This window comes from Streptomyces sp. NBC_00988, from assembly GCF_045162645.1.
GTDB lineage: Bacteria > Actinomycetota > Actinomycetes > Streptomycetales > Streptomycetaceae > Streptomyces.
The window spans coordinates 4187187-4300254 of sequence record NZ_CP108730.1; the positions used below are offsets into that span (position 1 = coordinate 4187187).

General features: G+C 69.8%; 104 protein-coding genes and 1 other RNA gene (2 of these 105 only partly in view). 53 read left to right on the plus strand and 52 right to left on the minus strand.

Features of this window, described 5'->3' with window-relative positions; all coding sequences use genetic code 11:
* The 4 genes from map to OG496_RS19045 all read left to right on the plus strand — a co-directional run.
* A protein-coding gene (gene map, locus OG496_RS19030) for a type I methionyl aminopeptidase (protein ID WP_366491227.1) crosses the window boundary here: on the plus strand, positions 1-347 show its end. Its footprint begins 511 nt before the window's first position; the window shows 347 of its 858 coding nt (coding positions 512-858); its start codon lies beyond the left edge, outside the window; its stop codon occupies positions 345-347.
* A 137-nt stretch (positions 348-484) separates the two neighbouring features.
* Positions 485-1132, plus strand: coding sequence for a heme oxygenase (biliverdin-producing) (locus OG496_RS19035; protein WP_405971704.1), 648 nt, complete (start codon positions 485-487; stop codon positions 1130-1132).
* A gap of 136 nt (positions 1133-1268) precedes the next feature.
* Positions 1269-2027, plus strand: a complete 759-nt coding sequence (locus OG496_RS19040) for a hypothetical protein (RefSeq protein WP_405971705.1) — start codon at positions 1269-1271, stop codon at positions 2025-2027.
* Positions 2024-2344 (plus strand): hypothetical protein, encoded by a 321-nt coding sequence (locus OG496_RS19045; RefSeq protein ID WP_405971706.1) that lies wholly within the window; start codon positions 2024-2026, stop codon positions 2342-2344. Before OG496_RS19040 ends, OG496_RS19045 begins: the two co-directional genes overlap by 4 nt.
* 22 nt (positions 2345-2366) lie before the next feature.
* Here OG496_RS19045 and OG496_RS19050 read toward each other — a convergent pair whose 3' ends face one another.
* From OG496_RS19050 to OG496_RS19065, 4 genes are read right to left on the minus strand one after another with little or no spacing between them, the layout of a single operon-like run.
* Positions 2367-3011, minus strand: coding sequence for a PhzF family phenazine biosynthesis protein (locus OG496_RS19050; protein ID WP_366491224.1), 645 nt, complete (start codon positions 3009-3011; stop codon positions 2367-2369).
* Positions 3004-3897 (minus strand): hypothetical protein, encoded by an 894-nt coding sequence (locus OG496_RS19055; protein ID WP_405971707.1) that lies wholly within the window; start codon positions 3895-3897, stop codon positions 3004-3006. The genes OG496_RS19050 and OG496_RS19055 overlap by 8 nt, the downstream gene beginning before the upstream one ends.
* Before the next feature lie 42 nt (positions 3898-3939).
* Positions 3940-5436 carry an HtaA domain-containing protein gene (locus OG496_RS19060; RefSeq protein ID WP_405971708.1) on the minus strand — a complete coding sequence of 499 codons (1497 nt, stop codon included), beginning with the start codon at positions 5434-5436 and terminating at the stop codon, positions 3940-3942.
* 60 nt (positions 5437-5496) lie between these two features.
* Positions 5497-6945: an HtaA domain-containing protein gene (locus OG496_RS19065; protein ID WP_405971709.1), complete on the minus strand. Its 1449-nt coding sequence runs from the start codon at positions 6943-6945 to the stop codon at positions 5497-5499.
* Between the two features lie 132 nt (positions 6946-7077).
* On the opposite strand from OG496_RS19065, the gene OG496_RS19070 reads away from it, so the two are divergent.
* The 7 genes from OG496_RS19070 (at position 7078) to OG496_RS19100 (ending at position 14796) form a co-directional block, all read left to right on the plus strand.
* A complete protein-coding gene (locus OG496_RS19070) occupies positions 7078-8073 on the plus strand; it encodes a hemin ABC transporter substrate-binding protein (protein ID WP_405971710.1) in 996 nt (331 codons plus the stop codon).
* The gene (locus tag OG496_RS19075; RefSeq protein WP_405971711.1) at positions 8070-9155 is read left to right on the plus strand and encodes a FecCD family ABC transporter permease; all 1086 of its coding nucleotides are present in this window, start codon (positions 8070-8072) and stop codon (positions 9153-9155) included. Before OG496_RS19070 ends, OG496_RS19075 begins: the two co-directional genes overlap by 4 nt.
* A gap of 379 nt (positions 9156-9534) precedes the next feature.
* Complete coding sequence (locus OG496_RS19080; protein WP_405971712.1) at positions 9535-10353, plus strand: heme ABC transporter ATP-binding protein; 819 nt, start codon at positions 9535-9537, stop codon at positions 10351-10353.
* A gap of 187 nt (positions 10354-10540) precedes the next feature.
* The gene (gene efeO / locus OG496_RS19085) at positions 10541-11677 is read left to right on the plus strand and encodes an iron uptake system protein EfeO (RefSeq protein ID WP_405971713.1); all 1137 of its coding nucleotides are present in this window, start codon (positions 10541-10543) and stop codon (positions 11675-11677) included.
* Positions 11678-11684: 7 nt separating this feature from the next.
* Positions 11685-12971 carry an iron uptake transporter deferrochelatase/peroxidase subunit gene (gene efeB / locus OG496_RS19090; RefSeq protein WP_405971714.1) on the plus strand — a complete coding sequence of 429 codons (1287 nt, stop codon included), beginning with the start codon at positions 11685-11687 and terminating at the stop codon, positions 12969-12971.
* Between the two features lie 3 nt (positions 12972-12974).
* Positions 12975-13847, plus strand: a complete 873-nt coding sequence (gene efeU, locus OG496_RS19095) for an iron uptake transporter permease EfeU (protein WP_266878469.1) — start codon at positions 12975-12977, stop codon at positions 13845-13847.
* The gene (locus tag OG496_RS19100; RefSeq protein ID WP_405971715.1) at positions 13807-14796 is read left to right on the plus strand and encodes a hypothetical protein; all 990 of its coding nucleotides are present in this window, start codon (positions 13807-13809) and stop codon (positions 14794-14796) included. The genes efeU and OG496_RS19100 overlap by 41 nt, the downstream gene beginning before the upstream one ends.
* Positions 14797-14806: 10 nt before the next feature.
* Here the strand turns inward: OG496_RS19100 and OG496_RS19105 are convergent, their stop codons facing one another.
* The 4 genes from OG496_RS19105 to OG496_RS19120 form a co-directional block, all read right to left on the minus strand.
* A complete protein-coding gene (locus tag OG496_RS19105; RefSeq protein ID WP_366491215.1) occupies positions 14807-15544 on the minus strand; it encodes a bifunctional DNA primase/polymerase in 738 nt (245 codons plus the stop codon).
* Positions 15545-15719: 175 nt separating this feature from the next.
* Positions 15720-16700 (minus strand): small ribosomal subunit Rsm22 family protein, encoded by a 981-nt coding sequence (locus OG496_RS19110; RefSeq protein ID WP_405971716.1) that lies wholly within the window; start codon positions 16698-16700, stop codon positions 15720-15722.
* 275 nt (positions 16701-16975) lie between these two features.
* Entirely contained in the window at positions 16976-18148 is a 1173-nt protein-coding gene (locus OG496_RS19115) for a serine hydrolase domain-containing protein (RefSeq protein WP_366491213.1), read from the minus strand.
* Positions 18100-19395 (minus strand): multidrug effflux MFS transporter, encoded by a 1296-nt coding sequence (locus OG496_RS19120; RefSeq protein WP_405971717.1) that lies wholly within the window; start codon positions 19393-19395, stop codon positions 18100-18102. The genes OG496_RS19115 and OG496_RS19120 overlap by 49 nt, the downstream gene beginning before the upstream one ends.
* Before the next feature lie 87 nt (positions 19396-19482).
* Between OG496_RS19120 and OG496_RS19125 the strand changes: the two genes are divergently transcribed.
* Both OG496_RS19125 and OG496_RS19130 read left to right on the plus strand, forming a co-directional pair.
* Positions 19483-20481 (plus strand): Gfo/Idh/MocA family protein, encoded by a 999-nt coding sequence (locus OG496_RS19125; protein WP_405971718.1) that lies wholly within the window; start codon positions 19483-19485, stop codon positions 20479-20481.
* 16 nt (positions 20482-20497) lie between these two features.
* Complete coding sequence (locus tag OG496_RS19130; protein ID WP_405971719.1) at positions 20498-21259, plus strand: SDR family oxidoreductase; 762 nt, start codon at positions 20498-20500, stop codon at positions 21257-21259.
* A gap of 243 nt (positions 21260-21502) precedes the next feature.
* Here OG496_RS19130 and OG496_RS19135 read toward each other — a convergent pair whose 3' ends face one another.
* Positions 21503-22681 carry a D-alanyl-D-alanine carboxypeptidase family protein gene (locus tag OG496_RS19135; protein WP_405971720.1) on the minus strand — a complete coding sequence of 393 codons (1179 nt, stop codon included), beginning with the start codon at positions 22679-22681 and terminating at the stop codon, positions 21503-21505.
* Between the two features lie 274 nt (positions 22682-22955).
* Between OG496_RS19135 and OG496_RS19140 the strand changes: the two genes are divergently transcribed.
* Together OG496_RS19140 and OG496_RS19145 are read left to right on the plus strand one after the other, a co-directional pair.
* Positions 22956-24443 carry an ABC transporter permease gene (locus OG496_RS19140; protein WP_405971721.1) on the plus strand — a complete coding sequence of 496 codons (1488 nt, stop codon included), beginning with the start codon at positions 22956-22958 and terminating at the stop codon, positions 24441-24443.
* 153 nt (positions 24444-24596) lie between these two features.
* Complete coding sequence (locus tag OG496_RS19145; RefSeq protein ID WP_405971722.1) at positions 24597-25352, plus strand: ABC transporter ATP-binding protein; 756 nt, start codon at positions 24597-24599, stop codon at positions 25350-25352.
* A gap of 28 nt (positions 25353-25380) precedes the next feature.
* On the opposite strand, the gene OG496_RS19150 is transcribed toward OG496_RS19145, so the two are convergent.
* Together OG496_RS19150 and OG496_RS19155 are read right to left on the minus strand one after the other, a co-directional pair.
* The gene (locus tag OG496_RS19150; protein ID WP_405971723.1) at positions 25381-26376 is read right to left on the minus strand and encodes an aldo/keto reductase; all 996 of its coding nucleotides are present in this window, start codon (positions 26374-26376) and stop codon (positions 25381-25383) included.
* A gap of 95 nt (positions 26377-26471) precedes the next feature.
* Positions 26472-26798: a nuclear transport factor 2 family protein gene (locus OG496_RS19155; protein ID WP_327404532.1), complete on the minus strand. Its 327-nt coding sequence runs from the start codon at positions 26796-26798 to the stop codon at positions 26472-26474.
* Between the two features lie 122 nt (positions 26799-26920).
* Between OG496_RS19155 and OG496_RS19160 the strand changes: the two genes are divergently transcribed.
* The 5 genes from OG496_RS19160 to OG496_RS19180 all read left to right on the plus strand — a co-directional run bounded on the left by OG496_RS19160 (position 26921) and on the right by OG496_RS19180 (position 31085).
* Positions 26921-27466, plus strand: a complete 546-nt coding sequence (locus tag OG496_RS19160; RefSeq protein WP_365299815.1) for a DoxX family membrane protein — start codon at positions 26921-26923, stop codon at positions 27464-27466.
* A 36-nt stretch (positions 27467-27502) separates the two neighbouring features.
* Entirely contained in the window at positions 27503-27895 is a 393-nt protein-coding gene (locus OG496_RS19165) for a MazG-like family protein (RefSeq protein ID WP_405971724.1), read from the plus strand.
* Between the two features lie 37 nt (positions 27896-27932).
* Entirely contained in the window at positions 27933-29360 is a 1428-nt protein-coding gene (locus OG496_RS19170) for a hypothetical protein (RefSeq protein ID WP_405971725.1), read from the plus strand.
* An 89-nt stretch (positions 29361-29449) separates the two neighbouring features.
* Positions 29450-30328 (plus strand): NAD(P)-dependent oxidoreductase, encoded by an 879-nt coding sequence (locus OG496_RS19175; RefSeq protein ID WP_405971726.1) that lies wholly within the window; start codon positions 29450-29452, stop codon positions 30326-30328.
* 115 nt (positions 30329-30443) lie between these two features.
* Positions 30444-31085, plus strand: a complete 642-nt coding sequence (locus tag OG496_RS19180) for a DUF4232 domain-containing protein (protein ID WP_405971727.1) — start codon at positions 30444-30446, stop codon at positions 31083-31085.
* Here OG496_RS19180 and OG496_RS19185 read toward each other — a convergent pair.
* The 7 genes from OG496_RS19185 to OG496_RS19215 all read right to left on the minus strand — a co-directional run bounded on the left by OG496_RS19185 (position 31080) and on the right by OG496_RS19215 (position 40147).
* Positions 31080-31712 (minus strand): ATP/GTP-binding protein, encoded by a 633-nt coding sequence (locus OG496_RS19185; protein WP_366491201.1) that lies wholly within the window; start codon positions 31710-31712, stop codon positions 31080-31082. The genes OG496_RS19180 and OG496_RS19185 overlap by 6 nt on opposite strands.
* Positions 31693-32067 (minus strand): DUF742 domain-containing protein, encoded by a 375-nt coding sequence (locus OG496_RS19190; RefSeq protein ID WP_318015985.1) that lies wholly within the window; start codon positions 32065-32067, stop codon positions 31693-31695. The genes OG496_RS19185 and OG496_RS19190 overlap by 20 nt, the downstream gene beginning before the upstream one ends.
* Entirely contained in the window at positions 32064-32501 is a 438-nt protein-coding gene (locus OG496_RS19195) for a roadblock/LC7 domain-containing protein (protein ID WP_366491200.1), read from the minus strand. The genes OG496_RS19190 and OG496_RS19195 overlap by 4 nt, the downstream gene beginning before the upstream one ends.
* Positions 32498-35212 carry a nitrate- and nitrite sensing domain-containing protein gene (locus tag OG496_RS19200; RefSeq protein ID WP_405971728.1) on the minus strand — a complete coding sequence of 905 codons (2715 nt, stop codon included), beginning with the start codon at positions 35210-35212 and terminating at the stop codon, positions 32498-32500. Before OG496_RS19200 ends, OG496_RS19195 begins: the two co-directional genes overlap by 4 nt.
* Positions 35213-35771: 559 nt before the next feature.
* Positions 35772-37544, minus strand: coding sequence for a helix-turn-helix domain-containing protein (locus tag OG496_RS19205; protein ID WP_405971729.1), 1773 nt, complete (start codon positions 37542-37544; stop codon positions 35772-35774).
* Positions 37545-38069: 525 nt separating this feature from the next.
* Entirely contained in the window at positions 38070-39464 is a 1395-nt protein-coding gene (locus OG496_RS19210; RefSeq protein ID WP_405971730.1) for a sensor histidine kinase, read from the minus strand.
* Entirely contained in the window at positions 39461-40147 is a 687-nt protein-coding gene (locus OG496_RS19215; protein WP_366491196.1) for a response regulator transcription factor, read from the minus strand. Before OG496_RS19215 ends, OG496_RS19210 begins: the two co-directional genes overlap by 4 nt.
* A gap of 140 nt (positions 40148-40287) precedes the next feature.
* On the opposite strand from OG496_RS19215, the gene OG496_RS19220 reads away from it, so the two are divergent.
* On the plus strand, positions 40288-40674 hold the full coding sequence (locus OG496_RS19220; RefSeq protein ID WP_366491195.1) for a hypothetical protein: 387 nt from the start codon (positions 40288-40290) through the stop codon (positions 40672-40674).
* A 79-nt stretch (positions 40675-40753) separates the two neighbouring features.
* Here the strand turns inward: OG496_RS19220 and OG496_RS19225 are convergent, their stop codons facing one another.
* Together OG496_RS19225 and OG496_RS19230 are read right to left on the minus strand one after the other, a co-directional pair.
* Positions 40754-41209, minus strand: a complete 456-nt coding sequence (locus OG496_RS19225; protein WP_405971731.1) for a hypothetical protein — start codon at positions 41207-41209, stop codon at positions 40754-40756.
* Positions 41210-41328: 119 nt separating this feature from the next.
* Positions 41329-42216, minus strand: coding sequence for a hypothetical protein (locus OG496_RS19230; protein WP_405971732.1), 888 nt, complete (start codon positions 42214-42216; stop codon positions 41329-41331).
* Positions 42217-42637: 421 nt separating this feature from the next.
* Between OG496_RS19230 and OG496_RS19235 the strand changes: the two genes are divergently transcribed.
* The 4 genes from OG496_RS19235 to OG496_RS19250 all read left to right on the plus strand — a co-directional run bounded on the left by OG496_RS19235 (position 42638) and on the right by OG496_RS19250 (position 48464).
* Positions 42638-45730, plus strand: coding sequence for an AfsR/SARP family transcriptional regulator (locus OG496_RS19235; RefSeq protein WP_405971733.1), 3093 nt, complete (start codon positions 42638-42640; stop codon positions 45728-45730).
* Positions 45731-45813: 83 nt separating this feature from the next.
* A complete protein-coding gene (locus tag OG496_RS19240) occupies positions 45814-46506 on the plus strand; it encodes a M15 family metallopeptidase (RefSeq protein ID WP_405971734.1) in 693 nt (230 codons plus the stop codon).
* Positions 46507-46679: 173 nt separating this feature from the next.
* Positions 46680-47216 (plus strand): RNA polymerase sigma factor, encoded by a 537-nt coding sequence (locus OG496_RS19245; protein WP_405971735.1) that lies wholly within the window; start codon positions 46680-46682, stop codon positions 47214-47216.
* 111 nt (positions 47217-47327) lie between these two features.
* Positions 47328-48464 carry a C40 family peptidase gene (locus OG496_RS19250; RefSeq protein ID WP_366491189.1) on the plus strand — a complete coding sequence of 379 codons (1137 nt, stop codon included), beginning with the start codon at positions 47328-47330 and terminating at the stop codon, positions 48462-48464.
* A gap of 108 nt (positions 48465-48572) precedes the next feature.
* On the opposite strand, the gene OG496_RS19255 is transcribed toward OG496_RS19250, so the two are convergent.
* Complete coding sequence (locus OG496_RS19255) at positions 48573-49112, minus strand: hypothetical protein (protein ID WP_398876549.1); 540 nt, start codon at positions 49110-49112, stop codon at positions 48573-48575.
* 112 nt (positions 49113-49224) lie between these two features.
* Complete coding sequence (locus tag OG496_RS19260; RefSeq protein WP_405971736.1) at positions 49225-50040, minus strand: SAM-dependent methyltransferase; 816 nt, start codon at positions 50038-50040, stop codon at positions 49225-49227.
* 335 nt (positions 50041-50375) lie between these two features.
* Here OG496_RS19260 and OG496_RS19265 point away from each other — a divergent pair, with 335 nt between their 5' ends.
* From OG496_RS19265 to OG496_RS19295, 7 genes are all read left to right on the plus strand, one after another.
* Positions 50376-50648, plus strand: a complete 273-nt coding sequence (locus tag OG496_RS19265) for a type II toxin-antitoxin system Phd/YefM family antitoxin (protein ID WP_405971737.1) — start codon at positions 50376-50378, stop codon at positions 50646-50648.
* The gene (locus tag OG496_RS19270; RefSeq protein ID WP_405971738.1) at positions 50645-50791 is read left to right on the plus strand and encodes a hypothetical protein; all 147 of its coding nucleotides are present in this window, start codon (positions 50645-50647) and stop codon (positions 50789-50791) included. Before OG496_RS19265 ends, OG496_RS19270 begins: the two co-directional genes overlap by 4 nt.
* Positions 50792-51097: 306 nt before the next feature.
* The gene (locus tag OG496_RS19275; RefSeq protein ID WP_405971739.1) at positions 51098-52693 is read left to right on the plus strand and encodes a TIGR02677 family protein; all 1596 of its coding nucleotides are present in this window, start codon (positions 51098-51100) and stop codon (positions 52691-52693) included.
* A complete protein-coding gene (locus OG496_RS19280) occupies positions 52690-53919 on the plus strand; it encodes a TIGR02678 family protein (RefSeq protein WP_405971740.1) in 1230 nt (409 codons plus the stop codon). Before OG496_RS19275 ends, OG496_RS19280 begins: the two co-directional genes overlap by 4 nt.
* A complete protein-coding gene (locus OG496_RS19285) occupies positions 53916-58082 on the plus strand; it encodes a TIGR02680 family protein (protein WP_405971741.1) in 4167 nt (1388 codons plus the stop codon). The genes OG496_RS19280 and OG496_RS19285 overlap by 4 nt, the downstream gene beginning before the upstream one ends.
* On the plus strand, positions 58079-59335 hold the full coding sequence (locus OG496_RS19290; protein WP_405971742.1) for a TIGR02679 family protein: 1257 nt from the start codon (positions 58079-58081) through the stop codon (positions 59333-59335). Before OG496_RS19285 ends, OG496_RS19290 begins: the two co-directional genes overlap by 4 nt.
* Before the next feature lie 577 nt (positions 59336-59912).
* A complete protein-coding gene (locus OG496_RS19295) occupies positions 59913-60800 on the plus strand; it encodes a replication-relaxation family protein (RefSeq protein ID WP_405971743.1) in 888 nt (295 codons plus the stop codon).
* 756 nt (positions 60801-61556) lie between these two features.
* On the opposite strand, the gene OG496_RS19300 is transcribed toward OG496_RS19295, so the two are convergent.
* The gene (locus OG496_RS19300) at positions 61557-63008 is read right to left on the minus strand and encodes an NF041680 family putative transposase (RefSeq protein ID WP_405971744.1); all 1452 of its coding nucleotides are present in this window, start codon (positions 63006-63008) and stop codon (positions 61557-61559) included.
* 381 nt (positions 63009-63389) lie between these two features.
* Here OG496_RS19300 and OG496_RS19305 point away from each other — a divergent pair, with 381 nt between their 5' ends.
* The 4 genes from OG496_RS19305 (at position 63390) to ltrA (OG496_RS19320) (ending at position 67151) form a co-directional block, all read left to right on the plus strand.
* Positions 63390-63575 carry a transposase gene (locus OG496_RS19305; protein WP_405971745.1) on the plus strand — a complete coding sequence of 62 codons (186 nt, stop codon included), beginning with the start codon at positions 63390-63392 and terminating at the stop codon, positions 63573-63575.
* A 54-nt stretch (positions 63576-63629) separates the two neighbouring features.
* Positions 63630-64025: a transposase gene (locus tag OG496_RS19310; protein ID WP_405971746.1), complete on the plus strand. Its 396-nt coding sequence runs from the start codon at positions 63630-63632 to the stop codon at positions 64023-64025.
* Between the two features lie 11 nt (positions 64026-64036).
* The gene (locus tag OG496_RS19315) at positions 64037-65050 is read left to right on the plus strand and encodes a transposase (RefSeq protein ID WP_405971747.1); all 1014 of its coding nucleotides are present in this window, start codon (positions 64037-64039) and stop codon (positions 65048-65050) included.
* 634 nt (positions 65051-65684) lie between these two features.
* Entirely contained in the window at positions 65685-67151 is a 1467-nt protein-coding gene (gene ltrA / locus OG496_RS19320; protein ID WP_405970603.1) for a group II intron reverse transcriptase/maturase, read from the plus strand.
* A 658-nt stretch (positions 67152-67809) separates the two neighbouring features.
* On the opposite strand, the gene OG496_RS19325 is transcribed toward ltrA (OG496_RS19320), so the two are convergent.
* Together OG496_RS19325 and OG496_RS19330 are read right to left on the minus strand one after the other, a co-directional pair.
* Entirely contained in the window at positions 67810-68919 is a 1110-nt protein-coding gene (locus OG496_RS19325; RefSeq protein ID WP_405971748.1) for a glycosyltransferase family 4 protein, read from the minus strand.
* Positions 68916-70154 (minus strand): hypothetical protein, encoded by a 1239-nt coding sequence (locus tag OG496_RS19330; RefSeq protein WP_405971749.1) that lies wholly within the window; start codon positions 70152-70154, stop codon positions 68916-68918. Before OG496_RS19330 ends, OG496_RS19325 begins: the two co-directional genes overlap by 4 nt.
* A 140-nt stretch (positions 70155-70294) precedes the next feature.
* Here OG496_RS19330 and OG496_RS19335 point away from each other — a divergent pair, with 140 nt between their 5' ends.
* Positions 70295-71671 (plus strand): IS1380 family transposase, encoded by a 1377-nt coding sequence (locus OG496_RS19335; protein ID WP_405971750.1) that lies wholly within the window; start codon positions 70295-70297, stop codon positions 71669-71671.
* 345 nt (positions 71672-72016) lie between these two features.
* Here the strand turns inward: OG496_RS19335 and OG496_RS19340 are convergent, their stop codons facing one another.
* A complete protein-coding gene (locus OG496_RS19340; RefSeq protein ID WP_405971751.1) occupies positions 72017-73267 on the minus strand; it encodes a nucleotide sugar dehydrogenase in 1251 nt (416 codons plus the stop codon).
* A 66-nt stretch (positions 73268-73333) separates the two neighbouring features.
* Between OG496_RS19340 and OG496_RS19345 the strand changes: the two genes are divergently transcribed.
* Positions 73334-74107, plus strand: coding sequence for a glycosyltransferase family 2 protein (locus tag OG496_RS19345; protein WP_405971752.1), 774 nt, complete (start codon positions 73334-73336; stop codon positions 74105-74107).
* Between the two features lie 139 nt (positions 74108-74246).
* Here the strand turns inward: OG496_RS19345 and OG496_RS19350 are convergent, their stop codons facing one another.
* The 6 genes from OG496_RS19350 to OG496_RS19375 all read right to left on the minus strand — a co-directional run bounded on the left by OG496_RS19350 (position 74247) and on the right by OG496_RS19375 (position 78808).
* Positions 74247-75143 (minus strand): TauD/TfdA family dioxygenase, encoded by an 897-nt coding sequence (locus OG496_RS19350; RefSeq protein ID WP_405971753.1) that lies wholly within the window; start codon positions 75141-75143, stop codon positions 74247-74249.
* 182 nt (positions 75144-75325) lie between these two features.
* Entirely contained in the window at positions 75326-75820 is a 495-nt protein-coding gene (locus tag OG496_RS19355) for an NUDIX domain-containing protein (RefSeq protein ID WP_405971754.1), read from the minus strand.
* 230 nt (positions 75821-76050) lie between these two features.
* Positions 76051-77184, minus strand: coding sequence for a hypothetical protein (locus OG496_RS19360; protein WP_405971755.1), 1134 nt, complete (start codon positions 77182-77184; stop codon positions 76051-76053).
* Positions 77181-77330, minus strand: a complete 150-nt coding sequence (locus OG496_RS19365; RefSeq protein ID WP_405971756.1) for a hypothetical protein — start codon at positions 77328-77330, stop codon at positions 77181-77183. The genes OG496_RS19360 and OG496_RS19365 overlap by 4 nt, the downstream gene beginning before the upstream one ends.
* 40 nt (positions 77331-77370) lie before the next feature.
* The gene (locus tag OG496_RS19370; protein WP_405971757.1) at positions 77371-78207 is read right to left on the minus strand and encodes a hypothetical protein; all 837 of its coding nucleotides are present in this window, start codon (positions 78205-78207) and stop codon (positions 77371-77373) included.
* Positions 78208-78352: 145 nt separating this feature from the next.
* On the minus strand, positions 78353-78808 hold the full coding sequence (locus tag OG496_RS19375; protein ID WP_405971758.1) for a zinc-dependent metalloprotease: 456 nt from the start codon (positions 78806-78808) through the stop codon (positions 78353-78355).
* A 68-nt stretch (positions 78809-78876) separates the two neighbouring features.
* Here OG496_RS19375 and OG496_RS19380 point away from each other — a divergent pair, with 68 nt between their 5' ends.
* Positions 78877-79212, plus strand: coding sequence for a hypothetical protein (locus OG496_RS19380; protein ID WP_405971759.1), 336 nt, complete (start codon positions 78877-78879; stop codon positions 79210-79212).
* Positions 79213-79524: 312 nt separating this feature from the next.
* On the opposite strand, the gene OG496_RS19385 is transcribed toward OG496_RS19380, so the two are convergent.
* The 5 genes from OG496_RS19385 to OG496_RS19405 all read right to left on the minus strand — a co-directional run bounded on the left by OG496_RS19385 (position 79525) and on the right by OG496_RS19405 (position 85431).
* On the minus strand, positions 79525-80916 hold the full coding sequence (locus OG496_RS19385; RefSeq protein WP_405971760.1) for a glutamine synthetase family protein: 1392 nt from the start codon (positions 80914-80916) through the stop codon (positions 79525-79527).
* A complete protein-coding gene (locus OG496_RS19390) occupies positions 80913-82367 on the minus strand; it encodes an amino acid permease (RefSeq protein WP_405971761.1) in 1455 nt (484 codons plus the stop codon). Before OG496_RS19390 ends, OG496_RS19385 begins: the two co-directional genes overlap by 4 nt.
* A gap of 171 nt (positions 82368-82538) precedes the next feature.
* The gene (locus OG496_RS19395) at positions 82539-83564 is read right to left on the minus strand and encodes a hypothetical protein (protein WP_405971762.1); all 1026 of its coding nucleotides are present in this window, start codon (positions 83562-83564) and stop codon (positions 82539-82541) included.
* Positions 83565-83771: 207 nt separating this feature from the next.
* Positions 83772-84644 (minus strand): ATP-binding protein, encoded by an 873-nt coding sequence (locus OG496_RS19400; RefSeq protein ID WP_405971763.1) that lies wholly within the window; start codon positions 84642-84644, stop codon positions 83772-83774.
* Positions 84645-85053: 409 nt separating this feature from the next.
* A complete protein-coding gene (locus tag OG496_RS19405; protein WP_405971764.1) occupies positions 85054-85431 on the minus strand; it encodes a hypothetical protein in 378 nt (125 codons plus the stop codon).
* 216 nt (positions 85432-85647) lie between these two features.
* Here OG496_RS19405 and OG496_RS19410 point away from each other — a divergent pair, with 216 nt between their 5' ends.
* Genes OG496_RS19410 through OG496_RS19420 form a run of 3 tightly spaced genes read left to right on the plus strand, consistent with a single transcriptional unit; the run spans position 85648 to position 88068 of the window.
* A complete protein-coding gene (locus OG496_RS19410; protein WP_405971765.1) occupies positions 85648-86658 on the plus strand; it encodes a hypothetical protein in 1011 nt (336 codons plus the stop codon).
* Entirely contained in the window at positions 86655-87326 is a 672-nt protein-coding gene (locus OG496_RS19415) for a YdcF family protein (RefSeq protein WP_405971766.1), read from the plus strand. Before OG496_RS19410 ends, OG496_RS19415 begins: the two co-directional genes overlap by 4 nt.
* Positions 87327-87357: 31 nt before the next feature.
* On the plus strand, positions 87358-88068 hold the full coding sequence (locus OG496_RS19420) for a WbqC family protein (protein ID WP_405971767.1): 711 nt from the start codon (positions 87358-87360) through the stop codon (positions 88066-88068).
* Between the two features lie 291 nt (positions 88069-88359).
* On the opposite strand, the gene ltrA (OG496_RS19425) is transcribed toward OG496_RS19420, so the two are convergent.
* The 3 genes from ltrA (OG496_RS19425) to OG496_RS19435 all read right to left on the minus strand — a co-directional run bounded on the left by ltrA (OG496_RS19425) (position 88360) and on the right by OG496_RS19435 (position 91871).
* Positions 88360-89826 carry a group II intron reverse transcriptase/maturase gene (gene ltrA, locus OG496_RS19425; RefSeq protein WP_405970603.1) on the minus strand — a complete coding sequence of 489 codons (1467 nt, stop codon included), beginning with the start codon at positions 89824-89826 and terminating at the stop codon, positions 88360-88362.
* A gap of 633 nt (positions 89827-90459) precedes the next feature.
* A complete protein-coding gene (locus tag OG496_RS19430) occupies positions 90460-91461 on the minus strand; it encodes an IS3 family transposase (RefSeq protein WP_405971768.1) in 1002 nt (333 codons plus the stop codon).
* A gap of 20 nt (positions 91462-91481) precedes the next feature.
* Positions 91482-91871: a transposase gene (locus OG496_RS19435; RefSeq protein ID WP_405971769.1), complete on the minus strand. Its 390-nt coding sequence runs from the start codon at positions 91869-91871 to the stop codon at positions 91482-91484.
* A gap of 239 nt (positions 91872-92110) precedes the next feature.
* Between OG496_RS19435 and OG496_RS19440 the strand changes: the two genes are divergently transcribed.
* Entirely contained in the window at positions 92111-92908 is a 798-nt protein-coding gene (locus OG496_RS19440; protein ID WP_405971770.1) for a hypothetical protein, read from the plus strand.
* A complete protein-coding gene (locus tag OG496_RS19445) occupies positions 92905-94221 on the plus strand; it encodes a hypothetical protein (RefSeq protein ID WP_405971771.1) in 1317 nt (438 codons plus the stop codon). The genes OG496_RS19440 and OG496_RS19445 overlap by 4 nt, the downstream gene beginning before the upstream one ends.
* Before the next feature lie 311 nt (positions 94222-94532).
* Here the strand turns inward: OG496_RS19445 and OG496_RS19450 are convergent, their stop codons facing one another.
* Positions 94533-95474: a hypothetical protein gene (locus tag OG496_RS19450; RefSeq protein WP_405971772.1), complete on the minus strand. Its 942-nt coding sequence runs from the start codon at positions 95472-95474 to the stop codon at positions 94533-94535.
* A gap of 27 nt (positions 95475-95501) precedes the next feature.
* The gene (locus OG496_RS19455) at positions 95502-96302 is read right to left on the minus strand and encodes a hypothetical protein (protein WP_405971773.1); all 801 of its coding nucleotides are present in this window, start codon (positions 96300-96302) and stop codon (positions 95502-95504) included.
* 438 nt (positions 96303-96740) lie between these two features.
* Between OG496_RS19455 and OG496_RS19460 the strand changes: the two genes are divergently transcribed.
* Complete coding sequence (locus tag OG496_RS19460) at positions 96741-96956, plus strand: hypothetical protein (RefSeq protein WP_405971774.1); 216 nt, start codon at positions 96741-96743, stop codon at positions 96954-96956.
* Here the strand turns inward: OG496_RS19460 and OG496_RS19465 are convergent.
* A complete protein-coding gene (locus OG496_RS19465; RefSeq protein ID WP_405971775.1) occupies positions 96950-97333 on the minus strand; it encodes a DUF2637 domain-containing protein in 384 nt (127 codons plus the stop codon). The genes OG496_RS19460 and OG496_RS19465 overlap by 7 nt on opposite strands.
* Before the next feature lie 499 nt (positions 97334-97832).
* Between OG496_RS19465 and OG496_RS19470 the strand changes: the two genes are divergently transcribed.
* Both OG496_RS19470 and OG496_RS19475 read left to right on the plus strand, forming a co-directional pair.
* On the plus strand, positions 97833-98183 hold the full coding sequence (locus OG496_RS19470; protein WP_405971776.1) for a type II toxin-antitoxin system Phd/YefM family antitoxin: 351 nt from the start codon (positions 97833-97835) through the stop codon (positions 98181-98183).
* 14 nt (positions 98184-98197) lie between these two features.
* Positions 98198-98749 carry a Fic/DOC family protein gene (locus tag OG496_RS19475; protein ID WP_405971777.1) on the plus strand — a complete coding sequence of 184 codons (552 nt, stop codon included), beginning with the start codon at positions 98198-98200 and terminating at the stop codon, positions 98747-98749.
* 527 nt (positions 98750-99276) lie between these two features.
* Here the strand turns inward: OG496_RS19475 and OG496_RS19480 are convergent.
* Complete coding sequence (locus tag OG496_RS19480; protein WP_405971778.1) at positions 99277-99663, minus strand: winged helix-turn-helix transcriptional regulator; 387 nt, start codon at positions 99661-99663, stop codon at positions 99277-99279.
* Positions 99664-99889: 226 nt separating this feature from the next.
* Here OG496_RS19480 and OG496_RS19485 point away from each other — a divergent pair, with 226 nt between their 5' ends.
* Entirely contained in the window at positions 99890-100795 is a 906-nt protein-coding gene (locus OG496_RS19485; protein WP_405971779.1) for an NADP-dependent oxidoreductase, read from the plus strand.
* A gap of 332 nt (positions 100796-101127) precedes the next feature.
* Here OG496_RS19485 and rnpB read toward each other — a convergent pair.
* The 4 genes from rnpB to OG496_RS19505 all read right to left on the minus strand — a co-directional run bounded on the left by rnpB (position 101128) and on the right by OG496_RS19505 (position 104151).
* Positions 101128-101539: RNase P RNA component class A (gene rnpB, locus OG496_RS19490), an RNA gene on the minus strand.
* A gap of 93 nt (positions 101540-101632) precedes the next feature.
* The gene (locus tag OG496_RS19495; RefSeq protein ID WP_405971780.1) at positions 101633-102601 is read right to left on the minus strand and encodes a DMT family transporter; all 969 of its coding nucleotides are present in this window, start codon (positions 102599-102601) and stop codon (positions 101633-101635) included.
* A 19-nt stretch (positions 102602-102620) separates the two neighbouring features.
* Positions 102621-103454 (minus strand): helix-turn-helix domain-containing protein, encoded by an 834-nt coding sequence (locus tag OG496_RS19500; RefSeq protein WP_405971781.1) that lies wholly within the window; start codon positions 103452-103454, stop codon positions 102621-102623.
* 49 nt (positions 103455-103503) lie between these two features.
* Positions 103504-104151, minus strand: a complete 648-nt coding sequence (locus OG496_RS19505) for a TetR/AcrR family transcriptional regulator (RefSeq protein ID WP_405971782.1) — start codon at positions 104149-104151, stop codon at positions 103504-103506.
* A 46-nt stretch (positions 104152-104197) separates the two neighbouring features.
* On the opposite strand from OG496_RS19505, the gene OG496_RS19510 reads away from it, so the two are divergent.
* Together OG496_RS19510 and OG496_RS19515 are read left to right on the plus strand one after the other, a co-directional pair.
* Positions 104198-105760 carry an FAD-dependent monooxygenase gene (locus OG496_RS19510; protein WP_405971783.1) on the plus strand — a complete coding sequence of 521 codons (1563 nt, stop codon included), beginning with the start codon at positions 104198-104200 and terminating at the stop codon, positions 105758-105760.
* A gap of 33 nt (positions 105761-105793) precedes the next feature.
* Positions 105794-106348: a hypothetical protein gene (locus tag OG496_RS19515; RefSeq protein WP_405971784.1), complete on the plus strand. Its 555-nt coding sequence runs from the start codon at positions 105794-105796 to the stop codon at positions 106346-106348.
* Here OG496_RS19515 and OG496_RS19520 read toward each other — a convergent pair.
* Positions 106299-107729 carry an RNB domain-containing ribonuclease gene (locus OG496_RS19520; protein ID WP_405971785.1) on the minus strand — a complete coding sequence of 477 codons (1431 nt, stop codon included), beginning with the start codon at positions 107727-107729 and terminating at the stop codon, positions 106299-106301. The two genes, OG496_RS19515 and OG496_RS19520, sit on opposite strands and share 50 nt — an antisense overlap.
* A 104-nt stretch (positions 107730-107833) precedes the next feature.
* On the opposite strand from OG496_RS19520, the gene yaaA reads away from it, so the two are divergent.
* The gene (gene yaaA / locus OG496_RS19525; RefSeq protein WP_405971786.1) at positions 107834-108616 is read left to right on the plus strand and encodes a peroxide stress protein YaaA; all 783 of its coding nucleotides are present in this window, start codon (positions 107834-107836) and stop codon (positions 108614-108616) included.
* Between the two features lie 95 nt (positions 108617-108711).
* Entirely contained in the window at positions 108712-109380 is a 669-nt protein-coding gene (locus tag OG496_RS19530; RefSeq protein ID WP_405971787.1) for a bifunctional 4-hydroxy-2-oxoglutarate aldolase/2-dehydro-3-deoxy-phosphogluconate aldolase, read from the plus strand.
* Here OG496_RS19530 and OG496_RS19535 read toward each other — a convergent pair.
* The 3 genes from OG496_RS19535 to OG496_RS19545 are packed head-to-tail and all read right to left on the minus strand — an operon-like array spanning position 109355 to position 112400.
* A complete protein-coding gene (locus tag OG496_RS19535; RefSeq protein ID WP_405971788.1) occupies positions 109355-110749 on the minus strand; it encodes a bifunctional RNase H/acid phosphatase in 1395 nt (464 codons plus the stop codon). The genes OG496_RS19530 and OG496_RS19535 overlap by 26 nt on opposite strands.
* 20 nt (positions 110750-110769) lie before the next feature.
* Complete coding sequence (locus OG496_RS19540; RefSeq protein WP_405976647.1) at positions 110770-111513, minus strand: zinc ribbon domain-containing protein; 744 nt, start codon at positions 111511-111513, stop codon at positions 110770-110772.
* Entirely contained in the window at positions 111510-112400 is an 891-nt protein-coding gene (locus tag OG496_RS19545) for a Nif3-like dinuclear metal center hexameric protein (RefSeq protein WP_405971789.1), read from the minus strand. Before OG496_RS19545 ends, OG496_RS19540 begins: the two co-directional genes overlap by 4 nt.
* Positions 112401-112598: 198 nt before the next feature.
* On the opposite strand from OG496_RS19545, the gene OG496_RS19550 reads away from it, so the two are divergent.
* Positions 112599-113068, plus strand: the 5' portion of a protein-coding gene (locus OG496_RS19550; RefSeq protein ID WP_405971790.1) for a hypothetical protein. The gene runs 811 nt beyond the window's last position; 470 of the gene's 1281 nt are visible here — the first part of the coding sequence; the start codon lies at positions 112599-112601; its stop codon lies off the right edge, out of view.

The following is a 113068-nucleotide window of genomic DNA, read 5'->3' on the forward strand; positions in this document are numbered from 1 at the left end:
TCAAGGCGGTCCGTCCCGGCCGCCAGATCAACATCATCGGCCGGGTCATCGAGTCGTACGCCAAGCGCTTCGGGTACGGCGTGGTCCGGGACTTCACCGGCCACGGCATCAACTCGTCCTTCCACTCCGGCCTGATCGTCCCGCATTACGACAGCCCGCACGCGACGACGGTCATCCAGCCCGGGATGACGTTCACGATCGAGCCGATGCTGACGCTGGGGTCGTACGAGTACGACATGTGGGACGACGGGTGGACGGTCGTCACCAAGGACCGGAAGCGGACGGCCCAGTTCGAGCACACGCTGGTGGTGACGGAGACGGGGGCGGAGGTCCTGACGCTGCCGTAGGGCTCCTGCTGGGCTCCCGTGCCTGGTCACGACGGTCCGCTCTCTCGTGGAGCGGGCCGTTTTTCTTGTACGCTTTTACCGACAGGGTGTCGGCAACCTGTTGACTTAGGTAAGCCTTGCCTTAGAGGATAGGGCCCATGGACTCCTTCTCGACAGTCATCCGCACCGCGTCCCACGAACAGCACGTGGAGGCCGAGACCTCCACCTTCATGAGCGATCTGCTCGGCGGCCGGCTGGGCGTGGACGCGTACGCCCGGTACACCGAGCAACTGTGGTTCGTCTACGAGGCGTTGGAGACCGGGGCGGAGCGCCTCGCGGCGGATCCGGTGGCCGGGGCGTTCATCCAGGCCGAGTTGTTCCGGCTGCCGGCGCTGGAGCGGGACCTTGAGCATCTGCGGGGCGCGGACTGGCGGTCCGGGCTGACCGCGCTCCCTTCGACCCAGGCCTACGCGGACCGGGTGCGGGAGTGCGCGGAGTCGTGGCCGGCCGGGTACATCGCCCACCACTACACGCGCTACCTCGGGGATCTCTCCGGCGGACAGATCATCCGGGACAAGGCGGAGCGGACGTGGGGGTTCTCCCGCAAGGGTGATGGCGTGCGGTTCTACGTGTTCGAGGGGATCGGCAACCCGGCGGCGTTCAAGCGGAGTTACCGCGAACTGCTGGACGCCGTTCGGGTCGACGACCTGGAGAAGCAGCGGATCGTGGCCGAGTGCAGGCGGGCGTTCGCCTTGAACACCGGGGTCTTTCGGGCTCTGGGCGAGGAGTTCCCGCTGTCGGCATGAGCGTTGCCGGGAGCTGCGCCCCGCCCGGACCGCTCAAGTCTCCCCGATGAACGGGGCATTCAGCCGGAAAGCGGCCGGAACCGCGCCGAACTCCCTACACTCGAAGGCACGGAGTGGTCCTCGGGGGAGGCAGGTCATGGCCATTGAACTGGCGATCGCGCTGGGTGCTCTCGTAGCACGCACGGCAGTCGCCCAGCTGGTCGCCGGTCAGGCCATGGACAACGCGGCCTGGGCCGGTGCGGCGAGTCAGGTCGTGGACGTCCTCGTCACCACGGCGACCCGGCAGGAGTCCGGCCTCCAGCAACTCGGCCAGGGATTCGAGGTCCTGGGGCGGAAGATCGACGCCGTCGGCAAGCAGGTCGGTGACATCCCCGGGCGCGAGTTCGAGGAGTACATGGCCGCCGGACGCAGATATGTGCGCGACCTGCCCGACACCTGGCGGAGCGCGAGGGACCGCCGCGGACTGATCCAGGACGCCCGCCGCGAGTTCGTCCACGCCTACGGCATCGCCGAGCACATGAGGTCACCTCACCGTCAGGCGCTGGCGGATGTGGCGATCGCGGGCTGCTGGCTGTGGGTCCCCTCACTGCCGGATGTGCGGAAGACGATCGGGGCGGCCCGCCAGATCCTGGAGACGGAACTGCTCCGCGGCTCGACGCTGCCCACCAAGTCGTACGCGGACGTGCTGGACCTGTGCCGGTCCTACGGCGAGCAGCCGCGCACCGCCGTCGACCCGATCCTGCCCGCGCCGGGCCAGGCGCCCACGCCGTTTGCCCGCCTCGCTGTCCGTGCGCCGTACGGGAGTTGGGTCACCTGTGCGGGGATCGACGTACGGATCGACGCTCTCACGGACGCCGTCGCGGAACCGATACCGATCAGTCGTCAGCACTGGTGATTCGCTCCAACGCCCTGGAAGTCGCCCCCGCGCCCCGGCGAAGGGTGCGGGTCCAGGTACGGAACAACCGGGCCGAGTGGATCGCGCTCCGCCTGAGCTCCCGTGCCGTCCTCGCCGACTTGCCCACCGCGGCGAACACCCTCCAGGCCACGAACCGGGTCAGGCCCGGAACCACAGAAACCCTCGACCTGACCGCGCCGCCGTCGCCCTCGCCGTCGCCGTCGGCCCCGGCCTACCGCATCGGCTCCCCGCTGATCATCAGCCCGTTGCTCACAGCGGTTCCCAAGGCCCCGGTGATCGGCTTCGTGCTGGACTGACGAGGTCTTCCGGCAGAGGCGTTCAGCGCTCCAGGAACACTCGTCCCCCGACCTCCACCCATCCCCCCGGCTGCGGAGCCGTGAGTATCTGAGACCCCGCGCCCTGCGTGATGTTGAGGGCCCTGCCCAGCTGGTCGGTCAGCAGCAGTGCCGCCGCGCCCGTCGCCTCGTCCTCGTGGATGCCGTCGTCACGGCCGGGGAAGGCGCGGGCGCGGATACGACCCGCTGCCTCGTCCTCCCAGGCCCAGGCGTAGATCCACTCGCCGGGTGGGGGCACGGGGAGGGCGTCGACCTCGGGGGCGGTGGCGTACTGGCGGAGGGTGCGCGGCGGGGCCCACTCCGGGAGGGCCTCGATCCAGCTGAACTCGCCGTCGAGGCGGGTGCCCACGACGCCCGCGGGGGTGACCAGTTCGGGTACGTCCAGGAGCCAGGCCGTGCCGACGCAGGGGTGGCCGGCGAAGGGCAGGCGCGTGGTCGGGGTGTAGATGTCGATGACTCCGCGCTCGGGGTCGTCGACGAACACCGTCTCGCTGAAGCCGAGTTTCCCGGCGAACACCTGCCGCTCGTCCGGGTCCGGCATGACGGAACCCTCGCGGACGACGCCGAGTTCGTTGCCGTATCCACCGCTGGGTCCGCAGAAGACACGCAGTACGTCGTAGTCAGTCACGGGGGCATTCAAACACCGCCCGGGCGGCGAGGTCATCCCAGGTGGCGGCTCCGCCGGGGAGGGGCCAGGTGAGGGTGGGTGCCTCGTCGTACGGCAGCGAGGACAGCGTGTCCTCGTACGCCGTTTCCAGGACAGCTCGTCTGCGCTCGACGTCGGTGTCGGCCAGCCCTGCGGTCAACAGTTCCATGCGCTGTTCGTGGCCCTCGGTCAGCTCGTCGGCGGTCCGCCGCCATGTCTCGTCGTCCGGTACGCGGTACAGGACCAGGCACGGTGGAGTCCGGCCCTCCGCGAGCGCGGCCACGGCACGGTCGTGGCCGTCGAGGAGTGCCCAGCCGTCGAACGGCGTGACCCGCCACAGGAGGACGGGGGCGAGCATGTCCTCCCGGGCGTGCTTACGGTAGGCCTTCACGCGTGGCGCGTCCGTGGGCGAGAGCGGACGGAGCGGTACGACGCCCTCCCAGCCTCCCGCGCACCAGTCGAGGTGACAGGCGGGCCAGTCGCGCATGAAGTCACCCCACCACACGTACGCCGGGAACCTGCGCCGCTCCCGGAGATGCCAGCGTGCGTCGTGCAGCGGGCCCTCCTTCGCCTCCTCCAGCCAACTCGCGTACTGGTGAACCCAGTTGCCGGGCTCTCTCATCAGGTCCGACCGGATCCGGGGCAACGGCGAGCGGAAGCCTTCGAGCCGGTGCACGAAGAGACCCTCGTGCGAACAACCGCCCTCTTCCTCCCGGCCCAGCAGCAGGGGCCGCCCGCCCTGCCGGAGCAGCAGCCGGCCGCCGTCCGCCGTCTCGAAGCGCAACGGAGGCGGACCGGGACGATCCCGCACATCGAGTACGACACCGCCCGGCCCGAGCAGTTCCCTGCAGCCCCTCTTCATGGTCATGAGAAGCAGTCTGGGGGACCTACGACCGCCCCCGACACCCGATTACGCCTCCGTACGCCGCCTGCGCATCGCGAACACCACGCCCGCGCCCGCCGCCACGGTGACGGCAGCCGCCGTGCCCAGTGCCGCCACCGGGATCTCGGAACCGGTCGAGGCCAGTGAGCCGTTCACGCTGCCCGTCGTGGAGCCGGTGACGCCGCCGCCCGAAGTCGAGCCCGTCGTACCGGAGTCGGCGGTGCTGCCGGACGAGCCCGTGCCCGTGCCGGTCGTCGACGACGAGCCGTCCGTGGGGAGGGTCGCGTCCGCCGTGAGGGCCACCGAGAGGTCGAGCGGGTCGAGTTCGGCGCCGGTCTGGTAGAAGCCGCCGAAGGCCTTCGCGCCGGCTGTGGTCAATGTTGCGGTGACGTCGTCGACCGTGATGACGTCGTTCTTCGCGGTGAGGTCGGTCGAACCCGCCTTCAGGTCGGCCAGGACCACGTCCTCGGACTTCGTGCCCAGGCTCGTCACGTCCGCCGTCAGTTCGCCGGAGCCGTTGTCGAGGGTCGCCTTCAGGTCGGTGAAGGTGAGGTCGAGGCCGTAAGTGCCGTTGTCCTCATGGCCCTTGAAGTTCACCGCGCCCTCGAAGGCGGCGGAGAGGGTGTCCGCGTCGGTGTCGTAGGTGCCGGTCGCGCCGGTGAAGGTGAAGACGCCGTTGCCCGCTGCCTGGGCCGCGCCGGCCGACGTCGTGATCCTGCCGTTGGCGACGCTGCCCACGACGTAGGTGCGGAAGGACTCCTTGACGCCCCAGTCGAGCTCGCCGTCCGCGATCTCGCCCTTGGTGGCGGCCGGTTGGGAGGCGGTGTCCGAAGGGCTCGCGCTGTCGGAGGGCGTGGTGGACGGGGTCGCCGTCTTGGTGGGGGTAGACGTGGGGGTGGGGGACGGGGACGCCGACTCCGTCGACGAGTCGGACGGGGTCGGGGAGGTCGTCGACGTCGGCTTGACCGCCGAGAGCGGGTCGCCGGCCGCGTTCGCGTACGAGTCGCTGCCGAGGAACGTGCCGGCCGCCGCGGTGAGGGTGGTGGCCAGGTTCGTCAGGTCCTGGCTGGTCGGGGCGGCGACCGTCGCGAGCGTCACGTCCTGCTGCTTGGTGCCGCCGTCCGCGACGAGGTCGGCGGTGAGGGTGCCCGCCGCGCTGTCGTACTGGAAGTCCGACATCTCCCGCACGAAGCCGTGCAGCGTCGACTTGGCGGTGACGGTGCCCTTGAAGGTGAGGTGCACGGCGTGGCTGGTGGTGTCGTAGGTGCCCGTGCCGTCCGTGAAGGTGAAGGCACCGTTGTTCGCGGCCTGCGAGACGCCGTCCGTGGCGGTGAACGAGCCCTGCGCGTAGGTGCTCACGTACGTGCGGTACGACTGCTTGATGCCCCAGGTCAACTCGTAGCCGCTGAGCGGGACTTCGGCCGCCGACGCGGTGGTCGTGGCGAGCGCCGTGGCGCCGAACGCGGCGGCGGTCGCGACAGCCGCGGCGAGGGCGAAGGAAAGTCGAGGGCGTCTGACGGGCATGGCCGTGGTTCTCCTTGAGGTGAGTGGATGGTCCGCCAACACGCGGACCGGGTGAGGGAGTCAGTCGGCTTCCGGTCCGGCGGCGGTCCCGGCGGCCGAACTGGTACGGCGCCTGCGGACGAGCAGCACGGAGACCGCAGCCACGACCAGCAAGGCACCGGCCGCAAGGCCGATCGGCAACGCGGCCGAACTGCCGTCACCGCCACCGGAGTTGTCGGCGACCGGCTCCGCGGACACCGAGGGGCGGGCCGACTGCTCCTCCGGGGTCTCGGTCGCCGTGGGTGTGGTGCCCAGGTCCGGCAGCGCGGGCAACTTGGCGTCGTCGGTGAGGGCTACGGCCACCGACACCGGGTCCATGTCGGTGCCCGCCGGGTACATCCCGCCGAAGGCCTTCACGCCCTGCGCCGTGAGTTTCGCGGGCGCCTCGGTGACCTTCGCCAGGCCCTTGGCCACCTGGAGACCCTTGGCCGCGAAGGTGACCAGCGGGACCTTCTTGCCGGTGAAGTCGGCACCGGCGACGGCAGTGCCGGTGACGTCGGCGTAGAGCGTGCCCTTGCCGTCCTCGACCGTCGCCCGCACGCCGCTGAGCTTCAGATCGAGGCCCTCGGCGCCGGTGAAGCGCACAGCGCCCTTGAACGAGGCCGTCAACTCCCCGTTCTCGTACGTCCCTTCACCGCTCGGGAAGCGGAAGAGCGCACCGCCGTCCTCGGCTCCCGCCGACACCGTCCACTTGCCCTTGGCGATGCCCCCGGTGACGTACTCCCGGAAGGTGCGGCGCACGCCCCAGCCGACGGCCCCGTCAGCGATCGCACCGTTCGAAGTCGCCTTCTTCGCGGCGGACTTGGTGGGTGCCGGGGTCGGTGTGGCGGTCTTGGTGGCCGCGGCCTTCACGTCCGCCGAGAGGCTCACCGGGTCCAGCGCCGTACCGGCCGTGTAGTACCCGGCGAAGGACTTCGCGCCCTGCGCGGTGAGCGTCGCGGGCAGGTTGTCGAGGACGACCGCGTTGCCTCCGCCCTTCATGTCGATGCCGCCCAACGAGAGGGAGGCGAAGGGCACTTGAGAGGACGTCGTGACCGTCCCGGTGCCCTTCGCCTTGCTGGTGACGTCCAGGTAGAGCGTGCCGGTCGAGCCCGAGATACGGACCGTGGGGCGGCTCAGGGTGAGGTCGAGTTCGTAGCCGCCGTCGGCCTTCTTGTGGCCGACGAAGTGCACCCCGCCCGCGAAGGACGAGCGGAACGCGCCCGTCGAGCCGTCGTACGAGCCCGTCGCCGAGGGGAAGCGGAACTGGCTGCTGCCCACGGTCGCCGCGCCGCCCGTGAGGGAGTAACTGCCGTTCGCGATGGGCCCGGTGACATAGCTCTGGAACGAGGACTTGATGCCCCAGTCGAGCCGGCCGCCCTGCACGGTACGGCTCTCCGCGTGGGCGAGGGCTGCCGGGAGCAGGGCGGCAAGAACGGTCAGGACGGCCGTGCACACCACGGTGACCAGGGCTCTTTGGCGCGCGGGCATGGGTGAGTCCTCCGGTTGACGACTGCCGGTAGCGAACAAAGGTAAGGCTAACCTAAGCTTTCCTCACCTGAAGCGACAGTGCCCGAGAGATGTCGAGAGATACCGAGAGAGACGGACGGGACCGTGCCACGCTTGCGCACACGACTGGCGGGAGCACTGTTGTCCGTGCTCGCGCTCACGCTCACCGGATGCGGGGGCGCGGCCACGTCCGCGACCACCGCGTCCGCGAAGGCCACCGCCCCGGCCAACCGCGTGGAGCCGCTGACCGGCACCCCGGACCCCCAACTCCCGGTCACCGTAAGCTCCGCCGACGGCAAGAAAGTCACCGTCAGCAACGCGCGCCGCATCGTCCCGCTCTCCGGCAGCCTCAGCGAGATCGTGTTCACGCTCGGGCTCGGTGACCGCGTCGTGGCCCGGGACATCACCGCCACCTTCCAACAGGCCGCGAAACTCCCCCTGGTGACCCGCAACCACGACGTCTCGGCGGAGAGCGTGCTGTCCCTCAGGCCCGACCTCGTCCTCGTCGAGACGACCACCGGCCCGTCCGAGGCGATGGGCCAGATCCGCGCCGCCGGCGTCCCGGTCCTCGTCGTCGACCCGGCGCAGGGGCTCGCCGACGTCGGCCCGCGCATCCAGGCGGTGGCCGACGCGCTCGGCGTACCGGCCGCGGGCAAGGAGCTGACCAAGCGCTCCGAGGACCGGATCGCCGCCGTACGCAAGGCGATTCCCCAGCACAAGGAGAAGCCGCGGGTCGCGTTCCTGTATCTGCGCGGGTCCGCCTCCGTGTATCTCATCGGCGGCAAGGGCTCGGGCGCGACCTCGCTCCTGGAGGCGGCCGGGGCGGTCGACGCGGGTGCGGAGTCGGGCCTGAAGAAGGACTTCACCGCCATCACCACCGAGGCACTCGCACAGGCCGCGCCCGACGCGATTCTCGTCATGACCAAGGGACTTGAGTCGGTCGGCGGCATCGACGGACTGGTGAAGATCCCCGGCGTCGCACAGACCCCGGCCGGGATGAACCGGCGGGTCGTGTCCATCGAGGACGGCGTGCTCCTCAACTACGGGCCGCGCACCGACCAGGTACTCAAGTCGCTGGTGGACCAGTTGTACGGAGGCGGGTCCGAATGACCGTACTGGACAAGGGGGTTGAGGCGACCGTCACCCCAACTCCCCCACGCAGAGGGCACGGTAAGGGCTGGATGCTCACCGTCGGGCTGGTGATCGCCCTTCTCGTCCTGGTGCCGGTGGCCGCGGGACTGGGCGCGTATCCGATCCCGACCGGGGAGGTCCTGGCGTCGGTGCAGCATCGACTCGGGCTCGGCGGCGGGGCGTTGGACCGCGTACCGGAGTCGGTGCTGTGGAACGTGCGGTTCCCGCGGATCGTGCTCGCGCTGCTTGTCGGGGCCTCGCTGGGGTGCGCGGGGGCGTTGATGCAGGGCGTGTTCGGGAATCCGCTCGCGGAGCCGGGGGTCATCGGGGTGTCCTCCGGGGCGGCGGTGGGCGCGGTCGCGGTGATCGCGTTCGGGCTCGACTTCCTCGGGACGTGGACGGTGTCGGCGGTGGCGTTCGTCTCCGGGCTCGCCACGGTTCTGTTGGTCTACGCGATGTCACGCTCCGGCGGCCGTACGGAAGTTGTGACGCTGATCCTCACCGGGATCGCACTGAACGCGTTCGCGGGGGCGCTGATCGGGCTGTTCCTGTTCTTCGCGGACACCGCGGCCGTCAACCAGATCACCTTCTGGCAGCTCGGCTCGCTCTCCCAGGCGACCTGGCCGAAGGTCCTCGCGATCCTCCCCTGCGCGGCGCTCGGCCTCACCCTCGCCCCGCTCCACGCCGGCCGCCTGGATCTCCTCGCCCTCGGTGAACGCCCCGCCCGCCACTTGGGAGTTGACGTCGAACGGCTCCGGATCGTCCTGGTCCTGGTCATCGCCCTCCTCACGGCGGCGGCGGTCAGCGTCTCCGGGATCATCAGCTTCGTGGGGCTCGTCGTCCCCCACCTCCTCCGCATGGCGGCGGGCCCCGGCCACCGCTTCCTGATCCCGGCCAGCGCACTGCTCGGCGCGCTGGTCCTCCTGGCCGCCGACCTCACCGCCCGCACGGTCGCGGCCCCGGCGGAACTCCCGCTCGGCGTCCTGACGGCCCTGCTCGGCAGCCCGTTCTTCTTCTGGCTGCTGCGCAGGACGCGGCGCAGGCAGGGGGGTTGGGCATGAGCGAGGTCCCCTGGAACGGCTTGCCGCTCGACGGGCGCAGTCCCGCGGCCTTCTCCGCCGGTCCCTTCACCGCCGCATGCTTCTCCATCGCCCCGTCCCCCGTCAGCCTCTCCTCCGCTGCTCCAGATCGCCGGGAACCTTCCGCCGTTTCCCAGCCGAGGCTGCCGCTGAATGCGCATTGGGGGCTGCGGGCCGTCGGTGGCTGGTCGCGCCCACGCGGCGGTAGCCGCACATCAGACGCAGCCCCGCACCCCTTCTCCACCGCCCGCCAGCTCTTCGCCGCCCGCCAACTCCTCTCCGCCGCAACGGCACCCAGCCCCCACCAACCATCCCGGCGGTGCCGAACAACCCTCATCCCACCCACCCAAGGAGCCCGCGCATGAGACTCCTCCGTAGCCGCCCCGCACGCCCCTCCCCCGCCGAGCCGGGAGACGTCCTCGCCGAGGCCGAATACCTGTACGTCCGACTCGGCGGGCGCGCAGTCCTCCACGGTGTCTCCGTGCCCGTCCGGGCCGGTGAGGTCCTCGCGCTCGTCGGGCCCAACGGGGCAGGGAAATCAACCCTGTTGGGGGCTCTCGCCGCAGACCTCGCGCCCTCCGCCGGGGTCGTCCGCATCAACGGCCGTCCCGCCGCCGAGTGGTCCGCGCCCGAACTCGCCCTGCGGCGGGCCGTGTTGCCTCAGTCGGCCACTCTCTCCTTTCCGTTCACCGTCGAGGACGTCGTACGGATGGGGCGGGCACCGCACGCCACCACCCCCGCCGAGGACGATCTCGCCGTAGCGGAGGCGATGACGCGGGCGGAGGTCACGGACTTCGCGCTACGGCCGTTCTCGGCGCTCAGTGGTGGGGAGCGGGCCCGGGTCGCGCTCGCGCGGGTGCTCGCCCAGCGTGCGCCGCTGCTGCTGCTCGACGAACCGACCGCCGCGCTCGATCTCCGGCATCAGGAACTGGTCCTGCGGCTGTGCCGGGAAAGGGCGCACGCGGGGGACGCGGTGGTCGTGGTGCTGCACGATCTCGCGCTGGCCGCCGCCTACGCGCACCGGGTCGCGATCCTGCGCGCCGGTCGTGTCGCCGCCGAGGGTCCACCGGGGGACGTATTCACCGAGGCGTTGCTTTCGGACGTCTATGACCAGCCAGTTGAGGTGTTCCCGCATCCGCGCACGGGGGCGGTCGTGGTGACTCCGAAACGCTCCGCTTGACCTTCCCTTGACCCTTCCTTGGCGTTTGTTTTCCGCCATCGAGATCAAGCCGTGTCTGTGATTTTCCCGTGGGCAGTGAATACCCACCGGGGCGGGTATGACTGAGGTAAGCCTCAGGTAAGTTAGGGCAGCCTCACCACACTGCCTCGCGGCATCACCTCGTCACACACTCTCGCTTGGAGCCTGCATGCGTGCCGTCCGACTTCCCGTCGCCACCGCCGTCGCCGCCGCGGCCGCACTGACCGCCGTCACGGCGTGCACCGCGAAGAGCGACGCCAAGGACGGCGACGCGATTCAGGTGACCGCGGCCGACTCCAAGTGCACGACCTCGGCGACGTCGATCCCGGCCGGCCAGGTCACGCTGAAGATCGAGAACACCGGCTCGAAGGCGACCGAGGTCGAGATCCTCTTCCCGGACGACCGGATCGTCTCCGAGAAGGAGAACATCGGGCCGGGCACCAAGTACACGCTCACCGCCGAGGTGAAGGCCGGGTCGTACGAGATCGCCTGCCGGCCCGGGATGAAGGGCCACGGTGTGCGGCAGAAGCTGACCGTCACCGGCGGCTCGGTCGCCAAGCGGGACCCGAAGCTGGACGCGGCCGTCGCCGCCTACCGCGAGTACGCGCAGGAGCAGGCCGACGCGACGATCCCGAAGGTGGAGACCTTCGCGAACGCCATCAAGGCGGGCGACCTCACCGCCGCCAAGAACGCCTACGCCCCCTCCCGCGTCGGCTGGGAGGCCACCGAGCCGATCGCCGAGTCGTTCGGGGACATCGACCCCAAGACCGACACCCGCGCCGACGGCCTGGAGAAGGGCCAGAAGTGGACCGGCTGGCACGCGCTGGAGAAGGCGCTGTGGGAGGACAAGAAGATCGGCGCCGAACAGAAGGTCCTCGCCGCCGAGTTGGTCACCGATCTCAAGGACTGGCAGAAGCGCGTCGGCAAGGCCGAGATCACCCCGACCTCCATGGCCAACGGCGCCAAGGAACTCCTCGACGAGGTCGCCACCGGCAAGATCACCGGTGAGGAGGACCGCTACTCGCACACCGACCTGAGCGACTTCAAGGCCAACGTCGACGGCGCCCAGAAGGCGTACGAGCTGCTGAAGCCGGTCGCGCAGAAGAACGACGCGGCCCTCACCACCGAACTCGACAAGCAGTTCGCCGCGTTGAACACGCTGCTCGACAAGTACCGCTCGACCTCGACCTCCGACGGCTTCGTGTCGTACGACAAGGTCACCAAGGACCAGCGCAAGGAGCTCTCGGACGGGGTCAACGCGCTCGCGGAGCCGCTGTCCAAGCTCGCCGCCGCCGTCGTGAAGTAGGCCTGAGATGACCGATGTTCAGGAGAGCGAAGTCCAGGAGAGCGGTTCGCCGTCCCGTCGTTCACTCATCGGGTGGGGCGGTGCCGGGCTCGCGCTCGGTGCCGTCGCGGCCGGTGGCGCGGTGGCGATGACCCGTGTCGGCGAGGACGTCGATCCGGCCGGTGCCGACACCGGTGCCGCGGTCGCCTTCCACGGCGCCAACCAGGCCGGCATCGCCACGCCCGTGCAGGACCGGCTGCACTTCGCCGCGTTCGACGTGAAGACCAACGACCGCGCCGAGTTCGTGCAGATGCTGAAGGACTGGACGGCCGCCGCCCGCCGGATGACCGGTGGGCACGCGGTCGGCGACGGAGCCTACGGCGGGCTCGCCGAGGCGCCGCCGGACGACACCGGCGAGGCGCTGGGGCTGAAACCCTCGCGGCTGACCCTCACCATCGGCTTCGGGCCGGGCTTCTTCGACCACTTCGGGCTCAGCGGCAGCCGCCCGGAGGCGCTGGTCGATCTGCCGCAGTTCCCCGGCGAGAACTTCGACAAGTCCCGTACGGGCGGCGACCTTTGCGTGCAGGCCTGCGCGGACGATCCGCAGGTCGCCGTGCACGCGATCCGCAACCTGGCCCGTATCGGCTTCGGCAAGGTCGCCATCCGCTGGTCCCAACTCGGCTTCGGGAAAACCTCGTCGACGACCCCGGGGGCTCAAACCCCCCGCAATCTCATGGGATTCAAGGACGGCACCCGCAACATCGCGGGGACCGAGACGGACCGGCTGAAGAAGTTCGTGTGGGTCGGCGAGGGCGACAACGCCGCCAACTCGGCCTGGATGACCGGGGGTTCGTATCTCGTCGCCCGGCGCATCCGGATGAACATCGAGACCTGGGACCGGACCTCGCTCCAGGAGCAGGAGGACGTCTTCGGGCGGGACAAGGGCGAAGGCGCGGCGGTCGGCAAGGCGAAGGAGCACGACCCGCCGTTCCTGAAGGCGATGAAACCCGACGCGCACGTCCGGCTCGCGCACCCCGACTCCAACAGCGGGGTCACCATCCTGCGCCGGGGCTACTCCTTCACCGACGGCACCGACGGCCTCGGCCGTCTCGACGCCGGCCTGTTCTTCCTCGCCTACCAGCGTGACGTACGCAAGGGGTTCATCCCGCTCCAGCGGAAGCTGTCCGCGTCCGACGCGCTCAACGAGTACATCCAGCACGTGGGTTCGGCGGTCTTCGCCGTCCCGCCGGGCGTCCGTGACAAGGACGACTGGTGGGGCAGCACGCTGTTCTCCAAGGACGCGAAGGAGTCGTAGACCGTGTTCTCGAACTATCTGATCGGTCTGCGCGAGGGCCTGGAAGCCAGTCTCGTCGTCTGCATCCTGATCGCCTATCTCGTCAAGACGGACCGGCGGGACGCGCTGAAGCCGATCTGGATCGGCATCGTCGTCGCGGTGCTCATCGCGATGGGCTTCGGGTGCGCGCTCGAATTCGGCTCGCAGGAGATGACGTTCCAGGCGCAGGAGGCGCTCGGCGGGTCCCTGTCGATCCTCGCGGTCGGTCTGGTGACGTGGATGGTGTTCTGGATGCGGCGCACCGCCCGGCACCTGAAGGCCGAACTGCACGGCAAGCTGGACGCGGCCCTCGCGATGGGCACGGGCGCGCTGGTCGCCACCGCGTTCCTCGCCGTGGGCCGCGAGGGCCTGGAGACCGCGCTGTTCGTGTGGGCGTCGGTGCACGCGGCGAGCGACGGCACCCCGCGCCCGCTGGTCGGCGTAGGACTGGGTCTGGCCACGGCGGTGTTCCTGGGCTGGCTGTTCTACCGGGGCGCGCTGAAGATCAACCTCGCGAAGTTCTTCACCTGGACCGGCGCCATGCTGGTCGTCGTCGCGGCGGGTGTACTGGCGTACGGCTTCCACGACTTGCAGGAGGCCGACTGGGTCCCGGGGCTGACGAAGCTGGCCTTCGACATCAGCGACACGATCCCGCCGGACAGCTGGTACGGCACCCTCCTGAAGGGCGTCTTCAACTTCCAGCCGGACCCGACGGTCCTGCAGATCACGGTGTGGCTGCTGTACCTGGTCCCCACGCTCGCCCTGTTCTTCGCCCCGGTAGGGTTCGCCTCCGGGAAGGGGAAGGTGAAGACACCTGATGAGCAGGGATCGCAGCCCTCGAAGGCTCCGCAGGCTTGACCGACGCGTACTGATAGCGGCCTCGGTGACCGCTTTGTCGCTGACGGCGAGCGGTTGCGTGGTGGTCCACGGGGAGCGGGAGGTCCTCCCGGCCACCACCCGCGCCGAGGCCGCGACGGCGCTCCAGCAGTTCACGACCGCGTACAACGCGGCCGACAAGGCGTACGACAGTTCCCTGGACGCCGCTCATGTCACCGGCGCGCTCGGTGACATCGACGCGGCGAGGCTGAAGGCGGGGCACACCAACTCCCCCGCCGGGAACGCGAACTACTCGCCGCTGGAGCTGACGGACGCGAAGTTCACCATCCCGAAGAAGGCCGGCTGGCCGCGCTGGTTCGTGGCCGACACCGCCGCCAACAAGGGTGGCGGGGCCCGTTGGTTGCTGGTCTTCACCCGCAACGACCTGGCCGAGCCGTGGCAGGTGGCGTATCTGACGCTGCTCGCGCCCAGTGCCGTACCGAAGTTCAAGACCGACAAGGACGGCTGGGCGGAGGCCGTACCGGCGAACTCGGCCGAACTGGCCGTCGCCCCGGGCGAGTTGAGCCAGAGCTATGCGACCTATCTGAAGAGCGGCGGGTCGGGCTTCGCGGACGGCGCGCACACCAGCGGGTGGCGTGCGGACCGGGAGAAGGCCACCAAGCCGGGGCTGGCCGTCCAGTTCCTCGACGAGCCGCTGACGAGCGGCGACTACGCCCCGCTGGCGCTGCGTACGGCGGACGGCGGGGCCCTGGTGTTCTTCACCACGCGGTACTTCCAGAAGGAGACCGCGGCGGAGGGCACGTCGGTGCCGACCCAGAACAAGGACGTGCAGGCGCTGACGACGGGTGAGGTAGAGCAGTCCCTCACCCTTCAACTCATCTCGAACGAGGTGGCGTTGGACCCGAAGCGGGGCGGGAAGGTGTCGGTGCTGGGGCGGATCGAGGGGCTGACCTCGGCGCAGGGCGGCTGACCTCAGAAGGTCAACGGCCCAGTGGCCAGGCCGAGTTCGCGTGGTCCGGTTCCGCGCCGGCGTGGCGGGCGCAGGCGTCCGTGAGGGTTTCGAGGAGGGTCAGCGGGTCGGGCAGGGGGTGCTCGGGGCCGCGTACCCAGTGAACGGACTGGTTCTCACCGGGGAGTTGGGCCGGGGGGACGAGGACGTAGGAGCCGCGGCAGTGCCAGCGCAGGCCGGGGTGTTCGTCCATCGTCTCGGGGTGGCAGTCCAGTTCGCACGGCCACCACTCGTCCTCGTCCTCGGGGGTGCCGCGGGTGAGGGTGAAGAAGAGCAGCCGTCCGTCGTCGCTCGCGGCGACCGGGCCGACCTCGACACCGGCGGCGAGCAGCCGCTCCAGCGCCTCGTGGCCGGCCTCCAGGGGGACGTCGAGGACGTCGTTGACCATGCCGGTCGCGGTGATGAAGTTGGCCTGCGGCTGGTGGCGGGCCCAGCGCTCGATCTGGGCGCGGTCGGTCGTGGACTGCGTCTGCCAGGCGAACGACACGGGGTGGCGGGCCGGTGTGGGGCAGCCCACGCGGTCGCACGAACATCGATAGCCCGGGGCGGGGTGCGCGGCGGGCGCGATCGGCAGCCCTGCCTCGGCGGCGGCCAGCAGCAGCGCCTCGCGTCCGCTGCCGTCGTCGGGGGCCTCCTGCGGGCGGCGTCCGCGCAGCCACGAGGAGAGTTTGCCCTGCCGACCGGTCCGGCCACCGAACGTCGCGCTCATCTATCTCCTCGCCCTGCTGTTGTCGCCCTGCCGTTGTGCGGAGAACTTCCCCTATGGTCCCACCATCCTGCGCCTTGAGAGGCGGGACCCCGCATTCGGGGTGGGTGGGACGAGACACACCGAGACCTGGATCAGCGGCTATCGCATGATTTGGCGGGATTTACGGCCTTCAGGGCTACGACGGCCAGGGGTCGCCCCAGTTCGTGTCCCGGGCCGCCTTGTACAGGTCGCCGTGGCGTTTGGTGACCGTCGTCCGGCGCAGCTGCTCGTCGGTCTCGCAGAGGTCGAGGAGTACCTGGCCCTTGCGGATCTGCGGGCGGCGTACGACGCGGGCGGGGGCGGGTTCGACGGGGAAGCGGGCGGCGGCCACGTAGCTGAACTTCTCGTCCTCGTACGGCAGGGAGCCGCCCTTGACCTGGCGGTGCAGGGAGGAACGGCTGACCCGCGCCGAGAAGTGGCACCAGTCCTCGCCGGGGGCGATCGGGCAGGCGGCGCTGTGCGGGCAGGGGGCGGCGATGTGGAAACCGGCGGCGATCAGTCTGTCCCGGGCCTCGATGACGCGGGCGTAACCGGCCGGGGTACCGGCTTCGACGATCACGACGGCCTGGGCTGCGGATGCGGCGGCGTCCACGAGGGCGGTGCGGTCGGGGGCGGTGAGTTCGTTGAGGACGTAGGAGACGGTGACGAGGTCGGCGGGGTCGAGGGTGAGCGCGGATCCGATGCGTGCGCGGCGCCAACTGACGTTACTCAGTGCTGAGTTGGCGGCGGCGATCTCCTTCCCCAGGGCGAGCGCGGGCTCGGCCCAGTCGAGGACGGTCACCGGGCGGTCACCGGGCCAGGTGGCGGCGACGGCCCAGGTGGCGGCGCCGGTTCCGCCGCCGACATCCACGTGGCCCTGCGGGGCCCAGTCGGGTACGGCGTCCGCGAAGGCGTCCAGTGCGGAACGTACGGCTTCGAAGGTCGCCGGCATCCGGTAGGCCGCGTAGGCCGCCACGTCCGCACGGTCCCTCAAGATCGGAGCGTCGGTCGGGGTGGCCCCCCGGTAATTGGCGATCAGCCGCTCCACAGCGCCGACGGCCTGCCTGGGCGGAAGTCCGTCGAGCAGGCGGGCCAGAGCGGTACGGAGGGTTTCGGCGGGAGCCACGGGGTCGTTCACCCGCCGATTCTAAGTGGCCCGGGGTTGCAGCCGAGGCCCCTGGGGGCTCCGCCCCCAGACCCCCGAGGCCTATGCCCACCCACCGCCCATGGCGGGGCATGGAAGAGCTCGGCTCAAAAAACCCGCCCAACCAAGCCACCCGAGCCCCGAACCACCCTCAGCCGCTCACCGCCCGAGCCACCCCCAGCCCGTCACCGCCCGCATCCCTCAGCCCCCTCAGGCCGTCACCGCCCGCACCCTTCAGCCCCCCACCGCCCGAGCCACCCCGCGTCCCCTCAGCCCCGCACCGCCCGAGCCACCCGCGTCCCCGCGGCCGCCCGCGGCCCGCTGTCCGCCCCCCGTCTCCGGGGATGCACGGTGTTGGCCAGCAGGACCAGGAACGTGTCCGTAGCGGGGTCCAGTACCACCGACGTCCCCGTGAACCCCGTGTGCCCCACCGCCCCCCGCCCCGCCAACTCCCCCATGAACCACGCCTGATCGACCCCGAAGCCCAGACCCGGCGGGGTCAGCAGCAGTTCCACGAAGTCCGCGCCAAGGATGCGGGCGGGGCCGTAGGAACCCCCCGCCAGCAACGTGCGGCAGAAGATCGCCAGGTCGCGGCCCGTCGAGAACAGGCCCGCGTGGCCGGCCACGCCGCCCAGCGCCCACGCGTTCTCGTCGTGGACGACACCCCGCAGCATTCCCCGGTCCGCCTTGGCCCATGGGCGGCGTTGGTCCTCCGTCGCCGCCGCGCCCGGGCAGGGGCCGAAGTCCGTGGACGTCATGCCGAGGGGGCGGGTGATGCCGTCGTGGATGAGGACGTCCAGCGTGCGGCCGCTGATGCGTTCCAGGACGAACTGGAGCAGGAGGAGGTTCAGGTCCGAGTAGACGTACTCGCCCGGCTCCCCCACCGGCGCCTCCGTTCGGAGCATCGACAGGCGTTCGGCGTCGTCGGCACAGTCGTAGAGCGGGAGTTCGGGGCGCAGGCCCGAGGTGTGCGTCAGGAGTTGGCGGACTGTGATGCCGTGGCGGGCCGCCGCGCGGAAGTCGGGCAAGTAGGCGCCCACCCTGGCGTCTATGCCCAGCGTGCCCCGCTCGATCTGCTGCATCGCGGCCACCGCCGTGAACAGTTTGGTGACCGAGGCCAGGTCGAAGGGGGTGTCGACCGTCGTCGGGACGCGGGACGCCGGCGGCAGTTCGACGCCCCGGTCGGTCTCCGGGTCGTAGGCCGAATACCGTACGGCCCAGCCCGCCGCCTCCTCCACGGCGATCACCGGGCCGCGGCCGGCGACCACGACGGTGCCCGCCGCCCAGGGGCGGTCGCCGGTGGTGAGGTCGTGGACCTGCCGGACCAGGTGGCGGAGTTCCTCGGGGTCGAGGCCGGCCCGTTCCGGGGTGTCGTTGCGCAGTCTCGGGGCGCTCAGCTCCCCACTCCCTCCGCGGTCGTACGTGTGTTCCAAGGACGGCACATTCCCACGAAGCAGGCCACCGCCACCAGTGCGGCCACCAGTTGGACGACCGCCATCGGGACGGCCGTGTGCTCGCCCGCTATGCCGACCAACGGGGAGGCGATCGCGCCGATCAGGAAGGACGACGTACCCAGGAGCGCGGACGCCGAACCCGCCGAGTGGCGCGTGCGCATCAACGCCAGGGTCTGGGCGTTCGGGAGCGTCACGCCCATCGCGGACATCAGGACGAAGAGCCCGGCCGCCACCGGGACCAGGCCCACCTCCCCGAGCGCCCCCGTCGCCATCAGCAGCAGCGCCGTCGCCGCCAGCAGCACCACCGCCAGGCCCGCGCCCAGGACCTTGTCCATGGAGACCCTGCCCACCAGCAGCTTTCCGTTGATCTGGCCCACTGCCACCAGGCCGACCGAGTTGATGCCGAAGAGGAGGCTGAAGGTCTGCGGGGTCGCGCCGTAGATCTCCTGGACGACGAAGGGAGAGGCCGAGATGTACGCGAACAACGCGGCGAAGGAGAAGCCACCCGTGAGCATGTAGCCCGTGAAGGGGAGGTCGGCCAGGAGGGCGCGCATGCCGCGCAGGGCCTCCGCCGTGCCGCCCGCGTGGCGGTCCGCCGGGGCGACGGTCTCGGGGAGGCGGGTCCAGACGAGGACGGCGAGCGCCGTGCCGACGAAGGTCAGGATCACGAAGACGCCCCGCCAGTCCGTGACCCTCAGGATCTGGCCGCCCACCAACGGCGCGACGATCGGAGCCACCCCGGAGACCAGCATCAGGGTGGAGAAGAAGCGGGCCATCGCCACGCCGTCGTACAGGTCGCGGACGACCGCCCTCGCGATCACTATTCCGGCCGCGCCCGCCAGGCCCTGGAGCAGGCGGAAGGCGACCAGGGACTCGACGTTCGGCGCGATCGCGCACAGGGCCGTCGCCACGACGTAGACCGCCAGGCCGGTCAGCAGCGGGCGTCTGCGGCCCCACTTGTCGCTCATCGGGCCCACCACCAACTGGCCCAGCGCCATGCCCGCCAGGCAGGCGGTGAGCGTGAGTTGGACGGTCGACGCGGGTGCGTGCAGGGAGCGGGTGACCGCCGGGAGCGCGGGGAGGTACATGTCCATCGACAGCGGCGGGGTCGCCGTGAGGCCGCCGAGGACGAGGATCATGAGGAGGCCCGCGCGGCGGGTCGCCTTGAGCGATGACGGTGACGACGGTACGGCGGACTGCGGCACGGCCGGCGCCTGCGCCCCCTGCTCGGGCATGTGCCCCTCCCTCTCCGAGTGATCCGCCACCTATGCTCTCAGCTCGTACAGGGTGCCGAGGGTCTGGTGAGCGAGGGTGGGGCCGCGATGACGGAACAGAGGGTGCGCTGGGGAGTCCTGGCCACTGGTGGGATCGCGGCGGCGTTCGCGGCGGAGCTCGTCGATCTGCCGGACGCCGAGCTGGTCGCGGTGGCCTCGCGGACGGAGTCCTCGGCGAAGGCCTTCGCGGAACGGTTCGGGATCGAGCGGGCCTACGGCGGCTGGGACGCGCTGGCGAACGACGCGGACATCGATGTCGTCTACGTCGCCACCCCGCACGCGGCACATCGCGCGGCGGCCGGTCTCTGTCTGGAGGCCGGGCGGAACGTGCTCGTCGAGAAGGCCTTCACCCTGAACTCCCGCGAGGCCGCCGAACTGGTCGCGCTCGCGAGTGAGCGCGGCAGCTTCCTGATGGAGGCCATGTGGATGTACTGCAATCCGCTGATCCGGCGGCTGAAGTCGCTTGTCGACGACGGGGCCATCGGTGAAGTCCGCACCGTTCAGGCCGACTTCGGGCTCGCAGGGCCCTTCCCGCCCGCGCACCGGCTGCGCGACCCGGCGCAGGGCGGCGGCGCGCTGCTGGACCTCGGGGTGTACCCGGTGTCGTTCGCGCATCTGCTGCTCGGTGAGCCCGCCGACGTGAAGGCGTCGGCCGTGCTCTCCCCCGAGGGCGCCGATCTGCAGACGGCGGCCCTGTTCTCCTGGGACAGCGGTGCGCTGGCCGCGCTGCACTGCTCGATCGTCGGCGGTACGGGGACCTCGGCGTCGGTGACCGGTTCGCTGGGGCGGATCGACATCCCGGACGGCTTCTTCCACCCGGATCGGTTCGTGCTGCACCGGGACGGGCGCGACCCCGAGGAGTTCGTCCTCGACGCGGCGGACGGGCCGCGCAACACGCTGCGGCATGAGGCGTCCGAGGTGATGCGGGCGGTGCGGGCCGGTGAGACCGAGTCGCCGCTGGTGCCGCTGGAGGGGACCCTCGCGGTGATGCGGACGCTGGACGCGGTGCGGGAGCGGATCGGGGTGCGGTACCCGCAGGAGGGGTGACTCGTAGGCTGCGGCCATGAACGCTGAGGAATCGTCGAGGATCGCCGTGGTGACCGGCGCCGGCTCCGGTGTCGGGCGCGCGGTCGCCGTGGAACTGCTGCGCGCGGGCTGGTCGGTGGCGCTGGCCGGCCGCCACACCGGGCCGCTGGAGGAGACGGCCGCGCTGGTGCCCGAGGGCGCCTGTCTCGCCGTAGGGACGGATGTGGCGCGGCTGGAGGACGTGGACGGGCTGTTCGACGCCACCGTGGAGCGGTTCGGGCGGGTGGATCTGCTGTTCAACAACGCGGGGACCTTCGGGCCCGGTGGGGTGGCGGTGGAGGACCTGCCGTACGACGCGTGGCGGCATGTGGTGGACACCAACCTCAACGGGGCGTTCCTGTGCGCGCAGGCGGCGTACCGGCGAATGAAGGAGCAGGTGCCGCAGGGCGGGCGGATCATCAACAACGGGTCGATTTCCGCACATACGCCCCGTCCGCACTCCGTGGCCTACACCGCGACCAAGCACGCGCTGACGGGGCTCACCAAGTCGCTGTCGCTGGACGGGCGGCCGTACTCGATCGCGGTGGGGCAGATCGACATCGGGAACGCGGCGACCGAGATGACGGCGCGGATGGAGACCGGGGCGTTGCAGGCCAACGGGGCGGTCACCCCGGAACCGGTCATGGATGTCGCGGATGTGGCGCGGACCGTGCGGCACATGGCGGAGCTGCCGTTGGGGGCGAACGTGCAGTTCGCGACGGTGTTGGCGACCGCGATGCCGTACGTGGGGCGCGGCTAAGTCGATTCGCACAAACGGAATTTGACCGTCCGCACCATTGCGCCCGGTTGCTGACTTATGCTCAACTCTCTCCACCAAAGCTTCACACTTGGAGCACAAGGCTTCCGCGGTACGGGAGCGCTGTGCTCCGCGGACCAAAACCGAGGGGGGAGAGGCGACAGTCGTTCCACGGCCCGGGTGGGGGTGGAGCCCGCGTGGGACCGCGGGTTACGCACCGGACCGTGGAGCGGCTGTCGCGTCACATCAACTCCCGTCGAGTTCCGGGGACTTGGCCGCCGCTACGGCCGCCCGTCGCCTGCGCAGCGCGAACGCGCCGCCCGTGAGCACCGCGACCGCCCCCGCCGCCCCGCCCAGCATCGGCCAGGGCGAGGGACCGTCCGACGAGGACGCGGCGGCTCCGGTGGCGCCCGGCGCCCCCTTGGCGCCCTTCCCCGACGGTGTCGGGCTCGCGGTCGCCCCGCCCTCGCTCAGCGGCTCGACCAGCGTGCCCACGGCCCGGGCCGAACTCCCTTTGCCGAAGCCCCAGTCGAGGAGCGCGGCGGTCTCCTTGTAGACCTCGTTGCCGCCGTTCGCGGGGTGCATCACGGTGACCAGGAGGGTGCGGCCGTCGCGGGTGGCGGCGCCGGTGAAGGTGTTGCCGGCGTGGCTGGTGTAGCCGTTCTTCACGCCGATGATGCCCTTGTACGTGCCCAGGCCGTAGGCCCCGGTGAGCAGGCGGTCGGTGTTCTGGATCTGGAAGGTCTTCTTGCCGCCGGCCGGGAAGTTCGCGACCCGGGTCGAGCAGTAGGAGCTGAAGTCGTCGTCGTGCAGCCCGTGCCGGGCGAAGAGCGTGAGGTCGTACGCCGACGAGACCTGCCCGGGGTGGTCGAAGCCGTCCGGGCTCACCACATGCGTGTCCAGGGCCTGGAGGTCCTTCGCCTTGGCCTGCATCTCGGCGACCGTCCGCGCGATCCCGCCGTTCATGTGGGCCAGCACGTGCACGGCGTCGTTGCCGGAGCGCAGGAAGACGCCCTGCCACAACTGGTGGACGCTGTACAGGATTCCGGGCTTCACGCCGACGAGGCTGGAGCCCGAGGGGACGTCGGCGAGGTCGGCGTCGGTCACCCGGTAGGTGCGGGTCCGCTCGAACTTCCCCAGCACGGTGTCGGCGAACAGCATCTTCAGCGTGGACGCGGGCGCGAGCCGCTGGTGCGCGCGGTACGAGGCGAGCACCTCGCCGGTCCTGTGGTCGGCGACGATCCACGAGCGGGCGGTGAGTTTCTTGGGCAGACCGGAGGCATCGCCGACCTGGATCCCGTCGCGGGCCAGCCGCTCACCGCCTATCGCGGTCGCCGCGGACGCGGGTGCGGCCGCCGCCAGGGGAAGAGCGGCGGCGGTCAGGCCGAGAGCGGCACGCCGGGTGAGCCGAGAGGAATCGCGCATCCCGGGACCGTACAAAATGCGGGCGCGGGCGTGCACGGCGGGGTCCGTCCCGGGACGCCGAAAGGATGATCGAGGACCCATGTCAGCAGGCCATTGAACAGGGGTTTCCTGGCAGGAAGCCCTCGGCAGCTTAGGAATGAGCTGTCTGACGCAATTCTGATTTCGGGCCTCTTTTTCTCAGGCCAGACACATCCTTTACTCAGGTCGACTCAAAGGTTCCTCCATAGCTTGTGGCCGCGCCCACAGCGGGCGCCAAGAACCTTTGGGGAATGGGATGTTTGGCATCTATCTCAAGCGCGAACTGGGCCGGCGCAAGAAGGCCGCCCTGGTCATCGCGATGGGTCTGGCGCTCGGTATCGCGCTGGTCATCACCGTCAATTCGGTGTCGGCCGGCATGAATCAGGCTCAGGACAAGGTCCTCAAGTCTCTTTACGGTCTCGGAACTGACATGACCGTGACCAAGGCGCAGTCGGCCCCCAAGGCCGGCAGCTCGCAGGGTCCCAGCTTCAAGTTCGGCGCCACCTCCTCCAGCGGCAGCTCGCAGAGCTCGGACCGGGTGAACACGCAGGGTGGTCAGGCCCTCGCGTCCTCACTGGTCACGAAGGTCGGCACACAGAAGGGCGTGTCAGCCGCGGTCGGCGCGCTCACCCTGAACGTCACCAAGGTCGACGGTTCCTTCACCCAGGGCAAGGCCAAGTCCTCCACCACGTCCGGCTCTTCGGGTTCCTCGCAGCAGGGCGGCCCCGGCGGCGGTGGCGGAACCAGCAGCACCGGTGCACCCCAAGTGCAGGGCGGCGGCGCCAACTTCAACGTGAACTCGTACTCGGTCGCGGGGATCGACGTCACCAACCAGACGCTGGGCCCGCTGTCCACGTCGAAGATCACCACCGGCAAGACGTTCACGACCGCGCAGACCGACGCGAAGGTCGCGGTCGTCAGCAAGTCGTACGCCAAGACGAAGAAGTACAAGGTCGGTTCGACCTTCAAGATCTCCAGCACCAAGTTCACGGTCATCGGCATCGCGACGCCCAACAGCAGCGAGTCCACGATCGACGTGTACGTGCCGCTGAAGCAGGCGCAGACGCTGGGCGACTCGAAGAACAAGGTCACCACGATCTACGTCAAGGCGACCGACTCCAAGCAGATCTCGACCGTCAAGACGACGATCCAGAAGAACATCTCGGGTACGACGGTCACCACCTCCGCCGACCTCGCGTCCACGGTCTCCGGTTCGCTGTCCACCGCCTCCAACCTCGCGACCAGCGTGGGCAAGTGGCTGTCGATCGCGGTCCTGATCGCCGCGTTCCTCGTCGCCGCGCTGCTCACCTCGTCGGCGGTCTCCCGCCGGGTGCGTGAGTTCGGCACGCTGAAGGCGCTCGGCTGGCCGAGCCGCAAGGTGACCCGGCAGGTCGTCGGCGAGTCCATGGTCAACGGTCTGATCGGCGGCGGTCTCGGTATCGCCCTTGGCCTCCTCGCGGCCTACACGGTCACCGCGATCAGCCCCAAGCTGACCGCGCAGCTCGGCTCCACCTCCACCGGCGGTGGCGGCGGCACGGGCGGCGGCCCCGGCGGCGGCCAGGGCGGTCCCGGCCAGCAGGCCGCCTCCAACACCCTGGAGATCGCCCTGAACGCGCCGGTCTCGCTGACCACGATCGCCCTCGCGGTGGGCCTGGCCGTCACCGGCGGGCTGATCGCCGGCGCGATGGGCGGCTGGCGTGCCTCGCGGATGCGTCCGGCGGACGCGCTGCGCAGCGTGTCGTAGCGCGGCCGCGGTGGCGTGGTCCGGCGGAGGTGGCCCGTAGCGCCGCCGACGCCGACCGCGCCGCACCCCCTGATCCGGGGCGCCGCCTCCACTCCCCCCGAGAGGCGGCGCCCCGACCCTCTTCTTCTTCACAGACGTTCAGACGGAGATCCCATGTACAAGCTCACCGGCGTCACCAAGCGCTACTCGCGGGGCAAGGAGACGGTCGAGGCGCTGCGCGGCGTCGACCTCACGATCGAGGACGGCGACCAGCTCGTCATCCAGGGCCCCACCGGCGGCGGCAAGTCGACGCTGCTGCAGATGATCGGCGGCCTGGACCGCCCCTCCGAGGGCAGTGTCGAGCTGGACGGCGTCAACCTCGCCACCATCAGCGAGGCCAAGCTGACCCGGCTGCGGGCCGAGAAGATCGGCATCATCTTCCAGGCCTTCAACCTCATCCCGACGCTCACCGCGCAGGAGAACGTCGAGACGGCCCTGGTGCCGCTCGGCGTCAAGCCCGCCGAGCGCCGCGAGCGGGCCGCCGAGGCGCTCTCGTCGGTCGGCCTCGGCGACCGGCTGAAGCACGCCCCCTCCGAACTCTCCGGCGGCCAGCAGCAGCGCGTCGCGATCGCCCGCGCGCTGGTGAAGAAGCCGAAGGTGCTCCTCGCCGACGAGCCCACCGGCAACCTCGACGAGGGCACCCGCGACGACATCATGGGCCTGCTCGAAGGCCTCTGGCACGAGTACGGGCTGACCTTCATCATGGTCACCCACGACTCGTCGATCGCCCGCCGCGCGCCGCGCCTGGCGAACATCAAGGCCGGCCAGATCACGCTCACCGAACAGGGCCGCGGCACCGGCCAGTTCGCACCCCAGCAGGGCAACACCGGTCAGGAGCAGTACGCGCAGTTCGGCAACCAGGGTTACTGAGCCCACCTGTCGCTCCCGCCGGGGCCGTTCACCTGCCGAGCACGCGGTCGACCTCGACCAACTGCCCTGTGGTGAGCGGCCCCTTCGCGATGGCACCAGCGTTCTGCTCGGCCTGCGTGACCGAGCGGAAGCCCGGGATCGGTACGGTGCGCGGGCTGCGGGCCCACAGCCAGGCGAGGGCACCCTGGGCGGGCGTACGGCCCTCGGAGGTCAGGATCTCGCGCAGGGCGTCCACGCGGGCGACGTAGTCCTCGTCGGCGCCCGCGCCCTGCTTGAAGCCCTGCATCCAGGCCGGGGGCGTGTTGCGGATGTCCCCCGCCTCCAACTCCCGCCCCGGCGCCTGCTTTCCGGTGAGCAGGCCCATCGCGAGGGGGCTGCGGTTGATGCTGGCCAGGCCCAACTCCTCGCACAGCGCGAACATTTCAGGCGCGTCCTGCAAGACGTTCGCCCCGTGCTGCACGGCCGCGCAGTGCTCCCCCTCGGCGAACACGGCGGCGCGGGCCGGGTCGTCGGTGCTCCAGGCGTAGGCGCGGATCAGCCCCTCCCGCACGAACTCCTCGCACTGGTCCCGGAGTTGGGCCGCCCGCTCCAAGTCCGCGTCGGACAGGTGCAGTTGGTACAGGTCGACGTGGTCGGTGCCGAGGCGCTCCAGGGATGCGGTGAGCGCGCGGCGGGCGTACTCCGGGGAGTCGTCGGAACCGGTGAGGGTGCGGGTCTCCTCGTCGAAGACGTTGCCCCACTTGGTGGCTACGACGACATCGGCACGGCGCTTGCCCAGCGCGCGGCCCAGAACGCGTTCGCTGTGTCCCGCGCCGTAGGTGTCGGCGGTGTCGAAGAACGTGACGCCCAGATCGAGGGCCCGCCGGACCGCCCGCACGGACTCCTCGTCGTCGACCTTGCCCCAGCCGAGCGGCTGCCCGCTCACGTCCTGCCACTCACCACCGATCGCCCAGCAGCCGAAGCCGAGAGCGCTCACGTCGATGCCACTGCGTCCGAGGGTCCTGATGTTCGACTTCGTCTCCATGCCTGGGGAGACTAGGAGTTGGAGCGCACTTCAAGGCAAGGACTTTTACCCAGGGGCTCACATCCCATCGGGAGAAGCCTCTTTTTCTACGACGGTCAGGCCTGGCCCGTCTCGAAGCGGGCGATCCTGCCGTCCTCGCCGACCGTGAAACTCCACCGGGTGCGCATCTCGCCCCACGCGTCGTTGGAGTAGCGGGCGACGAGGGCGCGGCCGCCGTCGGACTCGCGGTCGACCTCCATGTGGCCGTGGGAGGAGAAGATCTCCCGGTCGATCCACTCGGCGAGGTCACGGTCGGAGCCGTCGTCCGCCATCGTCGCGCCCGGCGCGAGCAGCTCCAGGAAGGCGTCGCGGTCGTGGGCGTTGACGGCGCTGACGAACGCCCGGACGGCCGGATCGCTGAGTTTGGCTGGCTGAATCGTCATGCCGGTCAGACTCACACCGTTCCCCGGGGGCCGCCACCCGAACGGCCGCGCGAACCCGCCCGCCGGACGCCGGGGGGTGCGACGGTGGGGGACCGTCCCCGCCGCCTGTTCAGGGAGTCACCGTGACCTGTTACGACCGACAAGATCTGGGCCTGCTGCTGCTCCGGCTGGGTACCGGGGGCGTGCTGGCCGCGCACGGCGCGCAGAAGCTGTTCGGCTGGTTCGGCGGGGGCGGGATCGAGGGCACCGGCGCGGCCATGGAGGCGATGGGGTACGCGCCGGGGAAGCAGAGTGCCGCGATGGCGGGTCTCGCGGAGGCGGGCGGCGGCGCGCTGCTCGCGCTGGGTCTGGCGACCCCGGCGGCTGGCTCGGCGGCGGCCGGCGCGATGGTGGGAGCGGCCGCCGTGCACGCGCCCAACGGTTTCTTCGCAGCGGCCGGCGGCTACGAGTACGCGGCCTCCCTCGCCCTGACCGCGGCCGGCCTCGCGGTCACGGGCCCGGGCCGGCTCTCCCTGGACCACGCGCTGGGCCACGCGGTGAACCGGGGCTGGATGGTTCCGGCGGCGCTCGCGGTGACGGGGGCGGCCACGGCCGTGGTGGTGGGCCTGCGGAACAGGCGGGTGCGGGAGGCGGCGGAGTTCGGGCAGGAGACGTTGTTCGACGAGTAGGACGGACGAGTGGGGTGGTGATGGCAGGCTGAGCCCATGAGTGATCAGAACGACCGGTCCCCCGACCTCTGGGCCGGTATCGACGACCTGTGGACCTGGCTGGAGGCGAGTCAGCCCCTCGACGGCCGTGAGGGCCTGCTCCTGCGGATGCTGAAACTGTCCGAGGAGGTCGGCGAGGTCGCCGAGGCGGTGATCGGGGCGACCGGCCAGAACCCGCGCAAAGGCGCCTCCCACACCTGGGACGACGTACAGGGCGAGTTGTGCGACGTCGTGATCACCGCGCTGGTGGCGCTGCGCACGCTCACCCCCGACACGCAGCAGGTCTTCACCCGTCACCTGGCCCGGGTCATGGAGCGCTCCCTCGGCCCGTCGGCAGTTGTTCACCCCCGGGACCTGCCCACACCCCGCGGAGTTGGTGAGATCCGCTGAACCTTCTCGTCGACACCGAGCCGACGAAGGGGTCCCAGTGCAGGACTACGCAGTCTCCAACGGAGCGTTCCTCAACGGAGTTTTCTCCAGCGGGCGCAGGACGGTCGCCGTGGCGGGCACCTGCCTCGCCCTCGCCGCCCTGAGCCTGGGCAACAGCCAGGCGCACGCGGCGAGTTACGGCACACCGACCATCTCCCTGTCGGCCGGCTACCTTTCCGGCGCGGTGGGCGCGGTCGGCGATCCGGCGGTCCAGGTGACGGTCGCTCAGAGCGGCGCGGACGTCAGCGCGTTGACGGTCGCGGCCAGCAAGAGCAGCAAGACGTCGGTGGCACCGACGAGCGCGGTGACCGTCTCCGGCACCGGCGCCACCCGTCAACTCGCCGTCACGGCCGCCGCGCAGGGCTACACCGACCTGACGGTGAAGGTCACGGGCCTCGGCGGCAAGACGGCCACGAAGACCCTGCACTACGCGGCCTCGGCGTCCGTCCAACAGCCCACGGACACGCGCTACTTCACCGGCTCCAGCGACGCCTCCGCCGCGGTCGACGTGGGCGGCGGCTATGTCGTCGTAGCGGATGACGAGTCCAACGTCCTTCGCCTGTACGACCGTTCGGCCTCCGGCGCGCCGGTCAGGACCTGGGACTTCAGCGACGACATCGACGTCTCCAAGGAGATCGACATCGAGGGCGCGGCCCGTGTCGGCGACACGATCTACTGGACCGGCTCGCTGGGCAACAACAAGGACGGCGAGTACAAGTCGGCCCGCAACACGGTCTTCACCACGAAGGTGACCGGCACGGGCGCCAACACGGCGCTCTCCTACGGCAGTTCGTACGGCAAGCTGCGCGACGACCTGGTGACGTGGGACAAGGCGAACGGGAACCGGTACGGCTTCGCGGCGGGCACCGCGGACGGCCAAGTCCCCAAGCAGATCGACGGGTTCAACGTGGAGGGGCTGGAGTTCGCGCCGGGCTCCACGACCACGGCGTACCTCGGCTTCCGGGCGCCGCTCGCCCCGGCGGTGGAGGGCGGCAAGGCGCTGCTCGTGCCGGTCACCAACATCGACAAGGTGGTCGCGAACGGCACCGCCGCGACCTTCGGCACGCCGATCGAGCTGGACCTCGGCGGCCTCTCGGTGCGCGACATCCGCAAGAACGCGGCGAACCAGTACCTGATCGTCGCCGGTTCCTGGGCCGCCGACGACAACTCCGACCCGTACGCCCTCTACTCCTGGACCGGCAACGCGGCCGACCGGCCGGTCAAGCTGCGCGACCTGCCGACCACGGACCCGGGCGCCTGGGAGGCGGTCGTCGACGTACCGGACCTGACGGCCTCGGGCGCCCGCGCCCAGCTGATCACCGACGACGGCGCGGCCGACCTGTACGGCGACGGCACCGAGGCGAAGGACCTCACCCACGAGGAGTGGCGGAAGTCCCGCTCGACCTGGTTCACGGTCGCCGGCTGACGGGCGGCGCGCGCCCTGCCGGGAGGCCGGGCGCGCGGCACCCTGGCACGCTGGTCCTCGACAACACCGTCGAGGACGAAAGCCGAGTCATGACCACCGAAAAGCTCACCGTAGGCGTCCTGGGCACCGGCATCATGGGCGCCGCGATGGCCCGCAACCTCGCCCGCGCCGGTCACACCGTGCACGCCTGGAACCGCACCCGCGCCAAGGCCGACCCCCTGTCCGCCGACGGCGCGCACGTCCGCGACACGGTGGCCGATGCCGTACGCGACGCGGACGTCATCCTCACGATGCTCTACGACGGCGACGCCGTCCTCGACGTGATGCGCGAGGCCGCACCCGTCCTGCGCCCCGGCGCCGCGTGGATCCAGTCGACGACGTCGAGCCTCGAATCGGTGGGCGAACTGGCCGAGTTCGCGAACCGGCACGACCTCGTCTTCTACGACGCCCCCGTCCTCGGCACCCGCCAGCCCGCCGAGGCCGGTCAGCTGACGGTCCTGGCGGCCGGCCCGGAGAGCGGGCGCGCGACGGTCACCCCGGTCTTCGACGCGGTCGGCGTCCGCACCCTGTGGGTGGGCGAGGACGGCGCGGCGGCGACCGCGACCCGCCTGAAGCTGGTCGCCAACAGCTGGGTCCTGGCCGTGACGAACGCGGCGGGCGAGGCCCTGGCCCTATCCAAGGCCCTGGACGTGAACCCCCAGAGCTTCCTCGACCTCATCGCCGGCGGCCCACTCGACATGGGCTACCTGCACGCCAAGTCGGCCGCCATCCTCAACGACCAGCTGACTCCGGCGAGTTTCGCGGTCACCACGGCGGAGAAGGACGCCCGCCTGATCGTGCAGGCGGGCGCGGCGAACGGCGTACGGCTGGACGTGGCGGCCGCGGGGGCGGAGCGGTTCGCCCGGGCGGCGGCGCAGGGGCACGGGGACGAGGACATGGCCGCGGCCTATTTCGCGAGCTTCGACTGAGCGTCACCATTGCGTCACAGCTAGTGCGTAGGCGAAACCCTGGGTGCGACGGACCTGTCTCTCTCCGCGAGTGCCGGTGAGAGCCGGTCCGTACACAGCAAGTTCGGGGGACGTCATGCAGAAGAACAGCATCCGCAGGGTCATGGTGGCGGTGGCCGCGGTGTCGGCGGCGTTGGTGATGACGGGGTGTCAGCCGGGTGACTCGGAGAGCGGGACCGACGGGTCGTCGGACGCACCGGCCGCGACCGCCTCCTCTCCCGCCACCTCCGCCTCCTCCGGGTCTACGGGCTCATCCGGGTCCACGGGCACGGCGGCGAAGCCCTGCGCGGCAACTGCCCTGAAAGCAACCGCCTACCAGGCCGCCGACCGCCCCGCCGGTACCGGGACCGGGGCCGCGATCGTCCAGTTCACCAACACCGGCGGCAAGGCCTGCGTCCTCCGGGGGCACCCCACCGTCGCCGGCGCCGCGAACGGTTCCCCGGAGCTCAACGTTCCCCTCCAGGTCACGCCCGTCGGTACCGCCTCCCCGGTGAAGCTCTCCCCCGGTGGTCAGGCCTGGCTGAAGCTGACCTTCGTGCAGGTGCAGGGCGAGGGGGACGGTTACTGCGAATCCGGTTCGGCACCGGTGATCTACCCGACGATGGTGATCGGCCTGCCGGGTGCCGGGGCTCACCAAGTCGCCCTGGACGACGGGCAGTTCGCGGAGTGCGACGGCACGCTGACCGCGACGGCCGTATCGGCGACGAAGCCTTCATGACCGTACGGCCGACTGGTCGTACGGCTGTGCCGACGCCTCCGCCGCCAGTCCCCGCATGACGTGTTCGAGGAGTGCGAGCAGCACCGTCTTCACCGACTCCTTGTCGCGGGCGTCGCAGAGGACGAGGGGGATGTCGGGGGCGAGGTCGAGGGCGGCGCGGATCTCCTCGGGGTCCTCCTCGCAGCGGCCGTTGAAGCAGTTGACGCCGACGGCGAAGGGGATGCCGCGGTGCTCGAAGAAGTCGACGGAGGGGAAGCAGTTCTCCAGACGGCGGGTGTCTGCGAGGACGACCGCGCCTAGCGCGCCGCGCGACAGGTCGTCCCACATGAACCAGAAGCGGTCCTGGCCGGGGGCGCCGAAGAGGTAGACCACGAGGGCCGAACTGAGCGTGATCCGGCCGAAGTCCATGGCGACCGTCGTCGTGGTCTTCTGCTCCACCCCGGCGAGGTTGTCGACGCCGACGCTGGCCTCGGTGATGAGTTCCTCGGTGCGCAGCGGCGTGGTCTCGCTGATCGCGCCGACGAGGGTGGTCTTGCCGACACCGAAGCCGCCCGCGACCAGGATCTTGGCGGTGGCGGCGTCGGGCGCGACGGTGGTGGCGCGGCGGTCAGATTCTGCGTATGCCATCGATCACTGCCTGGAGGAAACGGGCGTCGGGGGTACCGGCCGCGGCGGGCGGGGAGACGGAGACGAGTTCGTTGTCCAGGAGGTCATCGAGCAACACCCGTATGACCGCGACGGGTTGATCGAGCCGGGCGGCGACCTCCACCAGCGCGGTGGGCGTACGGCACAGGGCGAGCAGCCGGTTCTGTTCGGGCTGGAGGCGCTGGTCGCGGGTCGGCGGCCGGACGGTGCTGATCAGGGTGATCAGTTCGATACCGGAGTGGAAGGTCGGGGTGCGGCCGCCGGTGACCGTGTACGGGCGGACGAGCAGCGCGGGGTCTTCGTCCTCCCACGGGTCTTCCTCGGACCAGTGTCTCATTCATGCTCACCCACGAAGGGCGCGCCGCTGTACTCCGGGAACCGGGGGGCCGCGCTGAGGAACTGCCCCACCTGCCGTACGACCATGGTCATTTCGTAGCCGACGTTGCCGACGTCCACCTGCGAGGTGGCCAGTACGGCGAGGCGGGCGCCGCCGCCCGCGGTCGTCACGAAGAGGAAGAGGTCGTCCATCTCGATGACGGTCTGCTGCACGCGCCCGCCGCCGAAGTGCCGGCTGGTGCCCAGCGCGAGCGAGTGAACTCCCGAGGAAATGGCGGCGAGTTGCTCGGCGTCGTCCTGCGCGAGCCGTTCGGAGGAGCCGACGAGCAGGCCGTCCTCGGACAGGACGATGGCGTGCAGGGTCTCGGGGATCCGCTCGATCAGGTTGTCCAGCAGCCAGGCCAGTCCGCCGTGCGTGGTGTTGGGCGCAGTCATGGGGTGTTCCTTGTCGGACGGGGACGGGTGGGCAACTGACGCCGCTCGGGCGGGGCCGTGTTCCAGGTGGGCGCGGGAGCTTCTGCTTGCGGGGACGCCGGCCGGGGTGTGTCCGCTCGCGGTGACTTCGGCCAGGGGGCGTCTCCGCGCAGCGACGAGGGCCAGGCGGGCGCGGGCACGTCCTCCTGCTCGCGGGCCCTGCGGGTCCCGTCCCGCAGCGCGGCCAGCATCGACCGCGCCTGCTCGGGCCGCCGCTCGGCCTCCCGCCCGGCCCCGCGCTCGCCGTCCGCCTCGTCCGGCCGCTGCCGCAACTGCGGCGCGAGATGCGCCTGCCGCACGCGCCGCGGGAGCCGGCTGGAACCGGGGCCGCCGGTGCGGGGGCCTGCGGGAGGGGCGGCCGGGGGGTCCGAGGGAGATCCGGACGCGCCGGAGGTACGGGGGTGCGGGAAGGGCACGGCCCCGCGGGGCGAAGCGGCGGCTGCGGCCTCCGCACCCGGTGCCGCCGGACCGGACGTGGGCTGGGCATGAGGTGCGGTCCGTGTACGGGTGCGCATCGGCATACCGCCGGCCGTCACCCCGCCGCGCCCCGAACCGGTGACCGGCCCGGTTGCCGTACCGCCGGCCGAGCCCGCACCCATACCTGAGCCCACGCCCATGCCACTGCCAGAACCCGTCCCGGAACCGGTCCCCGGCTCCGGCAACGCCCCCGCGACCGAGGCCAGATGCCGCTCGGCCCGCGCGTCCAGTGTCGGCGGTACCGCGTCCGCCGCCGACTCCGTGAGGGCGTGCGGGAGGACGACGACGGCCAGGGAGCCGCCGTACGACGAGGCCTGGAGGCTGGCTGTGACGCCGTGGCGCTGGGCGAGGTGGCCGACGGTGAAGAGGCCGAGGCGGGGGTCCTCGCCGAGGGTGGTGAAGCTGAAGTCCTTGGGGTGGTGCAGGAGTTCGTTGGCCGCCGCGTACTCGTCCGGCGTGAGGCCGAGCCCCCGGTCCTCCACCTCGACGGCGTAGCCCTGCGCCACCGGCAGTGCCCGTACCCGTACTTCGGTGTGCGGGGGCGAGAACGTCACGCCGTTCTCGATGAGTTCGGCCATGAGGTGGATCGTGTCGCCGACCGCCGGGCCCAACACCGCGATGGGCGGGAGGGGTTCGACGACGACCCGGGTGTACCCCTCGATCTCGGACACCGCGCTGCGCAGCAGCTCCGCGAGCGGCACCGCCTGCTTCCAACGGCGCCGGGGGGACGCGCCGGACAGCACGGTCAGGCTCTCCGCGTTGCGCCGCATCCGGGTGGCGAGGTGGTCGACGCGGTAGAGATCGGAGAGGAGTTGAGGGTCCTGCTCCTTGCGTTCCATGGAGTCGATCACCGTGAGCTGGCGGTGCACGAGGAGCTGGATACGGCGCGACATGTTGTGGAACACCAGCCGCGCGCCCTCGCGCAGCGCGGCCTGCTCCAGCGCGACGCTCACCGCGGTCCGCTGGGCGCTGTTGAAGGCCTCCGCGACCTTGCCCAACTCGTCGGTGCCGTAGTCGAGTTCGGGCAGGTCGTCGAGTTCGGCGCGTTTGCCCTGGGTGCGCAGCCGGGTGATGAGTTCGGGCAGCCGTTCCTCGGCCAGTTCGAGTGTCGCCGCGCGCAGGCCGGACATCCGGCCGATGAGGGACCGGGTGATGCGCCAGGACAGCAGGCCGACGGCGAGTACGGCCACGAACGCGAGGGCGCTGCCGAGCATCGCCTTGACGAGCACCTGGTGGGTCCGGTGCGCGGAGTCGTGGGTGACCTTGCCCAGGAACTGGCCCTCCACGGCCTGCACCGCGCCGGTCACGCGCCCCGGGGCGGCGGCGCGGGCGGCGGGGACGGAGGACACGCCGATCGTGCCGTCGTGCCCGGCGGAGGCCGCGGCGACGGTCTTCTCGAAGGCCGTCATGGCGGCCCAGTCCTGACCGCCCATGGTCCTGCCCAGCTCGGCGCCCAACGCAGCGGGCAGATACGGCTCAACTTCGTTGGACAGCACGGAGACCCGGACGGCCTGGGCGGCCGCCAGCGCCGACCTCTCCTGGACGCTCAACTTCCGTGACGCGGCGACCCCGTTGAGGATCGCCTCCTCCTGCGACAGCGCCTCCGTCCCGCGCAGGAACGCCAGGGCGTGGCCGGCGTCGGCCGCGGTGACCGCGTCGCCGCTGTCGGTGCTCAGCGTCCCGAAGAGGTTCAGCGTCGAGGACACGGCCTCGGAGTAGGCGGCGTAGGCGTCCAGCCGGGTGGTCTTCCCGGCGTCGACAGCGGTCCGTTCGGTGGTCAGCCCGGTCAGCCGCTTCCGTACGGTCGCCAACTGGGCCCGGTACTGCGCCGACCCGTCACTGCCCGAGACGGCGTCCGCCTTGCGGAAACCGGCGAGCACGGCGTCGGTCCGCTGCCGTTGCGCGTCCAGCGCGGCACGGCTGCCGTGCGACACCAACACCCCGACCGTCAGCAGCCGTTCCTTCTGGAACTCGCCGATCGCCGGCACCAGGGCGTACGTGGTCTTCGCCGGCCGGCCTTCCTTGTTGGCGTCGTTCCACTGGTTGAACAGCGCGACCGAACCACTGACCCACAGCAGCACCAACGCCATCGCCGGCACCACCGCGAGCGTGATGAGCGAGGCCCGGATACTGCGCCCCCGCCCGCCCCTCGCTCCCGCTTCGACCGGCGCGGCCGTACCCCGATGCCGGCTCACCTCGACCACCGGCACCCGACGGCACGGCAGAGAAGAGGAGCTGCGGTGAAGAAATACGACACCGGCTTTATTCCTTTCCGGGGTGGCACGCGACGTATCGGAACGGGCCGGCAGACACGTCAACACGCCTGCACACACTGGGGAGTTGACGGCGCGGCACGCCAGGAACGCCAAGGACACCCTGCGGATTTCACGACGGGCGCCCGAGCCCCCCGCGCAGTTGGATAGGTATGAAACCGAGCCGTCCCACCCGGGTCAAGGGACCCCGCAAACACACCTGCCATACGGGTTTGGACCACTCGGCACACTATGCGCGTAGATGATTCGACGCCCTTCGCCGCCAATTCGGCGGCCACGAAGACGTTTTGGCTGACTACCTACGGTGAGGTGCGGGGCAGAGGGTGGTCCGGGTGACTCCGGGGGTGGCGCCGGGGCGACGAGGCGGGACGCCGGACACGGAAGGCGATGTGACCTAGTTCACAGCATGAACACCGCCTGCACACACCAAGTCCACCGGTTTCCGGGGCCGTCGCGCGGACGCCCGCAGGGAACACCCCACTCACCCCCGCCCCGGCGCCCCCAACAACCCCTCGCACTGCGCCCCCAGCCACGTCATCCCGTACGTCTCCGCCCCCCGAGACGCCTCCCGCAGCAGCCGTACCGCGTTCGGCTCGCTCCCCGGGCCTCCCACGCGGCGCACGGCGCGGGCCTGGGCCAGGCGGAGGCGGGCGAGTTCGGGCTGGGAGGAGCGGGCCGGGACCGCGGCCTGGCGGAAGTGTTCGAGGGCGGTCTCCGGTTCGCCCGCGGCCAGGGCGAGGACGCCGCAGGCGCGGGCGGTCGGGCCGACGAGGACCGTGGGCCAGCCGCCCAGGGCGAGCTGCTGGCCGTCGTTCGGGGCCAGGCGCGCGCGGAGCGTGGGCAGCACCGGCGCCAACTCGGCCTCGAATCCGCCCTCCAGGTCCAGCGCCGCGCAGACCTCCGCGAGCAGGACGAGCGCGGGGACGGCCCAGCCCGACGGCGGGAACCGGTCTACGTCGGCGACGCAGCCGAGGAAGAAGTCCGCGCCCTCGGCGTGCTGCCCGGTCTCGCACAGGGCGAGGGCCAGGCCGGCCCGCCAGACCGGGAAGTAGGCGTGGCGCTCGACGTCGCCGGCCAGGTCGGAGGTGAACAGTTCGGCCAGTCTGCCCTGCTGCCTCAGCAGCCAGTAAGCCTGGCCGAGGCGGGTCTGGGTGAGGTTGTCCGCGGGGACGGCGTAGTCGGCGCGGAGCAGTTCGATGAACTTCAGCGACTCCACGAAGATCCACTCGGCGGCGGCGTCGAACCGGCCGTGCCACAGGTCGAGCAGGGCGTCGAGGGTGTGCCGCTGCCACAGGGCGAGGGCGCTCTGGGTCTCGGCGGCGTGCTTGCGGTACTGGTTCGCGGTGGCGAGGGCGCTGAAGATCCTGCCGTTGCGGAGCTGGTCGATGGCGACGGCCATCAGGGCCTCACCGCGGAAGTAGGGCGAGTCCTGCCGGGCCGCGGCCTCGCGCAACCGCTCGGAGAGGATCAGCGACTCGGGGGCCGGCATGAAGTCGTAGCGCGCCCAGCGGCACTCGGTGAGGACCTCGCAGCGCACCTCGTCGTCGCCGTCGTCGGGTAATCGGCGCAGTGTCTCCTCGGCGAGCCGCGCTCCCTCGGCGGGTCCCGCCAGTCCCGCCGCGGTGTCCTGACTGACCGCCAGGGCCATCTTCTTCGCCAGATGCGCTTCGAGCCGCAGCCGCAGCCCCGCCGCCTCCGCGCCGCCGTCGCCGTCCAGCGCGGCCAGACAGCCCCGGATCGACTGGAGCAGCTCACGGTCGACCTGCCCGGGATCGGACCAGCGGCGCGCCATCCTGATCACGGCCTCGGCCTGCGCGCGCGGATCGCCCTCAGCGCTGTGATAGGCGGCCGTGTAGTGCCGTTCGGCCTCCCGCATCCCGCCCGCGGTATGGCTGAGGTCACCGCGCCTCAGCAGCCGCCGGAACTCGGCACGGTCCGGGCCGACGGCCGAACGCCCTTCCCTCTCCGGCGACTTGACCGCGCCGGGAGCCCGCTCACCCGCCCCGCCCCGGACCACCTTCGGTACGGCGTCCGACCCGGGCAGCGGCGCCAGCCCGACCAGCGCACCCTTGGCACCCAGCACCTCGTCGCACAGCTGGGCCAACTCCAGGGACGCCCTGCGGCGCCCGTTCTCCACGCGGCTCAGGAAGCTGCGGCTGCAGTACACCTTGCCGGCCAGCTCGTTCAGCGACATGCCTGCCGCGATGCGACGCCTGCGTAACTCGGCGCCGAACCCGTCGTACTCGATGACCATCCCCCCAACAACACACCGCCCGAACGGTGTTGCCAAATACCCGCTGGCAACACCCGACCCCTCCGGACCGGCCCGATGACCGGGGAAGCTGTCTGTGCCGGAGCCTACGGGCACGGGGGCGCGCCCCATGGGGGAACGGGCGCACTGATCATGCCTTCGGACGAACCCGAGGCGCGTGCTGCGGTCGATATGCCGGGGGCATCCGACCGCAGCACATCCGGCGCCCAATTCTCCCGTGTTCACGGGGCATCCAAGAGCTGAACGACGACGGGGGAATGGGGGGTCCACGGTCCGGGGCGCGCGGGGGGCGCTCCGGACCCCGGATCCCGGTTGATTCACGTGACGGCGGCGGGTGCCGCAACAACCTTCCAGCTGGCAGCGTTCCTGGTCAGGGTGCCCCACATGCCCACCCACTGCCGCACAAGCTCCGCACGGCGAATGAAAGCAACGATCAACGGCGATCAACCGACGTTCCTCGCTTATCGGACGTCACGCGGTTCCAGGGAGATACGGCCGTGATGACCGTCACGGAACCGGCCGGTCTTCGACGGCCTCCTCGTGCGTGGGGAGTCGCAGGGTGAAGTGGGCGCCGCGGTCGCTCGGGGTCAGCGTGAGGGTGCCGTGATGCGTGACGGCGATGCGCTCGGCGATGGCCAGACCGAGGCCGGTGCCGCCGGTGTCGCGGGTGCGTACGTCGTCGAGGCGGGTGAAGCGTTCGAAGATCCGCCGGCGGTCGTGGTGTGGAATGCCGGGGCCGTCGTCCCGGACGTCGAGGACGGCCTGGCGGCGTGCGGCGTCGTGGGTCAGGCGGACGGTTATAGTGCCGGCCGCGTGGCGTTCGGCGTTGTCGAGGAGGTTGCCCAGCACCCGGGCGAGCAGGGCGTGATGGCCTCGCACCGTCACCGGGCCGGGTGGCGGGGAGACGTCGAGGACGATGCCGGGTGGCGGGCGGCGACGCGCGGTCTCCTCACGCACGAGGTCGGTGAGGTCGACGGTCCGACGCGGTTCCGGGCCGCCGTGCTGGGAGTCGAGGCGGGCCAGCAGCAGCAGGTTCTCGGTCAGGTCCTGCAGGCGGATGGTGTCCCGGTGGGCATCGTGGACGGTCCGCGGCCAGTCGGCCGCGGCGGGGTTGTTCAGGGCGAGTTCGAGCTCGGTGCGCAGACACGCCAGCGGTGTGCGCAGTTCGTGGGAGGCGTCCGCGGTGAACTGGCGCTGCTGGTCGACGGCCTTGTGCAGGCGGTCGAGCGTGGAGTTCATGGTGAGGGCCAGGCGGGCGATCTCATTGCCCGTGCGCGGGACCGGGACCCGCCGGTCGAGGTGGTGCGCGCTCAGGTCGGCGAAGTCGGCGCGGATCGCCTCGACCGGGCGCAGCACCCGCCCCACGACGAACCATGTCGTGCCCGACACCAGCAGGGTGATCCCCGCGACGGCACCGAGGAGAATCCGGACGACGGTGTTCAGGCGGGCCTGTTCGGCGTCGAGGGACTGAGCGATGACGACATTGCTCGGGGACAGGCCTGGTTCCATGTACGACCGGTTGACGAGGGTGCGGATCGGTACGGGTCCGCCGGCCGGGTCGGCCCAGGGAAGCAGTGACAGTTTTCCCGCGCTCGGACCCACCTGCCGTGTGGGCAGGCACAGGCTGATGTTCTTGTTGCTGAGACGCTGTACCCGCTGGAAGGACCGGGTGCAGTCGGGCAGGTCCACGGCGGTGTGCAACAGCGTGGTGACGTCCGCGGCCGCAGCGGATGTCCGGCGGGCGGCGCCCTGCAGCAGGGAGGCGCGCTCCATGAGCGCGATGGGCACCGCGCCCGCGCTCAGCGGAACCAGGGTGACGACGGCGGCCAGGAGGGCCAGTCGCGTACGGATGGTGGCCGGTCGCAGGCGGCGCAGCAGGTGTCCGGCACGGCCCCAGGTCACGGCCCGCTCCTTTCCACGGCGTCGAGCCGGTAGCCGACCCCGCGGACCGTGCGGATGGTGTGCCGCTGGAAGGGCACGTCGATCTTGCGGCGCAGCGCGCTCACATAGACCTCGACGAGGTTGACGTCACCGTCGAAGCGGTCGTCCCAGACGTGTTCGAGGACCTCGCCCTTGGACACGGTCTCCCCTCCGCGGCGGGCCAGGTACTCCAGGACGGCGAACTCACGTGCCGTCAGCACGACGTTCGTGCCCGCGCGTCGGCAGCGGCGGGCGGCCGGGTCGATCTCCAGGTCGCCGACGCGCAGCACGGCCGGCCGTTCGGGACGGCCCCGGCGGATCAGCGCGCGCAGCCGGGCGGCCAGCGCGACGAAGGAGAACGGCTTGGTGACGTAGTCGTCGGCGCCGAGGTCGAGCCCTTCGGCCTGGTCGTACTCACCGTCCATGGCGGTGAGCATCAGCACGGGCATCCACCTGCCCGCCTCACGCAGCCGGCCGCACAGCCCGAAGCCGTTCAGTCCCGGGAGCATGACATCGAGCACCACCGCGTCGTAGGTGTTCTCCAGCGCCATCTCCAGGCCCCGTCGCCCGTCGTGGACGAGGTCGACGGCGTACCCCTCGTCCACGAGTCCACGGCGCAGTAATTCGGCAAGCCGGCGGTCGTCCTCGACCACGAGTATTCGCATGGCCCCAGCATGGCGGCCGGGCCCTGTGGGGAGGCTGAAGGCCTTTCAGGAACCTTCAGCCTCCCCACAGGGCCGTCTTGTCATCGTCGTCCGCGGAACACACCGCGAAGAATCCGGGAAGAATCCAGAAAGGGCTCTCGATGACATCGTTGACCTCCCGCCTCGCCACCGCGGCGACCGTGCTCGCCGTCGCCGCCGGGCTGCAGGGCGTCCTCCTGTCGGGCACGGCTCAGGCCGCCGACGCCTGGAAGCCGTGCGAGACCGCCGGCTCCTACTGGGCGCCCACCGACAAGGACTCCTCTCCGTGGGGCACGTACTTCATCAACAACGCGACCAAGCTCCGCCAGACCGCCTCCACCTCCGCCGGCGCATGCGCCGAGGGCCAGAAGACCCATGTCGTCGACCTCCACTGCTACCGCTACATCGGCGGAGTGGGGTGGAACTACGTCCGCGACAACTCCACCGGCGGATGGGCGGGTTGGGTCCCGGACAGCCAGCTCAACAGGGTGAGCGGAGTGCCCTGCTGAGCACGCACCCGGTGCCGGCACGCGCGGCTCGCCCCGGTACGCCTGTGCCCAGGCGTACCGGGGCGAGCCCGTCGGGGACTCAGCCCTGGCTGCAGTAGTCCACCCAGCGGTGCGAGGAGATGTTGTTGTTGACGCTCTTGCCGAACTGCGACAGGCCCGCGCCGTAGGTGAAGCGGTACTCGCCGGTCGTGGTGTCGGGCCAGCTGTCGCCCTGGCTGATGCAGGCGTGCGCGCCGCCGGCGCTGGGGGCGGTGTACAGGTCGACGGCGTCCAGGCCGCCCGCGTAGCCGTTGTTCCAGATGTCGGAGGTCAGGTTGCGGCAGCTGCCCCAGTTGTCGGAGTTGCCGGACCACTTGCACTCGCGGCCGCCGCCGTAGGGCTGGGTGTAGACGTGGAGGTAGCCGTCCCCGGCGAGTTGCGCGGTCGCGGTCTTCTGGGTGCCCGCGTCCAGCGCGCTGGCGCTGGAGACCGGGGAGAAGAGCGCGGCGACTGCGGCGGCCGAGGCCGCGACGGTGAGGAGACGCTTGACGGACATGGTTTCCCTCGTTTCGTTGTGATGTGAGTGGGGTGATGGGCCCACGGTGGGGTGATGCGCCCACGGCTCGACGGCCGTGGTGGTCTGTGTGTGTTGGGGGCGTAGGAGACGAGCCGGGCTCAGTCGTCCTGCGCGACGATCGCGCGGGCCCGGGGCAGCGCCTCGCGCTTGAGGCGCGCCAGATCGGCCGTCTCCCGGGGGTGGCTCCGCCGCAGCCGGTCCCGGTACTCGGAGTCCAGGGACTCGGCCACGGACGACAGGCCGCTGGAGACGGCACAGGCCGCCTCGGCCGAGGCCAGCCGTACCTCCTTGGCATGCGGCCACGGAGTCTCCGGCAGGGTGGCCGCGGCGCGGGCCCGGGCGGGGTCCGCGTAGGTGTACGTCCGCTCGCGCATGCAGCGCGCCCACGGCTTGACGGCCGCCTTGTAGCGCTTGTCGTCCGTCACGAGGCCGACGCGCATACCGGCCAGGCTGTCGGTGACCCGGGTGGCCCGGAACCAGGCCTGGAGGTCCCCGTACAGCTGCCGTTGGGCGGTGGCCTGGCAGCCCTGGTCGCTGTGGGTGACCCGTATGCCGTTCGGGAGCCGGGCCGAAAGCCCTTGCGGCCGCGCCCCGTTGAGGTCGCCGACCAGGACGGCCCTGGCCTCGGCCGGCACGGAGTGGAAGTACCGCTGGTTGGGGTCGCTCCGGACCTCGGCCTCCCGCTGCCGCCGCAGATCGGTGCCGTAACCGTGAGCCCCGGCCCATGCCGGATCGTCCACGACGTACGGGAACCGGACCGAGACGTCGTCGGGGCTGGGCGGCTCGACCCAGTACTTGTGTCCCTCCTTCTCCATGCACGTCTTGATGAGGAGCTGCTCCGCGAGCCGTAGCGTCTCCGCCGTGCTGCCCGCGGCCCGGGGAGTGCTGCCGGCGGACGCCCCGGGGACGGTCGTGGTGCCCGCGCATCCGGTGGCCGTCGTCGCCAGCAGACCGGCGGTCAGCAGGGCCAAGGTCCAGCGGTGCATACGGCGGCTCCCGGGGCTCGGGTCGAACGGACGTGGTGCTTCGAACGGACGTGGTGCTTTCGAGCCGTTGACGCCCCACGGGTCCCGTCCGTATGCCCCTGGACCACAAGGGTTTTTTCTTTCTCCGGCGCTCATACGAGGGCGGCCGGCGAACCGTCCTCCCTGCACGCGACAGGCCTCGCCGACCGGCGAGAACCAGCCAACCGGTGGGAGGAGGGATGAGCACCGGCCCCCTGACAGGGGCGCGCACAACAGACGCGTCACCTGCCCTGACGTCGCAGGTGAGGGACACCGGTCCGCCGAATCGATCGAATCCGGTCACGGCGGTCCGGCCGTTGCTGTGCCTTCGCTATGTCGTGGGCATGTTCGCCGTTATCTTTGCCGTGCTCCATCGGGCGGGTGGTGCGGCGATCGGGGAACGATGTTCGAAGTGCGGCTGCTCGGTCCGGTGGAGGTGTGGGCCGGTGACCGGCGGGCCCCGCTCGGCGGCGTCAGACCCCTCGCGGTCCTGTCGGCGCTGGTCGTCCATCTCGGCGAGGTGCTCTCCACCGAGCGGCTCGTGGACTGCGTCTGGGACGAGCGGGCGCCGGCCACCGCGGGCGCCCTGGTGGCCACCCATGTCTCCGCCGTACGCCGGGCACTGGCCCAGGTCACGCAGGACGCCGTGGTCCGGACGCGGCCGCCGGGCTATGTCGCCGACCTCGACCCGTCCCAGATCGACGCCCGCCGGTTCGAGAACCTGCTCGCCTCCGGCCGGGCCTCCGCCGCGGCGGGCCGGCGCGAGGAGGCCGCCGACCTGCTGGGCGAGGCGCTGGCGCTGTGGCGCGGCCAGGAAGCGCTGGAAGGACTGGCCCAGAACTTCGCCCGGATCGAGGCGTCCCGGCTGGCCGAACTGCGGGTCGTCGCCCAGGAGGAGTCCTTCGGACTGCATCTCGATCTGGGCCGCGCGGACCGGACGATCGCCCCGCTGCTCGCACACGTCGCCGCCCACCCCCTGCGGGAACGGCCGCGCGGCCAGCTGATGACCGCGCTGGTCCGCACCGGCCGCGTCTCCGATGCCCTGCGTACGTACCGGGAGGGCCGCGCGGTCCTGCGCGAGGAGCTGGGCATCGACCCCGGCCCGGAGTTGCAGGCACTGCACCAGGCGGCACTGACGAACGACGCACAGGTGGCGGGCACGGCACGCCCGCACCGGACCGGGCGGGAGCCCGCCGGGCCCCCGAGGCCGCCGGCCGGCGACCGCTCCACTTCCACCCCCGCACCGTCCCATCTCCCGCCGGACATCGCCGACTTCGTGGGCCGTTCCGAGCAGATCGCCTGGGCCGCCTCGCTGGTGGGCGGGGTCGACGAGGCGGGCCGTACCGCTCCGCCGATCGGGGTGATCTCCGGCCGGTCCGGCACGGGCAAGACCGCACTCGCCGTGCACGTCGGCCACCGTACGGCCGAACTCTTCCCGGACGGCCGCCTGTTCGTGGACCTGCGGGCGGCCGACACCGCGCCGCTGCAGCCCGCCGACGCCCTCGCCCGGCTGCTGCGTGCCATGGGCGCCGACCCCGAGACCCTGCCGACCTCGGTCGAGGAGCTGACGGGGCTGTACCGCACCCACATCGGGCACCGGCGCGTCCTGCTGATCCTGGACAACGCGGCGGGCGAGGCGCACGTACGGCCCCTGCTGCCGCCCGGCCCGGGCTGTGCCGTCCTCGTCACGAGCCGGCGCCGGCTGGTGGCGCTGGAGGGCTCCGCCCATCTGGACCTGGCCGTGCCCGGTCAGGCGGAGGCGCTCGAACTGCTGCGCCGTGTCGCCGGGCCGGACCGGACGAGCGCCGAGCCGGAGCGGGCGGCGGAGATCGTCTCGCTGTGCGGGCGGCTGCCGCTGGCGGTGCGGATCGCGGGTGCCCGGCTGGCGGCCCGCCCGCACTGGGCGCCCGGCCGGCTCGCCGACCGGCTGCGTGACGAACGCCGCCGGCTGAGCGAACTGCGCGCCGGGGACCTGGAGTTGCGCACCAGCCTCGAACTCGGTTACGCCGACCTGGAGTTGCCCGAGCGCCGGGCGCTGCGCCGGCTGGCGCTGCTCGACCTGCCGGACTTCGCGGCCTGGATCGCCGCCCCGCTGCTGGACATCGGCACGGAGGAGGCCGAGGAGGCGGTGGAGCGGCTGGTGGACTGCCACTTCATCGACGTGATCGGCGTCGACGAGACGGGCCGCAGCCGGTACCGCATCCATGACCTGGCCCGCGAACACGCCCGCGAGCGCTGTCTGTCCGAGGAGAGCCCGGAGGAGCGTACGGCGGCCGTGCTGCGGCTGGTGGCGTCCTGGCTGGGCCTCGCCGAGAAGGCGGCCGCCCTCGGCCCGGGCGGAGCCGCCCGGCGCTTCCCCGAACCGGCCGCCGTACGGCCCCTCGACGCGGAGACCGAGGAGGAGCTGCTGGAGCGGCCCACGTCCTGGTTCGCCGCCGAACAGGCCTGTCTGCTCGCGGCAGTTGAGTACTGCGCCGACCACGGCATGGTCCGCGCCGCCCGCGATCTGGCCGGCGCGCTGATCGCGAGCTCGGCCGCCCTGTACAACCAGTTCGACGCCTGGTCCCGCTCGCACGCCGCCGCCATGGCCGCCGTACACCGCGGCGGGGACGACGAGGGAGAGGCGTGGCTGCTCGCGGGGATGGGCCAACTGCGCTATGAACAGGACGAGTTCGAGGATTCGTACACCTACTTCGGCAAGGCCCTGCGCTTGTTCGAGGCGCGCGGTGACGTGCCCGAGGGCGTGGCGCTCGCCCTCGCCGGGATGGGGACGGCCCGCCGCGAACAGGCCGGGTACGCCGAGGCGTCGGAGCTGCTGGACGCGGCGCTGGAGCGGTACGGGGAGTCTGCCGGGCCGGGCGCCCGGGCCCGGGTGCTGTACGGCATCGGATACGTGCACCGGGAACAGGGGCGCGGCGAGCGGGCCCGGGAGGCTCTCGCGCGGGCGCTGGACCTGTACCGCGCGGAGGGCGACCGGCACGGCGAGGCGCTGACCCTGCGGTCGCTGGCCCTGTGCGACCGGGCCGAGGGCGCGCTCACGGACGCCGAGCGGCTGCTGCACGAGGCACTGCGGATCTTCGCGGCTCTGCGGGACACCTTCGGGGTGATGTACACCGAACAGTCGCTGGCCAAGACGGAGTTGAGGCTCGGCCGCCTCGACGAGGCACGGGCGCGGCTCGGCCGCTGCCTGACCGTGGCCCGCGAGCGCCAGGACCGCTTCGGCGAGGCACTCGTCCTGCGCACGCTCGGCGAGTGGCATCTGGCCGCCGGCGATCCGGACGGCGCGCGGGAGCCGCTGGAGCGGGCCCTGTCGACCTGGGAGACCCTGCGGCTGCCCCTGTGGCGGGCCCGCACACTCCGGGACCTGGCAGAGGTACGGGAGGCACACGGCGACGCGCCGGCGGCGCGGGCGGCCAGGGCCGAAGCACTCGGCGTCTTCCGGGAGTTGGACTGCCGCGAGGCACAGGAGCAGGAGCCGACGACGGACGCCAAGTAGTCCGTACGGCTGCAGAAGCCCTGGTGGGCCGCCTACAGGCAACTTGCAGAGCACTTGCAGCGCGGTCCGCGATGCTGATGCACGTGACAGAGATCATCACGCTCTCGGACGCCCGGGTCGCCGCCGTCGCGGAGGACGACTGCGGCGAACCGCTGGTCGACCTGCGCGGCACGGACGACCTGCGGATCGACCCCCGGCAGGCCGACGACGACGGCAACTACGCCCACCTCAGGGCCGGTGCGCTACGGCGGCTGGTGCGGGCCCAGCGGCTGCTGCCGGCCGGGGTCCGGTTCCTGGTGGTGGAGGGATACCGGCCGCCCGCTCTGCAGCGCCAGTACTTCGAGCAGTACGCGCAGACCATGCGCCGGGCCCACCCGGACGCGTCGCCGGAGCGGATCCGCGAACTGGCGAGCGCGTACATCTCCCCGCCGGAGGTCGCACCGCACGTCAGCGGCGGGGCCGTAGATCTGACGCTGTGCGACCGGGACGGCCGGGAACTGCCGCTGGGCACGGAGGTCAACGCGACCCCCGAGGAGAGCGACGGCGCCTGCCGCACCGAGGCGCCCGGCATCAGCGCCGAGGCCCGCGCCAACCGGGCCCTCATGAGCTGGGCCCTCGACGCGACCGGCTTCGTCAACTACCCGACCGAATGGTGGCACTGGTCGTACGGCGACCGGTACTGGGCGCTGCTGCGCCGGGCACCGGCCGCCCGCTACGGCCCCGCCGCGCCACCCGACCCGACGGCCGGGGGTGCTGGAAGCCGGGGGCAAATCTAACCGCCGTAGTGGACTTTGACTGGTTAGAAAAGACCCCAGCCTCCAGCACCCCAAGCCGCCGCCCCCGGCCCGACGGCCTGACCAGCCACCGACCGGGACACACAACGACCGCACCGTACGGCCGAGTTCACCGCCGAGTTCACGACCGAGTTCACGACCGAGGGGGAAACAGCATGGAGACCAGAACCTGCGCCGTCCCGCCACCGCGGCGCGAGGACGGCGACCGGATGAGTCCGAAGGACTTCGACGCGTCCTTCGCCGCCGACATGCCACGCCTGCGCCGCCGGCTGCTGGCCCTGACCGGCAACCCGCACGACGCCGACGACCTGCTGCAGGAGACCTACCTACGGCTCTCCCGACGCGCCCGCGCCCAGAACCTGACGCGGCAGCAGCACCCGTACGCCTATACCTGCACCGTCGCCATGAACCTGCTGCGCGACGCGTGGCAGCACCCCTCCCGGCGCGAGCAGTCCACCGACCGGCTGCCCGAATCGGGCTGGGACGGCGGACTGGCCTCCTACGAGGCGTCCCAGACCACGCTGGCGCTGCTGCGCGTGCTCTCCGAGAAGGAGGCCGCGGCGGTGATCCTCGTGGACCTGGAGGGCCTCAGCCACGACACCGCGGGCGAACGCCTCGGCGCCCACCGCGGCACGGTCCAGCGCAACCGGATGCGCGGCCTGGCCAAGATGCGCGACGCGCTCGGCCACTAGCCCGTGCCGCTCCCCCACGGGGGTGGGGAGCGGCACGCACGTCCGCACCGCCATCTCCAACCGCCGTCCCCGGCCCGTCCGGTGACGTCATCTCGACGAAGGAAGACTTCCTTGAACACCAGCAGCACGCGCCGCCGGACCAGCGGCGCGCTCCTGGGGGCCTCGGTCCTCGCCCTGTCCGCGTTCGTCTCCGCCCCGGCCCACGCGGCCGCGCAGGACGCCACCTGCGGTGTCCTGGCACCGGGCGCCTCGGCCATCGCGCAGGCCGCGGTGAACGCCGCCTGTTCGCAGATCGGCGTCTGGTACAGCTGGGGCGGCGGCCACGCGGCCACTCCGGGCGCCAGTTACGGCTACTACGACGGCTCGGACCCCGACAGCCTCCACGACAACGAACGCAAGGGCTTCGACTGCTCCGGCCTGACGCGCTACGCCTACTACCAGGCCACCGGCAGGGACCTGCTCAACGGCACGGCGGACGACCAGTTCCACAGCTCGCAGGCCTCGGCCCGCTTCTCCGCCGCGCAGGGCAGCGCCCCGCTGCTGCCGGGCGACCTGATGTTCTGGGGCAGCGGGCACGTCCACCACGTCGCCATGTACCTGGGCAACGGGCAGATGGTCGAGGCGTACGAGTCGGGCACCCACATCCGGGTCGCGCCCGTACGCACCGGCGGCGACTACGCGGGCGCGATCCGGGTCAACGGCTCGGGCACGCCAACTCCCCCACCCGCGAACGGCGGTACGGTCTTCGAGACCTGGGGCACGGGGGTGCGCACCCGCTCCACGCCGAGCGTGCGCGGTGCCGTGGTGGACACCTTCGCCGGTCCGACCCAGGTGTCCGTCCAGTGCCAGGAGCACGCCGAGACCGTCACCGCCGAGGGCTACACCAACGACATCTGGTCCAAGCTGGCCGACGGTTCGTGGCTGACCAACATCTACATCAAGGGCCCGGCCTCGCTGCCCGGCATCCCGGACTGCGGCGGCAGCAGCACCCCGCCACCCTCAGGAGGCAGCAAGCCCTACCAGACCTGGGGCACCGGCGTACGCACCCACAGCCAGCCGAACGTCAACGCCGGCGTGGTCGACTACTTCGCCCAGCCCACCACGGTCAACGTCGTCTGCCAGACCCACGCCCAGGAGGTCACGGCCGAGGGCTACACCAACGACGCCTGGTCCAAGCTGACGGACGGTTCCTGGATGACCAACATCTACATCAAGGGCGCGGCTTGGCTGGACGTACCTACCTGCTGACCGACCTGCCGACACGGAGCCGATGCCGCCGGCCGCCGTACGCCTCAGGGGCATGCGGCGGCCGGAGACCGGAGACGAAGAGCGGCGGACGAGCCGGGCCGTACGGGATCACCAGGTGTGAGCCACGTCCACCACGAGATGGTTGGCCGTCTGGAAGACCTGGAACGGCAGCCGGGCACGGACGCCCAGTCCGGCCTGGGTATATCCCTCGGAGCCGCCGGTGACCTTGAACTCCCGGAAGGTCCGGTACCCGGTGACGTTGGCGGACGGAAGCGGCGGGTAGGGCTGTCCGGTCGCCGGGTCGTAGCGCGAGGAGAACAGCGAGATCTCCAGAATGGCTCCGCCCTTGATCGGAACCACGATGTCGCTCGGGTCCTGATGCAGTACGTCGACGTAGCGGACCGTGTAGCCGATCGGGTCGGCCGTCGTGCCCTGGGCGTCGAAGACCAGGCGGTCGAAGCACTCGTGCTGTCCGGTCCGCACGTCGGTCAGTCGCCTGGAGGCGACGGCGTCACCGGTCTTGTCCAGGCTTCCCCACGTCACGGCACAGTCCACGGCCGCCGGCGCGGCCACCGCCGGAACCGTGCCGGCCAGCAGGCCGCCGCCCGCCAGCATTGTCGCGGCCAGCGCAGTACCTATCCGTCGCATGACTACCCCCGGTAGCTCGCGTAGGTGTGTGTCCTTTCAGACCGGCGGCTCTCCGGAAGGTTGTGCGCCTCCTGCTGTTCTTCCTGTCCCGTCGTCACGGCTCACGCGGTCGCTACGGCTTACGCGCAAGTCCACCGTGCTCGGCGATGACCTCCGGGAGGCCCGAACCGGGTTCCGGACGCCACTGGGTCACCGGGACGACACCGGGCTCGACAAGCTCCAGGCCGTCGAAGAACGCGGTGATCTCATCAATCGAGCGCAGGTTATACGGAATGGCGCCGCTGTTGTTGTAGGCGTCCTGGGCCTGCTCGAAGACAGGGTCGATGCCGCGCGACCCGTCGTTGATGGAGAGGTAACTGCCCGCGGGCAGGGCTTCCATCAGTCGGGTGACGATGGAGCGGGCCTGATCGTGGTCGGCGACGTGGCCCAGGATGTTGCTGAGGATGAGCGCGGTAGGACGACCGAAGTCCAGTGTCCTGGCGGCGACTTCAAGAATGCGGTCCGGGTCCGTCACGTCGGCGTCGATGTAGGCGGTCGCACCTTCCGCGGTGGAGTGCAGCAGGGTGCGGGCGTGCGCGAGCACCATCGGATCGTTGTCGACGTAGACGATCCGCGCCTCGGGAGCGAGCCCCTGGGCGACCTGGTGGGTGTTCTGCGCGGTCGGAAGGCCGGTACCGATGTCCAGGAACTGCCGGATGCCCGCCTCGGAAACGAGATACGCGATGGTGCGACGCAGGAAGCCACGGCTGGAGCGAGCGATGGTGACGATCCCGGGAAACACCTCGGTGTACGCGTCACCGGCCGCCTCGTCGATGGGGTAGTTGTCCTCGCCGCCGAGCCAGTAGTTCCAGATACGAGCGGAGTGCGGTACCGACGTATCGATCTTCTGCTGCTCCGCCGGCTCGGGCGCCGACACAGGGTCGCTCATGAGTCGTGTGCGTCCTTCAACCGGGGCGGGGATCAACAGGGATCATTCGCGGCACATCTTATGACCCAACTCCCCTCTCCAGAACACTAGTTCATGCCTTCTAGTCCATGTCTTCCGACTGGCGTGCCAGCCATGGAACGGGCCGAGTCGGGCTGTACATCGACGATGGCCTGGATATCCGAGGGAGCACCCTCTGAGCTGCGCGGACGTTCCGCAGGACCAGAAGCCGCGCACATCACGTTCACACCGCCCCGGAGTCCACCTCTCCAATAGGTACGAATTTTCGTACCAGTTCGGTACGACATTGGGTACCGATCCGCGAGAGGACGTATGCCATGAGCCTTACCGCCAGCGAGGCGCGCAAGGAACTTTTCCCCCTGATCAAGAAGGTCAACGACGACCACGCGCCGGTACGGATTCCCTCCAAGAACGGCGACGCCATCCTCATGTCGGCAGAGGACTACGACGCCTGGCAGGAGACCATCTACCTCCTGCGCTCACCGGCCAACGCCCGCCGCCTCATGGAAGCCGTCGCCCGTGACCATGCGGGCCAGACAGGGATCACTCAGACCCTGGAGGAGCTCCAGGAACTGGCCGGCGACGAGTGAGGGACGTCAACTTCGACCCGGCCGCCTGGGACGACCTCCAGCACTGGCTTGCGACCGACCGCAAGATGGTGCGCCGCATCGTCTACCGAGCCGACGACAAGCAAGTCAAGATCCTCAAGGCTCGTTACCACTACACCGACTAGCCTGGCTCAGCCAAGTCGGCAAGCGCTTCTTGCCTCCACCCTGCAGCGGCACGCAGTTGCAGCCTCCTGCCAACCGGCGAAGCGGCCCTTTTTGTGATGCCCACAGTGAGAGCGACGCCTCACACAAGCCCTGGGTTCGGCAGGCCTACCGTGGCCAGGACACCCCATCACAGGCGACGGCTACAACACGGCCCACAAAGTACGGCCGACTACGCAAGCGGCGAGAGCCCGCCCCGGCGTGACCCTGCGCGAAGATCAGGCCACGATTGCCACAGCGAGGTGTCCGTCGGGGAGAATGCCTGAACGATGACGTCGACGCCTTCTGGACCGACACGGGCCGGATATACGCCCTTCGCTCACCTCACCGTGCCCAACGCCGCCCTCTACCGCAGGGTGATGGGAGCGTTCCTGGCCGCCAAGGAGCGCTTCGCCGTTCACCTGCGGCCTGAGGACGTGGTCGCGGCGCTGCCGCCGGAACACCGGCCCGCCGACGTGGACACGGTGGTCAAGGCACTGGACAGCCTTGTCGACTGGGGCAATCTGCGGGCGGATCCGGACACTTCCCGGGTCACCGCGGTCGAGGACTTCTACCGCAAACGCTTCATCTACCAACTCACCCAGGCCGGCGAGGCAGCCGAACAGGCGCTGTCCGCGTACGACGAGGCACTGGGGCGGAGCGGTGCGCTGCAGGCGGTGGCCCTGCACGACATCGTCACCCAGTTGCGGGCTCTGCTGGTGATCGCCGCCGAGCAGGAGGAAGGCGAGCCGGACCCGGCCAAGGCGCATCTGGCGCTGTCCGCTCTGACGAGCCGGTTCGAGGCGTTGGCGGAGAACGCGCGGGCCTTCATGGGGTCCCTGCAACGCACGATCGACCTGCATGGCGTGGAGGTCGATGTGTTCCTCGCCTACAAGGACCGACTGATCCAGTACCTGGAACGGTTCATCCAGGACCTGATCACCCTGGGAGGGCGGATCGCCCTGCTCATCGGCGAGTTGGAGGAGCAGGGGCGGGTCGGCGTGCTGCTGCGGCTGGCGGCGGCCCGGGAGGCGGCCGACGCCGCCCCGGACGAGGCCGAAATCGCCGAGGCGCGAGCGTATGAGCGGTGGGTGGGCAGGTGGGCGGGACTGGCCGCCTGGTTCGTATCGGCGGAGGGCCGCGAGTCGCAAGCCCGTCTGCTGCGCGGCCGCGCTCTTGGCGCCATCCCCCAATTGCTGGCGGTCGTACGGCAGTTGAACGAGCGGCGGGCCGGGCGTTCGGACCGCTCGGCGGACTTCCGCACCCTGGCCCGCTGGTTCGCCGAGGCGCCCGACGACGCAGCGCGGCACCGGCTGTGGCGTGCGGCGTTCGGGCTGTATCCCGCGCGTCACCTCACCGTCGACGCCGACACCCTCGACCGGCGCGCCGCCCGCCCGGTGGCCGCCTCCACCCCGTGGGCCGAGGCCGAGCCCCTGCGGATCAGCCCGCAACTGCGCCGCACCGGTAGCTACGAGCGACGCGGCAGGACCCGCCGGGTACAGGACCGGTCCGAGCAGCGCAAGCGCCTCGCCGAGATCGCCGCCCAGCAGGCCCAGGAGATCGCGGCCGCCCGCGCCGGCCTCGCGACGGACGGCACCACGAGGCTGTCCGCACTCGGCGAGCTCGATCCGCTCGCCTTCGGCCTGTTCCTCCAGCTGCTCGGCGACGCCCTGGCCACCTGGCGTCCCGGCATGACGGCCACCGTCGCGACCAGCAACGACGGCACGATGGAGATCCGGCTCACCGCTTTGACCGACGGTACGAGGGCGAAGATCCGCACCCCTGGCGGTACCTTCCGTGGCCCCGACCACCTGGTCGAGATCACCGATCTCACCCGCACCGGTCAGGCGCGCGCCGCCGGCCCTTCTGGCGGGGAGGAGTCATGACCACACCCCTGGGCGAAGTGCTGGATGGCCGGCGCACCGCCGAGTTCCACAAGGCCGCCCGCGCGCTGCTGAAGGAGCCGCTGCTGCTCGCGCACGGCCCGCACGCCGAGGAGTTCCGGCTGGTGCGCCGGCACGCCGGTGACCTGCGCGACTGGTTCGACCGCAACACCGGCTGGCCGCTGCGGGTGGACGCGGACGCGGCGCGGCTGGCCAGGGCACCCGGCACCCTGGCCGACCCCACCCATCCGGCCCGCGAGGCCTCCCGCGCCCGCGCGCCGTTCACCCGCCGCCGCTATGTGCTGCTGTGCCTGGCGCTGGCCGCACTGGAGCGCGGCGAGGCGCAGATCGCGCTCGGCCGCCTCGCCGAGCAGGTGGTCCTGGACGCAGCTGATCCCCATCTGGCCGCCGCCGGGATCGAGTTCACGCTGGAGCGGCGCGAGGAGCGGCTGGATCTGGCGTCGGTGGTACGGCTGCTCATGCACTACGGCGTGCTGTGGCGGGTGGCCGGGGACGAGGACGCCTACGTCAGCGGGGCGGGCGATGTGCTCTACGACGTCCAGCGTCGCGTCCTGGCCGGACTGCTCGCCGCCCGCCGCGGCCCGTCAATGATCACCGCCGACGGTTTCGAGGACCGCCTGACCGAGCTGACCTCCGAGAGCGCGCTGGACAGCGACGAACTGCGCTTCCGCACCATCCGTCAACGGTTGACCCGACGCCTGCTGGACGACCCGGTGCTCTATTACGCCGAGTTGGCCGACGAAGAGCTCGCCTATCTCACCCGTCAGCGCGCCTTCATCACCGCCCGGATCACCGAACTGACCGGTCTGGTCGCGGAGGTGCGTGCCGAGGGCATCGCCATGGTCGACCCCCTGGACGACCTGACCGACGTACGGATGCCCGAGCAGGGCACCCATGGACACGTCACCCTGCTGCTCGCCGAGCACCTCGCGACCGCCGACGGCGCGGTCAGCCGCAGCGAACTGGAGCGCCGGGTACGTGAGCTCACCACCGAACACGGCGGCTTCTGGTCCAAGAGCGCCAAACAGCCGGGCGCGGAAGCGGAACTGGTCGACCAGGCCCTGGCCAAACTGACCTCGCTCGGCCTGGTCACCGCCGCACAAGGCGGCATCACCCCGCTGCCGGCGCTGGCCCGGTACGCGGTCGGCGAGACCGTCGTAGGGGATCCGAGAGTCCCCGCCCCTCGTACCTCTCAGCGAAAGGCATGACCGCCGTGACCGCCCTGCCCACCCCCGCGCCCGGCCGGTGGCGTCCGCTGCGCATCGGCCTGGTCGATCTCTTCTACTACGACACCGAGGAGTTCTGGTTCCGGGACGGACGGCTGCTGTTGCGTGGCAACAACGGCACCGGCAAGTCCAAGGTCCTCGCCCTCACCCTGCCCTTCCTCCTGGACGGCGACCTGTCCGCGCGCCGCGTGGAGCCCGACGCCGACCCCGGCAAACGCATGGAGTGGAACCTGCTGCTGGGCGGGCAGCACCCGTACCCCGAGCGGCTCGGCTACACCTGGATCGAGTTCGGCCGCCACGACGAGGCCACCGGACAGGACCGCTTCCTCACCCTGGCCTGCGGGCTGAAGGCGGTGGCGGGGCGCGGCATCGCCCGCCACTGGTACGCCGTCACCGAGCAGCGGATCGGAACGGAACTCAGCCTGCTCGACGCCACCGGCACCGCGCTGTCGCGGGACCGGCTCGCGGAGGCTCTCACCGGGCGCGGCATGGTATACGACACGGCCACGGCGTACCGCAGGGCGGTGGACGAGGCGCTGTTCGGTCTGGGTGAGCGGCGGTACGCGGCCCTGGTGGACCTGCTCGTCCAGCTGCGCCAGCCGCAGCTGTCGAAGCGGCCCAATGAAACGGCTCTCTCGCGTGCGCTGACCGAGGCGCTGCCGCCCATGAACCAGGCGGTGATCGCCGATGTGGCCGAGGCGTTCCGGTCCTTGGACGAGGAGAAGGAGGAGCTGCGGGCGGCCACCGAGGCCGAGCGTGCCGCCTCCGCCTTCCTGGACCACTACCGCCGTTACGCCCGCGTCGCCACCCGCCGCCGTGCCCGGCTCCCCCGCCACGAACACGCCCGCTACGAACAGCTGAACCGCGACCTCGCGCAGGCCCAGACCGAGCGGTCACAGGCCGAGGAGGACAGGGAGCGGATCGCTGTGCGGCTCGCGCAGCTGGAGGAGAGTGCCGCGCGGCTGAAAGCGCAGGAGGCCGCGCTGCGTGAGGGCCCCGAGATGCGCAGCGCCCGGGAGCTGGAGCAGGCGGCGGCGGACGCGCGCCGCACCGCCGGGGAGCTTTCCCGCACCGAGGCGGACCGGGAGCAGGCCGCCCAGGCGCACACCCGCGCCCTGGGCCGCCTGGAAAGTGCGGGCAGACGGTTCGCGGCGGCCGAGGAGCAGGTCGCGGACACGCTCGCGCGCGAGCTCGAGGCGGCCTCGGCCGCCCGCCTCGACGCCGATCTGCGCATTGAGGGCGCGCCGGAGGCCGAACTGCGGCGGGCGGCCGACGAGTCGGTGGCGCGCAGGCGGCGCACGGTCGACCACGTGGAGGAGATGGCGTCGCACGCCGAGGAGGCCGCCGCCGAGCGGCGCGCCGTCGCCCGCCGGCTGGACGAGGCGCAGACCGAGGCCGGACACACTGCCGAGCGGCAGGCCCAGGCGGAGGCCGCCGCAGTCCGGGCGGGCCGGGAGCTGGTCGCAGCCGTACGCGAACACCTCGACGTATGCGAGGAGTTGACACCTCAGGACCCGGTGGGCCTGCTGGACGGTCTGCAGGACTGGGTCACGCATCTGCGGGGCCCCTCTCCCGCGCGGGTGCATGCCGCCGACGCCCATCGTGCCCGGGCCGCGGACCTGGCCGACCGGACGGCGGCTCTCGGTCAACGGCTGACCGAACTGAACACCCGGCGCGCCGAGAGCGAGCGGGAGCTGGCCGACCTGGAGGCAGGGGGCCAGCGCGGTCCCACGGCACCGCACACACGTGCACCCGGCGTGCGTGAACAGGCGCCCGGAGCGCCCCTGTGGCGGTTGGTCGACTTCCACGATCACGTCACGGCAAATGAACGCGCGGGTCTGGAGGCGGCATTGGAGGTATCCGGCATCCTGGACGCCAGGGTGTGCCCGGACGGCACCGTCCTGCACACAGACCTGCATGACGTCCTGCTGTCACCGGGCGCACCGCTCACCGGGCCGGTGCTCGGCGACGTGCTGCGCCCGGCCGTCGACCACGGTGATCCGCGCGCCGTGGCGGTGGGCGAGCAGACGGTGGCCCGCCTTCTGGCTGCCGTGGGGCTCGGCGCCGGTGGCGACACCTGGGTGGCGGCGGACGGCCGTTTCCGCGTCGGAGCGCTGACTGGCAGCTGGTCGAAGCAGGCCGCCGTGTACGTGGGCGAGGGCGCCCGCGAGGAGGCGCGCCGGGCCCGGATCTCCACTCTTCGCGGCGAACTGGACTCCCTGGCAGGCCAGTTGAACGAGATGGAGGCCGATCGGGCAACGATGGCCCGACGCCGCCGCACTCTGGATGCCGAACTGGCCGCCGTTCCCGACGATGCCGCGCTGCGTCACGCGCACGCGCTGGCCGCGGCCGCCGCGGACGCCGCCCACCGGGCCCGCGCCCGCCAGGACGAACGCTCCGCGGAACTGGCCGCAGCGGCCGGGCAAGAGGCCGAGATCGCCACCGAACTCACCGACACGGCAGCCGCAGTGAACCTGCCCGCCGACCGTTCGCAGCTGCTCGCCGTCCGCCAGGCACTGGCCGACTACACCGCCGTCCTGGCGGCCCTGTGGCCAGCCCTGCGCGAGCGCGCCGATGCCGGACGCGCGGTGGCCGACGAGCGAGCCGAAACCGAAGGGGCCGGCGCGCGGGTGGCCGAACTGGCCCTGCGCGCCGAGGAGTCGGCCCGCCTGGCGGCTGCCGCCGACGAACGGCACACCACCTTGCGCTCCACCGTCGGTGCCGCCGTCGCGGAGCTGGAGCGGCGCCTGGCCGCCACCGCCGAGGCCCTGGTCGCGTGCGACCGCGACCAGCGCCGTTCCCGCGAGGAGCACACCGCTGCCGGCCGGCGCGTCGGCCATGCGGAAGGCCGTATCGAGCAGTTGGAGAAGGACGTGGACGAGGCCGCCGCCTCCCGCGCCGAGGCGATCGCTGCGCTCCAGCGGTTCGCGGCCACCGGACTGCTGGCCGTGGCGCTGCCCGAGGTGGCCCTGCCCCCGCTGGACGGCGGACCGTGGGCGGCCACCCCGGCCGTCGCGCTCGCCCGCGCCATCGAGGCGCAGCTGTCGGGCCCGTCCAGCACCGACGACTCCGACGGCGCCTGGGAACGCGTCCAGAAACGGCTCAGCGAGGAGTACAAGAAACTCCAGGACGCCCTCTCCCGCGGCGGCCACACCGCCACCGCCCGCATGGTCGAGGACGGCATGGTCGTCGACATCGTCTACCAGGGCCGTCGGCGCACCGTGCCCGACCTGGCCGCGGCTCTCTCCGCCGAAGTGACCGAACTGGCGCACATCCTGTCCGCGCACGAACGCGAGATCCTCGAAACCCACCTGCTCACCGAGGTCGCAGGCACCCTGCAAGAACTGATCGCCGCCGCCGAGCGGCAGGTTCGGGCCATGAACGCCGAACTGCTGGAGCGGCCCACGTCCACCGGCATGAAGCTGCGTCTGGTGTGGCGCTCCTCGCGCAAGGCGCCGACCGGACTGGCCCAGGCAAGGGAGCGCCTGCGCCAGTCCGCGGACGCCTGGGCACCCGAGGACCGGGCTGCGGTCGGGGAGTTCCTTCAGGCCGAGATCGCCCGCCGACAGTCCGACGACACGGCGGGCAGCTGGCTCGAGGTGCTCACCGCAGCGCTGGACTACCGGTCCTGGCACGAGTTCGCCATCGAGCGCCACCAGCACGGCGCCTGGGTTCCGGCCACCGGCCCCGCCTCCGGCGGCGAACGCGTCCTGGCCGTGTCCGTACCGCTGTTCGCCGCTGCCTCCTCGCACTACGCCACGGCCGCCCCCGACGCCCCACGCCTCGTCACCCTGGACGAGGCGTTCGCGGGCGTGGACGACGACTCGCGGGCCAAGTGCCTGGGCCTGCTGCACGCCTTCGACCTGGACGTGGTGATGACGAGCGAACGCGAGTGGGCCTGCTACCCCCAGGTCCCCGGCATCGCCATCGCCCAGCTCTCCCGCGTCGACGAGATCGCCGCGGTTCTGGTGACCCGCTGGGAATGGGACGGCACCGATCGCGTACAGGGCAATGAACCGGACCACCGCCTGGCGAGCCTCCCGGCGCAGACGGCTTCCCCGGCTGCTGCGGCTGCTGCGGTCGGCGCGGCGACACCCGTACCCGCCGAGGCCACCGACTCCGGCCAGGGCCCGCTGTGGGCATGAACAGACCCGGGCTACCCGGCTCCCCCGACGAACCCGGCCCGCGCATCGACCTCGACCGCCTCGGCCGACTGCTCGGCGACCCCGGCCTGGCCTGGCTGGTCGAGCGCGTCCGGCGCCGCATGGAGCGGGAGGAACCCCTCACCGGCCCGCTCACCCTGACCGCCCCCACCAGCGCCGAACGCGCGGCCGCCGAAAGCCTGTTGGGCCGCGCCCCACGCGCTGGACGCTCACTGACCGTGCGCCTCGACGCGGTGGATACCGTACTGCGCCGCTCCGGCATCAGCCCCGACGGCCTCGCCACGGCCGTCACCGCGCTCACCGGCCCCGTCGCCCGGCTCGCCGACGTACGCGAACAGGAGGCGAACGCCTGGCAGGAGGCATACGCCCCACTGGCCGCGCTGCGCCCCGAACTGGCCGAGTGGGCCCACCAGTTGCGCACGGACGGTCTCGTACGCCGCCTCACCCGCACCCCGAACGCGGCGAAGATCCTGCTCACCGACGCCACGACGGTCCTGCGGACACTGCCCGCCGACCCGGCGGTGTCCCTGCCCGCCTTCGCCGCAACCGCTCTCAGCGACGCTCACGCGCTCGACGACGGAACCCCGCTCGCCACGATCGTCCTCTCCGGCATCCGTGCCCTGATGGGCTTCCCCGACGGAAACGGAGCCGAATGGCGCCGCGAGGCCTGGGCCTCGGCCGGCCTGCTCAGAGACGCCCTCTCCTCCACCGTCCTCACCCTGGGCCTGCGCGGCACCCCCACTCTCGACTGGATGACTGACGCGGGCGAACCGGCCGTCCTGACACTGCGCCAGCTCACCCACAACCCGCCGAGGACAGCGCCCAAGGTCGTCTACGTGTGCGAGAACCCGACCGTCCTGGCCACCGCCGCAGACACCCACGGCCCCACCTGCCCGCCCCTGGTCTGTCTCCAGGGCCAGCCCTCGGCCGCCGCCCTCACCCTGCTGCGCCACTTCCACTCCCACGGATCCATGCTCCGCTACCACGGCGACTTCGACTGGGGCGGCCTGCGGATCGCCGATGCCCTGCTGCGCCGCGTCCCCTGGCAGCCCTGGCACTACACCGCCGCCGACTACCGAACCGCGGCCGCCGCCACACCGTTGGCCCCATCCCTCACCGGCACACCGACCACTGCCACCTGGGATCCCGACCTGGCCGCGGCGCTGACCCAACTCGGCGTGCGCATCGAGGAGGAGACCGTCCTGGACATCCTCCTGGCCGACCTCGCGCCTTGAGCTTGTCGTGTGGGCGGCACGTGGGCATGGCGCGGCGGCAGCTAGGTCACTCCCGGTGGCCGTGGGCTCCTGAGCTCTGCGTCAACACGACGCGCTCGTTCAGGCAGCGCGTCTGGAGAATGTTGTCGTCCCCGCTCCACTCCCCAGGTCCTGACAGTTCTGCTGGGTGTGCGCCGTTCTTGCGGCGCCCTGGCGCGGAGGCTGCCGCCGACGCGCAACATGAACAACGGCGCCCCGATCCCCCGCAGGCACGCCACCCGCCCGTTCGCCCGCCGTCCCCTGTTTTCCTTTGTTCGGGGGCGAGCGCGGGGGTGTGCAGAGGGGGATGTCGGGCTGCCGACCACGCCAACAAGTCTCTGGTGACCTGCGGATACGTCACCCTGGCGCGCAACGGAGTGGACAGGTGTCGGCGGGGATATCGACGCGGTTGTCGGCCCGGTCGGCGGCGGTGTTGTCGCATCGTGACCGTGGTCGGGCCGTCCTGGTCGCAGGTGTGGTCGGAGTTGGCCGCTGTCGTGGCCAGTACGCGCGGCGCCGTACCGAACGATGCCGCCCTGTACTGGAGAGGGGGCCGACGATGACGGACGTGGATGCCGGCAGTGGGGATCGGCTGGCGTTGGCGGTGCTGGTGCAGTACCGGATGGCCACCACCGAGCAGATGCACCGGGTGATCGCCCCGGGAGTGCGCAGCGAGCAGACCCGGCGCAGGCTGGCCAAGTTGCGAGAGGAGGGGCTGATCGATCGCATCACCCTGCCTCGGGCGGGGCGGCTACGGGTGTGGTTTCCCACCTCTTACGGTGTGCAGGTCGCATGCGAGTGGCCGGAGTTACGCGGGCGGCGGCCACCGAAAACAGTGTCTGATCCGACCGCCGCACGGCTGCGGGTCGGGCACACGCTGACGGTGACCGAGACCGCGCTGATCTTCCTGGAGCACGCCCGCCACCGCGGCGAACTGTGCCGACCGCTGGACTGGATCCCCGAGGTCTACCACCCCATCGGGGGCGGCGAGGCCGTCATCCCCGACGCGCTCATGTACTACCGGCGCGGCCGTGAGGGCGGCGACGGGCCGATGCTGCGGGCATTCGTCGAGGTCGACCGGGCCACCATGGGCCCCGAACGCCTGGCCGCGAAACTCACCTCCTACGCCCGCTTCCACAGCTACATCCCCACTCCCCCAGGACAGCGCCGGCCGAACATCGGGCAGATGCCTGTGCAGGAGGAATGGCGACAGCGCTATCCGCTCTTCCCCCGCATCCTGTTCGTCCTGGACGGCACGGGCCCCGCCGGCGTCACCACCCGCATCAACGCCCTGCATGCGGCGGCCAAGGACCCGACGCTGACCCTCTTCCTGCACACCGTCCCCGTCCTGGCCGCGGCACTGGCAGACCTGCACACCTACGGCCCCTCCGAGCCCGTGTGGCACCCCGTCCAGGACCCCGACCATACGGTCGCCTGGAGCTCGTAACCGCATGCGTAGACGGCCTTGGCAGCCGCTGCGCATCACCCCACACCTCCGTATCGCCGCTGCGCAGGGCCCGACCACGACCCGAAACCCCGACCATGGGCCCGACCATGGGCCCGACCATGGGCCCGACCATGGGCCCGACCATGGGCCCGAAACCGCAACCACGGCCCTGACCACAGCGTTGCGCAGCCACCTGCAGACCGAGCCAGCACCAGATGCGCAGCACGCGTGGACGGCTGCGCAATCAGGGCACGCAGGCGAATCGGGACCTGCACACCCACTGCTCACCCGCCGTGGTCGGGCTCATGGTCGCCCCGAGCCATAGGACGTGCCACACGTCTGCGACACCTGACGTGTCACCAAGTTCTTGGGCATTGCGCATCGTTGGACGGGCGATGCGCACCCGGCTCCACGACCGGTCAGGGACCTGCGCAGTATGGGGTGAGGACACTCCCTGCGCACCACTTGCGCGGGCTTGCGCACCTGGGCTGCGCAGACTCACGCGACGCGCTGCGCAGGTCTCCATGTCCGGATGCGCGCGGGATACGGATCCCGCTGCGTGGGCGTCAGCAGGTTCTCGATTCCTCATGGCGGGTTGTGTAGTCACCCCACGGCTCGTTCGCGGGTACGCACGGTGCCGCCAGGCGCCGCTTGGCCTCACGGTCAAGCGGCGAGGTGGAGTTGGACATCGAATGTGGATCTCCGTAATGATCAGAGACCCAGGTGTCAACGATGATCGGCAGTTCAGCTTGATCATTAACCTCGCTGCTGTTTCAGGCGGACGTGTTCGGTGAGGGTTTCGATTCGTTTCACGGTCTTCCCCGGCTCGTGACGTGGGGCTGGCCTGCTGTTCTTCGAGCCGGGTGGGCGTCCGGGCCCGGGTTTGGAGGGTCTGGGCACGTCGGCGGGACGGGCGGTCTCCACGCGGAGGTGGCGGAACCCCCGGCGGACCCGGGCAGGGGTGAGCCGAAGAGGCTGCGCCGGCCGTTCCCAGGGCCGACGAAGATCCTCGGCCAGGGGCCGGGCAAGGCGGAGTTGGGTGTGGGCGGCGATGATCAGCCACGTCCACAGGTCGGCCGTGTGCGGATCGCGGACCTTGGGGACGGTCCAGCCCAGGGTCTGCTTGAACAACCGGAAAGTATGTTCAAGATCGAACCTGCGGAGGAACGCCTGCCAGCGCAGGTCGACGTCTGTGCCGGTCATGCCGGTGCGTGAGGACCACAGCCACACCGGCTTCGGGTCGCGGTCGCCGGGCAGGTGCTCAACGTTCAGCCGGATCAACGTGCCGTGGACCAAAGGGAGTTCACCGCAGTGGTCGAGCCAGGGGCCACGGGCCTGCAATCGGGGGTGCATCCGGTCCCAGGCGAGGGCTTCGGCCGTGCCGTAGCGGGTGGTGTCGCACGTCGTGGCCTGGTCGGGGGTGTGCCAGGACTCCGGCTTGGAGAAGGTGAGGACGCCGCCGTGCTTGCGGGGCTGCCTGCCGCGTGGGGTGGAGCGTCGCGGGCCGGCGTCCCGGAGCATGACGCGGTCCGAGCGCAGGCGGCCGACCAGCTCGACGGGCAGGTCGGCCAGGACGTGGGCGAGGCGGGTGACGTCGTAGCCGGTGTCCATGACGACGAGGATGTCCGCGTCACCCGGCCGCCACTGCCCGGCATGCACCAGCCGGGTGACCACCTCCCGCAGCTGGGTGGCGGTCACCGCGGTGGCATCATCGGACGGCCCCAGCCGGACTGCGTCCAGCACGGCCGTCCAGGACGTGCGTCCCGTCTCCAGCGCGGCGACGAAGGAGTAGGGCCAGCCGGGGATGAACTGATCCGCGCTGCGGCCCCGCCCGTAGACGTGGCAGAACAGCAACTCCGGGCTGGTGGGGGCGTCGGGACGCAGCCAGTTGCTCACGTCCACCGCGAGTACGATCCGCCCGTCGGCGGCACGCGGCAGCGGCGTGGAGGCCAGCAGACTGCGCAGGCGGCGCGGTTCCAGCCAGCCGTGGTTGACCGCGTCGTACATCGCCCCGTGCCCACGCCGGTGCTCGGCCGTGAGCGTCAACTCGACCAGCGACGTCACCGGGCCGTCCGAGCACAGCACCGCGTCGGTGAGCTCGAAGAGAGCATCCGCCCGGGTGTAGAGGCAGTCGTAGAACTGGACACGAAAGTGGGACAGGACACCCAACGCGGCGTCGGCGGACTGTTCAGGGGCGAGACTCTTCACCAGCGGCCGTTCCTTCACGTGACGTTGCTCGACACCTCGAAGCGTGAAGAACGGCCGCCCTGCTGTCCCGGGAACGAACCAAGATCAGCGGGTCAGGTGAACGGCCTTGGTTAGAAGCCGTATTCCTATCGATCATGAGGTCGGTTCTGATCGAACAGGGCGCCTGGGCGGGTGATCTTGGCCAGGTGGATGCATGAGTACAGGGCCTCCTGGTAGCTCGGGGTTGCGACGCCACTCGAGTACCAGGAGGCCGTGTTGTTCAAGTCTTGCGTGACGGTCCTCGTCCCGTCCAACTCCCGCGTGTCGTCGTGTGATTGCCTCGCGCACCGGTTCGGGAACGCGGCCGACCGTCCGAACAGGGTGCGGCGGTATCCGTCGGACATGACGGATGCAGAGTGGAGGGTGGTGCGGGATGCGCTGCCGGTGCCGGCCTGGCTGGAGGGCCGGGGCGGGCAACCGGAGGGCTACTGCCACCGGCAGATGTTGGATGCGGTCTTCTACGTCACCGACAACGGGATCAAGTGGCGCTCGGTTCCCGCCGACTCCCTCTCTGACAGTCTCGGCTGAGACACCCGTTTTGTCGGGTTAGTCTGGATGGGCGAGACAGGAGATCCCCTCAGCATGGCCAGCACCACCCCGATACCCAGCACCGGCGGCGACGATCCGGCGCCGAAGCCGAAGCGGCGGACGTTCCCCGCGGAGTACAAGCTGCGAATCGTCGCCGAGTACGACGCCGCCCCGCCGGGCGAGAAGGGCGCGGTCCTGCGCCGTGAGCGGCTCTACCACTCGCACATCATCGAGTGGCGCCAGGCCCGTGAGGCCGGCGCACTCGACGCGCTGACCGACCGGCGGACCTCGGCGGTGCGGCCGAGGAAGGCGGCCGAGCAGGCCGAGTTGGAGCGGCTGCGCAAGAAGGTCGCCCGCCTGGAGAAGGACCTGGCCCGCCGCGATGCCGCGCTGGAGGTCATGGGAAAAGCCAACGCGCTCTTGGAACTGCTCTCCGAGAGCGCGGACTGAAGCGTGCCGCCGTGCCCGTGATCGATGAGGCTTTCGCGGGCATCCAGGGGCAGTTGGGGACCGCGGCGGCCTGCCGGCTGACCGGACGCTCACGCGCCACCCACTACCGCCGCATCAACCCGGTGCCGAAGCCCGCACCGTCCCCGAGACCTGCGCCCGCCTCGGCCCTCTCGCCGGCCGGGCGGGCCGGGATCCTGGCGCTGCTGAACCGGCCGGAGTACGTCGACCTGCCGTCCGCGCAGGTCTGGGCGCGTGAGCTGGACGCGGGCAACTACTGGTGCTCGCAGCGGACGATGTACCGGATCCTGTCCGCCGCCGGGCAGAACGGCGAACGCCGCCGCCAGGCCGCCCACCCGCCACGGACGATCCCCGAACTGGTCGCCACCGGGCCGTCGCAGGTCTTCACCTGGGACATCACCAAGCTGCCCGGCCCGGTCAAGGGGATCTGGTATCACGCCTACGTCATCATCGACATCTTCAGTCGCTACGTCGTCGGCCACACCGTCGAGCGGGCCGAATCGGCGGGACGGGCCGAGGAGTTGATCCGCGAGACCATCGAGCGCAACGGCATCGTCCCCGAGACCGTGCACGCGGATCGCGGCACCTCAATGACCAGCAAGAAGGTCTCCCAGCTGCTGATCGACCTCGGTGTCACCAGGAGTCACTCACACCCCAGGGTCAGCAACGACAATCCGTACTCGGAAAGCCAGTTCAGGACCACGAAGTACACCGCCGACTATCCGGAACGGTTCGATTCGCTGCCCCATGCCCGGGAGTGGATGGACGCGTTCATCGCCTACTACAACCATGACCACAGACACTCCGGGATTGGCCTGCACACCCCCGCCTCCGTCCACTTCGGCACCGCCGAGGAGGTCCGCGACCAGCGGGCCATCGCGCTCGCCGAGGCATACGAGCGCCACCCCCAACGCTTCGCCCGCCGACCGAGACCACCCCGGATACCCGGCCAGGTCTGGATCAACGACCCGGCAAAACGCAGGGAAACCGAACCACAAGGTTCATAGCACCGTGAACGTCTCATTTGACTTGACAACTACGTGCGCCGTGGAAAGCGCTGTTTGACCGAGTGGAGGTGGAAGACCTGCGCCGCGAGCCCCGTCGCAGCGGGGCGAGCGTAGCTGACGGCAGCCTGAACCGAGAGGTGTCGGGGAGGGCGAGAGCAGCCGTGACAAAGCCGGGACGGCCCAGCACTGCCAGATGGGTCGGGTCCGGCGAGCGAGACGCAGAGGTGTACGCGAGGAACCGGCGTTTACGTCCCGTAATGAGTCACCGGCTCAAAAACCTGGTAGATCCGGGCCGGATGGCGGCGCGCAACCGCTTCCGTAGTCAGGAAGGCGGGGAACTTCCGGGCAGGTCTGGAGTTGCAGGCCCGGGAGGTCACGGTGAAAGTCTGCGGCGTAACCGTGGCGATGCCGCCGGGACAGAGTCGGGCACCTCCTGCGACGAACGGTCAGCAGTGAACACGGGAACCCTCCCGCATCCGCCACAAGTCCGCGACACCAGCGCGGAGTTCGAGGCTGGACCCACCGTCGGTCGACCGGTGTGGGAGGGGGCGGAGCCGCCGTAGTACTCGGAGCCGGGGAGAGCCCGGCGCAAGGGGAAGGGCGGCAGCAGTTCCATGAAGGGAAGGAGGCTGTAATGCCAGAAGACGCACCGCCGAACGGCGGCGCTTCGGAAGAAGATTCCCCGGTGGGGGCCTTCGGCCGGGTACTGGAGATGCAGGCCAAGCTTCACCGTTGGGCGGTGGCCGACCCCGGCCGCCGGTTCGACGACCTGTTCAACTTCGTTCACGACCCGGCGACGCTCATCGTGGCGTTCGACCGGGTCGCGGGCAACCAGGGAGCCCGGACCGCCGGCGTGGACGGCATGACCGTCGCCGACGTCGAGCGGGACATCGGGACACCCGGGTTCCTGGACGGTCTGCGCTCGGACGTGAAGTCCGGCGCGTTCCGGCCGCTGCCGGTGAGGGAGCGCAAGATCCCCAAGCCGGGCGGGGCCGGAAAGGTGAGAAGCCTCGGGATTCCTTCCGTGGCCGACCGCACCGTTCAGGCCGCACTGAAGCTGGTGCTCGAACCCATTTTCGAGGCCGACTTTCTGCCGGTCTCCTACGGGTTCCGGCCCAAGCGGCGGGCTCAGGACGCGATCGCGGAGATCCAGCGCTTCGGCTCCAAGGGATACCACTGGGTGCTGGACGCCGACATCGAAGCGGCCTTCGACAACGTCTCCCACTGCACCGTCATGGACGCCGTGCGGAAACGGGTCAAGGACAAGCGTGTTCTGGCGCTGGTCAAGGCGTTCCTCAAGTCGGGCATCCTCAGCGAGGACAGCCAGCGAAGGGACACCCACACCGGCACCCCGCAGGGCGGCATCCTCTCCCCGCTGATCTTCAACGTCGCGTTGTCGGCGCTCGACGAGCACCTGCACCGCGACTGGCTGCCCGGCGGGCGGATGGATGGCCAGTACCCGCGCCGCAAGCGCCGTCGGCACGGCCTGCCCAACTGGCGAATTGTCCGCTACGCGGACGATTTCGCGATCATGGTGCATGGCTCCGCAGAGGACGCGGCGGCCCTCCAGGACGAAGTAGCCTCCGTGCTCGAACTCTTGGGGCTGAGGCTGTCACCAGCCAAGACCCGAATCGTGCACATCGAGGACGGGGTCGACTTCCTCGGGTTCCGCATCCGGCGGCGCCGCAAGCGAGGAAGCAACAAGTGGTACGTCTACGCGTTCATCGCCGCGCGGCCCATCCGTTCGGTGAAGGACAAGATCCGTGCCCTGACCCGCAGGACGTCACAGGCTGACCCCAGGGACGTGCTGATCCGGCTCAACCAGATCATGCGCGGCTGGGCCAACTACTTCCGGCATGCCGTCGCGAAGCACACGTTCCGCATGCTCGGGGCCTTCCTCTGGCATCGCGTGATCATGTGGCTCAAGACGATGCACCGCTGGTCGTGGAAGGACGTCCGCAGTCGGCTCCTCGGCCCGCACGGGTCATGGCTGCCGATCACCGCGGACGGGGTCGAACTGATCAACCTGGCGCGGACACCGGCGATCACCCGGTACCGCTACCGGGGAGACACGATCCCCAGCCCCTGGCCCACAGCCTGACAATCAGCCCGATGGCAGGAACTGTGGAGAGCCCGGTACTCGGAGACGGGTACGCCGGGTTCGGAGAGCGGTCTGGAGAGACGGGCCGGTGGCAACACCGGAACCGCGCTTCAGGCCGACTCAACCGCGGACGCGGCGAACACCTCGCTAGTCACCACCGGCGACAGCCTCTACTGGCAGTGCGGGCAAGCCATCACCACCCGGTCTCCCCTGGCGGCTGGCGAGATCCTCCCCTGTCGACCCGCGTACGCGCGGCCTCCGGTGCATCGCGATGATGGGTCTCATCGGCGGTGTGACTGGCCGCCGGGTGGATCATGGCGGCATCCGGCCCGCTGAAACTCGCGTAGGCGCCGGCTAGGTGGCAACAGGCTGCGACGAGCGTGGGCAATACGGCCGGGTTGGCAACGAGCGGAAGGAAAGCGTCGTACAGGACAACGGCGCGGTGGAAGCCGTCCTTGCCGTCGACCGAACGGTCCCGGCCGTGGTCCAGTCGGCGGCCACGAGCCGTACGGGGGACCTCGCCTGCGCGGTCGCAGGCCACGGAGGTGAAGGCGCCGCGCAGGACTAGCAAGCCGTCGCGGTCGAAGGCGAAGCCGGAATGCGCGACACCTGAACATGCGGCCTCATCAGTCCCGAGGCCGGGCGCGGGACATAAAGGTTAGGAGGTGACGCGGAGAGTCAGTTCGCGAAGCTGGCGGCCGGTGGTAGCTATGTCGTATCGGCGCGCGTTATCGAGAGCCGCCTTGTTCAGGGATTCGCGCCGGTGGGAGTCCCGGCCCATCTCGTCTAGGGCCAAGGCCAGCGAGCGGGGGTCGCCTGGAGTATAGGGAACGCCAGCGCCCCCGAGGGTTTCCCTCACACCGGGAAGATCAGAGTAGACAACCAGAAGTCCGTGGGCTTGAGCCTCAATGAGGACGAGCCCGAAAGCCTCAAGGCCCCTGGTTGTGAAGACGAAGGCGTCGAAGTTCGGCAGGCGGCGCCATAGTTCGGCGCGGGGCAGGAACGGATCAAAATGAACCCGGTCCTGGAGCCCGAGTTCGATGGCCCGCTGTTCCAGGTACTCCCGTAGGGTTCCTTCGCCGATTACGGTCAAGTGGTGCGGCTGATCGGTTAAAGCGAGGGCTTCGACTGCGGTGATCGTGGATTTGTTGTCGTCCAGCCGGCCAGCGTGCACCAACGATAGTGGTCCGGTTCCGGTAGACGGTTGATCGCGCACCTGAGCATCGCTCAAAGGGATGCCCCACGGGACAACGGTGAGACGATCGGTGAATCGGCGTCCGGTGAGGAGGTCGATGCGGTCGGCGAGGGCGGAGGTCGGAGCCACGATCGCGGCGCTTGCGGCAGCAACTTCATTCAGACCCACGCGTTCCGATGCGCTGCGCTCGGCCACAATCACCTCGGGGCCGTGGGTGATGGCGATGATCGGGATACTGCCAGCAGTTCGAGTGAACGCCAGGCTGAGAGCGAACCCGAGGTATTGGGCGTGAATGACATTCGGCTGGATCTTCTCGACGAGCACACGCACCTCACGCGTCAACTCGTCAACGTAGGGGGCGAAGTCCGGGCCGTGGGGGCGTTTCGTCGTGGAGAGGGTGATCAATTGATCAAACGCAGTCTCCCAAGCCTGATCGACTGGCGCCCTCCCCAGGAAAGTCGTGCACATGCCAGGCATCGCGCCGTAGAGATCGTTGGCGAGGATCAAACTTCCGGACGAAGGTGCGGCAGTGCGGTTTATGCCGGTCAGGATGTTCAGGAGCCGGGCGGTCATGCGGATACTCCATTCATGGATGACCGTTGGGGTGGAACCGGAGATAGGGCTTCCAGAGCCTCGAATCGCGAATCATCGGTGGCGTTCTGCACCTCGCACTGACGGTGCGGCGCCCACCACGACGCCAGGTGCGGAGTGAAGACGGCCGTGACCTCATCGGCCGGATGTAAATAGCCCTTACCGTCCAGTTCTGCCGCCCATACTCTGACTGACGATCGGGGGTAGACGGGATTTATCCCTACCTCTCCCTTGGGGATGACTCCGTTGAAGGGGGTGGGTATTCCCTCGTTGTTCCAGTAGTCCCATGCCTCCAGCGCCTTGGCTTTCTCGAAGCAGTGGTACAACTGCCGATATCGGGCCATGTACCGGATCTCGCGGAAAATCATCTGGCCGATCAACCCGGGCGCGACTATCCGGAGCGCGTTTAGATCGACGCCCTGGAAGGTGAACGATGACGCGTCCTGGGACGGATGCAGTGCGGTCCGCGCAAACAGATGGGACAGTCGTCGCCGGACGTACTCGGCGACTCCCGGGCTGAGAGCCGGTTCTATGCCTTCGATGAGCTGGACGAGCCGGTGATGACGCGGATTAAAACGGGCCAGGTCGAACAACTGGTCCATGCCGTCCACGGCGGCGAAGGCGAGTCGTTTGTAGAGCCAGTTGTTCAGCTCTCCCGCCTGGGCGTAGGTCTTGGTCTCCGGAGTAGCAGAGTGGAGCATCAGGTATTCGGACAGAACCTCGAAGTACAGGTAGCCGAGGAACGGTACATGGGCCACGGCGTCGGACAACTCGTCGATGAACTCGGGTGCCGGAGTGGCATGGCCGGCGGCGTTGCGCAGAGCGACGTCGAGGAACACGGCCGCGGCGCGCAGCCCGGCCAGCACGGCGCGGTCGAGCTGGTGGTTCTCGGCCGAGGTGAGAAAGCTCTGGTAGCGCAGGTAAGTACGCAGATGGATGGCGCCGAGATGTAGGTAGTCGACACCCTTGGGCCGGATCGGGGCATCCGGGGTGACCTCGAAGATCATGGGCGTGGTGGAGGGTTTCGTCCGCATCAGGTAGGCGCCGAGGTTGTGCGGGCGTAATCCCTCGCGCTGACTGGCGAGAGGCGAGCAGTACAGGGCCCCGACCAGGCATCCTGTGGAGACGTGCAACTGCTGGCTGATGCGGATGGCGTTGATATCCTTGGTGGTGTGCAGCAGGTACATCGGCTTTCCGCTGACGAACGCCTCGGTCATGGCGTTGTGTCGTATCAGCCTCGCGCTTTCATGAAGCGGGTTGTCCGGCAGGCGGTCAGGAAAGCAGAAAGTGCCTCTGACCAGCAAGAATGAGGATTGTCTAGGTCCTTGTTCCTGCCACCGTCGGAGGCACTTCCCAGGTGAAGCACTCTATCGGGTCCTATCCCCGCGTCCGTGTTCAGGACGATGGCCGCCAGGTCGTCTCCCAGGCCGGGGCGGTCCTGCTCGTCGAAACGGTCCGCAAGACCGGTCTTGACCAGGCCATATCCCAGGCTCTGGCTCCGTGGCGCAAACCGCGGGCCGTCCACGATCCCGGCAAGGCCCTCCTGGACGTCGCCTTGGCGGTCGCACTGGGCGGGGACTGCCTCGCGGACGTCGCGATGCTGCGGTGTGAGCCGGCCGTCTTCGGCCCGGTCGCCTCCGACCCCACCATCTCCCGACTGATCGACACCCTCGCCGCCTCCGGCGCGAAGGCCCTGCAGGCCATCCGCTCCGCACGCTCCGAAGTCCGCCATCGTGCCTGGTCGTTGGCGGGCAAGAACGCCCCGGACGCCGACGGACAGGTCACCGTCGACCTCGACGGCGTCCTCGTGATCGCCCACTCCGACAAGGAAGAGGCGGCCGCGACGTGGAAAAAGACCTACGGCCACCACCCCCTGACGGCCTTCGTCGACCACGGCCCGGGCGGAACCGGAGAGCCCGTCGCCGCCCTCCTCAGGCCCGGGAACGCCGGCTCCAACACGGCCGCCGACCACATCACCACCGCCCAACTCGCCCTGGCCCAGCTGCCCAAGCACTACCGGCGAGGGTGCCAGACCCTGATCCGCACCGACTCCGCGGGCGGCACCCACGACTTCGTCGCCTGGCTCGCGAAACGAGGCCGATGGCTGTCCTACTCGGTCGGCATGACGGTCACCGAAGCGATCCACGAACACGTGCTGAAGATCCCCGCCTCAGCCTGGACCCCGGCCGTCGAGACCAACGGAGAGGCCCGTGACGGGGCCTGGGTCGCCGAGCTCACCGGCAAGCTCCTGGACGGCTGGCCCAAGGGCATGCGGCTGATCGTCCGAAAGGAACGGCCCCATCCCGGCGCCCAGTTGAGAATCACGGACGCGGACGGCATGCGAATCACATGCTTCGCGACCAACACCCCTGACCGGCCGATCGCCGCCCTTGAACTCCGTCACCGGCTGCGGGCCCGGGCCGAGGACCGCATCAGGGCCGCCCGGGCCACCGGCCTTCGCAACCTACCCCTGCACCGGGCAGCCCAGAACAAGATCTGGCTCGAGATCGTCCAGATCGCCCTCGACCTGCTGGCCTGGATGCCCATGCTCGCTCTCACCGGCAAGGCCCGGCTCTGGGAACCCCGCCGTCTGCGATTCCGCCTCTTCTCCGCGGCCGCTCAGCTCGTCACCACTGGCCGACGCAGGATTCTCCGCCTCACCCAGCACTGGCCCTGGACCAGCGAGATCACCGCCGCCCTCCAACGACTCACGCTCCTGCCCACCCCTGGCTGACCAGCAACCTCCAGCGTTCCGACGACAGCACCACCCGATCCCGGGCAGTGGAACCCGGCGCCCACCCGACGCGACAACCGGGCCACCGGCCTGCCCACCACCAGCTCCGGAAAGGGAAAGGGTCCACCAACTCCGTCAGCGGACCCTCACGAAAGATCGAGGTCAGCCAGCCGTTAGGGGTTGAGCGTTCCAGGTAATGGCGCCAGTCGCTCTCGCTTTCGGCCAGCGAGGCAGGAATCTGACGCTGGGCGGGCATGGTGTAGTCCGTGTGGGCGTGTTCCCATTCGTCGCGCAAGAGAACTCCTGGGAAAGGAAGGTCGGCGGCGGGTCGGGGTTTTCGAGAAACTAAAGGGTCTCGACGTTTGCTCCGGAAAGGCGGTTTCGGCAGTCGAGAACATAAGCTGCGTTCTCCTCGATCATCGGGAGATCGAATCGTGGGTGGTCCATGAGAAGGACCACTGCATCTGCGGCGGATACCTCGTCCGGGGTCGCGTCGACCCGGAGCACGTTCAACCCGGTGTCGTCGCCGTCCGGGATGTTGGGTTCTGCGCCGCGGACCTCGGCGCCGAGGCCGGTGAGAAGTTCGGCGACACGTGCCGAAGGGGAATTGCGAAGGTCGGTGGCGTTGTACTTGTAGGTCAGGCCGAGCAGCAGAATCCGAGACCCGCTGACGGGCATGCCGCGACTGTCGAGCGCCTCCACGAGACGCCGGACGACGTAGTCGGGCATGTGCCGGTTCACGTCGGCGGCGAGCTCCGCGAACCGGAACGGGACGCCAAGCTCCTGCTGGGCCTTCCACGAGAAGAACATCGGGTCAACGGGCAGGCAGTGCCCGCCGACCCCCGGCCCCGGGGTGAACCGCGTGAATCCGAAGGGCTTGGTCGCGGCGGCGTCGATCGCTTCCCAGATGTTCACGCCGAGGGAAGCGGCCAGCATCGCCATCTCGTTGACCATGGAGATGTTGACGAACCGGAAGGTGTTCTCGATCAGCTTGGCCAGCTCGGCGACCTTCGTCCCGGGCACCGGCACCGTGGTCTCGAAGATGCCGTCATAGAAACCCTTGATCACGTCGAGTGATTTGGCGTCGATTCCGGACACCAATTTCGGTGTCCCGTCGAACGACCACCGTTTGTTTCCGATCCGCTCGGGACTGAAGCCGGCCAGGAAGTCCACCCCGCCCTTGAGGCCCGACACCTCCTCCAGGATCGGCAGCAGCAGCTCCTCCGTGGTGCCGGGATAGGTCGTGGACTCCAGGACCACCGCCGCACCGGGGCGAAGGTGCTCGCCCAGCGTCCGGGCGCAGGACTCGATGTAGGTCAGATCGGGCACGCCGTCCCGCAGCGGGGTCGGCACGGTGATCACCGCGATGTCGAAGCCGGTCAGCGCGGCGCTGTCGGCGGTCGCGGAGTAGGCCCCGGAGTCCAGCGCGGCGCGCAGCCGCGGGGAGTCCACGTCCCTCACGTAGGACTGGCCGGCGGCGAGCTGCTGGACACGGTGCAGGTCCACGTCATAGCCGACGACGAGGTGACCCACCTCGGCGGCGCGTACGGCCAGGGGTAGCCCTACGTAGCCCTGACCAGCGACGACTATCTGCATGTCAGCTCCTACTCAATTGCGGTGCTTGAATGGACCGTCGTTCCTGGTCTGGCAAGGAGATGCGCTGTGCCCCTGGTGTCTGTCGTGATGCCCGTGTACAACTCGGCAGCGACGTTGAGCGCAGCGGTCCGGTCGGTGCTCACGCAGACCCACAGCGACCTGGAGCTGCTGGTCACCGACGACCAGTCCTCCGATGGCTCCATGGACCTGCTCCGTAAGTTCGCCGAGCAGGACGAGCGCGTCCTGCCGCAGTCGGCACCTGAACGGGGCGGTGCGGCCCGGGCCCGCAACCTCGCGATCGGGCGGGCTCGCGGGGACTACATCGCCTTTCTCGACAGCGACGACATGTGGCTCCCGGAGAAGACCGAGAAGCAGGTCGCCTTCGCCGCGGAAGGTGATGCGCCTTTGACGTTCACCTCGTACTTCAAGATGGACGCCGACCACGAGGGCGAGAGCACCGAATGGGTCCCGAACGGGCGGGTGATCCGTGCGCGGGCGCACGTCGACTACCGCGCGATGCTGGTCCAGGACCACATCGGTGCTCTCACCGCCATGTACGACCGCAATGTCCTGGGCACGAGGCTGATGCCGGAGATGCTCAAGCGCCAGGACTACGCGCTCTGGCTGTCGATCATGCGGGACGGCGCTGACGCCCGGGGCCTGGCTGAGCCGCTTGCGGTGTACCGGGCCCACCAGGCGGGATCGCTGTCCTCCAACAAGATGTCCCTCGTGCAGTACAACTGGTCGCTGTACCGCGAACACGAGCAACTCTCGGTCCCGCGGGCGACGCGGGCGCTGGCCGGGGCAGTGTTGCAGTCGCTGCGCAACTCGCGCATCTAGCTCCGAGCACGGGCCCGAGGAACCCTGTGCGCGGCCGTTTCCGGGGGCGCCCGACCGATCCCCGTCCTGGAGCCGTGCCGCGTGCTCTGGAGCTGGAACCGTAGGCGGGACTCGGTAGGTCACCGGTACTGTCCTCCGGCTACGCGGCCGAGCCGTCGCCGGCCCTCGCACGCAGGAACAACTGGAGGAGCAGCCGCCGATCGTTGATCGGGACGGTCTCCTGACCGCTGTGGAGCGCCTCCCGCCCGTGCAGGAAGCGGCGCTGGTTCACGATGAGGTAGTCCCCAGGCTGGAGCATGAAGGAGACCTGGCCCCGTACAAGTTCCTCAGCGAGTTCCCTGGCGGCGTCGGCGTGCGCCGGGCTGAGCTGAGACCGCTCCAGCATTTTGGCGGTGAAGCGGACGAACCCCTCGCCCGGGGCGGTGCCGTCCAGGATCGGGAACGGCTTGTACTCCTCGCCCACGCCGAACAGGTCGAAAAAGGTCCCGTAGTGGTAGGCCGACTCAGCCAGCAGGGCGCGGCTGGCCTCCGGGAGCCGCGACACCGCAGCGTGAGCGTCGGAGAGGATGCTCAGGCCGCCGCCGAGCGAGTCGGAGCGAACGCACAAGAGCGTGGTGTAGTCCGGGGGCAGGGTCCCGTTCACCAGGTCCATGTGGAACGCGTTGTACCCGATGCCGCTGGACTTGCCGGGGTCCTTGTCGACCTTGACCCCGATGTCCTTCCACAGGGGCCATCGCGGGAAGGGCGAGAAGGGGACCGCCACCTCGGCGGCGAAGCCCGTCACCAACCGCCGGAACCGGACGCCACTCAGCGCCTTGGCGAGGTTCCCCAGGCGTAGCACGACGTACCCGCCGCCCGCACCGGTCAACGTGTGGCGCAGCGTCGTGGCGATCTCCCCGAACCGCGGGGTGACCGTCAGCTGGGTCCGGTACTCCTCCATGCTGGACTGCGCCAGGAATGAACCGTCCAGTTCCCAGGGCGGGAGGGGACGGTCGATCAGATCGGTTTCGAGTTCGCTCGGGATGTCGATGAACACGCGGAGTTTCCTTCTCTCTTGGGATTCTTGGGGTGTCGTTCAGCCCGTTCATCGGCGCGGCCGTTTATCAAGCCGCGACGTCTGTGACTTGCTGGTTGAGGACGTCCGGACCTGCCGCGGTGCCAACTGCGCCTGACGCAGCGGGCACCGAGGCAGGGGCCATCAGCGTCGGTCGGCCGGCGCTACAGGGGGTGGCCGGCGAGCACTTCTACATCGCCGCCGGACAGCGCCCGCAGCGCCGCGTGCGTACGCGCTGCTGTGAACGGAGTCAGGTGCTCATCCAGCTCGTCCGGAAGCAACCACCGCGCGCCCTGGATGCTGCCGCCGAACACGAATGGCGTGTCCTCGTCGATGACCCCGCAGTCGAAGAGGAAGTTGATTCCTTCCTTCGACAGGTGCGTCTTGTGCTGCTGGTCGTACATGTGGTGCACGGCCAGCAGGCGGCCCGGCTTCGGCGTGATGCCGAGCTTCGCGCTGATGGTGCGTACCAGGCCGTCGAGGATCGGCTCGTTCTCCTCCACGCAGCCGCCCGGGTGGAACCAGGGCTTGCGCTCCACGCCCCTGAGGGCGTCCTGCCCCTTCTCGGTCATCAGTACTGCACCGGCGGAGGTCCGGATGATGCCCAGCGCCCCGAGGCGGCGTGGGGGCGGATCGGTGAAGTGGTCTCGCGCGGTCATGGTTCCTCCTTGGTCGAGGTGGATCTTCGAATCCCGGCTGGAGCACGTGCGTTGCCCAACGGGCTTCACGCGTTGTGGTGGACTGCCGGTGGTGCTTCCGGTCTGTTGCTGCAGAGACTCACACTCGGCGGGCACAGGGCCGGAGTTGATGGCCTGGTCGGCATCCCAGTCACCGGTGCGCATCCGCCTGTAGAGGTGGCCGGACCTCACACGCGGCACGAAGGTAGAGGTCATTGGATACTCACCGGGTCCGGACGGTCCGTCGGCCTCGGCGGGTCACCGTCGAGGGTGACGGGCGGGGGCTGTGCATGCGCACGAGCCGACTTCGCCGCCTTCTTCAGCTGGTTCTCGGCCCACGAGACGACCAGGCTGAAGAGGAGACCCAGGGCGGGCCGGTACCAGAAGGGGAGTCCCTGCATGAGCATGAGGCCGCCGCCGACGAGGTCGAAGGTGAAGTGGGCGGCCATGAAGGGGAGAAGGCGTCCGTACTGCCGGTACAGCCAGACGCGGCCTGCGGCGAACACGAGCATGCCGATGGCGGGGAGCCCGAGGTAGGCGTGCAGGAGGAGTTCGGGTATGCAGACCAGGGTGTAGATCTGCCATGCGGGCCGGCGTACTGCGGTCATCAGGGCGGTCGTGGTGGCGACGATCATCACGTCTTCCAGTGCCACCGTCGACACCAGTCCGATGGCGAGGGTCCCGAGGTTGTCGACGCCGAGGGTGGCCATCTGGCCGCCCTTCATGACCGGCACGCTGGCACCGGTCCAGCGGATGAGGTGGACCAGGAGGAAGGAGAGAACGCCGCCGCCGACGCCGACGCATACATAAAGGACCGTGATCGAGATCTGCCAGTCACGCAGACGCTCAACTGCCGTACGGGGCAGGGCGATTCGCAGGGAGACACGATGGGACCGGCACACTTCGAGCGCCAGCCACGCCAGGACGCAGTCGAACACGGCGTGACCGACGACCTGTGCGAGCGCGATGGAGAACGGCGCGGCTGAATACATGCCCGCCGCTCCGGCCAGGACGGCGGCGCCGCGCTGGAGGAGGCGCTGGCGGGGGGTGACCCGGCTGAGCAGGGTCCGGGTGAAGACCAGCCAGCACAGCCACCAGAACACGATGGTCGCGACACTGAACTGGCCGTAGATCACCGCGTATCTGGTCTGTGTCGTCAACGACAGCGACAGGCCGTACAGGTGGCCGGAGGTCACTGCCGTGACGGCCAGGGGGAAGTAGCAGGCGAGGAGCAGCAGCCCGATCGCGTGCCGCACCACACGGCGGGCGGGCGCGTCGGTCTGTTCGGAGGGTTCGGGGGCGGGGCGGTCTGTCAAGTCGAGCAGTGCGACGTGGAGAGACTTCATGCCGGCCCTCCAGCGGTGAAGGACGCGAAGTCGTCGGCGTCGTAGGCAGCGAGTGATGCCCACGGCTGCGGGCAGGAGCCGAAGCGGGCGGATTGCTGGGCCAGGTCGAACAGCAGGTCCAGGACGACGCCGGTGATGCGCTCCATGCGGCCTACGTCGTCGAGACTCGCTGGGCGAGACAGGAGATCACGCACGGGGCAGCCCCCGCTCGATGCGGTAGATCCAGGACATGGGATCGGTGATCTCCGCTTCGGTGGGGAGGTAGGTCACGTCTTTCAGGATCTGGTTGACCAGGTCGGTGCCGCCTTCGGTGACGGCCTGTCCGATGAGGCGGGAGCCCTGTTCGTACGCTGCGCGGCTGGGGCCGAGGCGGCGGATGCCGGGGAGCGCGTTGTGCAGGCGGTAGCGCAGCGACTTCGGCGCTTGCCGGTGATCGGCCGGTGCGCCGAGCAGGCGGGCGGTGACCTGCTGATCGGCCCAGGCCGCGTGTCCTTCAAGAACGGTCGAGACACCCGGTGTTGCGATCCCCCGTTTCTGAGGGAAGAACGTCGCCCACACGGCGCCGCCGCGGGCACCAGTTTGCATCTGGTGGACGAGTTCATGGATGAGGAGCTGGTGCAGAGCGGCCTCATCGACCAATAGGCCGCCGTGGTGCAGGGCCCTGGGCGCGACGATCGTCTCGTCGTGCCCGTCCTCGGCCTCCTGGGTACTGGCGAGCACCAGGGGCCAGACCACCACCGGGACGAATCCCATGACCTTCAGCCCGCCCCGGATGCCGCCGATCTCCTTTGGGGTCAGCTCCAGATCGGCGATGTCGCGGGCCAGGATGCGGTGCTGGCCCTGGCGGGCCTCCTCCCGCCACGCCTGCGGTGTCACCAGGCGGAAGCGGACCTTTGGCGGGAGCGGGAGGCCGGTGATCTCGTTCACCGTCGGTGCCACCTGGCGAAGGATCAGAGAGATCCATTTGGCCAGGTCGGGATGGCGCTGGGTCTCGTCCAGCACGGTGAAGCGGGTGTCGGTCACAGATGATCCTGTCGAGAAGTGATCGGTCTGGTCGGTTGCGTGGGGCCCTTCGCCCCCGGGCCACCGTCTGGTCCCGGGGAACGAAGGGGGTTCACATCGCCGTTAGGACACGGCGCGCGATGCTCCGAAGCGGGGCATCGTCAGGTCAACTGCGGCTGCCGGTATCGGCGGTGGAGAACCGAGCGCACCATTCGGCCGGATTCTCGGCCTGGTGGAAGGTGGGAATGAGGAGGAGGTCCGGGTCCGACCAGAGCCGGTTGAAGGATTCAAGTCCGTGTGTTTGGACGATATCGGCCACCGCGCGGGCTCCATCGCCATACACCTGCAGAGACTTTTCACGCCCTTTGATCTGGTATAGGGCTTCCAGATATTTCGGATCGGCGTGCTTTTCATTCGGGCCGAGCGGCACCTCATAGCCCAGAATCCGTGTGGTGATCTGCCGGTCCGCCCAAATGGCATGGCCTTCCATCAGGAACGACCAGTGCAGATTCTGACTCCGGCGCAGATGAGGGAAGAAACTGTCCTGCAGCGTGAACAGCCGTCCCTTTCCGGCCTCGTGCTGAGCACCATGAACCAACTCGTGTCCCAGTGTCTTGCACAAGAAGTCGTCGCCGACGAGCAGACCCGCCTTGGCCAGGGTTTCCGGCAGGAGCAGGAGTGCGGACGGCCATGCCTGTCCTGGAACGTCTGCGCGCCAATCATGTCCTGCACTGCTGCGCGGCTTCGCTGCCGGTCCTTCAACGCACGGTTGGCCACCATCGCCGTCTGCGGGCCGACTTCGAGTTCTCTGGTCTCAGAGACGAGGAACTTCTTCTCTTCCCGCTGGCGCAGCTTCAGCCACGCCTTGGCCTTCATGAGCCGGATGGTGAGGACCTCCGGCATCGGGAGAGAGGTGACCGACCGCACCAGGGGAAGAACCTCCGGGAGCATCTCCTCTATTCGGCGTCCGAGTTCATCGAACTGTGCTCCGGCTTCCTGGTGTACCGCATACGTCATGGTGCCTGATTCCTTGCTGTTGGGCGGTCATTTTCATTTCCCGCAATCCGGGTGCGGAAGGTGGTTTTGACCCATCGGGATCAATACCGAATTCCAGCTCCAGCGGTTTGATCTGCCATGTGGTTTCCCACGCCAGCCTGCCGAGCAGTAGCCGGTCTGGCCCTTCGTCCCCCGGGCCACCGTCTGGTCCCGGGGAACGAAGGGGGTCCGCCTCTCCGTCACCGACGGCACAGCGGGGGCTGTGCTGTCGGCGGCGAAGTGCGGTTCCGCGCGCGGCAGTTGGCGATGACGGGGCTGCCGCGCGCGGGGGTCGGGGGGCTCTCAGGCCGGGCCCAGGCCCAGACGCCAGTCGAGGTCGGTCACGGTCGTGCGGTGGAGGTCGAGTTGGTGTCGGGCCGCGGTCGTGTAGTGCGCGGCCACCTCCGGGGTGAGGAGGTCTTTCGCGGGCAGCGGGCAGTCCCGGAGAGCGGCGAGCGCCTCCTCCAGCGAGCCGTGCACCGGCAGTGCCTTGGCGTCTTGGAAGGCGCTGCCGATGTACGGCGGGGGCGGGTCGAGCTTGTGGTCGAGGCCGGCCAGCACGGCGGCGATGACGGCCGCGATCGCGAGGTAGGGGTTGGTGTCGGCGCCGGGGAGGCGGTTTTCGAGGTGGAGGTCGTCGCCGTGGCCGACGGCGCGGATGGCGCAGGTGCGGTTGTCGCGGCCCCACGTGAGCGTCGTCGGGGCGAACGTTCCGGGCACAAAACGCCTGTAGGAGTTGGGAGTTGGGGCATACAGCAGGGCCAGGTGCGGCAGGACATCGAGCAGCCCGCCGATGGCGTGGAGTGCCTTGTCCGGCATGTGCCCGTCGGTTTCGGCGAACAGCGGTACGCCGTCACGGTCCAGGAGGGAGAAGTGGATGTGGCAGCCGCTGCCGGTGCCGGTCTGGGGTGCGGCCATGAAGTTCGCCACGAGACCGGCCTGTTCGGCGAGAGTGCGGGCCGCGTGCTTGAACAGGAGGTGGACGTCGGCGGCGCGCAGCGGATCGCCGTAGGGGAAGGTGACTTCCACCTGCCCGAAGGCGCTTTCCGTCTTGATCGCCTCGATGGGCCAGCCCATCGAGGCGAGGGATTCCTGCAGATCGTCGAAGTAGCGGGTGAGCACCGGCGGGTGGTCGAGCGCGTAGTCGAGATTGCGCTTCGCGACCGGCTGCGCCCCGCGCCGCCCGGTCTCGCCCGTGTCGGCGTAGCTCAGCACGAACTCGGTCTCCAGACCGACCTGGGCGGTGATGCCGCGGGCGGCGAGCCGTTCGAGCTGGTGCATCAGGATTCGCCGGGGTGCCACGCTGACGGGCTGTCCGTCGTTGGCCAGGGCATCGGCGAAGACCAGGGCGGTGCGTTTCATCCAGGCGAGCTGGTAGACGGCGTCCGGGTCGGGGAGCACGCTCATGTCGCCCCAGCCGGTGTCGGCGGAGGCCAGGGCGAAGCCGTCGAGCGGGCGCATCTCGGCGTCGGTGGCCAGGATGTAGGCGCACATGTCGCTGCCCTTGGGCACGACGTGATCGATGAAGTGGCCGGCGTCGAACCGCTTGCCCGTCAGCCGCCCCTGCATGTCGGGCACGGCCAGCAACACGGTTTTCACCGTGTCGTGCTTCACCAGGTGGCGCAAGGTCTCGAAGTCGGGGGCCTCATGCTGGGCGAGGCCGTCGGCTGCGGTGTCGCGGGAGCTGTCGGTCATACGACGTCCTCCGCCATCTGCGCGCGCTCGCCTTCGGTGCCGTACTCGGGGATGCCGTAGGTGCGTCGCCCGCGGGTCATCCACCCGATGGTGGCCAGGAACAGCACGGCCGCGAGCGCGACGGGGGCGTAGTTGAAGGAGTCCTTGGTGACCGGGGAGACCTGGGGGAGGCAGAACACCACGGTGATGAAGGCGACCCAAGTGACGGCAATCCAGCCGATGGGTTTGCTCCAGCGGCCGAGGTGCCAGGGGCCCGGGGTGAAGCGTTTCCCGGCGCGAAGGCGCAGGAAGACGGGGATGGCGTAGGCGGGGGTGATCCCGATGACGTTGATCGCGGTGACCGCGTAGTACGCGGTCAGCGAGTACAACGACGGCAGGGCCAGGACGAAGGGGACGACTACCGACAACCACACGGCCGGGACCGGGGTCTTGGTGCGGGGGCTCAGCCGCTGCCAGGTTGTGGAGAAGGGCAGGGCGCCGTCGCGGGAGAACGCGAACACCATCCGTGAGGCGGAGGCGAGGCCCGCGTTCGCGCAGAACAACTGGGCGACGATCACGACCAGCAGAAGGATCTTCGCGCCGGTCAGGCCGAGGGCGTCGAGGAAGATCTGCGCGGGCGGCACCCCGGTCGCGGTGCCGACGGTGCCGGCGTAGTCCTGGATCGCGAACAGCATCCCGGCGAGCAGGACGAAGCCCACGATCCAGGACCAGAAGATGGAGTACACGATGCCTTGGGGAGCCGAGGTCTGTGCCTTGGTGGTCTCCTCCGAGAGGTGGGCGGAGGCGTCGTAGCCGCAGAAGGTGTACTGCGCGAGCAGCAGCCCCAGCGCGATCACGTAGAGGGGGTTGCCCCACCCGGTGCTGTTGGCGAAGTGGGTGAACACGAAACTTGCCGACTGATGCTGGGAAGGCACGAGGGCCAGGGCACCGACGATCGCCGCGACGCCGCCGATGTGCCACCACACACTGATCGAGTTCAGCACGGCCACCAGCCGCACCCCGAACAGGTTGAGGACGGCGAGCAGGAGCAGGATGGCGCCGCAGATGGCCATCGTCCGTCCGGGGGTGGGGGTGAAGCCCCACTCGAGGTTGAGCCAGGCGCCGACGAACAGCGACATGCCGTAACTGCCGCCGGCCATACCGCCAAGCAGGCCCAAAAGGTTGAGATACCCGGTGAAGAAGCCCCACTTGGGGCCGCCGAGTCTGCCGGCCATGTAGAAGAGGGCTCCGGCGACGGGGTAGGCGGAGGTGACCTCGGCGAGCGCGGCACCCAGACACAGCACGGTCAGACCAACCGCCACCCACCCCCACAACATGACGGCGGGACCGCCCGTGATCAGCCCGAACCCGAACAGGGTCATGCACCCGGAGAGCACCGAGATGATCGAGAAGCTGAGCGCGAAATTGCCGAACGGGCCCATGCGGCGGGCCAGTTGGGGCTTGTAGCCCATCTGCCGCAACGTGTCCTCATCGCTCGGGGCGCGGCGATGGGTTCTTGGGGAAGACAACGGAAGTACCTCCGGAAACGGGGTGGGGACGGTGGAACGACCAGGGGCCGGCGATGGCCTGCGAGATGAGGGAGCGCCAGGACGGCGGGGCCCGGCAGGTGCTTCGGTGGCCGGTCACCGGCGTCGAGCCGCGTATCGCGTGTCGCCCGCCGCAGCCGCAAGGCATTTGTCGCGGGCGCGTTCGAACTGCTCCAGCCACAGGTCCGGCGCCTCGGCGATGTATTTCCACGGCTCCGGAGTGACGAACGGTCCGATCGCCTCGAAGACCGGGGCGGCCTCCGCATACAGGCCTGTGGAGAACAGCGCCTGCGCAAGGTGGTTCAGGTCCTGCGCCGACCACTCAGTCCGGTCCGCGTACCAGAACCACCCCTCCAACGCCCGCCACGCGTAGTGGGAGATCGGGTCGCTGGTCCAGTACAACGGGGTGAGCGCGCCACGGGCCCGCCCCGTTGCATAGTGCTCGGCATGCACATAGAGCGGCAGCAGCAACAGCGGCGATCCGTCCGGCGCCCACGAGCGGATCCACTGGACCACGTCGTGGAGGTTCGCTCCGTACGCCCGCAGGGCCTGGATCATGCGGTGCCACGCCTCGCGACTGCCCGGATCACGCTTGTCGGCCTCGTGCAGCAAAACCCACGGCCCGGACGGCAGCATGTACTCCGGGGGCTGCGCCTGATGCTCGGGACGCCGCCGCCCCTCCTCGGGCCAGTCCAGCTGCGCCAGCGCCACCAGACACACCCACGGCACCGGATCAGCAGGCCCGTAGCGCGCGGCCTCAAAGCACGCCGCCCGGGCACGATCCGCGAGCAACCCCACCCCGCGCTTCCCCGCGCGGCGCGCACCCAGCGCCTGCTGCACCCTCACCCGCGCCCTCATCATCAACGCGTCGGCACTCGGCTCCTCCTGCAACCACGCCTCGACCGCGTCCCCCTGAGCCGCAACCAGCGCCGCCGCCAGGACCTGGCTGCGCGAGGTGCGCACCCCCCATGTGCGGCAGTTCCTCAACAGCTCGCACGTCGACCGCCACCGGCCAGCCCGCATGTCATCGAGCGCCGTCCGCAACTCACCGTCGAATCCCGCCGGATGAAACTGGGGCTGAACAGCACCGCTCATCGGCATTTCCCGTACCTGCGCGGGCACTTCGAAGCGGATCCCACCACACCCGCTCGTCCGATGGTGAGCGGGACTAACGTCTTGGGACCGGGCACGAGCGCCCTTAATGGGGACATCGGGACCTCAAGGGGAGTTGGTCAGGGGGGAGTTGGCCGCCGGGATGAGGGCCTCGACGGGGGAGGCACGGCGCACGGCACCCCGGCGGCCGGTCACGGGGACGGGGTTCGGCGGGGGTCAGACGGACAGTGCGTGGGGCTCGATGAGGGCCTGGACGAGCTTTCCCGCGTGCGTGGGGGCGTAGGAGATTTCCGCTCCGAGCCGGCGGGCGGTCCACAGGCCACGAGGTCGCTCGCCCTCGGCCGGTTCCCGGCTCACGGCCTTGTCGAAGTCCGGGAATTCGGTGCGGCTGTCGTGCACCTGGAAGACGAGTTCGCCGGTCTGGAGCAGCGCCCACCGCATGGTGATCACGGCGTACTCGGGCACGCGGGTGTGCGCAACGGCGTTGGCCATCAGCACACGCCCGATCGTGGCCAGATCCTCGATGTCCCCGAAGCCGTCGTCAGGATTCAGGTACGCGCCCAGGTAGACGCGGGTGAAGCGGTAGGCGTTTCCCGCTGCGAGGTGAGTCGCCCGAAACTCCTCTTTCCGAACCCACTTGGTCTCCGCGCACCCGAGATCGGGGATCACAGTGCCACCACCGTGTTCCATGTCGTCGTTCCTTCTCGCAAGAGGGAGGGAGCACCAGGTCGTCGTGCCGTCAGAGCTGACGCCCCAGGCGTCGGAGATGGCGCGGACAAGGAAGAGGCCGCGGCCGTTCTCGTCGCCGGAAGCCGCCTTGCGCAGTACGGGGAGTTGGTGAGAGCCGTCCCGCACTTCGATCAGAAGGTGCGTGTCGGTGAGATACACACGGAGCCCGACATCACCGATCCCATGCTCAAGGGCGTTCGTGACCAGCTCGGTGACGAGTACATCGGCGGACTCGATGAGTCCCGGCCAGCCCCAATACCGCAACCCGGCCCGGACGATAACCCGCGCGCGACCCGGCACAGCCCGGTCTGCATCGGCGATAACGCCACCCGTGGAGCCCTCGTCCCGCTCGAAGGACATGTTGAATCCGGGGTACACGCGGAGAGGAAGAAGGGTTCTGGGGCACGTTGGCGCGATGGCCGCCAAAGATGTCACGGCGAGCCCTCCGTCCGCCCATGAGCTACATACGGGCACGTCGCTACTCGCACGACGCGACGAGCCGTTACGGGGAGTCTCGCCAGCATCTTCTTCCACACCCTCGTGTAGACCAGAGGCGGGCGGACTTCCTCATACCTCGGGATTGGGGACGGAAAAACCGTGGTCACCATGCTCGACCGCCCCCTCCCATGGTCGCCCACAAGGTTTTTCCGATCGGCTGTCGATCGCGTGCCCCGATTACATTTGGCGCGGGCACGACCAGCAATGACTCCCACGGCCTGGAGGGAGTTAGGGCAGTTGGGTAGCGCGATCTTGGGGGTGTTGAGCAGGCTCATGAGTGGCATCTGTCAGCATCCTGAATGGTCGAGGCCGGGAAGCGCACCGGCAGCAGTCGGGCGCCGAAGCCGCAGATGATCCGTGCACGTTTGGCTGCCGTACGGCTGGGGCCGAGATGGCCGAGGGAGGGGACGACGACGCCGTATGCCTCTGGCAAGGCGAGGGTGTCGAGCAGCCCGACGAAGGCCGGGGAGAAGAAGCCGATGGGGGTGTGCTCGACGAATAGGGCGGCCAGCGTCAACTCGTGAGCCCGGCAATACTCGTCCACAACCGCCGATAAGACGCGGCGCCGGCCCCGTGTGGTTTGAGTCAGCCGCAGAAAGCCGTAGACGTCCGGGCCCGGGACCGAGTGGCGCTCGGTAAGGGTGACCACGCGATGATCTCCACAACGGGGGTGGGCGAATGGGACTCATCGAGCCTGACCCACCTACAGTCCGGCGGGAATGAACGGCCGTTGCACCTTTGTGGCACTTCCGTGGCCCGTCACTTACCGTGCGTGCTTCCATTGACGCCAGGAGGGAGGCGCCCTGTGGCGAGCGTGAGGCGATGGACCGGCCGCGAGGCCGGTCTGCTGCGACAGGCTCTGCGCATGAGCGTGCGTACCTACGCAGCGCACCTCGGCGTCGGCATCCGCACCGTCTCCAAGTGGGAGAAGTTCGGCACGGATACATGCCCCTATCCCGACACTCAGGCCATCCTCGACACAGCCCTCGCCCGCGCCGATGCCACCGCTCAGGCCCGCTTCGAGCAACTCCTCACCCAGGGATCACTGGGGCGGCGACAAAACGGAATGCAGTCGCCCGCCATCGCCGACCAAGAGACCTGGGCCGAGGACCTGGAGCGGATTGTGGTGTGCCTCGATCGTCAGGACTTCGCCTTCGCTGCCACCCTGCTGGAACGCTGGCTCGGCCGCATCCAGCCCCACAACCTAGATCATCGGGGTCTGTATCTGTACGGGCGTTCGTTGGTACTGTCCGGCGACCTTCGGCGCCTCCAGGGCACCCTTCAGGACCTGATGACCGCCAAGCGGCTGTACACCGACGCGCACAATGTGTTCACCGAACTCGGCATCCCCCGCCGAGCCGCGCAGATCGAACTCTCCCTGGCCGTGGTCACCGAGATGGCCGGACGCCACACCACCGCAGCCACCCGCTACCAGCTACTCACGGACGACGAAAGGCTCGGCTCCGCCGACCGCGCCCGTGCCCTGCTTTGGATCGGCACTGCCCTCGCCAAGGATGGCGGCAACGAGTTCGCCATCCAGGTCATGCAGCGGGCAGCCGAGTGGTTCGAGGAACTGGACGAGCCGGAGGACTGGGCGACCGCCCAACAGAAACTCGCATTGGCCCATCGTGGTGTTGGCGATCTCACTCAGGCCCTGGCCTACATCGATACCGCCCGCAGCAACGGCCGCTTCGAGACCCCGCTCCAGCGCGTCCAGATCGAGACTGCGCATGCCCATGTCCTGCTCACAGACCCGGCCACCCGCAGCGCGGGGTACACCGTGCTCGACCAGGCATCGGACATCGCGACCCGATACGGCCTGAAACATCAACTACGCAGCATCAAGACCGTTCGTAACAGCGAGGAGTACACGTGACAGACCGCCTTGGGGCCGCAATCAGTGATGCTGACCGGGCCGATGCCCGCGCCATCTGGGACTTCCACCAGGTGGGGCACGAGTTGCGACCCTGCTCCGCTGCAATCACCCTCGGCAGCCTCGATCTCGGTGTGGCCACCACCACCGCCGACCTGTACCACGCCGGCATGTTCCCAGTCGTGGTCTTCACCGGCGATACCAGCGCCGCCACCAAGGAGCGGTTTCCCCGAGGCGAGGCGACCCACTACCGCGAACACGCGCTCTCCCTCGGAATGCCGGAGGAGACGATTCTGCTGGAGCCGAAGGCCACCAACACTGGCCAGAACATCGGCTTCTCCCGCGAGGTGCTGGAGAACGCGGGCATCGCGGTGACCACCCTGTTGCTGATCTCCATGCCCTACATGCAGCGTCGGGCCTACGCGACATGCCGCAAGCAGTGGCCTGAGGTGGAGCCGGTCTGCACCTCCCAGCCGTTGTCGTTCGATGAGTACGTATCGACCCACGACGACGAGAAGCAGCTCATCGACATGCTCATGGGCGATATGGAGCGGGTGCTGAAGTACCCCAAGCGCGGGTTCGCCATCGAGCAGCACGTCCCAGAAAGGGTCCGCGATGCCTTCGACCGTCTCCGCACCCGCGGCTACGACAGCTGGCTCCTACCTGCTTAGCCGTGCAGCCGCGCCCTCTCGCACATGGCCCGTGCGCTCGTGCGCGATCCATCAGCCCAACCTGCTTCCCCGCCTTTCCACTCTGGCGAAGCTGTACGCGGCCGACATCTGGGTGGTCCTCGACGACGTCCAATTCGTCCGCCGCGACTACCAGCACCGCGCCCGCCTCGCCACACTCGACAACCCGCAGCAGCAACAGTGGCTATCTGTTGAAACCCATCTCCCGCAGGGCCGCGCAACGTTGATTCGGGATGCTCAACTCGCCGACCCGCAGCGGGCCACGCGCCGCCTCGATCAACTGCCCGCGCAGTACTACCACACCAGCCCCCACTGGCAGTTGCTGCATGCCGCGCTCGAACCCGTCGCCCATACCCTCACGGAGACAGCAAGCACCGCAGCCGTTGCAGAGGCCACCACCCGTGCCCTGCTGAATCTCCTAGGTTGGCGCGGCACCGTCGTGCGCAGTAGCGACCTCATCGCTTCCTCGGACCGCTCGGAGCGTCTGGTCGATCTCACCAGTGCCGTCGGTGCCAACACGTACCTCTGCGGCACCGGTGGCATGCGCTATCTAGACTCTCGCCCCTTCATGGAGCGACGACTCAACGTTCGCGCGTTCCGCCCGCCCGTGGCCGCCGAGGACCTCTGGACCGGAGCAGCAAAGATCACTGCTCTGTGGGCACTTGCCGTGTACGGACCGAATTGTGTGGGTGCCGCGTTCGACAATCTGCGCACGGCTACCTGACCCGGCGGAACCTTCAAGTCAGCGCCTCCAACTGCGCGAACTTGCCATGGACGACGTCGACGCGGTCTTCGCCATATCGGTTGAAGGCGGCACCTTTAGACAGGACGCCATCGTGGCCAGTCGATCTCAGTCCAGGTCGATACCCAGTTCCGTGTCCGGTCGGCCGGTTGAGTCGGCCTGAAGCGCGGTTCCGGTGTTGCCACCGGCCCGTCTCTCCAGACCGCTCTCCGAACCCGGCGTACCCGTCTCCGAGTACCGGGCTCTCCACAGTTCCTGCCATCGGGCTGATTGTCAGGCTGTGGGCCAGGGGCTGGGGATCGTGTCTCCCCGGTAGCGGTACCGGGTGATCGCCGGTGTCCGCGCCAGGTTGATCAGTTCGACCCCGTCCGCGGTGATCGGCAGCCATGACCCGTGCGGGCCGAGGAGCCGACTGCGGACGTCCTTCCACGACCAGCGGTGCATCGTCTTGAGCCACATGATCACGCGATGCCAGAGGAAGGCCCCGAGCATGCGGAACGTGTGCTTCGCGACGGCATGCCGGAAGTAGTTGGCCCAGCCGCGCATGATCTGGTTGAGCCGGATCAGCACGTCCCTGGGGTCAGCCTGTGACGTCCTGCGGGTCAGGGCACGGATCTTGTCCTTCACCGAACGGATGGGCCGCGCGGCGATGAACGCGTAGACGTACCACTTGTTGCTTCCTCGCTTGCGGCGCCGCCGGATGCGGAACCCGAGGAAGTCGACCCCGTCCTCGATGTGCACGATTCGGGTCTTGGCTGGTGACAGCCTCAGCCCCAAGAGTTCGAGCACGGAGGCTACTTCGTCCTGGAGGGCCGCCGCGTCCTCTGCGGAGCCATGCACCATGATCGCGAAATCGTCCGCGTAGCGGACAATTCGCCAGTTGGGCAGGCCGTGCCGACGGCGCTTGCGGCGCGGGTACTGGCCATCCATCCGCCCGCCGGGCAGCCAGTCGCGGTGCAGGTGCTCGTCGAGCGCCGACAACGCGACGTTGAAGATCAGCGGGGAGAGGATGCCGCCCTGCGGGGTGCCGGTGTGGGTGTCCCTTCGCTGGCTGTCCTCGCTGAGGATGCCCGACTTGAGGAACGCCTTGACCAGCGCCAGAACACGCTTGTCCTTGACCCGTTTCCGCACGGCGTCCATGACGGTGCAGTGGGAGACGTTGTCGAAGGCCGCTTCGATGTCGGCGTCCAGCACCCAGTGGTATCCCTTGGAGCCGAAGCGCTGGATCTCCGCGATCGCGTCCTGAGCCCGCCGCTTGGGCCGGAACCCGTAGGAGACCGGCAGAAAGTCGGCCTCGAAAATGGGTTCGAGCACCAGCTTCAGTGCGGCCTGAACGGTGCGGTCGGCCACGGAAGGAATCCCGAGGCTTCTCACCTTTCCGGCCCCGCCCGGCTTGGGGATCTTGCGCTCCCTCACCGGCAGCGGCCGGAACGCGCCGGACTTCACGTCCGAGCGCAGACCGTCCAGGAACCCGGGTGTCCCGATGTCCCGCTCGACGTCGGCGACGGTCATGCCGTCCACGCCGGCGGTCCGGGCTCCCTGGTTGCCCGCGACCCGGTCGAACGCCACGATGAGCGTCGCCGGGTCGTGAACGAAGTTGAACAGGTCGTCGAACCGGCGGCCGGGGTCGGCCACCGCCCAACGGTGAAGCTTGGCCTGCATCTCCAGTACCCGGCCGAAGGCCCCCACCGGGGAATCTTCTTCCGAAGCGCCGCCGTTCGGCGGTGCGTCTTCTGGCATTACAGCCTCCTTCCCTTCATGGAACTGCTGCCGCCCTTCCCCTTGCGCCGGGCTCTCCCCGGCTCCGAGTACTACGGCGGCTCCGCCCCCTCCCACACCGGTCGACCGACGGTGGGTCCAGCCTCGAACTCCGCGCTGGTGTCGCGGACTTGTGGCGGATGCGGGAGGGTTCCCGTGTTCACTGCTGACCGTTCGTCGCAGGAGGTGCCCGACTCTGTCCCGGCGGCATCGCCACGGTTACGCCGCAGACTTTCACCGTGACCTCCCGGGCCTGCAACTCCAGACCTGCCCGGAAGTTCCCCGCCTTCCTGACTACGGAAGCGGTTGCGCGCCGCCATCCGGCCCGGATCTACCAGGTTTTTGAGCCGGTGACTCATTACGGGACGTAAACGCCGGTTCCTCGCGTACACCTCTGCGTCTCGCTCGCCGGACCCGACCCATCTGGCAGTGCTGGGCCGTCCCGGCTTTGTCACGGCTGCTCTCGCCCTCCCCGACACCTCTCGGTTCAGGCTGCCGTCAGCTACGCTCGCCCCGCTGCGACGGGGCTCGCGGCGCAGGTCTTCCACCTCCACTCGGTCAAACAGCGCTTTCCACGGCGCACGAAGCTGTCAAGTCAAATGAGACGGTTTGAGGCTATGTGTTCTGTCGGGCGGGTTCTGTTTCCTGTTTCGGTTCGTTGATCCAGACCTGCTCGGGTATGGCGGGTGGTTCGGGTCGGCGCGCGAAGCGTGCGGGATGGCGGGCGTATGCCTCGGCCAGTGTCGCGGCTCGTTGTTCACGGACCAGGTCGGCGGTGCCGAAGTGGACGGAGGCGGGGGTGTGCAGGCCGATGCCGGAATGACGGTGCTCGTGGTTGTAGTACGAGATGAAGCCCTCGCACCATTCCCTCGCGTGGGCAAGGGAGTTGAAGGACTCCGGATACTCGCCGCAGTACTTGATCGTCTTGAAGTTCGCCTCGCTGAAGGGATTGTCGTTAGACACCTTCGGGCGTGAGTGCGACCGGGTGACCCCGAGGTCGATCAGCAGCTGGGAGACCTTCTTCGAGGTCATCGAGGTACCGCGGTCGGCATGCACGGTCTCGGGCACGATCCCGTTGCGCTCGATGGTCTCGCGTATCAACTCACGTGCCCGCTCGGCGGACTCGGCGCGCTCGACGGTGAACCCGCAGATATAGCGGCTGAAGATGTCGATGATCACGTAGAGGTGGTACCACTCGCCTTTGTCGGGGCCACGGAGTTTGGTGATGTCCCAGGTCAGGACCTGGCACGGGGCGTCTGCCCGCAGCTGCGGGACAACCTTGGCGGGATGGGCGGCCTGACGGCGGCGCTCGCCGGACTGCCCGGCCGCCGCGAGGATGCGGTACATCGTGCGCTCCGAGCACCAGTAGCGCCCGGCGTCCAGTTCACGCGCCCAGACCTGGGCCGGCGGCAGGTCTGCGTATTCGGCCCGGTTGAGCAGGGCCAGGATCTGGGCCCGCTCGGCGGCCGACAGAGCCGAGGCTGGTGTCGGGCGCGGTCTGCGCACCCGGGGCACCGGATGCCGGTGACGATAGTGGGTGGCGCGTGAGCGTCCGGCCAGCCGGCAGGCAGCGGCAATGCCCAACTGCCCCTGCACACCGGTGAACGCGTCATCCACGACCGGGTCGGCGGCATGCTTCAGTCCGCGCTCTCGGAGAGCAGTTCCAAGAGCGCGTTGGCTTTTCCCATGACCTCCAGCGCGGCATCGCGGCGGGCCAGGTCCCTCTCCAGCCGCGCCACCTTCGCGCGCAGCCGCTCCAGCTCGGCCTGTTCGGCCGCCTTCTTCGGCCGCACCGCCGAGGTCCGCCGGTCGGTCAGCGCACCGAGCGCACCGGCCTCGCGGGCCTGGCGCCACTCGATGATGTGCGAGTGATACAGCCGCTCACGGCGCAGGACCGCGCCCTTCTCCCCTGCTGGGGCGGCGTCGTACTCGGCGACCATGCGCAGCTTGTACTCGGCGGTGAACGTGCGTCGCTTCGGACGCGGTGCCGGATCCGATCCGGAACTGGTGGGGGTGGTGCTGGCCATGCCGGGCTGTACTCCTGTCTCGCCTATCCAGGCTAACCCGACAAAGCGGGTGCCTCAGCCGAGGCTGTCAGAGAGGGCACGGGCGACAACAGTCCGTATCTCGTGGCGAAATCAGCCTTCATGGGGCAGGGCGTACCCGTCCAGGAGGTACGAATCGAAAAGTTCGGCTGAGCAAACTCGCCTACCCACTCAACAGCATTGCCCTGGCCTGCTACGCCAAGTTGGGCGGAATTCCTTTCGTGATCGCCGCCCCACGCACCCTGGCACACGAGTTGGTCATCGGGATCGGCAGCGCGCACGTCAAAGAGACCCGACTCACCACACCCGAGCGGGTGGTTGGCATCACCACCGTATTCAGCGCGGACGGCAACTACCTCCTCTCGAATACGTCCCGGGAGGCTGACTACGACGACTACCCTCGCGAACTTCTGCGGTCCCTGACGGACTGCATCGACACGATCAGGAATCGCAACGCCTGGCAGAGAAGCGACGAACTACGCCTCGTCTTCCACGTTTTCAAACCGCTCAAGGACATTGAAGCCACCGCGGTCAAGGAACTGGTCCAGCGTCTCACCCAAACCTATGCCAGAGTCGAGTTCGCGTTCGTGCACGTGAGTACCGACCACGACTGGGTGATGTTCGACCGCACGAGCGCAGGGATTCCGAGCTGGGGAGCTGACGGTCGGACGAAGGGTCACTACGTCCCGGAGCGCGGCCATGCCGTACCCATCGGCAAACGCGAACTGCTCGTGGCCGTTGGCGGCCCTATGGACCTCAAGAGCGCCCTGCACGGCGTTCCCAAACCGCTCCTGCTCAAGCTCCACCCCCAGTCGACCTTCACCGACATCGAATACCTGGGAGGGCAGGCGTTCCGGTTCACGTCGATGTCATGGCGGAACATGTACCCGTCACGCACCCCAGTGACGATCTTGTACTCGGACCTGATCGCCGAGCTTCTCGGGCATCTGCGCCACGTACGGAACTGGAACGCCGATGCCGTCACCACCAAGTTGCGCTCCAGCAGGTGGTTCCTGTGACCGCGTTGGAAGGGTCCGACTCAGCCGCACCTACTGGCACCCTCCTAGCCGCACAGACCGCGCACCTGGAAGGGCTCATCCGGCGAGCAAACGCACCTGGCAATCTTGACGGCCTGCTCGCCCATCACATCCTGGGCGGACGCGACTTGAGCTTCGACTGGGATGTCAACCCGATGGAACTGACATGGCTCACCGACAACGAGGACCGCTTCGCCCACTCTCACGGCCTGGCAGTCCTCGGCTACGGCCTCACCTCATTCCCCTCGACTGCGTCCCAAGCCGCCCGGGAGTACCTGACTGCTGGCCTGCCAGCCCTCGCTCGGAAGAATCCCTTCCAGGTTGACGGAGTTACTTTCGTCAACGACGCCCGGCAAATCATCGGCTTGGCCCTGGCCATCAACGCCACCCACGACGACGTCCCGCAGGCACACGCATGGCTGGCCGAGGTACTCCAAGACCCGAGGCTCAGCACCGCCCCCATCTTCCTCAGCCTGTTCCACGAACACGCCCGGCGAATCATCGGCACCACACCCGACTTGAGGGTGGACTCCCGGACCATCCATGACTTGGTGGATGCCGCCTGCTTTCACTGGCTGGCAGCCACGGCGAAGGGCACTCTGCACATAGACCCCGCCGAGTTGAGGCAACTGCGGTCCCGACTGCTCAGCGGCGTCGTCCTGACGGAAATGGGACAGCTTGGTGCACCACGAGCGGCACTGCTCCTCGACGCAGTCACACGAATAGTCACCGCCAGCGTCGACGACATCCTCCTGAGCCACGACCACGTCTCAGCCCTCCTGCGACGGTTCGAAGCTGCGATGCGCCAGTGGCGATACGACACCGATGATCTCCAAAAGCCGATCAAGTGGCCTATTACGTCCGAGCGTGAAATCCAGAACATCCTCTGGCTCATGCTCCGACCGGTCTTCGACGACCTCGTCGACGAAGAAACCCTCCGACGCATGGGCCACAGCACATACCGGGCGGACTTCGGAATCCCTTCGCTGGAGCTGCTTGTCGAGGTGAAATATGCACGCAAAGCGGCAGACTTCAAGACCTTCGAGAAGGAGATCTTCGAGGACTACATCGGCTACCTCTCCGACAACACCGCTTACCGGCACATGACCGTCTTCATCTACGACGAGTCCTGCTCCATCCAGGAACACGACACCACCCGCAACGCGCTCCTGAGGCTCTCCGGCATCACCGATGTGATCATCGTTAGCCGCCCGAGCCACGTTCCGGCGCCCGGACGAACACCGAGGCGACGACGGAGTACAGGTCAACGGGCTGACGACGTGCACGGGGCCTGATCCCGGCGCCCCCAACAGACCATCCCCCGTCTTGCTCGCCGCTCGCCGCTCGTCGGCCGAGGCCGCTCGCTCCGGGCCAGGTCGCCCAAGAACATGGTCCGCCTGTCGATTCCCCTTCCGCTGCGCCAGTTCAGGTATCGGACCACTCGCGGCAGGTAGTTCAGCTGCGTGGCGGATCAACGCGCCTTCAGTGAGGGTCCGTTCATCGCTACGGTTGATCCACTCCAAGCAGATGGTGAGGCGGGGCCGATAGGGGCCAGGTCATCGCACAGGCGATTCCGTACGGTCGGTGACTTGTGCCGTCGCCGTTCTCAGCCTTCGGGCATGGAGCCCTTGACGCGCTCCAGGTGCTCGGGGGACAGCGGTTGTCCCCACAAGGCCAGCGTCCACTGCCAGTTGCCGTCCCGCCACCGGTGCACGAAGGCTTGTGGGTCCGCGACCCAGCCGGGCTCGAAGGGCGCGGTGTCCACCTGTTGCCTGATGAGCACCGCCATGGCGGGCGTCTCTTGCGGTGCTCCGTCGTTGTACAGGTCGATCGCGAGCACGCCGGTGGCGAGGTCACCGTCGAACACGTGCGGTTCGAAGTGGCCACGGCCGCCGGGCCAGAAGGCCGGGACGGGCAGCGCCTTTTCGCGGTAGTGCGCGGCGAGTTCGTCGCGTCGATGCTGGTGGGCTTCTTCCACCTCTGCCATGGCATCGCTCCACTGGAAGCGGCTGTCCGGCAGCTCTCCGGGAAACTCCAGCTCCGACAGCTCTTCCCGGTATCCGGCCTCTTTGACCTCGGCCGCCAGAAGGACGCCGGTCCGGGCGTCGACGGCTACGTACAGCGGGTGGGGGACGGAAGGAGTGGTCAGAGTGACCGCCCAGGCATCCCGTCCTTCGTGGCGTACCGCCGTCGGCTCGCCCTGGCTCGTCGCCTCTGTCAGTGCCGGGCCGGGCACGGGGGTGATCAGGCGGGCCGGCTCGGGGGCGAGGTCCCACGGGAACTGCGCACCGAATTCCAGCCCGTGCGGCGCGTCCTCCGCTCGGGGGCCCTCATCCGGTTCGCGCACGTCGAGGGAGATGTCTCCGTTGCCGTGGTCGAGAAACCAGTCGTGGGGAGGACGGTAGGCGAAGCGTGTGGAGGTGCTGACCACACTGGCGGGAGGCCAGCCGTGGCCGTTGTCACGCCGGGGCTGGATCGAGGTGTGAAGGCCCACTACGGGGGGCTTGGGCGAGCGGGCCAGCAGGTCCCGCAACTCAGTCCAGTTCACTGTCGCTGTCCTCCGCTGTACACCGGCTCAACTGCCGTCGCCGGTACTGTGGCACAGCTTGGTGGTCGTGTTGGTCACGCAGACGTCCCAGCCGCGGAACTTCTCTCCGGACTTCCCGTCGTCGCCGACCGCGTGCGAACCGTCGGCGAAGGTCACGAACATATTGATCATAGGGAACTTGGTGACCACAGCTGTGCGGCCGAAGTTCTTCACGATCTGCTGATTGTTCACGGCGACACCGGAACCATGGCCCTGCGCTCCGTCGCTCTTCCACGTCGAACAGGTCTCGTCCGAGGCGTTGGGGATGTTGACGCCGCACTCGTAGAAGTAGTCCATGTGGAAATGGGACGGCCCCGTCCAGCGGCTGCCGTAGAAGGTGATCTCCCAGTACTTCGAGGTTCGCCCGCGCACGTACTCCTTGATGGCGACCTTGACCTGCTGAACGGGGCGACACCCGTTGGAATCGCAGTTGGCTTCGATGGCGTACACGTCCGCCGACTTGTACACGTAGTCAGTGCTGCGCGAGCCCTTGCGCAGCTTGTAGCCATCAGGCGTATCAGCCTGCGGCGCAACGACACCACCGCTCGCCAACTGCCGTTGTACGGCGCCCGGAAGCCGCGACACGGGTGTGACCTCGCCTTCCGGCAAGGGCTGGTCGGAGAAGTAGCCCACGGTCTTGTTGTCCCCGGCCAAAGGCTCGTAGGAGAAGTAGCCGACCTTCGTGCCCTGGGAGTCCTGAGGTTTCGGGGTGTCTGCCGGAGCGGCGCCTGCAAGGCCGACGGCAGCCGCAGCCACCACAACTGCGACACGTACCTGCCTGAACACCATCACGTCCCCCTGGACACTTCACGCCATCGGTCGCCGACTCCCGGTCGTGGAGAGGCGAAGGATCTACCGAGCGTGCCACAGCCGGTTCACAGCTCGTACACGACGCGCCCCGCACATCACACAAAACGCGCATGCCGACCAGAGCCGCAGGACAAGATTCCCACTCGCGCTAGGGGCGACGCCACGCATCTGCTACGCCGCCCGCGCTATCGACTGCCCCCCCTGAGCCGGGTTCGGAGAACCCGACGCTCACCGGTGGCCCGTTCAGTGGTTCGAACCTCAGTGCAGGAAACACAGCATCCGCGAACGCAGCGTCGGAGAGTGGCGCGTCGCGCAAGTACGACCAAGGCCTTACTGGTGAGATCCCTGTGTCCGATCAGGCACAGGTGCCTCGCTGGCCGCCCCGGCGCTGCGGTTCCTCCTCACCAGAGCCGCCAGTTGCCGCGATCGCCCGGCCCCAACTCGCAACTCCTTCCGCAGAGTTTCGGCCGACGCGGGGCGCTGGTGAAGCTCCCGGTGCCGGGCGTCAAGCAGCCGAGCCTGCGCCAGCAACGGGTCGTCGTCATCGTGCAGCTGCTCGCGTTTCTCCTGCCCCCTTCGCCCTCCCCGCTCCCCCTGCATGCCATCCGGGCGGTGCACCAGCAGCTCTACTGACAACAGCAGTGCCACCGGAGGCCACCCAGCGACCAACACTGGCTTCCACTCCAAAGCCGGGGCTGCCGCGACGTTCGCAGCCAGCGAGACCGCGATCCCCAGCAAGAACGCCGACCACACCGCACCTCGCGCCCGGCGAGTGTGGGTCGCGGAAGGCTTAGCAGGCCGACCGTAGCCAAGAGCAAGAGGCCGTCCACGGACAGCGGCCACAACGACGCGCTGACCGTGTCCGCTCCGCCCTGCAATGCGAACTCCCGCTGGTGCACGTACGAGGCGTAGGCCGCAACCCCGGCAACCACGAGAGCACAGAGGACGGACCCACGTATCGAGATCGAAACCTCGGCTGCCAGTGGCTCCCTCCCGCGGGTCGGCGGCATCACTCATCAGACCCACCGCCAGGACGGCCATTCCAGTGCACAACGCGTGCACACTTCCACGGGAACTCCCGGGAACTCGCAGGTAGAAGCGGGAAGCCCCCAGACACGGGAAAGGGCTCCGACCGGCCCATAAGGCCAGGTCAGAGCCCTGTTGACAGACGAGTCGGGCTGTACGCCGGGGGGAATCACCGCACCGCTATGACGTGCACAAACCTGCAGGGAGAACGTTTCCGTGGCTACCTTGATGGCTACGCAGGGAGGCGCCCCGCGCCGGAGCGGTCCGGACGGGGGCTTCGTCGTTCTCGGAGAGGCGGGTTCTGGTGGCCACCTAGGCGAGCGGTATGACCGCCGACATCGGCGAGGACCTCGCAGTCTCGGCTGGTGGCAGCCTCCGGGACGGGGTTGGGGATACCTCCAGGGCCGCCCGAGGCGGGACATTCACCGGAATCCGTACTAGAATCTGTACAGAATCAGGCCTCTATATGGGTACGGTGACAGCATGGAGATTCCTGAGGTCGTGACTGTCAGCGACGCGCGCGCGCGACTGTCGCGGATCCTGACTGACCTGTCGGAGTCCGGCGCGGATGCTGACCCGGTCCTGATCGGTGCCCACCGCAAGCCCCAGGGTGTCCTGCTGTCCGTCGAGGCCTTCGAGGCGCTGAGCGGCCGAGCGGCAAGGCGTGCGGCCGTCGCCTCGGCCACCGGCTCCATTGAGGCCGAGGGGCTCCAGGCCTCCACTGCCTCAGACCGCGACACCGAGGCATACGTGAAGGGCGACCTCGACGCGGACACCCTTGTCGCCCGCGCGATCGCCCGCCACAAGCAGACTTCGGGGCGGCGGGCCGGGTGAACGATCCGTACTCCATGCCCAACGGCGTACTGCGCAACAAGCTCGGCATCACCGAGCATCAGCCGCTCGCGGCAGCGGGAGCGGACATCACCCGGGCGCGCCTCGTCATGCTCGCCGAACGCCCCCTACCCGGCGCGTACGACCTCGGCCATCTCCAAGCGTTCCATGCCGCGATCTTCGGTGACATCTATCCGTGGGCAGGCGAGTTACGCACCGTGAACATCGCCAAGCGCACACCGTTCTGCCCAGCAAGAAACCTGGTGCCCTACGCCGGAGAGATCTTCGGCCGTCTCGCCTCCGCCGGCCATCTGCAGAATCTCCTCCGGCAGGCATTCGTCATCCAACTGGCCACGTTGTACGGCGACCTGAACGTCCTCCACCCGTTCCGCGAGGGCAACGGCCGTGCCCAGCGGGCGTTCCTTGTCCAACTCGGCGCCGACGCGGGATACGCCCTGAACTGGTCGGGCATGGACCCTCAACGCAACGAGGACGCCTCGGTGAAGAGCTTCCTCGGTGACAACAATCTGTTGGAGCAGCTACTCGACGAACTGGTCACCACGAGCTGACGCCCGTCACTCCGGCCGACAAGGAAGCCCGGAACAGAGCGTTCATGCTCACGGAGAAGCCGACGCAGACCCAAAGGTCGCGACGGCGGAGCGAGTTGCTGGAGGCGGGGCCCGTACTGCGCTACATGCTGCGCGAGACGCGTGGCGCTCACATCGGGCGGTACTCCCGCCATCCCAGCGCCTCAGAGCCACCCCACGAACCGGAGAAGCGCCATGACCGGCTGGGCGTTCACCGGTGAGATCGATGCCGACGACTTCGGGTGCCGGGTCGTGCCCGCTGAGTCAGGTCCACCCGAACAGTCCTGCCGCTCTGATCAACTGTCAGCCAGGTGGCTCGCGCGGGTGACCGATGGCAATCAGACCGGCCTGGGGGCAGACAGCAAGGAAGCATCGGTGGTGCTTTTGTCGCCTGCGAAGAGAGACCCACCGATGCTTGCGGAGGCGGCCGCACCGGCCCTGTAGTCCCAGCTCGCTACAACACAGAGGTGCGGCTCATCGGGCGCGACCCGCGCCAACGCGGTTTCGAGTCAGCCGATAGAGGAGAGGCCGCCCAAGCCGCCCTCGCGTGCGTCGAGCAGCTCGTCCCAGTGCTCGGACGCCCATCGGCACGCGGCGGCCAGCGGCTCCAGCGTGCTGCGGCCCAGCGGTGTCAGCGCGTACTCCACCCGCAGTTTCGGGTCGGCGTGCACCGTGCGTGACACGAACCCGTTCCGCTCCAAGCCGCGGAGCGACTGGGTGAGCGCCTTCGGGGTGACGCGGCCCAGTGGCACGCGGAGTTCGGAGTATCTGCGCGGGCCGTCTTCCAGGCAGCGGAGGACCAGGGGTGCCCATTTGTCACCGAAGCGGAAAGGCAGCAGCGAGGACGGGCACAGCTCGTCGAACAAGTCGGGTGGCAGCGGTGGCCGTTGCGTCATCGAGGGTCCCCCGTCTCCGGTCTTGGTATCCAGATGGTGACCGACCTTCTGGATATCTTCCGGAGCATCGACTCAACGGCAGGTATTCCGACGACGGGCAGGATCGTGGTTTTCGGGGCGGGTGGCCGCCTGCCTGCTCGACAACCTCACCGATCCGCACCTCGTCAGAGTAACGGGTGTCGAATGAACACCATCATTTCGACCCATAAAGGCAAGGCAGGACATTATGCGTGCAGCCCGCTTCCATGAATACGGCGGAGCGGAGAGCCTGGTGATCGAGCAGGCCCCCGAGCCCCACCCCGGACTTGGTGAAATACGTGTCCGCGTCGCGGCGGCCAGCGTCAATCCCATCGATTGGAAGCTGCGCGCCGGCGCCCTGCGCCAGCTGCTTCCCCTGGAGCTGCCCGCCATTCCCGGGCGCGACGCCGCCGGCGTGGTCGACGAAGTCGGTGACGGAGTGCAGGGGGTGAGCATCGGCGACCGCGTCTTCGGGCTGGGCGGTGTCACCGGCGCAACCGCAGAGCTGGTCGTCCTCTCGGCCTGGGCCCACGCCCCCGACATGTGGAACGATGAGCAGGCCGCGGGCGCCGGTCTAGCGTCTGTGACCGCGATGCGTGGCCTGAACGCGCTCGGCTCCCTCGCGGGGCGCACCCTTCTCGTTGAGGGCGCCGCCGGAGGTGTGGGCAGCACGGCAGTCGAGATTGCGGTGGCACAAGGCGCCACCGTGATCGGGACAGCCAGTGAGCGCAACCACGAGTTCCTCAGCTCTCTCGGCGCCGTTCCCATCACCTACGGCCCCGGCCTGGCGCAGCGTCTCTCCGCTCTTGCTCCGCACGGCGTCGACATCGTGCTCGACACCGCGGCCTCCGGATCCCTGGACGACCTCGTCGCGATCACGGGCGACCCGACGCGTGTCGCGACGGTCGCCGACCACGCAGGCGGGCAGCGCCTGGGCACGCATGTGGTCAACGCGGAGAACGACTCCACCCTCCTGTCCGCGGCCGCGGAACTGGGCCGGCAAGGCCGCTACACACCCCGTATCGAACAGACCTACCCCCTGGAGCGGATCGCCCACGCCCACGCGCACGCCGAGCGCGGACGCACACGCGGAAAGATCGTGATCTGCGTCTGAAGCGGGGACATGGCGCAGATGCGCCAGCCCGCTTGGCGATGATCTTGACGGGCCGGCGCTGACTGCTCGGCGCCGGACTGTGTACGGGCACCTCGACAAGGCCTGCTCCCTGATGTCCGAGCTAGGACTACAGGGCCGTACCCGCATCTCCGACCGCTGACCGCAGCCCACTGATCAGGCCGAGTGGCCGCGTGGGTGGCTACCTTCGTGGCTACGTTCACAGCCGCGCGTACCGGTTTGGACCGGTACGGACCGGGGCCTGATGAAGCCCTTCGACTTACGGAAAAAGGGCCCCTGACCAGCAATTTCCCTGGCCATAGGGTCCCTGGCGGCAGACGAGTCGGGCTGTACGCCGGGTTCTGTGTCCGGAAGGACCTCACGATCCTCCCGGCGACGGCCATCCATCTAGGACCGGTGTTGCCACCGGCCTCGTGCGGTCTACCCGCGGACTCGGGCGGGCAGCCCTCGAACGTCCGCGCAGAGCGCGCTTTTTACGGCGGCGCTCCTTTTGACCTTGCTCCGGGTGGGGTTTACCTAGCCGCCTGAGTCGCCTCAGACGCTGGTGGTCTCTTACACCACCGTTTCACCCTTACCCGGCGCCGAAGCGCCGGGCGGTCTGTTTTCTGTGGCACTGTCCCGCGGGTCACCCCGGGTGGCCGTTAGCCATCACCCTGCCCTGTGGAGCCCGGACGTTCCTCGGGAAGTACCCCTAGGGGCACTCCACGCGGCCGTCCGCCCGGCTCGTCTGCCGTGTCGACCATGCTACCGGGCGGGCACCGGCCCCTCGACCGTCACCCGATACTGCCGGCCCCACCGGTCGACCAGCCCCGCCGACCCTTACGGCCCCACCGGTTCACCCAATCCCACCGATCCTTCCGGTACCGCCGATCCCGTCGACCCTCCCGAAACCGCCGACCTCACCGATTCGCCCGACCCCGACGATCCCCCCGACGCTCCCGCCGTCGCCAGCACCGACCCCGCCAGGATCAGCGTGAAGGCCACCGCGATGCCCACCGTCAGGCTCTCCCCGAGGAACAGCGCGCCCGCCGCCACCGCCACCGCCGGGTTGACGTACGTGATCACCGTCGAACGGGTCGGGCCGACCTCCTTGATCAGTTCCAGGAAGGCCACGAACGCCACCGCCGTGCAGATCACGCCCAGGCCGGCGAGGGACGCCAGGACCTGGGGGGACGGGACCGAGGACGGCCACGTCACCGCCGCCGCGGGGGCGTAGACGATCGCCGCCAACGCCAGGCACGGGGCGGTCAGTTGGAGCGTCGGGACGTCCTTCAGGTAGCGGGCCGCTATCAGCGGCGCCGTCGCATAGCCCAGCACCGTCAGCAGCACCTCCGCCAGCGAGCGCGCGTCGCCGCCCGTCAGGTGCGGGACCGTGAGGACCGTGACCCCGGCCAGGCCCAGCGCGAGACCGGCCACACGCCGGGCGCCCAGTCGCTCCGCGTCCCCGAAGAACCTCGCCGTCACCACGCCCACGATCGGTACGCCCGCGATCAGCAGCCCCGCCGTAGAGCTGGACAGGTGCCGTTCCGCGTCCGTCAGCGTGAACCACGGGCCGATGATCTCGATGCACGCGAAGGCCAGCATCGGGCGCCAGTGCGCGCGGACCGTCCCGGCCAGGCCGCCTTGTCGTAGCGCGAAAGGCAGCAGGAGTACGGCGCCCAGGGCGCAGCGGGTGAAGACGACCATGGACGGGGACAGCGGGGCGTCCACCGCCACCTTGATCATCAGGTAGGGGATGCCCCACACCACTCCCATCAGGGAGAACAGGATCCAGCCGCGTGCAGTCATAGGGCGAGTGTCGGACCGGTCAGCGCCCGCGGTCTTGAACGCTGTTGCGGTACGCCGCAGGCGTCACCCCCAGCACCCGCCGGAACCACCGTGTCAGATGCGCCTGGTCCGCGAAGCCCACCTGCGCCGCCACCTCGGCGGGCCGCCCGCCCGCCTCCAGCAGACCCCGCGCCCGGGTCACCCGGTACTGGGCGAGCCAGGCGTACGGCGGTATCCCCATCGTCGTACGGAAGGCGCGGAGCAGTTGGTAGCGGGACAGGCCGAAGTCCGCCGCCAGGGACGAAAGCGACGGTGGGGTGAGTAGTTCGTCCGCCAGACGGTCCCTTACCGCGTGGGCCACCCACGCCGCGCCCGGGATCTCGTCCGGCGCTGGGCACGATGTGGAGTGACGGCGGGCGAGGGCCGTCAGCAGCCACGGGAGGCGGGACTCCGCCTCCAACGGGTCCGGGCAGGCGCTGAGTTGGGTGTGCGCCACGCGCAGTGCTACGGCCAGTTCGGCGTCGTCGAGGAGCGGCTCGCGGAAGTGCGGGAGAGCCGCGCCGAGGATGCCGTCCGTCAGGAGTGCCGGGTCGGCGTAGAGGGCTCGGTAGGCGTAGCCGTCGGTGGCGCTGCCCGGGCCGCCCGTGTGCATTTCGCCGGGGGCCAGTACGACGATGGAGCCCGGGGTCGCACGGACGCGGCCGCCGCGGTAGTCAATGAGTTCCGAGCCGCCGACGCAGACGCCGATCGTGAACTCCTCGTGCGCGTGCGGGGCGTAGACGTGCCGGTCGAAGCGGGCCGTCAGGAGGTCGAGTGGCGGGCCGCAGCGGCCCAGTCTCGCCCTCGTCCACAGTGCCTGCTCACGTGCGCTCACCGGCCGCACCCCCTTCCCTCCACAGGGTGCAACGCACCGGGGCCGCGTGTCATGCCGGGGTGAGCGCCCGTTCCAACGCGTCGAAGGCCGCGCAGATCCGTGCCCGATGGTCTGCTACGAGTCCTTCCGCGCCCTCTCCCGCGAAGACGCGGCGCGCGGTGGTGACGTAGACCGTGCGGTACGCGGCGACGGTCAGGGCGGCGGTCAGGGCGGGGTCGGGGGTGTCCGGGGCGGTCTCGGTGAGGGCGGTGGTCAGGGCGTTCTCCATCTCCTCCAGGGCCTCGCGGCCCCGGGCGCGCAGGGCGGGCGAGTCGGCCACGACCTCCCAGAAGTCCGGGAATCCGCTGTCGGGGCCGGCCAACGGGTGGCGCCGGTCGAGGAGTTCGAGGGCGAGGCGGCGGAGCGCGGCGAGCGGGGTCTCGCCGGGGGCGCGGTCGCGTACGGCCCCGCTGAACATCTCGACCGCCTCCGGAATGCGGTCGAGGAACAGGTCCTCCTTGCGCGGGAAGTAGTTGAAGACGGTCATCGTCGACACCTCGGCGGCCCGCGCGACCTCCGCCACCGACACCTGGTCGAAGCCGCGCTCCCGGAACAGCGCCGAGGCGACGTTCGAGATGCGTTGCCGTGTCGCCCGCTTCTTGCGCTCTCTCAGCGGCAGCTCGGCCGCGTCCTTGCTCTCGCTCACGCTCTCACTCACGAGAACAGTGTAGCCAACATAATTTTTTAGTGACTACACTTAAGGCATGGACACTGACACGAACTACGACGTCGTCATCGCCGGAGCCGGGCCCATCGGGCTGCTGCTCGCCTGTGAGCTGCGGCTCGGCGGGGCCCGGGTGCTGGTCGCGGAGCGGCTGGCCGAGGTGGACGAGACCGTCAAGGCGGGCGGGATCAACACCCTCACCGCCGTCTCCCTCTACCGGCGGGGGCTGCTGCCCGCGCTGACCGAGGTGCAGGTCGAGACGGCGAACGGCATGAAGGAGTTCCTGCGGACGCAGAGCAGTGGAGACGGGGCCGCTCCGCCGCCGAAGTCCGCCGGGCACTTCGCCGGGATCACGTTGCGGGCCGATCTGCTCGACGCGTCGGACCCCGCCTTCGCGGAGGTCGGTCCGCCCGGCGAGGTCGGCCGGTTCGTCCCGCAGGCCCCGTTGGAGCGGCTGCTCGGCCGGCGTGCCGACGAACTCGGCGTCGAGGTGCGCAGGCAGGTCGAGTTGACCGGCTACGACGCCGACGAGGACGGCGTGACCGTCCACCTCGCGCCTACGGACGGCTCCGCGCCGCAGACCGTTCGCGCCGACTGGCTGGTCGGCTGTGACGGCGGCCGCAGCCTCGTGCGCAAGCTCGCCGGGATCGCATTCCCGGGCACCGCACCGGAGATCACCGGCTACCAGGCGATCGCCGACATGACCGGCACCGAAGGTCTGCGCAAGGGCTGGAACGCCACCGGCACGGGGATGTACACCTACGGCCCGATGCCGGGACGGATGGTCTCCATCGAGTTCGACGGGCCGCCCGCCGACCGCCAATCCCCGGTCACCACCGAGGAGTTGCAGGCCAGCGTGCGCCGCGTGACCGGAGTCGACGTCACCGTGCACGCGCTGCACACGGCGACCCGGTTCACCGACAACTGCCGTCAGGCGGACACCTATCGCTCGGGCCGGGTACTGCTCGCGGGCGACGCGGCGCATGTGCACTCGCCGTTCGGCGGACAGGGACTCAACCTCGGTGTCGGCGACGCGATGAACCTCGGCTGGAAGCTCGCCCTGGTGGTGAGCGGCCGGGCCCCGGCCGACCTGCTGGACACCTACACCGCGGAACGGCATCCGATCGGCGCCTGGGTGCTGGACTGGACGCGCGCCCAGATCGCGATCATGCGGCCCGACGCGCACGCCCGTGCCCTGCGCGGGATCGTCGGCGACCTCGCGGGGACGGCCGACGGGACGACGTACTTCGTCAAGCGGATCTCCGGCGCCTGGCAGCGCTACGACCTCCCCGGCGACCACCCGCTGACCGGCCGCAGCGCCCCCGACCTCGAACTCGCCGACGGCACCCGCCTCGGCGACCACCTCCACACCGGCCGCGCCGTCCTCCTCGACCTCGCCGACGACCCCAAACTCCGGGCCCGCGCGGCCGGTTACGAGGGTCTGGTGGACGTCCTCACCACCAGCTGCCCCCAACACCCGGAACTCGCGGGGCTGTTGGTGCGGCCGGACGGGTTCACCGCGTGGGCGTCGGACACGGACGGCACCGAGGACGACCCCTCGGAGGCCCTGCGGCTGTGGTTCGGCGCGCCGCTTGGCGCTTGACACTGCCGCGACGTCAGCATTTGCACTGAACCCATGAGGACCAACTGGGCAGGCGGCGGGCGGGTGTTCGGGTATGCGCGGGCGCGACGGGCCCTGGTGGCCGGGTCGGCGCTCGCGTGCGTCCTGGAGACGCTCACCATGTCGGTGCTGCTGCGGGACTGGCCGGTGCTCCACCAAGTGGTGCCGGTCCTGGGCCTGTTCGCGGTCGCGTCCGTGGCCGCCCTGCACGCGGCCGCTGTCGCCCGCCCGCACCTGCTGGACGCCCAGGGGCTACGGCTCCGACGGGCCACCCGCGCCGATCTGCTCGTCCCTCTGAGTCATATCGCCTCCGCCCGGGGTGAGTTGCGGGTGGCCCGGCGCCGGTCCGACGGCGAACTCGATCTCCCCGTCGGCTTCCGCACCTCCGTCACCCTCCAACTCACCGAGCCCGTCGCCTACTTCACCCTCCTCGGCCGACGGCGGGAGGTGGACACCGTCCACTTCCACGCCGACGACGCCGATCGCGTCGTAGCGACCCTTCAGGCCCGCCTGGAAGCGGTCAGGCGGGCGCGAACCGTACCTTCGACGTCCCCGGGTCCGCCTGGGTGAGGCGGACCCGCAGCCGCTCCCCCAACGGCAGCGGAGTCGTGCCGCCTTCGAGGCGGGCGACGACGGCCGGGGTGTCCAACTGCACCTTTCCCACGGTGGGTTGGCGTTCCTCGACGTCCACCACATAGCCGTCGAAGAGGTCGCCGACGCGGTTCTTGAGCAGGGCCGCCTCGACGATGTCGACGCACTCGCGCTCGACGGTGCCCGCGAGGCGGTTGCCGTCGGCCATCTGTTTGGGGAGGGCGTCGAGGCCGGCCAGGACCCAGGCGGGTGGGTTGCCGGGGGCGAGGCAGAGTTCGGAGGCGTAGCGGTCGACCAGCCGCCGTAGGGGCGCTGTGCAGTGGGTGTAGGGGGCGGCGACCGCCGCGTGGGTGGTGACGGGCGGGAGGTTGCCGTCGCGGAAGACCGTGTAGCCGGCGCCGCGCAGCAGGGTCGTGCACTCCTGGAGGAAGGCCGCGTGGTGCGGGAGGTGCGGGTCGAGGGAGCGGATGAGTTCGGCGTACGACATGTGGTGCGGCCAGTCGATGTGCAGGGCGTGCGCGGTGCGGTGCAGGCGGCCGACCGCGCCGTCCGGGGCGGTCGGCAGGGTGCGCAGGACGCCGGTGCCGTGCGTGAGCATCAGGTCGGCGGCGGCCATGCCGGTGAGGAGGGAGATCTGGGCGTTCCAGCCGTCGGCGGGGAGCGGGGCGCGGTAGGCGAGTTCGTAGGTGTGGTCGCGCTCGACGATCTCCTGCTCGGGCACGTTGAGGGAGATGCCGCCGCGCTCGACCTCCAGGCGTTCGCGCGCCTCGCCGATGTCCTTCAGCAGCGCGAGCGGTTCCTCCGCCGTGCCCGTGTCGATGCGCTGCTGCGCGGTCGCGTAGTCGAGTTTGGCCCGGCTGCGGACGAGCGCGCGACGGACGTCGACGGCGGACGTACGGCCGTCCGCGTCCAGGTCGATCGTCCACAGCACCGCCGGCCGGGTCACGTCCGGCAACAGGCTCGCGGCGCCCTCGCTCAGCAGGGGCGGGTGCAGCGGGGTCTTCTCGTCGGGAAAGTAGAGGGTGGTCACGCGCCGGTGGGCCTCCGCGTCCAGGGCGCCACCGGGGGCCACGAAGGCGGCGACGTCGGCGATGGCGTACCGGACCCGGAAACCGCTCCCCCTACGGGACAGGTGCATCGCCTGGTCCAGGTCCATGGACGTGGGCGGGTCGATGGTGAAGAAGGGGATGTCGGTCGCGTCCTCGGCGGGCGGGGCCGGTGCCTTCGCAGCGCGTTCCGCCTCGGCCAGTACCTCCGGCGGGAAGCTCTCGGGTACGCCGAGTTCGGTGCGGAGCGCGGTGAGAGCGGCGCGGAGCGGGGCTTCGGGGGTGCCGGTCACCCGGATACGGCGGCTGGGCATGACACGAGCGTAGGCACAATCCGCAGGCCCGCACCCTTTACGCTGGCGCAGGCCCCCCATGTAAGCCAGAAGCTCCCCAGAAGTCCCCTAAGGAGAAACCCGCCGTGCTCGTCCTGCTGCCGCCGTCCGAAGGCAAGGCCGCCTCCGGCCGCGGTGCCCCCCTCAAGCCGGAATCGCTCTCACTCCCGGGACTCGCCGACGCCCGCGCCGCCGTACTCGACGAACTCGTCGACCTGTGCGCCGCCGACGAGGACAAGGCCCGCGAGGTCCTCGGGCTCAGCGAGGGACTGCGCGGCGAGATCGCGAAGAACGTCGACCTGCGGACAGCCGGCGCGCGACCCGCCGGGGAGATCTACACCGGTGTCCTCTACGACGCCCTCGACCTGGCCTCGCTCGAACCCGCCGCGAAGAAGCGGGCCGCGCGCTCGCTGCTCGTGTTCTCCGGGCTGTGGGGCGCGGTGCGGGTGACGGACCGGATTCCGTCGTACCGCTGCTCGATGGGGGTACGGCTGCCCGGGCTCGGCGCGCTGGGCGCGCACTGGCGGGCCCCGATGGCGGCCGTGCTGCCGGAGGTCGCCGGGGACGGGCTCGTCCTTGACCTGCGGTCCTCGGCGTATGCGGCGGCGTGGAAGCCGAAGGGTGAGGTCGCGGGGCGGACGGCGACCGTGCGGGTGCTGCACGCGCCGACGCGGAAGGTCGTCAGCCACTTCAACAAGGCGACGAAGGGGCGGATCGTGCGGAGTCTGTTGGCCTCGGCGGGGGCGCCGGGGACGCCGGGTGAGCTGGTGGAGGCGTTGCGGGACCTGGGGTACGAGGTGGAGGCCGAGGCGCCTTCGCAGGCGGGGCGGGCCTGGGCGCTGGATGTGTTGGTGGACGAGATCCACTAAGGGTTTTCGAGGGTCACTGAGCGGCCCATCAAGCATGCGTTGCAGTGTGCGCAATGACCTTTGCGCACACTGCATCACCTCGGCAGGATGAGGCCATGCCTTCCTCGCCGCCGTCTTCCGCGCTGCCGTCTTCCTCGGCCCTGCTCGATCTCGCTCCCGTGCTGCCCGTCGTCGTCATCGAGGACGTCGCCGACGCGGTGCCGCTCGCGCGGGCGCTGGTGGCGGGTGGGTTGCCGGCGATCGAGGTGACGTTGCGGACGCCGGTCGCGCTGGAGTCCTTGCGGGTTATCGCGGGTGAGGTGCCGGGGGCCGTGGTGGGGGCGGGGACCGTGCTGACTCCGGGGCAGGCGAAGGAGTGCGTGGGGGCGGGGGCGCGGTTCCTGGTGAGTCCCGGGTGGACCGAGCTGCTACTGGAGGCGATGCAGGGGTCCGGGGTGCCATTTCTGCCGGGGGTGTCGACCACGTCCGAGGTGGTCGCGCTGCTGGAGCGCGGGGTGCGGGAGATGAAGTTCTTCCCGGCCCAGGCCTCGGGCGGTACGGCGTATCTCAAGGCGCTGGCGGGGCCGTTGCCACAGGCTCGGTTCTGTCCCACCGGGGGGATAGGGCTCAACTCCGCGCCCGACTACCTGGCGTTGCCCAACGTCGGGTGTGTGGGCGGGAGTTGGATGATCCCGGCGGATGCGGTGGCCGCGCGGGACTGGGGGCGGATCGAGGTGCTGGCCCGGGAGGCGGCGGCGCTCAGCGTAGGTGGGACGTGTCGTTGAAGAGTCGTACGCTCGCGTTGCCGTCGGCGTAGTACGCCACCGCGGAGATCGAGGCGGCCGAGAGTTCCATGCGGAACAGGGACTCCGGCGGGGCGCCCAGGGCGAGTTGGACGAACGTCTTGATCGGGGTGACGTGGGTGACGAGCAGGACGGTGCGGCCCGCGTAGGCCGCGGTCAGCTTGTCCCGGGTGGCGGCGATGCGGGTTGCCGTGTCCGCGAAACTCTCGCCGCCGCCGGTCGGTTGGGCCGTGGGGTCGGCCAACCAGGTGGTCAGGTCTTCGGGGTATCGCTCACGTACCTCACCAAAGGTGAGGCCCTCCCAGGCGCCGAAGTCCGTTTCGCGCAGGCCCTCTTCGATCGTCACGTCCAGGCCGAGGCGGTCTGCTACGGCTGCGGCGGTTTCCCTGGTGCGGGTGAGGGGGGACGCGATGATGTGCTGGATCGTGCCTCGGGCTGCCAACGCCGTTGCCGCTCGGGTGGCTTGGTCCTGGCCTACGGGTGAGAGGGAGGGGTTGGTGCCGCCGCTGCCTGAGAAACGCTTCTGGGGGGTCAGGGGGGTTTCGCCGTGGCGCAGGAGGACGAAGGTTGCCGGGGCGCCCATGTCTGCGGGGGCCCAACCGGCGCTGGGGGTCGCCACGTTGCGGGCGGCGCGGGTGTCGGCGGTGGTTTTGTCGGTTGTCGTCACAGCGGCGGCCAGTGGGGGCTGGTCGTGCCCGCGCGGCGGAGCCGCAGATGTCACAGCCCCGCGCCCCTCAGGTGTCTCGCCTGGGCCTGCGCTGGAAAGCCGGTCGCGGCCGCGGCCCTTGGGGAGCGCGTCTGAGCCGGAGTCTGCGAGTGCCGCCCTGGCACTCGCCGCGCCCGCCGTCGCGTCCCCGGGCGGCCCCGCCGGGTCAGGCGACCCGGACCGCTGCGCCCGTACGTCCAACTCCGCCGTCGAACTCGCCGCCGACCACTGCTCGCCGCGCTTCCCCGCATCCATCGCCTCGTTGGCCAAGCGGTCCGCGTGCTTGTTCTGGGCCCTCGGGATCCACTCGTACGTCACCTGGTCCGCCGGGAACACCCCGCCCGCCTCTGCCGCCAGCGGCTTCATGTCGGGGTGTTTGATCTTCCAGCGGCCCGACATCTGCTCAACGACCAGCTTGGAGTCCATGCGGACGTGGATGCGGGCGGACGGGTCCAACGCGTGGGCCGTGCGGAGGCCGGCCACCAGGCCCCGGTACTCGGCGACGTTGTTCGTGGCGATGCCGATGTACTCGGCCGCCTCCGCCAGGGTCTCCCCCGTCGTCGCGTCGATGACCACGCTGCCGTAGCCCGCAGGACCCGGGTTTCCCCGGGAACCGCCGTCGGCCTCGACGATGAACTCCCGCACGCCCAGGACTCCTTGCTCGCTTACAGACCGGACTCGGACGTGCGCACCAGGATGCGGCGGCAGTTCTCGCAGCGGACCACCGTGTCGGGGGCCGCCGCGCGGACCTCGTTGAAGTCGGTGATGGCGAGCTCCTGACGGCAGCCCTGGCAAGTGCGCTGGTACAGCTTGGCCGCGCCGATGCCGCCCTGCTGCTGGCGGAGCTTGTCGTAGAGCTTGAGGAGGTCCGCGGGGATGGTGGCCGAGACGATCTCGCGCTCCTTCTCGGCCGTGGCCTCGTCGGCGTCGAGGGTCTCGTAGGCGGCCTCGCGGCGGGCGGTCGCGTCGTCGATCCTGCCCTGCACGGAACCGACCCGCTCGGTCAGTTCGGCGGTGCGCTCCTGCGCGGACTCACGGCGTTCCATGACTTCGAGGACGATGTCCTCCAGGTCGCCCTGGCGCTTGGCGAGGGAGACGATCTCGCGCTGGAGGTTCTCCAGGTCCTTGGGCGAGGTGACGGCGCCGGAGTCGAGGCGCTGCTGGTCGCGGGTGGCGCGCTGACGCACCTGGTCCACGTCCTGCTCGGCCTTGGTCTGCTCACGGGCGCAGTCGCTCTCCTCGGTCTGCACGGCCACGAGCAGGTCGCGCAGCTGGGTGAGGTCCTTGGTCAGCGAGTCGATCTCGGCGTGCTCGGGCAGGGAGTTGCGCTTGTGCGCGAGCTGCGAGAGGCGTACATCGAGGGCCTGGACGTCGAGAAGTCGGATCTGGTCGGCGGGCGCGGCGTTCAGTTGGGGGCTCCCATTGAGTCTGGTGTGGTGGTGGACGCCGCGTGGGCGGTCCAGGGGTCGGTGACCGTCTTGGAGACGTGGACCCTGAGGTCCCATCCCTCGCGGTCGGAGATCTCGTCGAGCTGGGCGGCGGCCAGCTCGCACCAGGGCCACTCGGTGGCCCAGTGCGCCGCGTCGAGCAGCGCGAGAGGGTGCTGAGAGGTCTGAGAGTTTTGGGCGCGGACCTCGGACACCGGGTGGTGGCGAAGGTCCGCGGTGAGGAAGGCGTCCACGCCCGCCGCTCGTACGTCGTCGAAGAGGCTGTCGCCGGAGCCTCCGCTCACCGCGACCCGGTGGACCAGGGCGTCGGGGTCGCCCGCGACGCGGATGCCCTGCGCCGTGGCGGGCAGGCGCTCGGCGGCGCGGGCCGCGAGGTCGCGGACGGTCAGGGGGTGGTCCAGCTCGCAGATCCGGCCCAGGCCCCGGCGGCCTTCCGGATCGGTCGGGTCCGGTACGAGCGGTCCCACGACCCTGAGGTCCAGCGCGCCCGCGAGGGCGTCGGAGACTCCCGGGTCGGCGCGGTCGGCGTTGGTGTGGGCGACGTGCAGCGCGATGTCGTGCTTGATCAGGGTGTGCACCACGCGGCCCTTGAAGGTGGAGGCCGCGACCGTGGTCGTACCGCGCAGGTAAAGGGGGTGGTGGGTGACCAGCAGGTCGGCGCCCAGCTTCACGGCCTCGTCGACGATCTCCTGGACCGGGTCCACGGCGAACAGCACGCGGGTGACGTCCTGGTCCGGGTCGCCCACGACGGTGCCGACCGCGTCCCAGGACTCGGCCCGCTCGGCGGGCCACAGGTTCTCCAGCGCGGCGATGACTTCGGACAGGCGGGGTACGGACTGACGGGGCACGGGGAAAGGCTACCTGGCCGCACTGTGCGGCTGAACCGCTGAAGCCGCCGTATGCGGGCCTACGGCCCCGTTCAGCACACCCGCCCCGGTTTCCTCAGGCGAATCGTTACTTGGCCACCCTTATTGGTGAAGCGGCTGCTCATCGGTCCCACGTCCGTACGTGCGAAAACTAGTTTCGTGGCCGGAGGTGACCGAACCATGACGGCCTGTGCGATCGAGCCCACGGCGGCGGACGAGGACGGGGACGAATGCGGGGACGAGCGCGGGGACCCGCGGAACGGTGGCACCGCGTGTGCGATCACCGCGGACGGGGCGTACGCCGCCCGCCTCGCGCCGGCCGGCGACTGTCTGTTCCCGGAGCGGTGGACGCTGGACGGCCCCGAGCCGTACGCCGTGCCGCTGCCCGGCAACCAGCCGGAGGAGCCCGGCACCGAGGTCCAGCCGATGGGCGACGGGCGGGTGCTCATCCGGCGGCTGGTCGACGGGCGGCACGCGTTCTCGCTGCTCTACCCGACCGGCCCGGGCACCGGTGAGCTGCTGCTCGGCGCGGTCGAGTGCCCGGACCCGGACACCCGGCTGCGGCTGCTGCCGCCCGCGCCGGGGGGCGAGAAGGCGTACGCCCTCGCCGTGGGCCGGCGCTCGACCGCCGTGTGGCTGGTGGCGGGCGG

What these genes read in the sequence shown, in the direction of transcription:
- OG496_RS19035 (WP_405971704.1), top strand. Translation starts at nt 485, where the DNA reads ATGGACTCCTTCTCGACAGTCATCCGCACCGCGTCCCACGAACAGCAC.
- OG496_RS19040 (WP_405971705.1), top strand. Translation starts at nt 1,269, where the DNA reads ATGGCCATTGAACTGGCGATCGCGCTGGGTGCTCTCGTAGCACGCACG.
- OG496_RS19055 (WP_405971707.1), bottom strand. Translation starts at nt 3,897, where the DNA reads ATGACCATGAAGAGGGGCTGCAGGGAACTGCTCGGGCCGGGCGGTGTC.
- OG496_RS19060 (WP_405971708.1), bottom strand. Translation starts at nt 5,436, where the DNA reads ATGCCCGTCAGACGCCCTCGACTTTCCTTCGCCCTCGCCGCGGCTGTC.
- OG496_RS19065 (WP_405971709.1), bottom strand. Translation starts at nt 6,945, where the DNA reads ATGCCCGCGCGCCAAAGAGCCCTGGTCACCGTGGTGTGCACGGCCGTC.
- OG496_RS19075 (WP_405971711.1), top strand. Translation starts at nt 8,070, where the DNA reads ATGACCGTACTGGACAAGGGGGTTGAGGCGACCGTCACCCCAACTCCC.
- OG496_RS19080 (WP_405971712.1), top strand. Translation starts at nt 9,535, where the DNA reads ATGAGACTCCTCCGTAGCCGCCCCGCACGCCCCTCCCCCGCCGAGCCG.
- efeO (WP_405971713.1), top strand. Translation starts at nt 10,541, where the DNA reads ATGCGTGCCGTCCGACTTCCCGTCGCCACCGCCGTCGCCGCCGCGGCC.
- efeB (WP_405971714.1), top strand. Translation starts at nt 11,685, where the DNA reads ATGACCGATGTTCAGGAGAGCGAAGTCCAGGAGAGCGGTTCGCCGTCC.
- OG496_RS19100 (WP_405971715.1), top strand. Translation starts at nt 13,807, where the DNA reads ATGAGCAGGGATCGCAGCCCTCGAAGGCTCCGCAGGCTTGACCGACGC.
- OG496_RS19105 (WP_366491215.1), bottom strand. Translation starts at nt 15,544, where the DNA reads ATGAGCGCGACGTTCGGTGGCCGGACCGGTCGGCAGGGCAAACTCTCC.
- OG496_RS19120 (WP_405971717.1), bottom strand. Translation starts at nt 19,395, where the DNA reads ATGCCCGAGCAGGGGGCGCAGGCGCCGGCCGTGCCGCAGTCCGCCGTA.
- OG496_RS19125 (WP_405971718.1), top strand. Translation starts at nt 19,483, where the DNA reads ATGACGGAACAGAGGGTGCGCTGGGGAGTCCTGGCCACTGGTGGGATC.
- OG496_RS19130 (WP_405971719.1), top strand. Translation starts at nt 20,498, where the DNA reads ATGAACGCTGAGGAATCGTCGAGGATCGCCGTGGTGACCGGCGCCGGC.
- OG496_RS19135 (WP_405971720.1), bottom strand. Translation starts at nt 22,681, where the DNA reads ATGCGCGATTCCTCTCGGCTCACCCGGCGTGCCGCTCTCGGCCTGACC.
- OG496_RS19140 (WP_405971721.1), top strand. Translation starts at nt 22,956, where the DNA reads ATGTTTGGCATCTATCTCAAGCGCGAACTGGGCCGGCGCAAGAAGGCC.
- OG496_RS19145 (WP_405971722.1), top strand. Translation starts at nt 24,597, where the DNA reads ATGTACAAGCTCACCGGCGTCACCAAGCGCTACTCGCGGGGCAAGGAG.
- OG496_RS19150 (WP_405971723.1), bottom strand. Translation starts at nt 26,376, where the DNA reads ATGGAGACGAAGTCGAACATCAGGACCCTCGGACGCAGTGGCATCGAC.
- OG496_RS19155 (WP_327404532.1), bottom strand. Translation starts at nt 26,798, where the DNA reads ATGACGATTCAGCCAGCCAAACTCAGCGATCCGGCCGTCCGGGCGTTC.
- OG496_RS19165 (WP_405971724.1), top strand. Translation starts at nt 27,503, where the DNA reads ATGAGTGATCAGAACGACCGGTCCCCCGACCTCTGGGCCGGTATCGAC.
- OG496_RS19175 (WP_405971726.1), top strand. Translation starts at nt 29,450, where the DNA reads ATGACCACCGAAAAGCTCACCGTAGGCGTCCTGGGCACCGGCATCATG.
- OG496_RS19180 (WP_405971727.1), top strand. Translation starts at nt 30,444, where the DNA reads ATGCAGAAGAACAGCATCCGCAGGGTCATGGTGGCGGTGGCCGCGGTG.
- OG496_RS19185 (WP_366491201.1), bottom strand. Translation starts at nt 31,712, where the DNA reads ATGGCATACGCAGAATCTGACCGCCGCGCCACCACCGTCGCGCCCGAC.
- OG496_RS19190 (WP_318015985.1), bottom strand. Translation starts at nt 32,067, where the DNA reads ATGAGACACTGGTCCGAGGAAGACCCGTGGGAGGACGAAGACCCCGCG.
- OG496_RS19195 (WP_366491200.1), bottom strand. Translation starts at nt 32,501, where the DNA reads ATGACTGCGCCCAACACCACGCACGGCGGACTGGCCTGGCTGCTGGAC.
- OG496_RS19205 (WP_405971729.1), bottom strand. Translation starts at nt 37,544, where the DNA reads ATGGTCATCGAGTACGACGGGTTCGGCGCCGAGTTACGCAGGCGTCGC.
- OG496_RS19215 (WP_366491196.1), bottom strand. Translation starts at nt 40,147, where the DNA reads ATGCGAATACTCGTGGTCGAGGACGACCGCCGGCTTGCCGAATTACTG.
- OG496_RS19220 (WP_366491195.1), top strand. Translation starts at nt 40,288, where the DNA reads ATGACATCGTTGACCTCCCGCCTCGCCACCGCGGCGACCGTGCTCGCC.
- OG496_RS19225 (WP_405971731.1), bottom strand. Translation starts at nt 41,209, where the DNA reads ATGTCCGTCAAGCGTCTCCTCACCGTCGCGGCCTCGGCCGCCGCAGTC.
- OG496_RS19230 (WP_405971732.1), bottom strand. Translation starts at nt 42,216, where the DNA reads ATGCACCGCTGGACCTTGGCCCTGCTGACCGCCGGTCTGCTGGCGACG.
- OG496_RS19235 (WP_405971733.1), top strand. Translation starts at nt 42,638, where the DNA reads ATGTTCGAAGTGCGGCTGCTCGGTCCGGTGGAGGTGTGGGCCGGTGAC.
- OG496_RS19245 (WP_405971735.1), top strand. Translation starts at nt 46,680, where the DNA reads ATGGAGACCAGAACCTGCGCCGTCCCGCCACCGCGGCGCGAGGACGGC.
- OG496_RS19255 (WP_398876549.1), bottom strand. Translation starts at nt 49,112, where the DNA reads ATGCGACGGATAGGTACTGCGCTGGCCGCGACAATGCTGGCGGGCGGC.
- OG496_RS19260 (WP_405971736.1), bottom strand. Translation starts at nt 50,040, where the DNA reads ATGAGCGACCCTGTGTCGGCGCCCGAGCCGGCGGAGCAGCAGAAGATC.
- OG496_RS19265 (WP_405971737.1), top strand. Translation starts at nt 50,376, where the DNA reads ATGAGCCTTACCGCCAGCGAGGCGCGCAAGGAACTTTTCCCCCTGATC.
- OG496_RS19275 (WP_405971739.1), top strand. Translation starts at nt 51,098, where the DNA reads ATGACGTCGACGCCTTCTGGACCGACACGGGCCGGATATACGCCCTTC.
- OG496_RS19280 (WP_405971740.1), top strand. Translation starts at nt 52,690, where the DNA reads ATGACCACACCCCTGGGCGAAGTGCTGGATGGCCGGCGCACCGCCGAG.
- OG496_RS19285 (WP_405971741.1), top strand. Translation starts at nt 53,916, where the DNA reads ATGACCGCCGTGACCGCCCTGCCCACCCCCGCGCCCGGCCGGTGGCGT.
- OG496_RS19290 (WP_405971742.1), top strand. Translation starts at nt 58,079, where the DNA reads ATGAACAGACCCGGGCTACCCGGCTCCCCCGACGAACCCGGCCCGCGC.
- OG496_RS19295 (WP_405971743.1), top strand. Translation starts at nt 59,913, where the DNA reads ATGACGGACGTGGATGCCGGCAGTGGGGATCGGCTGGCGTTGGCGGTG.
- OG496_RS19305 (WP_405971745.1), top strand. Translation starts at nt 63,390, where the DNA reads ATGACGGATGCAGAGTGGAGGGTGGTGCGGGATGCGCTGCCGGTGCCG.
- OG496_RS19310 (WP_405971746.1), top strand. Translation starts at nt 63,630, where the DNA reads ATGGCCAGCACCACCCCGATACCCAGCACCGGCGGCGACGATCCGGCG.
- ltrA (WP_405970603.1), top strand. Translation starts at nt 65,685, where the DNA reads ATGCCAGAAGACGCACCGCCGAACGGCGGCGCTTCGGAAGAAGATTCC.
- OG496_RS19325 (WP_405971748.1), bottom strand. Translation starts at nt 68,919, where the DNA reads ATGACCGCCCGGCTCCTGAACATCCTGACCGGCATAAACCGCACTGCC.
- OG496_RS19330 (WP_405971749.1), bottom strand. Translation starts at nt 70,154, where the DNA reads ATGACCGAGGCGTTCGTCAGCGGAAAGCCGATGTACCTGCTGCACACC.
- OG496_RS19340 (WP_405971751.1), bottom strand. Translation starts at nt 73,267, where the DNA reads ATGCAGATAGTCGTCGCTGGTCAGGGCTACGTAGGGCTACCCCTGGCC.
- OG496_RS19355 (WP_405971754.1), bottom strand. Translation starts at nt 75,820, where the DNA reads ATGACCGCGCGAGACCACTTCACCGATCCGCCCCCACGCCGCCTCGGG.
- OG496_RS19360 (WP_405971755.1), bottom strand. Translation starts at nt 77,184, where the DNA reads ATGAAGTCTCTCCACGTCGCACTGCTCGACTTGACAGACCGCCCCGCC.
- OG496_RS19365 (WP_405971756.1), bottom strand. Translation starts at nt 77,330, where the DNA reads ATGGAGCGCATCACCGGCGTCGTCCTGGACCTGCTGTTCGACCTGGCC.
- OG496_RS19380 (WP_405971759.1), top strand. Translation starts at nt 78,877, where the DNA reads ATGCCTGTCCTGGAACGTCTGCGCGCCAATCATGTCCTGCACTGCTGC.
- OG496_RS19385 (WP_405971760.1), bottom strand. Translation starts at nt 80,916, where the DNA reads ATGACCGACAGCTCCCGCGACACCGCAGCCGACGGCCTCGCCCAGCAT.
- OG496_RS19390 (WP_405971761.1), bottom strand. Translation starts at nt 82,367, where the DNA reads ATGGGCTACAAGCCCCAACTGGCCCGCCGCATGGGCCCGTTCGGCAAT.
- OG496_RS19400 (WP_405971763.1), bottom strand. Translation starts at nt 84,644, where the DNA reads ATGTCCTTCGAGCGGGACGAGGGCTCCACGGGTGGCGTTATCGCCGAT.
- OG496_RS19410 (WP_405971765.1), top strand. Translation starts at nt 85,648, where the DNA reads ATGAGCGTGCGTACCTACGCAGCGCACCTCGGCGTCGGCATCCGCACC.
- ltrA (WP_405970603.1), bottom strand. Translation starts at nt 89,826, where the DNA reads ATGCCAGAAGACGCACCGCCGAACGGCGGCGCTTCGGAAGAAGATTCC.
- OG496_RS19435 (WP_405971769.1), bottom strand. Translation starts at nt 91,871, where the DNA reads ATGGCCAGCACCACCCCCACCAGTTCCGGATCGGATCCGGCACCGCGT.
- OG496_RS19455 (WP_405971773.1), bottom strand. Translation starts at nt 96,302, where the DNA reads ATGGTGTTCAGGCAGGTACGTGTCGCAGTTGTGGTGGCTGCGGCTGCC.
- OG496_RS19465 (WP_405971775.1), bottom strand. Translation starts at nt 97,333, where the DNA reads ATGCCGCCGACCCGCGGGAGGGAGCCACTGGCAGCCGAGGTTTCGATC.
- OG496_RS19470 (WP_405971776.1), top strand. Translation starts at nt 97,833, where the DNA reads ATGGAGATTCCTGAGGTCGTGACTGTCAGCGACGCGCGCGCGCGACTG.
- OG496_RS19475 (WP_405971777.1), top strand. Translation starts at nt 98,198, where the DNA reads ATGCCCAACGGCGTACTGCGCAACAAGCTCGGCATCACCGAGCATCAG.
- OG496_RS19480 (WP_405971778.1), bottom strand. Translation starts at nt 99,663, where the DNA reads ATGACGCAACGGCCACCGCTGCCACCCGACTTGTTCGACGAGCTGTGC.
- OG496_RS19485 (WP_405971779.1), top strand. Translation starts at nt 99,890, where the DNA reads ATGCGTGCAGCCCGCTTCCATGAATACGGCGGAGCGGAGAGCCTGGTG.
- OG496_RS19495 (WP_405971780.1), bottom strand. Translation starts at nt 102,601, where the DNA reads ATGACTGCACGCGGCTGGATCCTGTTCTCCCTGATGGGAGTGGTGTGG.
- OG496_RS19510 (WP_405971783.1), top strand. Translation starts at nt 104,198, where the DNA reads ATGGACACTGACACGAACTACGACGTCGTCATCGCCGGAGCCGGGCCC.
- OG496_RS19515 (WP_405971784.1), top strand. Translation starts at nt 105,794, where the DNA reads ATGAGGACCAACTGGGCAGGCGGCGGGCGGGTGTTCGGGTATGCGCGG.
- OG496_RS19520 (WP_405971785.1), bottom strand. Translation starts at nt 107,729, where the DNA reads ATGCCCAGCCGCCGTATCCGGGTGACCGGCACCCCCGAAGCCCCGCTC.
- OG496_RS19530 (WP_405971787.1), top strand. Translation starts at nt 108,712, where the DNA reads ATGCCTTCCTCGCCGCCGTCTTCCGCGCTGCCGTCTTCCTCGGCCCTG.